The organism is Paenibacillus algorifonticola, from assembly GCF_050481745.1.
GTDB classification, from domain to species: domain Bacteria; phylum Bacillota; class Bacilli; order Paenibacillales; family Paenibacillaceae; genus Pristimantibacillus; species Pristimantibacillus algorifonticola_A.
Window position 1 is genome coordinate 1 of record NZ_JBCNGR010000038.1, and the last position, 84,725, is coordinate 84,725.

The following is an 84,725-nucleotide window of genomic DNA, read 5'->3' on the forward strand; positions in this document are numbered from 1 at the left end:
GGAGGAGCAGCGACGACGGTCACCTGGACAAGCGATGACGTGAACAACAAGGTGGAAGTAGACAGCACAGGGAATGTAACGGTCGCATCGGATGCAGCGCTAGGCGATTACACGATCACGGCAACATCGTCAGAAGATAGCAGCAAAAAAGGAACCGCGACGATTTCGGTCACGGCAGCAGCTTCCTATTCAATCGCTGCAATCACGGATCAAACGTTGGCAGCACTAGTTCAGGGATACGAATCGGGTACCCAAGAGAATAAAACCGTCCCAGTCATGAATACTGGAACTGGAGATTTATTGAACCTGTCGGCAGCGCTTAGTGGAGCAAACGCTAATGATTTTGTAATATCTCAGCCAGATTCTATTTTAACTGGCAGCGAGTCAACAAGCTTTGACATTCATGTAAAAGACGATTTGCCAGCAGGCACCTACACGGCAACGGTGACCGTATCTGCGAATCATATGACACCTGTAACATTTAACGTTACGCAAGCAGTGAATTTGCCCAATGCTCCCGAAAATCCACAAAATCTTGTGGCTGTCGGCGGCGACCGCCAAGTTACACTGAGCTGGGGGGCAGTATCGGATGCGATGCAATACCGTATTTACATGGCAACGGATGCTGAATCAACTGACCTTGTTGAAGTAGCGATTGTCACATCACCTACTTACAACGTACAAAACCTGGTCAACGGTAATACCTATTACTTTGTAGTAAAATCAGAGAACTTGGGAGGCTTGAGTGGGGCATCGAACCATACAAGCGCGACCTCATCAACCATCCCGGAAGCGCCAGCTAACGTATCCGCAGTGGCGGGCAACGGACAAGCTGTCATAACCTTTACGGCTCCAACGGATAATGGTGGAAGTGCGATTACAGGCTATGAGGTGATAGCATCTCCGGGAAATATCAGCGTGATTGGGGGAGCAAGTCCGATTACGCTTACAGGCCTGACGAATGGAACAAGCTACACCTTTACGGTAAAAGCGATCAATGGGGCAGGTAGAAGCTCTGCATCCGCGGAATCGAATGCAGTCATTCCGGCAGCATCCAATACGCCATCTCAGCCTTCCGTTCCATCGACATCGGGTACTGTGAACACTGCGAACAACGGAGTGAATATTCTGGTTAACGGAAAAGTTGAGAATGCAGGTACCGCCACAATCACAAAGCGGAACAATCAATCCGAAATAACGGTAGTTGTGGATCAGAAAAAACTGGATGAGCGACTCACGGCGGAAGGGCAGCATGCGGTAGTCACGATTCCGATTGACCAAAAATCCGACATCTTCGTTGGAGAGCTGAACGGTCAAATGGTGAGAAACATGGAGGACAAGGAGGCTGTCCTAGTATTCAAAACCGAAAATGCAACGTACACGCTTCCAGCAGGACAAATTAATATCGGTGCTATATCTGAGCAGGTTGGCGAATTAATAGCCTTGCAAGATATTAAAGTACGGATTGAAATTGCCGTCCCGACAGCGAATACGTTGGAGTTTGTTAAGAACGCAGCAGTCAAAGGCCAGTTCACGCTTGTCGGCCAGCCGCTGAGCTTTACGGTGAGAGCTGTATACGGAGATAAGATTATCGAAGTAACGAATTTTGACGCTTATGTGGAAAGGACGATTGCGATTCCGGATGGCATTGATCCGGGCAAAATTACGACTGGAGTAGTCATTGAGCCGGATGGCTCCGTACGTCATGTGCCGACTAAAATCCGAAATATGAACGGGAAATATGAGGCTCAAATCAATAGCTTGACCAACAGCGATTATGCGGTCGTATGGCATCCTCTCGAATTTAGCGATATGATGAATCATTGGGCGAAAAATGCCGTTAACGACATGGGGTCTCGGATGGTTGTCGGTGGAACGGGCAACGGGCTGTTCAGCCCTGACCTGGAAATTACCCGTGCCGAATTTGCAGCGATCATCGTACGCGGACTAGGACTCAAGCTGGAAAATGGAGCAACGCCATTCTCGGATGTGAAATCAACCGATTGGTTTAGCGGCGCGGTTAATACAGCTTATTCCATGCAGCTTATCAACGGCTTTGAAGACGGCACGTTCCGGCCGAATGACAAAATTACAAGAGAGCAAGCAATGGTTATTTTAGCCAAAGCGATGGTGATAACAGGGCTGAAGGCCGAGCTGCTTGAACAATCGACCGAAGCTGCCCTTCGTCCGTTTGAAGATGCAGCGGAAGTGGCCACATGGGCGCAAAGCAGCATGGCGGACAATGTACAGGCTGGCCTTGTATTTGGCAGAAATGGAGCTTTACTCGCGCCGAAGGGGAATATGACCCGAGCCGAGGTCGCAACTATCATACAGAGATTATTGCAAAAATCGAATTTGATTTAAGCAGCCATTCCTTGGAGTATCCTGCCATCTATCAAGCTTCCAGCTGGATGATGGCAGGATTTCTTATTTTTCTGGAGCAAATACAAGCATTCTGCCAATAAACTAGGCTAGGAATCATGGTATGATTAATGTGTTCGGCGCCCCGAAATTGGATAACTTAGGTGTTAATACTGATCACTCCACACATGTGGAGTGCTGTGTGTCGCTTATACCCGTCTCTCTTAGATTGAGTTAGGGATGAGCGTCGCTCCATACTCAGCAGAAATTTGACGCTCGTCTCCTTTCAAAGTCAGGCGCTTGCGGTGTCTCAGTAGGAATGATACAGCGATGCCCGCCGATCGTAATCAATTTGGAATAGAGGGTTTTCATAGCATTTTGTAGAATATTGTAAATAAGCAATGCAGCGGGAATTAAAGATAGGATTTCTTCTATTCCCGTAGTTCAGTGTAGTAGAAAACGACACCTGCTACTAGCAAAAGAATCTATCATAGTGAATGGGGATACTGATATGTATCAAGCGAGAAGATTGTGGAAGTTACTTCTAGGCTTAATAATCTTAGGATTTTTACCTTTGTACCTAACCGACAGAGCGTTTGCCGCCCCTCCGGACGCCACCATCGTGGTCGCTGACAATGATCTGTCTATCGGCGAAACTTCGCTGGTGACGATCACCTTCTCAGAAGCGGTGACTGGATTTACCCTAGATGACCTGACAGCGGAAAACGGTACCCTAAGCGGCCTCGCAACGAGCGACAACATCACCTATACCGCAACCCTCACGCCGGATAGTATAAACGACCCCACGAACGTCATCACGCTCGACAATGCTGGTGTAGAAAATGTCTTTCACCAAGTGGGGATCGGAACCACCGAATCTAACAATTACTCCATTGACATCATGCAGCCGGCTGTGGCGAGTGTGTCGGTTCCTGCGGGTGCCTCTTATGGTGCAGGAAAAAACTTGGATTTTACAGTACAGATGAGTGAGCCCGTATTCGTTACGGGGACTCCAGGGATCTCATTGATTATAGGAGCAACAGTCGTTCAAGCTGTGTATGAAAGCGGTTCGGGGACGGACGCTTTGCTATTCAGATACACCGTACAAGCTGAACAAACGGATGCTAATGGTATTTCCGTTGGAGCTTTCACGCTCAATGGCGGGTCGATCAAGGATCATGCAGGCAACGATGCGGTATTAACGCTAAGTAACGTTGGCAGCACAACGAACGTGATCGTGGATACAACAGCTCCAACGATAACGAGCGTAGCGGTACCGAACTCTGCAACGTATAAATCCGGCGATTCATTAGATTTTACCGTGACTATGAGTAAGAATATTACGGTTACGGGAACGCCGCAATTAACGTTGATTATCGGTGGAGCGAATCGTGCAGCATCGTATTCGTATACCGAATCCAACAAAAAAAACCTTCATTTCATTTATACCGTTCAATCCGGAGATTTGGATATTGACGGAATTGATGTCGGCGCATTGTTAAGGAACGATACGATTCATGATGATGCGGGCAACCCGGCAACGTCAACACTAAACAATGTCTCCGACACAACTGGGATACTCGTAGATGCAATAGCTCCGAAGATATCCAGTATATCGGTGCCAAACGCTGGTTCTTATAAATCCGGCGATTCGTTAGATTTTACCGTGACTATGAGTGAGAATATTACGGTTACGGGAGCTGGGACACCGCTGCTTGAGATCCATATAGGAGGAACGAATCGTACAGCCTCCTTAATTAGCGGGACGATGTCAGATACGCATGCGTTACAATTCAGGTACACCGTGCAGGCTGGCGATGATGACAACGACGGCATTGCCGTTGGAGCCTTGACGCTCGATGGCGGTTCGATCAAGGATCACGCAGGCAACGATGCGATATTAACGCTAAACAACGTAGGCAATACGTCGGGTGTATTGATCGATACAACAGCCCCAACGATTACGGGACACTTTGTAGGCAATGGTAATGCCTATATCGACGTGATGTTTAGCGAAGGCGTATATACAACGAGTAATGGCACGGGCGCTTTGACTTCAAGCGACTTACGATTGAACTTCGCTAGAAATGACGGAAATGCTTCCGCTGTTTCTATTCATTCATTAAAGAAAACAGATGGAGGAGATTTGATCGGCGGTGAGACTGCCATTCGAGTAAATCTTGACGTAACGGGCATTCCGACCGGCAATGAAACCATTGAAGTCGTGCCGGAAGATGGTGCGTCTATCTTTGATTTGGCGGGCAATGCTGTAGCAGGTTCACAATCGTCCGGAACGGCAACGCTTCTTGACATGCGCTCTCCATTCATTAACCCGACAAGCGCAAGCTTCGACAAATACGCCGGAGCAGCGGCGAATCGCGATGTAACGACAACACTGGCGCTGATCGGCAACACGCTGACCAGCATTGCCAACGGCGGGACGATTCTCGTTTCGGGAACGGACTATACCGTATCGGGCAACACGGTGACGATTCTGAAGTCATACTTGGCGGCGACGCCGGTCGGAACGACTAGTTTAACGTTCACGTTCAGCGCAGGTGCGGAGCAGTCGCTTGCGATCACGGTGAGCGATACGACGCCTTCAAGCAGCGGCGGTGACAGCGGCTCAACGCCTTCCGTCCCCTATCCGGTCATCGATATGAACGGAGTATCGCTTAACCCGGATACAATAGACACGACGAAGCCGTCCTATACGCTTGAAGTTACGCCGAAGGACGGGGTAGCCTATGTTAGCATTCCGGCAAGCATTATGACCGGCTTTGAGGGCAAGAACGCGGCCTTTATCATCGAAATCAAGGCGCCGTACGGCAGCTATCAAGTACCGGTCAATCTGGCGTTGCTCATTCCGGGGCTGAAGGACTTGCTTGCAGCGAATCATCTCAAAGCGGAGGATATCAGCTTCAAGATCACCTTGTCCGACAAGTCCGGCAATAAGAATATCCAAGCTGCATTGGCAAACGGATTGCCAAACAGTCAAGCGATGGGCGCGATTGTGGATTTTCACGTAGAGACCATCAACTCCAAGACGGGGAAAACCGTTGGAACGGCAGATCAGTTCAATCAGAAGCTTACCCGGGTTATTCCGATGCCTAAGAACATGACGGTTATTCCAGAGCAATGGGGTGCTTTCCGCTACAACGAAATGACCAAGAAGTTTGAGTTTGTCCCCGCTAAGAAGGTACAGATCGACGGTGTATGGTATGTGATGATCAGCTCATTCTCTAACAGCGTGTACGTTGTGGCAGAAAATGCCATGAGTTTCATCGATATGCTGGAGCATTGGGGCAAATCGTTCGTCCAGCTTGCCTCGGCGAAAGGACTTGTTGATGGGGTTGGCTATGGCAAATACGACCCGAATCGCACAGTCACGAGAGCGGAGTTTACCGCCATGTTAGTCCGGTCGCTGGGAAGAGGCACATCTACCGGCAGTACATTGTCCTATGACGATGTGAAGTCCGGCGCATGGTACTTCGACGAGATTACCAAAGCGAAAGAGCTTGGACTTTTGAACTTTGTACAAGGCAATAGCTTCATGCCCGATCAGCCGCTGACTCGCGAGGAAATGGCGAGCATGCTGGCGGAAGTCATTTCACTGGAGAAGCTGCCAATCACCAAGGAATTCGTTAGCTTGGACGACTACAAGGATATCGTAAGCACGGACAAAGCCTATCTGGAGGACGTTCGTTTGATGGTTAAGCTTCAAATCATGACTGGCACAGGCGCAAATTCGTTCAGTCCGAAGGGTGAAACGACTCGTGCCCAAGCGGCGGTTGTGTTTATTAGGATGCTGCAAGCCCTTGGAATGATCGACAAATAGGCAGGCTGTAGCAGATCACAACAGAAGATAATATTTCCCCTCATAAGACACATGTGGAGTGCGTAATAGGGATATGTCGAGTCGATACCTAGAAGTCTATAGTGATCCGTATTCGGCGAAGTAATGTTTCTAGCTCAGGACGAAGGTTTCGGTCGTATATATGAAATGGGTAGATATGACGAGTGATTATAGTTAACGATGGAGTATAACACTTTCAATCGTGTTTTTGGTGGGTTAACAAATTCCAGCACTTTCCATCTCGCGCCATTAATGCTTTTATATCCTCAATCAGTATCCCCATTTCATTCAGCAGAATAGTTATGATTAAACTTTCAAGTAATTACAACCACATTTTTAAACTTTGCTGTCCAATTGTGAGCCGAATGTCTTCAGCAAATGAGATCCTACCAATCAGTAGAGAAAAAAACGCATTATTATACCTAGGTCATCCCGAACAATTGAGTCGTCAACAAATGTTTCATATTCAACAAATACTCTTGGTGTACTTCTCAATGTCATTTCAACATTTGCATTTCTACTCAAAAAAGGATGATTAACTTCATACGCCAAATAAGATCAGTGGATAGGAAAACGCGCTTGCGCCTTCCACCGTTTTTGCGGAAAGTCTGGCAATGGCCGCGAACCAAGTCAAAGCCAGCGTAAACAGCACGATGATTCCTGCTACGGCAAGCCAAGACAGTACCCCGGAGGGCGAGCGAAAGCCCATAATGAGCGCTACGAGAATGATGACGACAACAGAAAGGACGTTGGATACCACCGAGGTGAGCACATGCCCCCACAGTACAGTGGAACGCGCAATCGGCATGGAGAGGAACCGCTCAATGATGCCCCGTTGCTTATCCAAGAAGCGGCGGTAAGCCACGTAGGCCCCCGCTGGCAATAGCCATAAGCAGTATACCAGGCAATAGGAAGTTCACATAGTTATCCATACCGGTTTCGATTGCGCCGCCAAACACATAAACGAACAGCAACATCATTGTGATCGGAGTGATGCAAACGGTGAAGATGGTGTCCATACTGCGGAAAATATGGCGCATGGAACGTCCGAGCATCACGCTCATATCGCTGAAAAAAAGTTTATTTGCCTTCTCCATTAGATGGCCTCCTTTTTAGCAATGATCGCGAGGAATATCTCCTCCAATGTCGGCTGTTTTTCAACATACTCTACTTTCGATTTCGATCCGCGCCTCGGGGTCGAGCCCTGTGGTTGGCTCGTCGAGGAAAATAACCTGCGGTTTTCCCACGAGGCTCAAGGGAATGTCGAGTCTGGGGCGCATACCGCCCGAATAAGTTGATGGCTTACGGTCGGCTGCGTCAGTTAAGCCGAAACTTTTCAGCAAATCGTCCGCCACCTGACGTGGATGATCCAGATGCAGTCCTTCAGGAAATCGTTCAGGTCGGCGAGCCTCTCGATGGTAACGTCAAACAGAAACCGCCTTGTTGTCATGGTGAGTTCTGTTTATCTTTAGAAGATGCGATGCCATCAAAAATGCGATATTTCAATCCACTATCATCTGCTTTAAAAACGCCATTGTTGAAGTCCGTATGAACACTTCGGTAAAAGACGCCTTCGATACTGTCAGGAACAAGGGAATCCAGTCGCAGCACAAAGCGGTTCCCTTCTCTTACGAGATAGGCCTTGACCCCCATCTCATAGTCTTCGTTCTGTTTTTGCATCTCGCGCTGTACGGATACGATATGAATATCTACTTCTTTGATCAAATGAAGAAGCTGATTAATGATTGAACCTTTTGTAATCTCTTCCCATTTTGTGCGAGCCGACTGCCCAATAATAATTTGTGTGATTCGCCTTTCCTTTGCATGTTCTGCAATGACTTCTGCGACATTCCTGGAATCACTTTTTGCGACAATCAGATCAGCCTGTAGTGTCTCGGCCATGGAGTTCCAAAAAGCCATGTTTTTCTCACGCGCCTCATTATACCGGTTATCATCAATCGGATCTACCGTAAGCAAGGTAAGCGGCGCTCGAAGAGCGGTGGCCAGCTTCCAGCCGCGGCGAATCAATAACTCTGAATTCGGTCCATAGTACAAACAAACGAGTATTCTTTCATCGGTTTCGGTTGAATCGGAGTAAGAAGTTGTGATCAATTTGCTTCGCCCCTGTCGATATAATATGCGCAACAACAAGCAGAAACTAGCTTCCGGATGCTCAGAAATGGATGATGAAAAGCAGAATAAAACGAAAAGAAGCCAGAAGGAAGAGGGAACTTTCCTGTCGGCTTCTTGATTGGTATAGCAAAAAAAGCTATAACATAAGCTGCATGGCTGGATTGCTCTCTCAGTACGCTTACGAGGTTAGCTGTCGGATTCGGGCGCGAGAGTCTCCCTACCTTGGTTCAAGGATTCACCCCATGAGACAAGCAAAACGGAAGCCTGCTCTAGATTGGTTCCCCCGTTTCCCGCGATGGGAATTCAGCGAATGAAACGCATTATATAGTTGTTGATGGAAATAATACGTCATTCCTATTGCAAAGTAAATCTTCAAAACAGACTGGTTTTGAATCAAATTCTGCCTAGTATCACGATCCAGATCATATTTCAATGCAGTTACGTTCATTTTCGACAGTGTACTTGCGGCTTGCTTGACTAATCACATCCGAAAATGTTCACGGTCATTCAGCAGCGAGAAAGCGATATCCAACGCCGGGTTCTGTTACAATGTATTTGGGTTCTGCGGGATTGTCTTCAAGCTTCTTCCTCAAGTGCCCGATGTATATGCGCAAATAATGCCGATTGGAATCATCGTACTCGTTCCAGACTTGCTTCAGCAATTGGCTTTTTGTAATGACTCTCCCTGCATTGAAAGCCAGAATTTTCAACAAATCATACTCCGTCGGAGATAGCTTTATCGGTTCTCCCTTCAATTCCACACTTCTTTGCGCAACATTGATCATTAGCTCCCCATGGTGCAGGACCGGATCTTCTTGAGCCCTGGCTGAGTGTCTTAGCGCTACGCGAATCCGCGCAACTAGTTCTCCCATTCCGAAGGGTTTGGTCACATAATCGTCGGCCCCATGATCCAGCGCAAAGATTTTATCCGCTTCCCGGTCAATGGCAGTGAGGACGATTACTGGCAGATTGGACCGTTCCCGAATACTCCTCAGTACATCCAGGCCGGATAGATCCGGTAATCCCAAGTCGAGTATTACGAGATCCGGAGATGCAAGAGTAGCTTGCTCCAGTCCCTCTTCCCCGGTTGACGCTTCGTATACGTTGTATTTATGGGCTTGCAGCGTCACCTTGAGTAACTTCCGTATTTGAGTGTCGTCTTCCACAACAAGAATTCGAACATGGTGTTCATGGTTTGACATTCGTCTCATCCTCCTATTGTTGGCTGGCCTATTAGTTATCTCGGACAAGCGGAAGCGATATCGTGATGATGGCTCCTTTTGGCACGTTGGGCTTGGCGGAGATGGTTCCTCCATGCAGTTCGGCGATCCCTTTGCTGATGGCCAGCCCCAAGCCCGTTCCCGTGAGGTGTCCAGTTTGTTCGGAACGATAAAACTTTTCAAATATGCGCTCCAACTCATCTTCCTTTAGTCCGATCCCTTCATCGGTAACCGATAGTTGGATGAATTCGATGCCTGCCTTGACAGACAGGATAATCTCACTGTAATCGGGACTATACTTAATCGCATTGCTGATCACATTGATCAGCATTTGCTCAAGCAGAGCTTCATCGCCAAGAACGATGGGGATTTCATCGGTCAGGTCAAGGCGAATCGTGCGATGCTCCTGGTAGCCTTTCAACTGCATGAAGGTAGAGCCGATGATTTCCTCCAATTCGCATTCATCCTTCCGTAAGGTAAGCATGCCGCCTTCGAGCCGGGCCATACCCAGCAAATTCAAAACCAATCGATTCATACGAAGCGCGCCATCGCGAATGGTCACAAGAAGTTGCATTCGTTCCTCGGAGGTAAATAGTTTCTCGCCATCAATCAGCCCGGTTGCAGAACCGATAATGGCTGCGAGCGGTGTACGAAGCTCGTGCGAGACGGAGTTCAATATAGCAATGCGAAGCCGCTCGGATTCGGCGGTCAGATGGGCCAGCTTTGCCTCTTCCTCGAACTTGACGCGTGCGACTGCGCTGGCCGCCAACCCGCCAACCGCTTCAAATAACAAGGCTTGTTCCGGCAGGGTCTCGCTTCGCTCATGCTTGGAAATAAGAACCATAACTCCGAATCTGTGTTCCTCAATCTGAAGCGGGATAAAATGCCCGATGAGTCCGCCCGTATGGGAAATTCTTTTTTCCAATGACTTACCTTGATTGTAGACGCGTTTAGCAAGCGCAAGCTCAGCTTGTTCCTGCACATGATGGGCAAATGGGCTGGAACGACGGGCGAGCGTAAGCTCATTGTTGTTTTCAGCCAGATAGATCGTGACGTCCATTTTCAGGATTTCAGACAGCTGTCGGGAAAAACGGTCCAGCAATGACGGCATATCGACGGCAGAGCTAATCTGTTTACTGAGTGCATAGAGGGTGGCGGTTTGCTTCTCTTTTTGCTTGGAATAAAGCACTTGTTGTTTGAGCCGCGCGGCCAAGCCGGCTGTTAAAACCGCGACCACCAAATAAACGGCGAAGGATATCAGATACCTTAAATCAGCAACCGTGAAACTGAGTACCGGCGGAATAAAAAAGAAGTCAAAGGACAACACGCCAAGTAAGGCAGCAAAAAATGCCGGTCGAAGTCCCCAAACTGCGGCATTTAAAAGAACGGGGAGTAAGAAGATCAGCGCAATATTGGCCGTTTCAAATGCGAGCCCAAATGGCTTTAATAGGATCGTCATCCCAGCAATGAGCAGCGCGGTGATGGCATAAGGATGCCAACGGAATGTTGAACGGGAATTTTTCATGGTCTTTGCCTCCAATACCAATCAGGACTCACCTTTACCATAAGCGTACTGTAAATAAAGCGTAAAAGAAACGGTTTCCGGGGGTAAAAGTTCCGTAAAAATCACGTATATGAAAGAAAAAAAGAGAAAAGAGGAGGAAATTAAAGATACTGCGTGATGGGGTATCCAGTTGCAACTAGAAGGTGAATTTTAAACTTATACCCATCGTGCATTGCTTTACAATTATTTGCATACGGCGTAACATACGATTCATGAATTCAATGATTCACCATTTTATTCGCTGAATTGCCTTACAGGCAATCGGGGGAACCAATTGCGGAAGCTTGTGTGAGAGCAAGCATTCGTGCGGGGTGAATCCTGCCACCGGGATACGACTTGTTGGCAGGTAGGGCGACTCTCACCGCCCGAATCCGTCAGCTAACCTCGTAAGCGCAGAGCAACTCTTTGCCAGATTTCGTTGCTTATGGAGAGAGGATGATGAAGCTTGTGATCGTAACCTTCGACCACAGGACTTAGGCCTCATGTGGTTTTTTACAATTATCGCTGAATTCTTTGCTGTGCCAAAGAAGCGGGGGAACCAACGGAAGTCGGAACAATCGACTTTATGGGGTGAATCGCCGGAAGTACCGGCGTAGGGCGACTCTTACGCCCGAATCCGACAGCTAACCTCGCAAGCGACATAAGAGAGGCAACATTAATCAAAAATAGACACGGTTTATTCACTGTGCCTTGGAAGTTGATGAAAAGTGGCCTCTTTTCGTGAGCTTCTTTTTTGTTGCCTCCGCGTTTATCGACAGGAGGGACAGATGTGATTATACAAGAGGATTATATTCTTGTTTCAGCGCCAACAGAAGCCGGTCAAGCATTTCTGCGGACGTTGGTCATGAAAGAAATACCATTTGTGGCACTTACGAATAATAGAGCTGATAAACAAGCTCTGGAGGAAATCGGAGTAAAGGAAATCCTTATGGTGGATACAAGAGACAGTCGTCCGCCGATGATCCCTGAGTTGCCGATCGGAAAGGTTTACTTGTTTGAACGTAGCTTCAATTTATGTTGCAGGTACATTCATATTTGTCGCTCATGGACGGGAAAACCGATTTTTGTCATTACACAGGGAAATAACAGTCGGCTCATTTATAAGGGGCTTGGTGCCAATTATGTGATCCATTCACAGGGGAATGATCTGTCCTTTCTGTTAAGTGAGAACCAGTAAAGCCTCAAAAGGAGATGCGGAAGATGTTGGATATTGGAATGATTGCTTTGGTGATTGGACTGGCAGCAGCCATGATTGGCCTTGCCGCTTGGTCAGGCAAAGTGGTGGAGGAAGGGCGTGAAGAAGCATGATGTGGGCATTGGGGGGCGTCGTCGTCCTGTTGTTTGTCTATCTGGTATATGCTTTGGTAAAGCCGGAAAAATTCTAATAAACCGCTTGTATTCAGGAAGGAGTATCGTTATATGGCCGGAATGATTGCCATTGTTGTTACATTGTTGTTGGTCTTGCTGTTAGCTCGACCTACTGGACTATATATGGTTAAGGCATTTGATTACAACCCATCAGGACTGGATCGATTCTATGGTCCATTGGAAAAAATGATTTATGCCATCGGAGGCATTCACCAAGAAAATCAAACGTGGAAGAGATACGCTGCAACCTTAGTCATTAGTAATAGCGTGATGATCCTGCTCGTATATCTCGTGTTTCGAACACAGGTGTTTTTGCCGCTGAATCCGGCCGGTATTGCCAATATGGACCCGAGCCTTGCATTTAATACGGCAATCAGCTTTATGACAAACACCAATTTGCAGCACTACAGCGGGGAGAGCGGATTATCGTATTTGTCGCAAATGATTGCTATCGTCTTTATGATGTTTACGGCTCCGGCTACTGCGCTTGCAGCGGTATTCGCTTTTATGCGCGGGCTGGCAGGAAAACCGTTAGGCAATTTTTTCGTCGATATGACTCGTGCCATTACACGGGTATTGCTGCCGATTGCTTTTGTCACGGCCTTTATTTTTATTGCGCAAGGCGTTCCACAAACGCTTGAACCGGCGGCGGTCGCTCAAACGATTCAAGGCGGTGAACAAACAATTGCCAGAGGCCCGATGGGTTCGTTCTTGTCCATTAAAGAGCTTGGGAATAACGGCGGGGGGTTTATGGGCGTCAACTCGGCTCACCCGTTTGAAAACCCCAATGCAATGAGTAATTTGATTCAGATCCTGCTAATGATGTTGCTTACGACATCGCTACCTTTTGCATACGGCAAGATGGTCGGAAATGCCAAGCAGGGACGGGTACTGTTTGTTTCTATGGCCATGCTCTTTATTGTTTTGCTGGGCGTTTCGCTGACGGCTGAAAAGGCCGGCAATCCGGCTCTGAATGCTATCGGCATTCAGCATGAACAAGGCAGTATGGAGGGTAAGGAGGTTCGATTCGGAGTTGCACAATCTTCCTTGTATTCAGTCGTAACAACGGCATCCGAAACGGGAGCGGTCAATACGATGCATGATACGCTGACGCCTATCGGCGGTATGATCACCATTGCCAATATGATGCTGAATACCGCTTTCGGAGGTGTCGGAGCCGGTTTTATGAATGTACTCATGTATGCCATAATCGGTGTGTTTCTTTCGGGGTTAATGGTAGGGCGTACACCGGAGTTCTTGGGCAAAAAAATAGAAGGCAAGGAAATGAAGCTGATTGCCGTCACGATGCTGGTTTCGCCTTTTCTCATTCTGGTTCCAACAGCAATTGCGCTGTTCAGCTATCCCGATACGCTGTCCAATCCGGGCTTTCACGGCCTGACGCAAGCGCTGTACGAGTATACCTCGTCTGCGGCGAACAACGGTTCCGGATTCGAAGGACTAGGTGACAATACATTGTTCTGGAATATGACAACCGGAATCGTTATGTTCTTAGGCAGGTATTTCTCCATTGTCGCTTTGCTTGCTGTAGCCGGGTCGCTTGCTGTCAAGAAGACGGTGCCGGAAACAACAGGCACCTTTCGGACCGACACAGGATTGTTCGCGATTGTATTTTTGGCTGCTGTGCTGATCGTTGGAGCGTTAACGTTCTTCCCAAGTCTCGTACTTGGCCCAATTGCAGAACAGTTGACATTGAAACCATAAGTTTGAGTGTAATGGAGGTTCTCACGATGCAAACTAAAAAATCCATGCTTAGCGGGCCGATTATTCGGAATGCTGTCAAAGAAGCGTTCATGAAGCTGGACCCTAGAGTCATGTTTCGTAATCCAATCCTGTTTGTAGTGGAGATAGGATTTATCATCACATTATTTCTATGCTTTTTTCCCGGAGCGTTCCAAGGATCGACACCGGTTTGGTTCAATATAGTGGTTGCCGCCATTTTGTTGGTGACATTGTTGTTTGCGAACTTTGCGGAGGCATTGGCTGAAGGAAGAGGAAAGGCGCAAGCGGATTCGTTAAAACAGACGAAAAAAGACATTGTTGCAAACAAATGGGTTGGCGGAGAGGTCAAGCAGGTGGCTTCAACGGATCTTCGTAAAGGAGATATTGTCGTCATATCACAAGGAGAAATGATTCCGGGAGATGGGGAGGTCATCGAGGGGCTCGCGTCAGTAGACGAATCGGCTATTACGGGGGAGTCCGCGCCTGTCATTAAGGAAGCTGGGGGCGATTTCAGTTCCGTAACAGGTGGAACGCGTGTCATTAGCGACCAGATCAAAGTGAGGATCACCAGCGATCCTGGCGAATCGTTTCTGGATCGCATGATTTCGCTTGTCGAAGGGGCAAAACGGCAAAAAACGCCGAATGAAATTGCCCTGAATACGGTTCTGATCAGTTTGACCCTGATTTTTCTGATTGTCGTTGTGACACTGCCGTTTTTCGGGGACTACCTGAACATTGAAATTGATATTCCCGTCTTGATTGCCCTGCTGGTTTGCCTCATCCCAACTACAATTGGAGGGTTATTGTCTGCAATTGGAATCGCGGGAATGGACCGGGTAACCCGGTTTAACGTACTTGCCATGTCGGGGAAAGCCGTGGAAGCTGCGGGGGATATTAATACGATCATTCTGGACAAAACGGGTACGATCACGTACGGCAACCGGATGGCGAGCGAATTTATCCCGGTTGGCGGCGCCAAACCGATTGAAGTAGGCGAGTGGGCGGCGATTAGTTCAATGAAGGATGAGACACCCGAAGGGCGTTCCGTCCTGGACTTGATGAAAAAGCTGGAACTCGGGTATAACGAATCATTGGCTACCGGTGGAGAGTTCATCGAATTCAAAGCGGAAACACGAATGAGCGGGATCGATTTGACGGATGGCCGCAAAGTGCGCAAAGGGGCCGTAGACGCCATTAAAAAATGGGTAGCTGCACAGAACGGGACCATACCGAACGATTTGGATGTGGCAGCTGATAAAGTCGCTTCTGCTGGGGGCACGCCGCTGGCCGTGGCAGTTGATAACCGAATTTACGGCGTCATCTATTTAAAAGATACGGTCAAGCCCGGCATGCGTGAACGTTTCGATCAAATGCGCCAAATGGGCATTAAAACGGTGATGTGTACAGGCGATAACCCGCTCACTGCCGCTACAATCGCGAGAGAGGCTGGTGTAGATGACTTTATCGCGGAGAGCAAGCCGGAAGATAAAATAGCCGTGATTCGGCGGGAGCAGGCCGAAGGCAAGCTGGTCGCAATGACGGGAGATGGCACGAACGATGCGCCTGCATTGGCGCAGGCGGATGTGGGGATCGCTATGAATAGCGGCACAGTAGCAGCCAAGGAAGCAGCGAATATGGTCGATTTAGACTCTGACCCGTCCAAAATCATTGAGGTTGTGGCGATTGGAAAGCAGCTTCTGATGACGCGCGGCGCACTTACGACGTTCAGCATTTCCAACGATATTGCCAAATACTTTGCCATCTTGCCTGCCATGTTTATGCTCGCCATTCCGGAGATGAATAAGCTGAATGTCATGCAGTTGGGATCGCCGATGTCGGCCATTCTCTCCGCGCTCATTTTCAATGCGATCATCATCCCACTGTTAATTCCGCTAGCGATGAAAGGCGTCGCCTATAAAGCAGTCAGTTCAGCGCAACTGTTAAAACGAAATTTGTTTATATATGGCTTAGGCGGTGTGGTTGTCCCTTTTGCCGGCATCAAGCTTATTGACCTTGTTATCCATTTATGGGTATGACGAAAGGAAGGACCGGAGATGAAAGTATTGACATCTAGCTTGCGAATCAGCTTGCTATTCATGGTATTATGCGGACTTGGTTATAACCTGGCGGTTACAGGGATCGCACAGATATTATTTCCCGAACAAGCCGATGGAAGCCTGGTTCAAGACGATGATGGGACCGTAATTGGCTCCAGGTTGATTGGACAATTGTTTAGCGAACCCGAATTTTTCCATGGTCGTATCTCCAGTATTGAGTATCAGGCGGATGGATCGGGATCGCCGAACTATGCGCCGTCACATCCCGAATTGATGGAACGGGTGAGAGCTTCTATGGAGGAATGGAAAATGAATAACCCGGAAGCTTCGGTCCGTGATCTGCCAATTGATCTTCTGACCAACTCCGCATCAGGCTTGGACCCTGATATCAGCCCGGAGGCGGCGCGTGCTCAAATTCCGCGGATCAGCCGCTTGACCGGTATTGAACAGCAACAGTTGGAAAGACTTGTGCAAGAACAAACGAGCCAGCGGACGTTTGGTTTCTTGGGCGAACCTGCGGTAAATGTATTGCAGCTCAATATCGAACTGCAGCGTTTGCTTGCGAGGTAAACGAAATATGAATTTCCCTGCCTGCTTAAATGGGGCGGGGAATTTCCGTTTGTTATTTGCTCAAGGGAACGAGGTGAGGACATGGAGCCATTCAAGCGAAAAACGCCGGAAGAAATTTTATATTCCATTTACCGCCTTCACCGAGGCCGATTGAAAATTTACATTGGCGCTGTGAGCGGTTCAGGCAAAACCTATCATATGCTCCAGGAAGGACAAATGTTACAACGGCAAGGGGTTAATGTGGTGATCTGTGCTGTTTCAACCGGTCAACGGCCCGAGACGTTAGAGCAGATTGGAGATTTGGAGCGGATTCCAAGCATTCATTGGATAAAGGATGGCGTCGAATACAAAGATTTAAATTTGGAATCGTTGCTAGACCGCAATCCGGAAGTGGTTCTGGTGGACGGCTTGGCCCATCGGAACCGGGAAGGAGCGCAACACCCGACTAGGCTGGATGACATTCATTATTTGCTGGATCGGGGAATCAGTGTCATTACAACGGTTAATGTCTATGAGCTGGAGGGGGTATTCGAGCTTGCTCATAAATTAACGGGCATCACTGCAGAGCATACGATTCCTTCCGATATACTGGATTCGGCGGATGAGGTTCGTTTGATCGATGTAACGCCCGAGGCCATACTAGAGCGGTTATCCGATGGCCGTTTCCGTCATCCCGATCCAAGCCTGTTCAAACTGGGCAATTTGGCGAAACTTCGGGAGCTTGCTTTGCGGCTTATGGCTGAAGGCGTGAATGAATCGCTGGAAAAGCATCGGGAAGCTGCTGGTTTGTTCGGCCCATCCGGTGCGGCAGAGCGTATCCTTGTGTTGGCGCAGTACCATTGGAACGGCTCGATCTACGTACGCAGAGGCCAGCAGGTGGCCAAACGGCTCGGCGGCGACCTGCTAGTCGTCACTTTCGTCAATCCGAAACAAACGATGTCTAAAGAATCGTTGACCTTTAAGCGCTCGTTGCTTCAATTGGTTGAAAAAGTAGAAGGAGTATTCGAAGAAATTCCGATTGCTTCCCGGCGCGAGCTTCCACGTAAATTAGGCCATTACGCAGCTAGCCATAACGTTACCCGAATCGTGATGGGACATTCCAAAATGAGTCCGTGGCAAGAGTTTTGGAGGGGGTCATTTGCAAACCGGCTATTGAGCAAAATCAAAAATGTCGATCTCTTGTTTATGGCCGACAGTTCAGAACGGGAAGGCAGACGAATATTGCCTACTAGGACGCACCAAAATCGGGAATCGAGTGCCTATCATCGCCTTACGGATCAGGAAGTGGAGGAACAAATACAAAAAATCAGGCGAGGGAAGTTTAAAGTCTACATCGGTGCAGCCCCTGGCGTTGGGAAAACGTACACGATGCTTAGGGAAGGGAATGACCTCCTTAAAAAGCAAATCGATGTTGTCATCGGTCTTCTGGAGACACATGGCCGCGCTGAAACGTTGGAACAGGTAGGCGAACTACCGAACATCCCTAGAAACAAAACACCTTATCGAGGAACAGAGCTCGAAGAAATAGATGTTCCGGCGATTATAAAGCGTAATCCTGAGGTCGTGTTAATCGATGAGTTAGCCCATACCAATGTTCCCGGCAGCAAAAACCGGAAACGCTATACCGATGTGCTGGAAGTCCTGAATGCTGGCATTTCGGTGATTTCCACTATGAACGTTCAGCATCTGGAAAGCTTGAATGATGCTGTTGAGCAAATTACAGGCGTTAGGGTACGGGAAACTGTTCCGGACCATATCCTGCATTTGGCGGACGAAGTCCAACTCATTGATGTATCGCCTGCGTCCTTGCAGCAGCGCATGAGAGAAGGAAGGATCTATGCAGCTAATAAAATCGAACAGGCGTTAGGTTCTTTTTTCAAAACAGGAAATTTGATCGCGCTGCGTGAGCTTGCACTTCGGGAGATTGCGGATGATGTAGATGAGCGATTGGAATCCTGGGAGCGCAAGGCTTCGCTTCGGGGACCATGGCGAAGAAAAGAAACAATTTGTGTGGGAGTAACGGCAAGTCCTAACGCAGAGCGTTTGATTAGAAGGGGATTTCGAATCGCGTATCGTTTGAAAGCCGAGTGGTACGTAATTTATGTTCACAAGGGCCCATTGATTTCGGATGAACTGAACAAGCGTCTCGAACGATTAAAGGAATTGTCCACGCGTTTGGGGGGCATATTCGAAATGCAGTTTACAGCAAGGGATCGAGACATTGCTTCCATCCTGATCAGCAAATCGGACGAGAGAATGGCTACGCAAATGGTTTTGGGGCAATCCGGTAGGAACATCTGGAAACTTGTGCGCCGTGGTTCGATCGTCAAGACTGTACTGCGCCACGCCCGGCATATGGATGTTCTGATTGTTGCGGACTTTGATTCTCATGCCAAACCGATGGAGAATTAATACGATTAAGCAAGTTGAGGTGGATGAAATTGCCGCAAATCATGCGAAGCAATTGCCCTATTTATTACGAGTCCCGCGGAAATGGTCTGCCATTGGTTTTTATACCAGGCCCTTCATTTTCGCATCGTTTGTTTGAGCCGCAAATTGAATATTTCAGGCATTATTACAGAGTGATCGTTATGGAGCTAAGGGGAAACGGACAATCCGGAAAGCTAAGTGTGCCGGGTAAAGAAATTATCGAAGAACAATGTCGAGATATTTATGCACTATTAAACCACCTTGGTATCACAAATGCCGTTTTCATAGGGTTTTCCGGAGGCGGTTTTGTCGTTCAAAAATTTGCACATTTGTATCCTGGAAAAGTCCGAGCGATTGTTGCAACTGATAGTCACCATTGGTCAATAACCCAAAATCGCTCCGTTCGTTTTTTTCAGTCACTTGCTGCTTTGCTCCATTTCATTCCGGACGATATGGAGACGCGTACAACAAGAATCGTATATTCCCAGTGGCTGATGGCCTATAAAATTTTAAAAAGAGAAAGACGCCAGAAAAGACCGACTGAAACGATCAAACAAGAATATGCACTTCATCGCTTGAATTATAGAGAAATTGCCCCTTTTCTTCAAATTCCGGTCTTGCTTGTTGCCAGCGAAGGGAACGCATATTTAGTTAAGGAAGCACAGGAAATGAGGCGGCTATTGCCACGTTCCAAAGTTGAAATTATCAATGATTCTCTTGATCCAAGCCATTTGTGTCAACCTTTAAGGTTTAATGCTATTGTTCAGGATTTTTTGGAATATCATGGGTATCATTTACTTTTTGAAAAGTGATTAGCTCAATAACTAAAGTCAACCCATCAGTGATCATAAGCACGATGGGTTGATTCCATTGATCGTATAAAGTTTCTTTCCCTCACTCAAATTATTTGAACCAAGCAAGATTTGCCCTCTGCCACTGGGACTCTCAAAGTTTGAAAACAATATTCACGATGTATTCGATTTTTCAATTGGAGGCATTAAACCGGAAAGCTTATCCGCTTCTTGGCAAACCGGAGGCTCTAGCCGAACATGCCGATTAGCGTTCAATCTTTGGAATGGTTGGAGCCAGACCGGAGAGGAACGCTTTCAAGCCGAAAAGCGAGCGAACCCGATAAATATTACAGGTTAGGGGGGTTTGCTTTGAAAAAGATTAAAAGCAGGATACTGCTCAAAATCATGGGGCGAAATTCTGCCGACAGTAATTCATTAACTAAATCGACTTGTTCGGTAGAAAAATGACCGAATCTGGTTCTCGAATCTGTGTGAGCAGACGACTTCTTTTTCCAGGCAGGCCTTCGGCTCAAGTAGAAGTTGACGTTGAAAAAAGAGTGCAACACTTTCGTAACGTGCTTCAAACCAATACCGTCCTTTCTGAATTTGATCGAAATGTATTCGAAAGTGTCGTTGAAAAGGTTATAATGGGAGAAAAGCAGGAAGACGGAAGCGTAGAGCCGTATCAATTAACATTTGTATTCAAAACGGGCTTAAAGAGCGCTGTTCAATGCAAAGATGGAAGGCAAATTCCAAAAAAGCTAACAGTAGCGGAGAGTAAAACTATATTGAGGATTATATGGAAACGGAGGGTTTATGTCATACCAAAAAACGATAATATGCTGGCCATTCTCTGGATGCTGAATTCGGGCATGAAAATGACGGCCAAACAAATATCCGAAAAACTGGAAATGAATATAAGGACTGTTTATCGGTATATAGATGCGCTATGTGCCAGTGGGGTGCCAATTATCTCCGACACGGGCCATAATGGCGGGTATCGCTTGCTGAATCATTTTATCAGATCCCCTCTGCTGTTTGATATGGATGAGAAAAAGGCACTCCTTCACGCTGCTGCTTTTGCAAAAGAGGCTGGATACCCTTTGAGTGAGGCATTGGACAGTGCCACATCCAAATTGAAAATGTATTCAAATCAGGAACAGGAAAAAGGGCTTAGCCGTCATTTAGCTGGCTTTGAAGTGATAAACCGCAGTGGCTACCCTTCTGTTCAGCCCGTATTGGCGGAATTGGAGCAGGCTGTAGCAAACGAATTTTCTGTAGAAATGGATTACCGGACAAGCCATGAAGAACAACCCAAGAACAGGGTGATCGACCCCTATGGAATGGTTAACTGGAATAATAAATGGTATACGGTTGGATTTTGCCACCTAAGGAAGGAGATTCGCAGCTTTCGGGCAGAAAGGATTGTACAAATCAAGCGAACTCCAATGCTCTTTAAGCGTCCTGAAGCTTTTTCGGCCCGTGAATTTTTCATGCAAAATCTACTGCCAAATTTAGTGGACAAGGCTGGGTTAATTTCTTTAAGGATCGAAGGCAGATCAGAGGCATTGGATGACTTATGCCTGCATTGGTTCTTGGGGCATTATCTGAAGGAGCGGACAGCTAATCAAGCCATTTTTTTACTTGAGGAAGCCTCTATGCTTATACATGTTCCTTATTTTCTGCTTCCCTATGCGAAATCTCTTCAAGTCATCGAACCACGAAGCATGAAGGAAAAATTAGTTGCTGTTGCATCGGAGTTAATGGAATATTATCGGCTTTCATAGCTTCACTGACAGTAGATGTCAGTGAAGCTATTTTATAATGAAGATAATCATGGATTGCCGATGCAAGGATGGATGGCATCCCTTGATGACTTGTATATAAGGGGAGCATGCAAATGACGAATACGGTCTATCTTTATGTGTTTGACACGATGTCAGATTGGGAAATCGGTTATTTAACGGCCGAGCTGAACTCGGGAAGATATTTTAAAAAGGGGCTGGCCTCAGCCAAAATCGTTACCGTGGGCAATGAAATGACGCCTGTAACGACAATGGGCGGATTGAAAATACTGCCGGACATCAGACTGGATGAATGCAGCCTCGAAAGCACAGATACATTGATTTTGCCCGGTGGAGATACATGGACAGAAACCATTCACCAACCCATTTTAAAAATGGCAGAGGGGTGCTTAAAGGAAGGGATATGGGTTGCAGCAATTTGTGGTGCGACAATGGGACTTGCCCAGACCGGATTGCTGAACTCACGCCAGCATACAAGCAATGATCTGGAATACCTTAAAATGGTCTGTCCCACTTACACGGGAGAAAAATATTACAAAATGGAGCCCGCTGTAACGGATGGCAAACTGATTACTGCATCTGGCATAGCTCCGTTGGAATTTACTGTACACGTCTTGAGAGCGCTCGATGTGTTGTCAGCAGAAACATTAGATGCCTGGTATAGTCTAAATAAGACGCAGGAATCGAAGTATTTCTATGAATTAATGAATGCCATTATGTGAAGATATAAGCATGGTTCATTTTTAGGGAAGAGGGATGGAATGGAAACAGTCATTTTTACTGTGACAAAGTGGGAGGAACAGCCCATTGAAAACAATCTTAGCAGCTTCCCCATTAATACTGCAAAAGTAGAATATGAAATTAAAGGTGTTTTGGAAGGGAAAGCAACTTTAGAATACTTGCTGTATTACTTAGATAGTCATATGGAAGATGCTGAAAAGGCCAAATCCAAAATTGCGGGGTTCCTGCACTTTGAAGGTCATTATGATGGGAAATATGGATCTTTTACAGCCTGTGAAAACGGCATGTTTGATAACGGTACTCTTGATAGCCCCGCTCAAATTATTAACGGTACAGGAGAGCTGGAAACCTTAATCGGAAGCTATAACTATTATTTTCTCGGTCACACGAGTGAAATGGTATTGGATTTCGAATTAATGAAGGTATAGGCATATTTGCAATGTCACCTACCCAATTTTGTTATCGACCTACCCTGTTTGGGTAGGTCATCTTTATTATCCAAACATTTTAATAAATAGGGATTTAAAGCAACTGATCTATGTCATCGAGCTGGAGCAGCTAAAAATCTCATGAAGATAAAAGGAAAAAACCTATAATTTACAATGTATTAATGTATGCGCTTACTTGCTATAATTTACCTAATGAGGAGGTGATAGCAAGATGATGGTGAGACATGACACAGGATAAGTGTTGTGCTGCAAAGAGAAAAATCTACACTATATAGGCAGATAATGATAAAAAATGAGGAGGTATTTTCATGTTTAAATTAAAGCTTAATAAGAAAATTTTGACGGTATGCCTTGCAGCTTCAATGAGTTTGGGTATGTTTTCAGCAACCTCAAGTGCAGCAACAGATTATTGGCAAAATTGGACCGATGGCGGCGGGACAGTAAATGCTGTTAATGGGTCCGGCGGCAATTATAGTGTGACATGGTCAAATGTCGGGAATTTCGTTGTTGGCAAGGGCTGGAATTTCGGATCGCCGAACCGGGTAGTTAATTACAATGCCGGTGTCTGGGCGCCGTCTGGCAATGGTTATTTAACTCTTTACGGGTGGACAAGAAACTCGCTTATTGAATATTACGTCGTTGACAGCTGGGGCACGTATCGTCCTACCGGAACGTATAAAGGAACCGTATCGAGCGATGGTGGCACATATGACATTTATACGACTATGAGATACAACGCGCCATCCATTGACGGCACACAAACATTCCCACAGTATTGGAGTGTCCGCCAATCGAAGAGAGCAACTGGGGTCAACTCCGCAATCACGTTCAGCAACCACGTTAATGCATGGCAAAGCAAAGGAATGAATCTGGGCAGCAGCTGGACTTACCAGGTGTTTGCGACAGAGGGGTATCAAAGCAGCGGCAGCTCGAACGTAACGGTGTGGTAACATTTGTAGCAACAGGCCAACTGCAAGTAGGATAGCAGACGGCACTAAAGCGTTTTTGGAATAATGAGAAAATGATTTAATTATGAATATAGCTTGCTAAGGCCTGCCGTCCTCACCGTCGGCGGCCTTATATATTTCAACAATAGATATTTGACTGCATACTCTTCCTATCCGTTTAAAGGAGAAATATTAATGAGAAAACGATTTATTTTCCTTTTACCTGCCATACTATTGGTTGTCAGCGCCTGCTCGCAAGGAATGCCTGAAAAGACAGAGAGGGCTGAAAAGACCGAAAATACCGAAAAGACCGAAAATAATGAAAAAAATCATAATCTTGTATTTGTCAAAGGAGGGGATTTTGTGAACACAAAGTCCAACTTTTATGGCAAAAGTGTAACGATATCAAGCTTTTATATCGACAAATATGAGGTAACTCAAAAAGAGTGGGTTGAGGTTATGGGAAGCAACCCCTCCGGATTCAAGGGCGATGATTTACCAGTTGAAATGGTAAGCTGGTATGATGTTGTTGAATATTGTAATAAACGAAGTGTAAAAGAGGGCCTGAAGCCGTATTACGAGATAGACAAAAATAAAAAAGACCCGAGTAATAAGAGTGATTACGATAATCTAAAATGGACCGTAACGATCAATGAGGGAGCGAATGGTTATCGATTGCCGACGGAAGCGGAGTGGGAATACGCCGCAGGTGGAGGTCAGGCGAGTAAAAGTTACACCTACAGCGGGAGCAATAATGTAGAGGAAGTAGCCTGGTATTGGAAAAATGCTGGTGACAAACCATTATCAGGAGAATGGAACTGGACCATGATAGAAGGCAACAAAAATAAAACAAAGGCTGTTGGTATCCAGAAACCCAATGAGCTAGGACTTTACGATATGTCAGGCAATGTAAGGGAATGGTGTTGGAACTGGTATGAAGAAGGAGATTTGGATAGCGATAGTGGTGCTTTAAGGGTTGTAAAGGGTGGCGGTTGGATTGGCGACATCAGAAACAACGAGATATCTTATAGGGGCAAGTTCGAGGCGAGCGGCTTTGGCCCGGATCAAGGTTTTCGTGTGAGCCGCGCCGAGTAAACGGAAACGGAAATAAACACGGGAATGATGCGGCGACATTCTCGTGTCTTCCTGGTATGCAAATGCAAGGGACGATGGCTATATTGGTGGACTGAGGAGCTCAGGGAAAAAGCAGTTAAGGGCACCAGCTCGGGGAAATACGAGTCAGGTGCCTTTTTGCTGCGCGATTAGCCTCTAGTGATATAGGCACGCCAGTTCATCAGTGCTCTCCCTAAATCGCATGTTTTTTTGCATTCAATCGCCTAGGTCATAACCAGAGCTTTAGCATACTGTTTGCCTGCCGACAGAAGGCTGTCACTCCGTTCGAGATCATGGACAGACCTTGCAAGAACAAGAGAGCCGACCATGGTGCTGAACAGGGCGCTGCCTTTGGAGAGATCAATTTCTGCTAGATTGGAGATAAAAGCAATCATCCGCTCTAGTTCATGGGTGAATACTTGCCGAACCTCCTCAGAAGAACGAGATATTTCACTGGAAAGGGCAGGAAGAATACAGCCCATCTCCGTTTTGTCACGATGATATGGACTTAAATAATAATCAATGACCGTATTGATTTTAGGATTTTGCAGCTCCTGATCAGCGATGCTCTGCAGAAGTGCGATCGTATCGCTGGTGGCATACTGGCAGGCTTCGGCGACCAGCTGTTCTTTGTTGTCAAAATGCGAATAAAACCCTCCATGGGTCAATCCGGCCCCCTTCATAATGAACGGCACACTTACATCGTGGATACCATTGGTGCGAAAAGCCTTGGCAGCACTTTCAACGATTTTATTTCGTACTTTAAGCTTATGTCCTTTGGGATACGGCACTCGAAACCCCCTACCTTCTTTTGCCTTCATCATTTCATCTTTTAAAATATTATAATCGTCATAATTAAGCCTGTCAATTTAGCGATTGGCTAACGGTTAGCTCAAGAAAGGCTAAACACGGCTGTTGACGCTTTTAAAATATGATGGTTATAATATATTATGTTTATCATATTTTAAAAGGATTTCAACAGGAGGTATCACGATATGAGTAAGCTTGAATCTGTAGAAACGTTGGTCATTGGATCAGGTCCGGGAGGCTATGTGGCCGCGCTGCGTTCTTCCCAGCTGGGTATGAAGACGGCTATTATTGAACGCAGTCAGCTTGGCGGAGTATGTACGCATGTTGGCTGCATTCCATCCAAAGCATTGATTGCAGAGTCGCATCGCTATCATTTGCTCCAAGAGTTCTATCCTGCAGATGCGGCAGTGTCATTTAAGGATGCTCAGCTTTTTAAGCAGGGAATTGTGAATAAGCAGGCGGGCGGAGTTCATTATTTATTAAAGACTGCCGGTGTAAGCATTTTGGAAGGAGAGGCCCGTTTGGTTGATGAGCATACAGCTATTATCAAACAAATGGGACAGGAGCAGACGATAACCTTCAAGTACGCCATACTGGCAACAGGCTCTCGCCCGATTGAGCTGCAAGCCTTTCCGTTCGGCGGGCGTGTGCTGTCTTCCACAGAGGCGCTTTCCCTCCCAGAGGCTCCTGCTAGCCTAGTGGTCATCGGCGGTGGATATATCGGTATGGAGCTTGGGCAGATGTATGCCAAATTTGGCACAAAGGTGACGATTCTGGAGGGAGGAGAACGAGTGCTGCCGGGATTCGAGGCGAAGCTCGCTGCCCCTGTAGCCAAGCAATTGAAGGCGGATGGGATAGATATCGTAACCGGGGCGACAGCGGGGAAAATGGTGCAGAATTCCGCGAGCATTACGCTTCATTATTCTAAAAATGGGGAGCAGCATCAGGTTACAGCGGAATATGCATTAGTCACTGTCGGCAGAAAACCAAATACAGACGGTGAGTTAGGGCTGGATCGCATCGGCTTGAACGTATCGGGCAGGGGACTAATCGGTACGGATAAACAGTGCAGAACGGCTATCCCGCATATTTTTGCAATTGGAGATATTACGGCTGGCCCGGCGCTCGCTCACAAGGCGTCCTATGAAGCCAAAGTTGCGGCCGAAGCTATTGCAGGCTATGCCTCCGAGGTCGATTATAAAGCGATTCCGCTCGTCGTTTTTTCAAGTCCAGAACTGGCAAGCGTTGGCTTAAGTGAAACGGAGGCCCAGGCAAAAGCCATCCCGGTTGTTGTCGGCAAAGCCCCTTTCGCAATCAACGGAAGAGCATTGGCATTGAGGGAAACGGAAGGCTTCGTCAAAGTGGTAGCGGACCCGATCTCAGGAATCGTCATTGGTGCACAAATCGTTGGAGTGGAGGCATCCACACTCATATCGGAGCTGGCCCTTGCGATTGAGATGGGGGCAACCGTAGAAGACCTGGCGATGACAATTAATCCCCATCCTACATTGGGAGAAGTCATTATGGAGGCTGCTGAAAATGCGGTCAGAAAAATGATGTTGAAGAGTAAATAAGAGCAGCAGATTTAATAGCATATAGAAAATGGAATTGGGAGAGATAAAGCAATGAAGATAAAAGCAGGCTTTTATATCGGGATTGCAGTTGTGATAATCGTGGGAGGATTACTTCTTGCTATGAAAGGAAAGGATGCTGTCAGTCAGGCTGAGAGCAGGAAGCAAGGTGTGCTGGAGGCGGAGCAAACGACCCTATTTTATGAGAAGAGTCCAGGGAGGATTGTAAAGATTAGTGTGGCTGCAGGCGATTCTGTGAAACAGGGAGATGTGCTCCTTAAGGTTAAATCAGCTGACGAAGGGGAAATGGATGTACTTGCGCCGGATGACGGAGTGATTAATAGAATGGCTGTAAAAGTGGGGGAACAGCTGGCGCAAGGAATGGCGGTTGCGAGTTTGCAAAAGAAAACCTATTATACGGATTTCTACATTCAAGAAAGTGAAATAGACAAGCTTAAGGTCAATCAAAGTGTTGATGTTCATTTTCCATATTTGGCTCGTGAGGTTCAGATCGATGGTGTTGTGACTTCGATTGCAGCCGCGCCTCAATTTGCCAACCTGCGTATGAGTCGTGAGAAAGGGCAAGCCGATTTAAGCATGTTCCTTGTTCGAATAGCGATGGAATCAAATGCCGATTTGCTTCCGGGCATGACCGCGGAGGTGAGACTTGATGAATTCGCTGATTGACGAGTGGAAGCATGTAGCGGGCAGCAAGTATGCTCGCATGATCTTTATCGGTCCGATGCTTGCGGCCATCTTTTTTGGATTGATGTTTTCGCAAAACCAGATCAGTGAATCGCCTGTTGTTGTCATTGATGAGGATCACAGCTCGTATTCCCGGGAGCTAATTTCCAAAATAAATGCTTCCCCATACATGGAGGTCACTAACGTGTACGCCAGCCGTATAGCCCCGGAAACATTGCTGGCTAACGAACAGGCTGTAGCGGTTATCATGCTTCCCAAACAGTTGGAGCAGCGTCAGCAGCAGGGGATATCAACGAATATCGGCATTTTAATGGATAATACGATGCCCTCAGGGCTGACGGGAATTCGAACCGCGATTCAGGAAATCATCGTAACGGAAAATACGTCCCTATCCATGACCCGTCTGCTGCAAAAAGGAATGGATGCCGAAACGACCAAAGGGCTCGTCTCACCGTTATCCCTTCAGCAGCGGATGCTGTTTAATCCGACCACAAGCTATGTCGGCTTTATGGTGCTCGGCTTTGTGAATATTGTGGTTTTGATGATTACAACAAGTGCAGCGGGCTCGATTGTACCTCGTCTGCGTCAGGAGGGGAAGCTCTTCGCCAACGGAAAGTCGCCTTTGCAGCTGTGGATGCGCATTGTACCTTACGCTGTTCTGAGCACCCTATCCCTGCTTCTGTGCTATGGATTATTAAAGCAGGTGGGGGCCATGCGGTTTGAAGCGGAGCCCTATGTTTTTATCCTTCCATTGCTTGTTTATACCTTTGCCTTGTCCCTGATGGGAATGCTGATTGGCTATTCTGCTAAAGACCTGTCCAAAGTCAACTTACGAACGAGCTTCGTATTGTATCCATCATTTCTTGCTACGGGAATCCAACTGACCCCGCTTGCGTTTCCAGAGCCTTTTCAAATTTTCGCATGGGCGTTACCGATGAACTGGCTGAACCGCCTCATCCGCGGGATGGCTTTTCGCGAGGGGATGCTGACTGCCTATAGTCAGGAATTGGGGGCTCTGCTCATCATTATTGGCGGTGTGTCCTTATTAATCGGATTAATGGTACTAAGGGAAGCTGGGAAGGATGACTCCAGCCGGGAACCGATTATGAAGCCAGGTGTTCAGCCAAGCAGCAGCTAATTAAATTGTAAAGAGGGGTGTAGAACCTCTCTTTTTTTTGGTCCCGATTTGGCTTGCTCTTAAACTATGGAGAAGATGATACAATACATATAAATGGAATTTGAAAATGGAATTAACGCTTGAAACTTGAGCTGTGTACATATCTTGGATATCGATGAGATTGAACCTAGAGCCCAATTTCTAGAAAACATTGAGCCAATAGGAGCGTGATTAAAGGGCGTTAATATTCTTTACTATGGTATTTAACGGATGTGAATTGTAAAACAAGAGCATGCATGCAGGTACCCAGTGCTCTAGCAGCTCCAAGCATTACAAAAAAATAACCACTACCGCTGATTCGGAGCAGTGGGAGTGGTTGATGGTTTATTTTTGCGATTAATTGAAAGTAATGGAATAAGCTACGGAAGGTAAAGGAGTCGTCGATCCTGGAACGCGCTCTACTACTGTAGTCAAAGTGCCGGGGCTGTAATAGGCCGCACCGCCATTGTAATTTGTGCTGTTAACGACGTATGTGCCAAGATCCAGTGTTGTATTGTTGTAGGTCCAGTAGTAATGCAGTTGAATGGCATTTGCTGCCGATGTGGTTACCTTAACGCTTGTACCAGACGTTTTAGCATTAGAAAGAAAATAGGCAGAGGTTTGCCCCGCTGTGAGCGTATCGGAATAGATAATTCCATAGGTTACTGTATTAGCACTGGCCGATGCCGTCATGCTGAACATAAGAGACATTGCCAAAACAAGTACGAATAATTTTGCGCTTCTTTTTTTCATAAATGGATCATCCTCTCCAAAATGGATTATTTCAAGCAACGCGAGATACAAACTAAAAAGTGCTCAATACCGGCGGCATCACTCCATTCTCACTAAATGTTAACGCTAACATTTCTAACCATTTCAATATATCTTATTGAAATACCATTGTAAATGGTAGAGAAGAAGGAGCGAATGACGGGTTTTGTCGAGTTTTGGGAAGGGAAATATCCCAATTTATGCTATGATAGATTTAGTTTGTCCAGTGATGCTTTGACAGCCGCTGGCCGTTACATTCATTAGGAACTTGTCCCAAGGAGGAGCGCTATGAATATTACAGAAGATTTTAGAGATGAACGATTCAAAACATATATTTTAGAAAATTATTGTGAAAATCGCGAATGGATTCAGACGAGCGATGTGGAGCAAATCGTATCTCTGCAGCTTATGGGGCACAAATATTCAAGTCTGAAAGGCATTGAACATTTTACGTCGCTTGAAGAGCTGGATTGCTCCTACAATAACCTGATGGAGCTAGATATTAGCCGCAATATAAACCTGAAAAAGCTGAACTGCAACAAAAACGGGATTCCTGCCCTGAATCTGACGAACAATAGGAAGCTGGAAGTTCTGGATTGCGGGTTCAACCGAATTCGGGAGCTGGATGTCAGCCACAACGCCATGCTCGTCAAGCTGGACTGCTATTGGAACATCATTTCGGAATTGCATGTGGATCACAACACGAATTTAGAGCAGCTCAACTGCGGCTATAATGCCCTATTTAATTTAAGTTTGGATCAAAATAAACAGCTTTCTCGTCTAGATTGTGGAAACAACTATTTAATAGCCTTGAACGTAAAGGAATGTCCGAGCCTGCTTGAAATTCGCTGCAACAACAATCATCTTACGGAGTTGGATGTAACGCGCAATTCAGCCCTGCAAAGCTTAAGATGCTTCAATAATCATATTAAAGGTCTGGACATCAGCCATAATGTGCTTTTAGAAGAGCTTTATTGCTCTGAAAATAAAATTTCGAAGCTGGACATAAGCCATCATCCAAAGCTTGCGCGGGTAGATTATTCGAGCAATCTCATTGCTGAGCCTGATCATACGATCAAAGGGGTCGGAACCTTTGTATACGATGTTGCTCTTTCATCCTACTCCACCACGCTACCATATAGGGAGAAAGAGCTTGCCGCAAGTGTGGATGTCGCCACCAAACCGGACATGAAACGGCTGTCGCCCATTATAAAAAAAATGTGGGAGCACCTTGACGAGCTATGCGAAAGCGCGTTGGCTCTGATTGCCAGCATGCATCCTGATGAGGATGTAAATGAGCTCGTTTTGGCCGGAGTGGAGTTTGCCGGGGACCGCACTTTTCGATTAGGCTACGAGGCTGGCGACAGTCCGGCGGGGCAGCTATACATTTATGCGGCTTTTAATCATAAGCTTGAAATGGACAGCGAGCTTATTTATGAAACGTATTAATGACTTTCCTTCGCTACACCATTTAAATGCCATACAGAAACCAAACAAGACGCTCCGGGTACCTCACCCTAGAGCGTCTTTATTTTGCCTATTCATGAGATTTTCAGATTAGGGACTTATAATGCTTCTATACTAAGGCGGTAAGGAGGTTGTCCATGGTTAAGGGCATTCAAAAAATATTGTATATCTTGCTTGCATGCTTTATAGGGCTTTTTATCGCGTCGTCGTTTTTTGTGAGAGCGGAATATAACTTTTACGAATACGGCGATACGCCATACTTGGGAAAACAACAGCTGGTTTTATTTATTTTGATCATAGGGGCAGTTCTGGCCTTAAGCATCTTTCTATACAAACTTTGCTTGAAGCTGAACAAGTATAGCTGGAAAATCGTTATTCCGACCACGCTGCTGCTTTCGTGTGTGCTCCAAATCGCAATCATTTTCCTGTTTCCCCGCCTGCCGACGGATGATTCCGAAACGGTGCTTTCTCTGGCGATGAATATGCTGTATCAAAAGGATTATTCTACCTTCCAGACCGGCGGATATCTTTATATGTTTCCGTTTAACTTTTCGATCGTTCTATACTTAAAAACACTGCTGCTGTTATTTCCGGACAACTATTTGGTCATCAAAATTTTCAATATTTTATTTACTCTCGTAACTACACTAATGATTTATTTACTCTATAGAGAGCTGAATCGCAAGTCCAAGGAAAATGACTATGGCGTTCTAGTGTTTGGTGCAACCTATATTCCTGCGCTGTTTATGAGCAATTTTATTTATAATGATGTGATTGCTACCGCTTTTCTGACCAGTGCTTTATATTTCTCTGTGAGGTTTATTCGAACCAGATCGATTAAGACGATCATCCTCGCGGCGATTTTGCTGGCCATTGGCAACTACTTCAGAAGCATCGGCGTTATTTTTCTTATCGCTATGCTGCTCAGTATTATTTTCAACATAAGGAAAATTGGAATGAAGAAGGCTATCGCCTCGTTGATCCTAATGGCGGCGCTGTTTAACGTTCCGGCCTGGACGCAAAATGCGGTATTGCAGGCGACGAATGTCGTAGATGAATCGGTGAATGAAAATTCTGCGCCTGTCTACATGTGGCTGAATATGGGCATCAACCTGAATACATTTGGGTTTTGGGATAGCAGGCAAAGCTATAATATTTATCAAAGAGACGCGGGCTATAATAAGGCAGACAGTATAGAGCTGTTTAAGCAGTCTATTAGCAATAAGCTTGCTGAGGCGAGTGCAGGCGATTTAGCGGAAATGTATTTTAAAAAGCTCATCTGGACGTGGACGGAAGGAACGTATCAGATGGAGAGGTACGGCATGGGTAACGATGGATCCTCCGATACAGGGGGGAGAAGAAGCTTTAACCTGGAGCGGTACAGCTATTCGACATGGGCCACAGATTTATTCAAGGCCGATTCAAATTATAGAAGTGGACTGCTCTGGGTGCTGTATGTGATGAGCTTCCTGATGTATGCCGGCATTCTCATTCGTTTAATTGGTGGAATTAGAGCCAAACGATTCGAAGAAACCTCTTTAATTTTGGTCATTTTAGGCTTTATCGCCTTTTATCTGCTATGGGAAATCAAGTCCCGCTATATTTACCCCGTGTATCCGCTGCTGATCGTGTTATCCTACATGGGCTTTAAGGATTTTTATGAGTATGTATGGAAAAAATATTTCCTCCGATAACGATTATACGCTAAAAAGAGGTGAGCTAAAGATGCGCAGTAAAAGATATGGCTTTATTTTAATTATCGTGATGCTCAGCTGCTCCCTGGTGCTTGCCTCATGCGAGGCCATTACTGCTCAAGCGATAACCCAATCGGACGCAAGCGCCAGGGGAAATGGCGGGCTGGATATGAACAGAGGGCCGGGCAGCAGACGATGAATGAATTGAAGTTGGTAAATGGTACAGAAAAGTGTATTGTTCTTGGGACATAAGCGATTACAAATTTTATCAAACAAGAAAACAAGCAATTAGAGAATGGGAAAAAAATGAACGATTCCAATCGAAATTTTCACTCGTAGAAATCATTTGCGATTGGGAAAAGTTCTATAGAAGAAAATAATGAGGGAGATTTGGCCTGGGAAGCGCCAATAATAAAATATCCCTCATTAAACAAAAACCGCGAAGGCTCAGTGCTCCGCGGTTTTTTCATTTTTTCCCTAAATTCCTTTATTATTCTTTTATTGAATATGGATATAATTCTATTGATAATGGCGGGGTGGAGTCCTATATACCGACCAAGGTCAAGAAGAGCGAAGGAATGAATACAAAATACATAATATAGGGGATTAATCCTTTAATTTGTCATGTTGTTTTGTAATCGCTTACATTTTATAATGATCTAGAAAGGAGGCGGCAATCAGAAGCTCATGAATGATAATTATTTTCCTACCTCTCAAGCCCCTAAAATGAGTTCTAAGTCTAGTTTACTTAACGTAGTAACCTAGAGGAAGAATGAATGGAGGGGATTTTTTATGCAACGGAGACGAAATCTCTACTTTTATTCTGATGACATCAAATCGAATGAATGCGCTCTTAGATAGGGGTGAGGTTATGTGGAACGTGCTTTTGGTGGATGATGAACCGGGGGTCCTGGAAGGGCTGAAAATGATGATTGATTGGGAAAGCTATGGCTTTCAGGTCTGCGGAGAAGCATTAAACGGTCCGGATGCGTTGAGGCTTATTAAGGAGCTGCGTCCCGAGCTGGTCTTTACGGATATCCGGATGCCGGTGATCAACGGTTTGGAGTTGATTGAGCAGACGAATCGGATGCTTTCCCATCCTCCTAAATTTATTATTTTAAGCGGCTATGATGATTTTCAATATGCGCTCGCGGCAGCACGTCAACGGGTAGCGGAGTATTTGCTTAAACCCATTGACGATGAGGAGATCGAAGCATTATTGGTCAAGCTTAACCAGCATTTACAGGAGAAGGAAGCAGATGAGGAAAATCGTATGAAACAGCATTATTTTGCCTTCAACCATATGGTTAACCGTCTCATTCAAGGTGAATATAATACGAATTTAGAGCAGCAGGTTCGTCTTTCATTACAGCTTCAAGAAAAGCCTGGGGAGTTAAGGTGTATCTTGATGGACACGCTCTCGTTCTCTGTCGATTTGAGACAGCAGGTGGGAGGCATTTTTTCACAGGACATCGCTTGTTCCTTCCAAGACAGCATGGGAAGAACGGGGGTGCTCATTGAATCTTCTGCGAATACGGACGGAAGGCTTCAGGAAAAGGCCCGTCTGCTTCAAGCGAATGTGGGGATTGAGTTGGGGCAACCTGTCATTATAGCTATCAGTGATAGAGGAGAAGGAATCCGGGCTATAAGAGAGCTATATTTGCAAGCGCTGAGAGTTTGGAAGCAGAAGCGGGCCCAAGGCAAAAGCGGAGTGTTTTATTTTCACGAGGTTGAGAAAAGAAACCAGCAGCATGTCGTGTCCAGGCTCAAATTAAGTCAGCTGCCGGAGATTGTGGCCGAGGGAAATTCAGCAGCAATCGAAAGCTGCGTAGAAGAGGCATTCGCTTCGATTGCTGCTGGCGTGCTGCCGGATATCGAAGTGGCTAGAGCCTATGCAGCCGATCTGGAATTGACGATATGCAGGCTGCTGGCCGAAAGAAATGGAAACCCGGATACGTTTATGATGGGGATGGAACAAGAACACGGCAGCCTGGGTGGCATGGCGGATTATCCCGCTCTGAAAGGCTATGTTCGCTGCTTATGTTTGGAGACCGCTAACGTTCTGCATGCGTTAAACCAGCAAAATGAGAATAACACAATTTTTCATATGATCCAGTATGTGGACCGTGAGTATCGAAACAAGCTGCAAATGCATGATTTGGCCAAGCAGTTTCATATGAATTCAGCGTACTTGGGGCAATTGTTCAAGAAGCATACGGGGAAATCGTTCAATGTGTATTTGAATGAGAAGCGGATTGAGGAAGCTATGCGGCTGTTAAAGCGAACCCAGATGAAAATATCCGATGTGGCGCAGCAGGTCGGATACCCGAAGGTAGATTATTTTATCCATAAATTTAAAATGCACACCGGGGTTTTGCCTTCGGTCTTTAAAACGAATTCGAAAACAGGAAGCGATAGCGGCAGGGATGGTGTTTAAATGAGGGGAAGAAGATTCAGATTCGGCACAATTGTGAACGATATTCCTTTAAATTACAAGTTTCTTCTTATTTTTTTCGTGGGTATTCTTCTGCCGATTATCGTCATTAATCTGCTGTTTATGGACCGGATGTCTGACCTGATCAAGTCGCGCGAGGAGCAAAATGTTGAAATATCGCTGGAGCGGGCGAGAAAGGATATTGACGATTATATAAACGGGGGAGTGGCTGTCAGCCATGCCTTGTACACCGATAAGACGTTGTATGAAATGCTGGACCGTACCTATGAAAATCAGGCCGATTTCTATGAAGCGTTCGATGAACAGCTTCGAAACCGGGTGAATAGTTATATACCGGTCAATAATCAAATTTCACGCATCAGCATTTTTACAGACAATCAATCGGTTGTGTCGGGAGGCAATTACCACAAGATCAATGATAATGTGCGGAAAAGCGAATGGTACAAACAGTGGGAGAAGGCGACCAATCCGGTCATCGTTTCAGCATACCGCGCAGCTGGAGTGAATGATATGATGTCAACTGTCCCCTATTTCAGCATCATCGAACGTATGAACTACTATGATTCATACAAAAAGTATGACAAGCTGCTTCGAATCGATATCGACCTAAGTAAAATTTACGATGTAATCATGCGGGAGGAAGATTATTTGAATTTGTTTTTGGTCAATGATCATAATCAAATTATTATGTCTGCCCAAAGCGGCTATCAGAGGGGAAATATCGAGGATGCTTACCCTATCTTTAAGCTGCCAGAGCCTTACAAGCAAGAAGGTGTCCATGAGATAGCAATCGGCAAGGCCAAATATGTGAAGGGATGGCGTTTGATTGGACTTCCGCAGGGGACTCAGGTTTCGAATGCCATGCTGGACATGCGGCTGTTTGTAGCGATTTCGGCTGCAGTGGTCAGCTTGATCGCCTCCGTATTCATCTATGTCATGCTCAGATCATACAATTACCGGGTGAAGCGGCTGTCCCGTCATATGCAGAAGGTGACGAACGAGAAGTTTGAACTCATTCATATGGATGAGGGTCACGATGAAATCGGCGGCTTGATTCAAAATTTCAACTTGATGACAGCTAGAATCAACTCGCTGATCAACAACGTGTACAAGCTGGAGATTCAGAAAAAAAGCCTGGAGATGGAGCGGGTACAGGCCGAGTTGAATTTTTTGCAAAGCCAGATGAACCCTCATTTTCTGTTTAATACGTTAAACGCTATTCTTGTTGCGTGCACCAAGCACAACTACGCAGACGTGACGGATATTATTAAAAGCTTGTCCAAGCTGCTCCGACGATTACTGAGCTGGAAGGAGGACATCGTTTCGCTTCAGGAAGAAATGATGTTTATTGAAATGTACCTTAAAATCGAAAAATTTCGTTTTAGAGACAAGTTTGAATTCAAATTTGATATCGATAAGGAAGCGCTGCGCTATAAAATACCAAAGATGAGCATACAGCCGCTTGTTGAAAATGCCTGCAAGCATGGCATACAAGCCTTATACGGGCTGGGAACGGTTAAAATCAGCGCTTCAGTAAACCATCATCGACTACGGGTCGTGATTACTGATAATGGAATAGGTATTGAGCCTGACAAGCTGAAGGAAATTATGATATCTCTCCGCAATGAAAGCTCGCCCGATATGAGTATCGGCATTCGAAATGTGTATCGCAGACTGGAGCTTTATTATAACGAGCTGGTGCTTTTCAATATAGTGAGTGAGCCGAATGAGGAGACGAGAGTATCTTTTGAAATTCCAATAAAGCTGCTCCAGCGGCTAGACAACTTTGAAGAAGAAAAGAGCCTGGCATGACCTATAAAGTACTGTTAATTGATGATGAGCCGGGAGCTCTGGAAGGCATGCAGCTGTGGATTGATTGGAATAAACTGGGTTTTGAAGTTTGTGGAACGTGCAGCAACGGGTTAGAGGGCTTACAGCAAATTCAAGAGCAGCTGCCGGATTTGGTCGTGACGGATGTCCATATGCCGATCATGGACGGGCTTGAAATGATAGCCGCCTGGCGGCAGCGCCATTCGAAAAAAGTTAGTTTTATGATCGTGAGCGGGTACAGCGATTTTGAATATGCACAGCGGGCGATGCGGTATGGAATCAATCATTATTTGCTCAAGCCTATCATTCAAGAAGAGGCTGAAATGGAAATTGAAGGCATTCGCCGAGAGCTGACGCAGGAGGTCGAAAAGCAAAGTTTTGACCAGATTGCTACATACGAAGAAACGGTTGCTTTGATCAAAGAATGGTTGGCGGAGCAGTCGATGTCGAAGGAAGCCGTCCTGTCAATGCCGCTCATAACGCTATCTGTCAAAAGGGAAAAATGGAATTTCTATCTCGTTCAAGCTGATGCCTTCATGTTCGCTGAATTGAGAGAGACGGCCGCAGCGCTGCTGGCCCCAGAGCCGTTTATGTTTCTGATTGACTTGGAGGAGAACAGCTTTGGCATCGTTTATGGATATACGATCGAAACGGTTGATGAGAACAGAGCTTGCCTTGTCATCGACGAGCTGATGCGTCGTTATGCGGGCCGGCGTTTGTTTGTGGCAGCCGGTATGGAAGAGTCGTCCTTGCTCAGCATAGGCAGTTGCTTGCGAACAGCGAAGCAAGCGATTGCCTATCTCTTTTACAGAACGGACTACAATGAAGTTGTTTATTATAGCGATATCCAGAATAAGCCCTTTCATTATCACTATGACATTCATCTCATGGATGATGTGCTGAGGGCGATTGAGCTGCTTCACAAATCGAGCCTTCAGGAAGCTGTGCAGGCAGCTGCAAGCAGCTTCCGAGAGACGCTTATTGCTCCCGATATCGTAAAAAAAATCGTCATTCACCTCTTGTATAGAATAATCGAATATGTAAGGGAGACTATCGATACTCCAGACGAAGCCATGCTCGAAAAATACAGCATTTCAGAAATATCGAGCTCTGTGCTCCATATCCATGATCTTTTAAGTCGGCTCTTAGTATGCGGCGAGAAGAGCATAGAGCTCCTATCAAAGGAGCAGACGCAAAAATCGCAGGGTATCGTGCAGAAAATCAACGGCTATATACAAGAGCATTTTCGCGAAAATCTTACAATCAAGAAGCTAGGGGAAGTTTTTTATTTGAATCCGGTTTATTTGGGTCAACTGCTGATGAAGAAGAATGGACTTGGCTTTAATGAATCGGTCCATGACCTTCGGATCGCTGAGGCGGTAAGTCTGCTTGAGCATAACAAGCTGAAAAACTGTGAAATCGCGGAACGGGTTGGTTACAGCAATTACAGTCATTTTCTGAAGGAGTTTGAAAAAAGACTGGGGATGTCTCCAAATAAGTATAAAAACAACAAGTTATAAAGTTTTTAGGGTTAAAACTATAGTTAAGCAATAGTTGAGTTATGAAAGCGCTTTTATAATGTAGAGAGGTTACATGCAAGAAGAATTGGTATTTCATGTAGCTAAAATTAGATGGAGGTGCTTTACATGGGGGGCAAGTCCAAATCGCTGTTTCGGCTCAGCATGGTAATGCTGTTATCGCTTAGCGTGGTTCTGTCAGGATGCAGCGGAAATAATAATGCAAACACGGGGAAAAACAACAACTCTGCATCGGCAGCAGGCGGAGATGGAACGGCAAAAGTGGAGCCGTTTGAAATTAGTTTCTATATTGGGGAAGCTGGCCAGCAGCCAACACCTGATAACAAGGTGTATAAGAAGATCAAAGATGAATTGGGAGCAACGCTTAATTTTGAATTTCTCGCCGGAGATAGTGAGCAAAAACTCGGCGTAATGATTGCAGGCTCGGATTATCCGGATGTAATGACCTCCAATACAAAGCTGGTTACTGCTGGTGCCCTTATTCCGCTGGAGGATCTTATCGAACAGCATGCCCCTAATCTCAAGGCGCATTATGCAGATTTCTGGAACATGATGAAGGATCCTAACGACGGACATATTTATACGTTACCGAACTATGGCGTATATAACGGGAAAGTAAACAGCACATGGTACTCAGGACCTGCATTCTGGATTCAAAAGGATGTATTGAAGGAATTCAATTATCCGAAAATTAAAACGTTGGATGAGTATTTCGATTTGATTGCCAAATATAAAGAGAAATACCCGACGATTGACGGCAGTCCGACAATCGGGTTCGAGATTTTGAACAACGATTGGAGAAACTGGGGCTTGTTCAACGCTCCGCAGCATTTAATCGGGCACCCGAACGATGGTGGAGTTGTCGTGAAGGACGGAGTAGCGGAAATATTCGCGGATAAAGATTATTCCAAAAAGTATTACCAAAAGCTTAATGAAATAAATAGCCTCGGCCTTCTCGATAAAGAGACTTTCACACAGAACTATGATCAGTACATGGCTAAATTGTCAAGCGGCACCGTTCTGGGGATGTTTGATCAGCACTGGAATTTCCAAGCAGCAGAGGACTCCTTGACTACCCAAAAGAAAGACAATAGAACCTATGTCGGCTTGCCTTTGGTTTACGATGCGAGCACCAAGGATTACTATCGCGACCTGGGTGCGCTTAATTTGAACAATGGCTTCGGCATCACGGTGAATGCCAAGAACCCAGAAAGGATCATTAAATTTCTGGATGCTCTAATGACGGAGGATTGGCAAAAAACGTTCTCATGGGGCTTTGTAGACGAAGACTACATCGTCAATGAGAAGGGTCGCTTCATGAAGACGCAAGAACAGCGTGATAATTTTGCAGACGCAACTTGGAAATTAGCAAACAAAGCGGATACATTATTTAAGTTCATGCCTAAGACGGAAGGCAGCTTCAGCGACGGCAACTCTACGGATGGGGCCGCTCAACCTGAGGAATATCAAGCAGGGCTGAAGGAATTTGATAAAGAGGTATTGGCAGCTTACGGCTACAACAGCTATGTGGACTTCTTCAGCGAGCCGCCAGCCAACCCCATTTATTATCCGGCTTGGAGCATCGATTTAGTGGATGGCTCAGATGCCAAGATCGCAAATACGAAGATGAATGAGTTGTCCTCCAAATTTTTGCCAAAAGCCATTTTGGCAAAGCCGGCCGAATTCGAGCAGGTCTGGAGCGATTATACCTCTGAGATTGGAAATACCAATGTCAAGGCTTATGAAGACCGAATCAATACAATCATTCAGCAGCGAATTACGGACTGGAGCAAATAAGACATTTGTTTAAGTATCAGCAAGAGGCAAGGCATGAATCATGCCTTCCTCTCTTTCTGAAATAAAGGCTTGTGGGGAGAGCGGGAATGAATGGATGAGACTTTATTGGAGAAGAGAGCCGTCCGGAAAGCTAAAAAAGGAATAAAACAACGGATTAACTGGAATGTCATTAAAGGTCAGAAACAACTCATTTTTATGTCTGTGCCACTCATGCTTTATATCATTTTGTTTTCATATGTTCCCGTGTGGGGTTGGACGATGGCTTTTCAAGACTATAAGCCAGCGCGTGATTTTAGTCAGCAAAAGTGGGTAGGCTTTAAGCATTTCGAATTTTTGTTTAACGATGATCGTTTTTGGCGCGTATTACGAAATACGCTCGGGATGAGCTTGATTAACCTGGTGCTCGGCTTTGCCACCGCTATAATATTGGCTTTGCTGTTAAACGAAATAAAAAAAGTATTATGGAAAAGAATGGTCCAGACGATTTCTTATTTGCCGCACTTCTTGTCTTGGGTTATTGTGACCGGGATTGTGGCCACCTCGCTGGCATCCGACGGGATCATTAATGATGTGCTGATGAGGCTGCATTTGATTAATGAACCGATCCTATGGCTTAGCAAGGGAGAGTATTTCTGGGGAGTCGTTGGTGCATCGCATATATGGAAAGAGGTAGGCTGGAGCACGATTATTTATTTGGCCGCCCTGGCTTCAATTGATCCCGCGCTTTATGAAGCAGCTGAAATTGATGGCGCAAACCGCTACAGGAAGATGCTCAATGTGACCTTGCCGGGCATGAAATCGACCATTGTCATTTTGTTGATTATGTCGATCGGACATATCATGGACGCTGGATTTGAAGTGCAGTATTTGCTTGGTAACGGCCTAATCGTCGATTGGTCAGAAACGATAGATATTTTTGTGCTGAAATACGGGATCGCTCAAGGCAATTACTCGCTCGCTACCGCTGGCGGCATTTTCAAAACAGTCGTTAGCATAACGATGCTGCTGCTCGCGAACTGGACTGCTAAACGACTTGGGGAAGAGAGGCTGTTATAGATATGGAAAATCAACCAATCCGTCGGCAAAAGGCTCCAAACCAATCGATGAGCAGAGGCATGGGTACCTCCCAGATTGAGCCGATTCTTTTTCATACATTTAATACGATTTTTATGCTGGTTCTGGTTGTCGTTACGTTATATCCTTTTTTGAATACGATCGCCGTTTCTTTAAATGTAGGCAGTGATACGATTCGCGGCGGCATCTATTTGTGGCCAAGGGAATGGACGATGCAAAATTACAAGGCGGTTTTTGTTTCGGGGACGATATACAACGCCTTTTGGGTATCGGTGGCGAGGACGGTTCTTTCTACCGTGCTGAACATTTTTCTAACGACGATGCTCGCTTATGCGTTAAGCCGGCGGGAATTTGTTTTCCGCAAACCGATTACCCTTATCTTTATTTTGACCATGTATTTCAGCGCGGGCTTGATCCCAGGCTATTTTTTAATTAAGGAGCTGCATTTGCTGAACAGCTTCTGGGTTTACATTATTCCTTCGATGCTCAGCGCGTTTAACATGATTGTGATAAGAACTTACATTGGAACGCTTCCTGAAAGCCTTGTAGAATCCGCACGAATTGACGGAGCAGGCGATTTCAAAATCTTCATGCAAATTATTTTTCCGCTGTGTAAGCCAGTATTGGCTACCATAGCACTGTTTGTAGCTGTAGGGGCATGGAATTCCTGGTTCGATGCGTTTCTATACACATCCTCAAGACAAGAGCTGAGCACCTTGCAATACGAGCTGATGAAGCTTTTATCCTCGACGATGAATTCCAATAGCAACCCTTCCGTGGCGAATGGAGCAGGGGCGACGAAGGATTCGATTTCAATGGTAACGCCATTATCGATTCGTGCTGCGGTTACAGTGGTTGCAGCAGTGCCGATTCTCCTCGTATATCCGTTCCTCCAGAAGTACTTTGTGGTGGGATTGAACGTAGGCAGTGTGAAGGAATAGTGCAAGGAGCCAATAAGCACGGCGGAATTAAGCAACGTCAATATTCCGGCTGCAGGAAATAATGCATGCCACACGGCCTTCTGTGTGCATTTAGAAGAGGCCGTGTGGAACCATGGACCCAAGCTTTAACGTCAATACTGCATGCGCAGCTTATTGCTGCTTCAAATCAATTTTAAAGCTATCCCCGGCTTTACCGCCGAAAACGATCAGCCCGTCTGCTGGCAGCATCACCGATTTTTCAAGGCTGGCGATCGAAAAGTTGACGATCATGCCCGCTGCATCATATACGGCAAAGCCGCCGCCTGCTGGCACATCAACGGTCAACCGTTTATTTGCCGATTTCTTATCAATTTTATACCATACGGCATGGCCGCTCGGTGGAATCGTGCTAACCGACGATTTTCCGCTGTAAAGAGGCGCGATCGCATCTTCACGGATAAAGGAGGAGCCGTCGATCATCAAATACTCTTTATTTTTCACCGTATAGAAATTCAGGTCAAAGGCATCTCTACCGTCCATTACCGGAATTTCAGCAGCATTGACCGCGGAATTTTTATCGACAATTTTTGTCCCTGATGCGTATCCATATTCGGTATTTACAGAAATCTTCTTCACGAAATACGGCTGTAATAAATAAAAAATAGAAGTGATTTTTTCATTCAAAGGGTAGTAGCTTTTGCCGTTTCTAGTTTCCCAGGCCTGTTTCGTTTCCTGTGTTAGGGGATTACGGTCCAGCTTCTGATGGCTATAAACGACCATAAGCGTTTGGCCTATTCCGGGGAAATTCAGATAGGAGCTAAGCTTTAAATAGGTTTTGCCATTGCTTTGCTCGTCAAAGCTTAGCGTAATGCTGCCTTCTTTATTTTTGAATTGTCCATCGCCTGTGTATACGTATTTTTGTTCAGGTATAAATCCTCCCATTAAAGCGGGTAAAGCAAGCTCGCCGTCCTCAATCGCAATATCCAACGTTGATCCCACCGTACCGTAAAATCCAGAGTAAGCAAGCAGCTTTGCCGGCATATCCACTTTCACGGAAGGCTCAAAGGTTTTATCAGGCAGGATATCTTGAATAATGTCCTCTGCCTTTAAATATTCTAACAGCACATTGGTTGCAAAAACGCTGTTGTAAAGGGAGCTTCCTCCCGAGGAAAGCACGGCGATGGAAATGTTGTGCTCAGGCAGCGCAATCAGGGCAGCGTGATACATCATCGTATCTCCGCCTTTAGAGAGGGCTGTTATTCCATAATCATCAAACGGTGCCAAGCTGACGGCATCCCAGCCAAGACCATAGTTAAAGGTATTGGACTCATCCGAAACCCAGATGCCTTGTTTATACTCATGGCTTTGCATCGCTTCAGCAGCTTGTGCAGATAAAATATCGGTACGATTGCCGATTAATACTTCAGCAAACTTACTTAACTCTTCCGCCGTTGAGTAAATGCCTCCTGTCCCAATAATATTGGCGTTCTCGACGGGCATAGCTTGATCCATCGTAGGGAAATATGTTTTTGCCAGCCGCGTGCGATCGAAGGAATCGAGTGGTGTTTTCGTAGCGCTTAAATTCAAAGGCTTGGCTATGCGCTGCTCAACGAATTCGGTATAGCTTAAACCGCTCACTCGTTCAACCAAATGCTCAAGCAGTTGAAAACTATCGTTGCTATATACCGAATATTCGCCGGGAGCTGATTTTAACCGTTCGGTTTGCAATCGGAGCAGTAGTTTATCATAATTGCCTGTATCATTGTCATCAAACAGCATGCTGCTTTCATAGTGGGAGCCGTACAGTCCTGCTGAATGATTCATGAGCATGCGCGGCGTTATTTGCTTGTAGCGCTCATCGGCCATTTTAAAATCCTTGATATATGTCGTCAGCGGCTTATCGATATCGATTTGCTTAGCATCAGCGAGCATCATCGCTGCCGCCGTAACGTACATTTTGCTAACTGAGCCTATTCCGAGCATTGTGTCCTTCGTAATGGGCGCCTTGGTCGCTTTATCATCTACCCCCGCGCTGCCCGACAGGGCAACGGCCCCCTCATCCATAATCGCATATTGCAGCCCGCTGACACCGTAATTGGACACAATCTCTGAGGCGAGCAGCTGTGCCTTTTCCTTAACCGTATCCAGAGCCGCCCCCTTATTCGCCTGAGCAAACGTCTGAGTTACGGGGATAATGAACAGCGCAGCTGCCATTAATCCAGCAATCATTTTTTTCATTTTAATAATCCTCCTCTTAAGTCCCTTGCCAAATTTTACTTCCTGTTTATATGTTACAAGGAGGGAGAAGCTTATGGAGCAAATGACCCTGAAACGAAAAAAACAATCCCTAAACAACAAGATTGTTTAAGGATTGTTCGTTCAAAAGGGCAGCATGACCATGTTTTGAAACCGTTTCGGCTTCGTCTCAATGGTCATATGGCCACCATATTTGTCGCATATTCTAGCTATATTGGTTAAACCAATCCCATGGTACTCCGGGTTCGGCTTCTGGCTGTTCAGCGAGGAGACCTCTGTTTCCATTTGATTAAGAATATGGATAAACAGTGCCGATTCATTGGCATGGATGTGAATAAGAATGGAGCGATCCTCAGCGATTCGCACCTGTTTAGAAGCTTCGATGGCATTATCCAGCATATTTCCTAGGACGACACATAGGTCATACCGGTCAATGGCAATTTCCTGGACGTTCAGGTTAAGCTTCGTATCGATTCGTATGCCATTCGCCTGGCCAATCGTCAGCGTATTCGTAACAAGCGCATCAATAACGAGATTCCCCGTATTCACCCTCTGATAGGCGCCTTCGACTTTATTTAACGTTGTCTTAATATGCTCCATCGCTGCCGCCAGCTCATTTCGTTTAATACATTCCTCGATGTACAAAAACTGCTGGTTCGTATCATGAATGATCCTCTTAATCGATTTGAAGCTATGAACGGTTTTCTCGTAATTGGCATCCTGATAGTCCATCTGCTGCTGCAATTGGGCATTTTCATGCATAAATTGAAATTTTTCAATGATCATATCAAAAATATAAATGATCATCACATTGATAAAAAGAAACCCGATGACCGATATGAAATAATGAATGTTCTTTTCGCTATAGCTCGTCAGCACATTAAGCTGGTATAGGCTGATAGCAGGGATAATCATAATGAGTAAATAGTAGCGATAATGCAAAGAGAAGCTTCGGTGTTTGGCAATTAGCCGGATCATTTGAATGACTGCAAACATGATGACGCAGGTGAGCAAAGTAGCTTTCGTATAAGCGAGCTGATCCTGAGCATTGATCGAATTAAAGTTGCTGAAGTCAACGGAATCCAGCTTATAAAAAATATAAAGCGAGATGAGATTAACGATGGACATCAGCACGCCATAAAGGATTGTGAAAATGATTTTGGCTTTTAACTCGACCTTATAAGACTGAGCCAAACTAAATATGACAAGCAGCGCAAAAATCGAGGATACGACAGGAGAGATATAAAAAAGTAAATACAGACAATTGAGCACGATAAAAACAATAAAATAAAGGAATCGATAAGGCTTTCTAGTCGGCTTGCCAAAAACCGAATTGAAGAAAAAAGAAATCTGGACGCCCATCACAAGAGCAATGCTAAATACAATAAACAGGTTGTCATGACTCATATTCATTGACCCTCATGATCATAAATTTGGTATAAAAATCCTTCACTTCTTTAATTTTCGAACGGCCGATCGGCAGCTCCAGGCCATTAGACATGAGAACAAGCCCGCTCGCAAACTTCTTCACATGGAGCAGATTAATAATGATGGATCGATGAATTTGCAAGAAGTTGCTGTCCTTCAAGGCTGAAGCATAATCGGCAAGAATGCCTTTGCTTTCATAGGTTCCATGTGAGGTTATAAAATTCAGCTTGCTCTTTACGCTTAAGCTTTTGGCCGCCTCGATGCCAATGATGTCATCATATTTTAAAACGACCTCATCATAGGCTGACTTGATGACCAGAAATTTTTTGTGAAGCGCTTGAAAGTATTGGCATAGCTTCATTATTTTTTCCTCAAGGATGGCAGGGGCTACCGGCTTTAATAAATATTGAAAGGTCATGACGTCAAAGCTTTCGACCATATATTCCGGGTAGCTTGTCAGAAAGACAATTTGCTCATCGAGGCGATGGAGCCCTCTTATTTTTCGAGCGGTTTGAATCCCGTTTATTCCGCCCATTTCAACATCCAATATTAAGATATGGAAAGGCGCTTCTTCCCGCTCGTAATGAGAGAGAAGCTGTTCTCCCGAGCTGAATAATTCGATTTCAAAATCGATATTGGACTTGATCGACAAAGCAATCAGCATGCTTCTAACGAGCTCTCTTTGCTTTTCCTCATCCTCACAAATTGCTACTCTATACATAAAGGATACCTCCCTCAGTTCCATTTGCGTCATTGTACGACGATATCTAAACATCATACAATTATTTGGCGTTGAAAAAACAGCCTTTGGGTAAAATGCATATTTGAATCCCTCAAATGACGTAAATAGCTAATAGTCGTAAAAATGGGACAGCATATAGGAGCGGTATCCGCTCATCGTTAAGAAAAAGTTAAACCATTCATAAGTATTGAGGCCCTTGTTGTTAAACTGTTTCCTTCATAATGCAGGGAGGGTAAACTGTAGGGAACAAGGCAAGGGTGCTTGGGAGGAAAGGGGTCACACAATGGCTGCTGCAACGATATTAATGGTCGATGATGAGAAGGAAATATTGAAGCTGATTGAGATTTATTTGCTGAATGAAGGCTATCAGCTGCTGCAGGCGTCGAACGGACTAGAGGCGCTTGAGCTGTTGAGTAAGCATAGCGTTGATCTGATCATTCTTGATGTCATGATGCCGAAGATGGACGGACTGGAAGCTTGTATGAAAATCCGTGAGGATCACAATATCCCGATTATTATGCTGTCAGCGAAGACGCAGGATATCGATAAAATTACGGGTCTTAGCATTGGTGCTGATGAATATGTGTCCAAGCCGTTCAGTCCGCTTGTGCTCGTTGCGCGTATTAAGTCGCATTTGCGCCGTTATAATCGGATGAGTGTTCAGAAGCTGGAGCCGAGCAGCGACCAGCAAATTATAATTGATGACCTTGTCATTCATATTGATGCCCATACCGTTACCGTGGACGGGCAAGAGGTAAAGCTGACGCCGCGTGAATTTGCCGTACTGGAGCTGCTAGCTATTAATCGGGGCATTGTTCTGAGTACGGAGCGAATTTATGAGGTAGCCTGGAATGAGCCGTTCATGGAATCGAAAAATACGGTCATGGTGCATATTCGGAAAATACGCGAGAAAATCGAGAAGGACCCCCAGCATCCGAAGTTTATTAAAACGGTATGGGGCATCGGCTACAAAATGGAGGCGCTATGAACAGTGAGCAAATGAAACGCCTTATCTTTACTACACTGGGCAGCTTCGTTATTACGATAATCGGCTTGTTTGTCGCCTATGGGCTCTCAGCTAATTTACTTATGAATTTTCGGCCCTTCCGGGAAACGGTAAGAGGGCTGCAAAATATTGTAGGGACCTTACCGCTTGTTATATTTGCGGCTTTGCTTTTATTTAGCCTCTGTTTAATCTTCTTCTATAGTCGGGAGACGAATGCGGCAAAGGCTAGTTATCGCGGAAGCATTGCAGCATTCGGAACGGGAAGCTGGCTGTTTCGAACGATTCGCTGGAAGCTCGTATTCGGGTTTTTAATAAGCCTCGTCATCAGCTTTATTTTGTTTATGCTGCTGTATTTTGCAGTCGTATTGCTTGCAGAAATAGCGCCGCTAGGCGAGCTCATACGCGGCATTATTGAAACGATAGGGCGTTTGCCGCTCATTATCGCCACCTGCTTTTTTATCTTCCTGATCGTATTTTTCCTAATCAGCAATCAAACGATTCATTATTTAAGGGAAATTACCTTCGGCCTCCAGCAAATTGCAAATGGCAATCTGAACTACGAGATCGCGGTAAAATCCTCGGATGAATTGGGCGAGGTCGCTTATAACATTAATCAAATGGGACACAAGCTGAATATGCTGATTGAGGAGGAGCGCAAGGCGGAGAAGACGAAAAATGATTTGATCACTGGCGTCTCTCATGATCTGCGCACACCTTTGACCTCGATTCTCGGCTTTCTGGAGCTGATCGAACAGGATCGCTATAAAGATGAAGTCGAGCTTCGTTATTACATTGGCATTGCCTATGAAAAATCATTAAGCTTAAAAAAATTAATTGATGATTTATTTGAATTTACGCGGGTCAATAACGGCATGCCTTTAGAAAAGCTCGAATTGGATTTGAACGGTTTTATTCAGCAGCTGTTAGAAGAGTTCGTGCCGAATTTGGAAGCGGCAGGAATGAAGGGGCGTGTCTTTCCAGACGCTGCTCCGCTCAAAATAAAGGCCGATGGCGACCGGCTGGTCAGAGCCTTTGAAAATTTGGTCATGAATGCAATTCAATACGGGCAGGAAGGCGGCTATGTCGATGTCCGTTTGCGGCGGGAGCAGGGCTATGCTGTCGTGGAGGTCGTCAATTATGGCGAGTCGATTCCCGAAAAATATTTGCCTTATTTATTTGAACGCTTCTATCGCGGAGACCAATCCCGGTCACAGCAGACGGGCGGGACGGGACTTGGACTTTCGATTGCGAAGAGCATTGTGGAGCTGCATGATGGAACGATTGCGGTCAAAAGCAGGCGAGGCGAGACGGTATTTGAAACACGCTTCCCTTTATATTAATAACGAAAACACAATGACCTTGAATACGAGGAATTGTGTTTTTTGTTTTTGCTAAACAAATGTTAAGAATTGTTAAGAAATGATAAGCAAATGTTTCGATTCTACTAAGCTTACGGTTATAGGCTCATAAGAGAAGCCCGCTATGCTAGATTCATACATCTGATAGGGGGATGAAGGAGAAGATGGGTAAAATACGAGTGGGCGTATTGTTCGGCGGTTGTTCTACGGAATATGAGGTGTCATTATCCTCAGCAGCCGCTGCCTTGGAGCATATGAATCGAGATAAATATGAGGTCGTCATGATCGGTATTACGAGAGACGGACGCTGGTATAGATATTACGGAGACCTAGCAGACATTCGGGAGGACCGCTGGAGCAGCCAATCTGCTCAGTGCGTGCCGGCTGTTCTATCTCCGAGCAAAGAAACGAGAGGACTCATTGAGCTTGTGCATACGGAGTTTCACATCACAACGCTGGATGTCGTATTCCCGGTTTTACATGGTAAAAATGGCGAGGACGGCACTGTGCAGGGGCTGCTCGAGCTGTCGGGCCTGCCATTCGTAGGCTGCGGCACATTATCCTCTGCCATTTGCATGGATAAAGCGGTGGCCAAAAATGTAGTCCAAGCTGCCGGAATGGAGGTGCCGCCTTCGATTACCGTCCTGGCTGGCGATTCCATTGCCGAAGCGGTGGGGGCAGCAGCGAAGCTGGGCTTCCCGCTTTATGTGAAGCCTTCCAGATCCGGTTCCTCCATCGGGATAACGAAAGCTTACACAGAGCAAGAGCTGATAAGCGGCATTGAGGAAGCTTTTGCCCATGACGGAAAAGTTGTAATCGAGCAGCATGTGAATGGCTTTGAGGTGGGCTGCGCTATACTTGGCGATGCCTCACAGCCCATAATCGGTGAAATCGATGAAATTGCGCTGACGGGCGAATTTTTTGACCATGAAGAAAAATATTCGCTAGGCACAGCAGCTATTCATCTGCCAGCACGCATTGATAACGATATGGCGGATAAAGTGAAAGCTATGGCGCTAAGGATTTATAGCGTACTGGGGTGCAGCGGGCTAGCAAGGGTGGATTTATTTTATGCGAGCGATGGGCGGCTCTTATTTAATGAAGTCAACACGCTTCCCGGTTTCACGGCGCACAGCAGGTATCCGAATATGATGAAGCATGCAGGCATTGACTTTCCTGAGCTGCTGGACCGTCTCATTGAGCTGGAGACAGCAAAGGCGCCATTATGATGGAAGCAATAAGCATAAGCCGCAAGCCCGGCGAGAGGAAGCATGAGAGGCAGCAAGAAATGCAGAAAGAAAGCCAGCTTGATAGGCAGCATGAATGCCGTATACTGGTGAGCCGGGAAGACGTGTATAAAGGCAGCTTAATTCTAGTGAATCAGGAAAATCCGGTAAAGCAAATTGTGCCTAGCCTCAGGTCGTTGCCTGCATGTATACGCCAGGCCAGCCATGTGCAGGAGCAGCGGATCATGCTTGATAAAATGTGCATCCAGCCCTTGTCCGCGCTCTTGGAGGCGTGTCAGGCGGTGGACGATATTGCCGCAGTAAGCGGCTATCGTTCCAGAGAAGCACAAGCCAAAATATATGCGGCTTCGCTAGAGGACAATGGAGCGGCTTTCACATCGAGCTATGTGGCCATTCCGGGAGCAAGCGAGCACCAGACGGGGCTTGCTGTAGATGTGGGGCTGTGCAGTGGAGATATCGATTATATTTGTCCAACGTTTCCCGATGATGGCGCGAGCGGCAGGTTCAAAGCGCTTGCGGCAGAGTACGGTTTTATCCAAAGATATGAGGAAAGCAAGGAAGCCATTACGGGCATCGCTTGCGAGCCGTGGCATTACCGTTACGTGGGTTATCCGCATGCTATGCTTATGAAGCAGCTGGATATGTGCTTGGAGGAGTACACGGCCTATATGAAGAGCTTCTCTTACCACAATGAGCATCTTTATGTGGAGGGGCGTTCTGCCTTCGCCGAAATTTATTATGTGGAAGCAGAGGAGCAGGTAACAACGGTACCTATTATTAGAGGAGGTAGCTATCAACTATCCGGCAATAATCAGGACGGCTTTGTTGTGACAGTATTTCATCTGAAGGGCGATGGGAGCTGTGAGTAAATTTGGCTATAGCGGAATGGACGATTTCAAGCTGGCTGCTGCGACTCGAAAGCCCGCTATACATCGAGCATGGACAGAAATCAATCTCGATCATTTAGTGCATAATCTCAGTCAGTTTAAACAGATTACCCAAGCTGGCGCTCAAATCATGGCGGTTGTCAAAGCGGACGCATACGGTCATGGCAGCATCCCGATTTCGAGAAAGCTTAATGAAGCGGGCGTTCGTTCCTTCGCTGTTGCAGCAATTGATGAAGGCATAGCCTTGCGTAAAAAAGGGATCAAAGGCGATATCCTCATTTTGGGCTATACGCCGTTGCATCGTCTTCAGGAGCTGCGACGCTACAAGCTTGCGCAGACTGTTATTAATGCAGATGATGCAGAGCGTCTTCAATCTTTTGGCAAAAAAATAACGGTGCATATTAAAATCAATACGGGCATGAATCGGCTGGGTGAACATTACAACGACATGAAGCGTATACGGTCGATGTATCAACATAAAAATTTGCAGGTCATGGGCACATTCAGCCACCTCACGTCTGCGGAGAGCCATCGTCAGGAGGATGTGGATTTCACGAGGCTTCAGTTAGAGCGATTCGACAGTGTGGTCGATCAGCTCCTGGCAGATGGCGTAAACCCGGGCATCACCCATATCCAGAGCAGCTACGGCATTTTAAATTATCCGGAACGAGGTTATGGAATGGTTAGGCCAGGCATCGCCCTGTATGGCATCCTGAGCCAAGATAACGATCGTGTGCATGCTAACGTCGAGCTGCGTCCGGTTTTGTCTCTGAAAGCGACCGTCACATTGGTCAAGCGCATTCATGCAGGCGAGCCCGTCGGATACAATGGCTGCTACACACCTTCACGAGACAGCAAAATCGCAACGGTGTCGATTGGCTATGCCGACGGCATTCCGCGCGAGCTGTCCCAAAAGGGAGGCTGTGTGCTTATACATGGCCAGCGGGCATTAATAGTAGGGAAAATCTGCATGGATCAGCTAATGGTCGATGTGACTTCGATAGCCGGGGTTCAGCAAGGGGATACGGCAACGCTGATCGGACAAGATGGCAAGGAGAGCATAACAGCCGGAGAAATCGCCAAGCGAGTAGGAACGATAACGAATGAAGTGGTTAGCGCACTCGGCAGCAGAGTGGAAAATGTGTATATTTCTAACGCTTTAGGCGTGGAGAGGGCTAGATCATATGCGCAAATAAAGAGAAAGACGAAGCTGATTTATTAAGCATTAATGGACTGTTCACAAGGAGCAGTCTATTTTTTTGTTTTTCCAAAAAAGGGAATGATATAATCGTGATATAGATTTAGTAGTCGAGTAGTGCATGATAGAAAGGTGAATAAGATGAGGGCGTATATTCGGAAAAATAGCGATAATGAAATTGCGAGCCATAATTTTTATGCCGCTTTTGACGGATTTGCTTTAGCTTTTTGGGAAAGTCCGTTACTATAGAGGCTCAAATGCTATAATGATAGAAGATATTTACAATCTTCTAATTAGGCGTGCTTTTTATTTCAACAATTGAAAGAGAGGTTCAGTAATGATTAGAGCAACGGATAACAATGAATATTATGAGCTGACCAGTCCGACGAGCCTTCCGAAGGCATCGGGATTTCTCTGGAACGAAAAAATGATGATTCATATGAATTGCCGCGGTTACGCTGTTGCCCAATTTATGCAGCCCGAGCCGGCGAAATATTCGTATGCCCCGAATTTGGAAGCGAAAACGTTCATGCAGCCGGAGCAGCCGTATTATGCTCATCATCCTGGACGTTTTGTTTATATTAAAGATGAAGAGAGTGGAGAGATTTTCTCTGCGCCCTATGAACCGGTACGGAAAGTAGCGGACAGCTATACGTTTGCAGTAGGCAAACACGATATTCGCTGGACCATTGAAAGCGATGATCTTTCCATTGAGATGAGCCTGCGCCTGCCTAAAGCCGATGCAATGGAGCTATGGCGCATGAAGGTCACCAATCGGTCGCAAAAGCAACGCAAAATCAGCGTCTACCCTTATTTTACGGTAGGCTATATGTCATGGATGAATCAATCCGGTGCTTACGTAGAGGATTTGCAAGGCATTGTCTGCTCAGCGGTCACGCCGTACCAGAAGTATCAGGATTATAGCAAAATTAAAACCTACAGAGACAAGACGTTTTTGCTTGCGGATCACAAGCCTGCTGCTTGGGAAGTGAACCATGAAAGCTTTGAAGGCGAAGGCGGACTGCACTCGCCAACCGCGCTTCAAGGGGAAACATTGTCGGGCGGAGATGCGCGTTATGAAACGCCAGTGTGCGCGCTTCAATACAGATTGGAGCTGGAAGCAGGGGCTGAGCAGGATTACCGCTTTATTTTTGGCCCGGCTTTTGATGAAGCGGAAATTGAACAATTCCGCCAGCATTATTTTGTAAAGCGCAATGCTGCAGGGCAGGATGGATTCACCGCCGCAGAACAGGAATACGCAGCCTATGTTGCCGAAGGGCAAGGGAATATTCAAATTCAGACACCGGATGCCGGATTGGATAACTTTGTCAATCACTGGCTGCCGCGCCAAATGTATTATCACGGCAAAACGAACCGTCTGACGACAGATCCACAAACGCGCAATTATTTGCAGGATAATATGGGTATGAGCTATATTCAGCCGCAAATTGCCAGAGACGCCTTCTTGACGGCGCTGTCGCAGCAGCATGCAAGCGGAGCGATGCCGGACGGCATTATTTTGCACCCGGACGCCGAATTGAAATATATCAATCAGGTGCCGCATACGGACCACTGCGTCTGGCTGCCGGTATGTATGAGCACTTATCTGGATGAAACGAATGATTACAGCATTTTGCAGGAGCAGGTTGCTTTCTCAGATGATAGTGAGACGGCCTCGGTGATGGAGCATATGAACCGCGCCATGAAGTGGCTCATGCATGACCGGGATGAGCGCGGGCTCAACTACATCAATCAAGGAGATTGGTGTGACCCGATGAACATGGTAGGCTATAAAGGCAAAGGCGTGTCGGGTTGGCTTACGATTGCGACCGCTTATGCGTTCAAAGTATGGGCCGACATTTGTGAGCAGGGCGGACATGCCGCCATTGCCGCAGAGTTCAGGCAAGCAGCTGATACGACGAATGCTGTAGCAAATGAGTATTTGTGGGATGGCGATTGGTACGCCCGCGGCATCACAGATGACAATGTCGTGTTTGGAATCAGCGAAGATCTGGAAGGCCGGATTTTTATTAATCCTCAAGGCTGGGCGCTGATGAGCGGAGCTGCTGATGCGGACAAGCAGGAGCGATTGATTCGGTCGGTTCAGGAACAGCTGGAGACGCCTTACGGTGTGGAGAAGCTGGCACCGTCCTTTACCGCGATGCGGGAAGATGTAGGCCGGGTCACGCAGAAGCATCCGGGCAGTGCCGAGAACGGTGCGGTGTACAATCATGCCGCTGCTTTTTACATCTACGCTTTGTATTTAGTGGGGGAGAAAGAGAATGCCTACCGGCTGCTGCGTAAAATGATTCCTGGACCCGATTCCGAGGACATCCTCAGACGGGGCCAGCTGCCTGTGTTCATTCCGAATTATTATCGCGGAGCGTATAAACAGTTTCCGCGAACGGCTGGACGCTCCAGCCATCTGTTCAATACAGGAACGGTTCCGTGGGTATATCGCTGCCTGATTGATGGACTGTTCGGCTTACAAGGCCACGCGCAGGGGCTTCAGGTGCGCCCACAATTGCCTGCTGATTGGAACGAAGCGTCTGTTACGAGGTTATTCCGCGGAGCGGAGCTGCAGGTGAATATGAAGCGGGATGCATCCGTTAATGGAGTAGAGGTATATGTAAATGGCGGCCTGATTGAAGGCGACATCATTAAGGATGTGCAAGCCGGAGTGAAATACGAAGTGCTGGTGAAGCTGCCGCAACAGCCTTGAGCCGACGGCATGAAGACGTCTATAGGCGTCTGTATAGAATTAGATATTTTATCTTTGATTTAGATAGAGGGGATGCCATCTATGATGAGGACTTGTACAAAATGCAATGGCACTGGTAAAGTAAGAGGCTTTTTCGGCCAAAAAATGTGTATGTACTGCAAGGGGGCAGGGCGGATAAGAAACAGCATCTTCAGTCCCAATAGCTCCTCTTCAAATGAACAGGGACAAGCAAGCTCAGAAGAGATGGAAGATGAAATCTACGTTGATTATGGCTATCAAAGCCCTGTAAGCAACCAAGGCAACAACCATAACGGTAACCAAAGCAGCAACCACAGCAGCCATAGCAGTCATGTGGAGCCGACAACTACAAGATCCTATACGAGCTCATACGAGGATAACCATACGTCTTCAAGCAGTAGCAGTAATTATGAAGAGTCGGTACCGAGAAGGTCGTATGATAGTTCTGCCAGTTCGGATAGATCCGAATCCTACGATAACTCGAATGACAGCTCCTCCTCAGGCAGTAGCAGCAGCGACGATTGATTAGGCCTTGTCTGAATCAACCATAATATCTGCATCTTTAACAGCGAATCGGCGTTGTTGAAGATGCTTTTTTACTTTCTTTATCGTGCTTTCGCCATGAAGAGCTATCATTTCTAATGGCTAGCTCTGGCAAATCATGCGTTTCATTGTTATACTGAGTCTGCATCTGTCTATTCCATTGGCTGCACAGCAGGTCTGTCAACTAATACAGGCGTAGGAGATGCTTTTTCATTTTTGAAAATATAGGAAAGCATATGATTTCGCCATACTTTCTCTATAGTTCTCGGAATGAAACGCACCGCGCTGCCAGAGGACGGCGAGAGCCGTTTCACCTTGGCTGGATTTATTCATCAAGCAACGGTCTCGATTTTGAGCCAACCATAAAGGAGTGATTTTTTGAGCAAGGCGAAGGGCAAGGGTGGAACAGGCAGGGGAACGGACAAGAAGGGCTGGAATCGGTGGCAGGCTGCCGCCAATAAAGCCAAAAACGCGCCTAAGCCCTATAAAAGCAAAGGGACTAAAAACCAGGATGGAGCCGCTGCTTCAGGTACTCAAAAAGGCGAAAAGCCCAGCGTTTAGTCCAAAAATAAAAAACTTAAACGTTCTATATATTAACGCATAGCATGAATAATGATATTATAGAAGTAACTGAAATCTTGGGCAGCATGAAGCAGCGCTTTCCAGCAGGCTTTGTTTGAAACTATAGGACTTTATAAGTTCACTCTTATAAATGGACTTATATTCCACCTGCGAAACGGAAGCCTTGCCGCCAAAGGACGGCTTCAGCCGTTTACGTTTGAGTGTTTAAAAGGTTTTTAAAAAGATCAGACTTCATGTATAAGGAATTTGCATGGGCCTACAGTCGATCGCACAAATTGAAGGAGTGGTAATCTGAGAAAGCAAAAACCAATGTCATTTGACGACCTGTTGAAGGAATTACAGGGACAGAAAACAAACCAGGAAGATCCGAACGAGGTATCCTTACACGAGCTGTTTAATGATTCATTTATGAGCAAGCATTCCAGCAGCAGCAGCTTTGGGCAGTTTTTGGAGAAAGGCAACTTTCAAGCAGAGACACATGAGGAGATCGACAACATTCCTGATGAGCTGTTTGATCGCCATGTTGCGCGTGAGACCGAGTTTGCGGATTGGAAAACCATGCTCGATACAGCCACGAAAACTTACAAAGGCAAGGCATAAGCATCAATATGAAATAGGCTGCTAATGGATAGATGAGATGAACCCACACGCCATGCTTGGTGAGTTCGTCTCATTAATTTGGCCTATGGCCTATGCTATGGTGCAACAGAGCGGGCAAGGCGAAAGCCAAGGTCATCGATGCAAAAGGATGGATGACTGCGACGCCTGCACGTAGCTCCACACCCCCGGGCTTCTTCAGCCCAACTGCCACCACGAAAAATACGGTACGGTCCATAAACTTTCGCATCATATAAATCCCAGCACCATTCCCACGTATTTCCGAGCATATCGTAAAGTCCCCAAGCGTTAGGTACCTTCTGTCCAACCCTATGAGTGACACCATCTGAGTTTTCATTATACCAAGCAATTTGATCGAGCTCTCCATATCTATAGCCCGAAGTATCTGCTTTACAGGCGTATTGCCACTCTGCTTCTGAAGGCAGGCGATAGCCAGTGGCATTCCAGTCGCAGCTCACCTCATTGCCATCCTCACTGATCGAATAACATTCCTGTAGACCAGCTTGCTGAGACAGCAAATTACATATATAAATCGTTTCATTCCAGGAAATGCTTACAACCGGTTTTTGAGCATGGTCAATAGCAAGCAAAGACTTGCCTGTTATTTCACAGTACAGCTCCACCGTTACAGGATGAGCTGCGAGCAGGAATGGTTTTATTTCCGCTTTCCATTCCCTTTTCGTTCGATCATCCCTTAAATCGATTTCACCCGCTTGTATTTGGACCATGGGATAATCCATAAAACGCTTTATTTTCTCAGGCACATTCCATCACTCCCCTCTAAATCTCCTGTATTTTCAATGCCTCAAGAAATGGTGCCCTTTCTATAGGCGCGAGGCGTACAGCCAATTTCCCGTTTAAACATGCTGCAAAATTGCGCGTCATTGGCAAAGCCAGCATCGGCGGCAATTTCAGAAATATGCATCTGGGTATCTGTGAGCAGCGATTTTGCATATTCCAGACGTTTTAGCAAAATATACTGGAGAGGCGCAATGTTGTAGCGTTCCTTAAAAAGATGGCGAAACCGATCATAGCTGTAACCAGACATGTCAGCTAGCAGCTCAACGGTGAGCTTCTGTTTAAAATGATCATCCATATATTGCAGAACATATTTAACCCGGTCTTCTGACGGATGGGGTGTTTTTCGGTTTCCAAAAATTTGCTGAAGTGGTGGAAGCAGCTCATTAAGGAGTACATTCAGCGGTTCGCTGTCGTTTCTTGGGCGGATGTAAAACTCCTCTTTGATACGCCATAAATGCTTTAAAATCGTATGGTTCACATCGTCGTCATAAACCCCGCTTAAGCCTTTTAATTCCACATCAGGTGCGTTAAAACCAATGAACAGCACCTCGCCCTCCAATTCATGAATCTCGCTATGAATATGCCGAGGAGCGATGAGGGCAATCGTATGCTCTTTAAAGCGATATTTACGGCCTGCAATGACGGTTGGACCCATACCGCGAATGTAATAAACAAGCTCGTAGCACTCATGCTGATGAGGAGGGATGTTAGTATTTCTCTCATGTATATCATTTGCTAAATACAATAATCGATTCATAACAGCCCTCCTTCGCGTGTGTGTAGCCGAATCGTATAAAAAGTTGACCGAATCGAGATAATTATTTGATTTCGAATTTGTTATGATCGTATCATCCCGAACAAGCTATTCGTAAAAGCGTACCTTTATTATAACCTATTTATTTTCTACATTACACTTGGGGTAAGCATTCTTTTCAGGACAGCAGGCGCGGGCGGCTGGTTTCAAAGGGAACACGTCTTTTAATCGACAGAGAGTGGGGGAACAGAGAATGAAGAAAAATGTGATGGCATTACTCATGGTTTCGGTTCTATTGGTGCTGGCAGCTTGTGGTGGAGGAAATACGGGTACGAGCAGCGGCAATTCAGCAGGCTCAGGCAATACAGGCGGGGATAAGAAGTTGAAGGTTGTTCTGCTCATACCGGGTACACTCGGCGACAAATCCTTCTTTGATGCAGCGAACAAGGGATTGACGCTTGTTAAATCCGAACTCAGCGCCGACACGAAAGTGATTGAAATGGGAACAGACAAAACGAAGTGGGAACCTACTTATCAAGATATAGCTGCGCAGGACTGGGATATTGTCATCTCCGGCGGCTCTGAAATTACCGAGATGTTTAATGCGACAGCAGAAACGTATCCTGACAAAAAATTCATCAACTACGATACGGATATTGAAGAGACACCAGCTAACGTGTATGCGATGTCTTACGCAACGAACGAGGTTTCCTTCCTTGCAGGCGCAGTAGCCGCGATTGCGACGAAGTCCGATATTCCAAATGCGAACAAAGATAATGTGATTGGCTTTGTTGGCGGCATGGACATTCCCGGCATTAATGCATTCCTGGTTGGTTATATCCAAGGAGCACAATACGTCGATCCTGCCATTAAGGTAGCCGTTTCCTATGCGGGCGATTTCGTGAACCCGGCGAAAGGCAAGGAGCTGTCGCTGATCCAGTACAACTCCGGTGTTGACGTTATTTTCAACGTGGCTGGCGCGACAGGCCTGGGCATCTTCGATGCAGCGAAGGACAAGAAGCATTACGCGATTGGCGTTGACTCCGACCAAGGGTCCCTGCTTCAGGAAACGGATAAAGAAAAAGCGAATCTGATCATGACGTCTGCTATTAAAAAAATCGACACCGCTATTCTTGGCGCAGTGAAGAAAACGCAAGAGGGCACGCTCGAATATGGACAACGCCAAGTGCTCAGCTTTGATCAAGATGGCGTAGGCATTGCTGAAAATGACATTTACAAATCGATCTTCACAGCAGATATGCAGAAGCAAGTAGAAGACATTAAGCAGAAGCTCGCTAAACAAGAAATTAAAGTAGACAACGCGATGGGCATGGAAACTTCGCAAATCGAAGCGATCCGCAACGCGGTTAAACCATAATAACGATCCGCAAAGCTTAGTGCAGTTGGTCATTCTTCTCTTTCCATCAGGAAGAAGGCCAGCTGCCTCTCTTTATAATGACCTCCGAAAGGTAAAGGGGTTTTACGATGATGCCGAATCAGCTGCTCGAAATGAAAAATATTACGAAGGTTTACCCGAACGGGGTTGTCGCCAACCAGAAGGTGCAGTTTACGCTTGCCGATGGCGAGATTCACGCGATTGTCGGTGAAAATGGAGCTGGCAAATCCACGCTGATGAAAATGATGTTCGGCATGGAAGAGCCGAGTGAGGGCGAAATCATTCTTCGGGGCAAGCCGGTATTGCTGGGTTCGCCGCAGGATGCGATAGACCATGGCATTGGAATGGTGCATCAGCATTTTATGCTGGTGCCGTCGTTCACCGTCGCGGAAAATATGGTGCTGGGCATGGAGCCGAAGAAAGGCGTCAGCATTAATTACAACGAAGCGGTGCGAATGACAGAAGAGATGAGCAAAAAGTACAATCTGCTCGTTAATCCGAAGGCGAAGGTCGAGGATCTCAGTGTCGGCATGAAGCAGAAGGTCGAAATTTTGAAGGCTCTGCTGCGTGGCGCGGAAATTCTAATACTCGATGAGCCAACGGCCGTACTGACCCCGCAGGAAACCGAGGAGCTGTTCCGCGAGCTGACGCAGCTTAAGCAGCAGGGGCATACGATTGTGTTTATTTCTCACAAGCTGAAGGAAGTTAAAGCGATTTGCGACCGGATCACGATTATGCGCGCCGGCAAAAGTGAAGGTGTTTTTTGGACGAAGGATGTTACCGAGCAGGAAATTTCCAAGCTGATGGTCGGCCGCGACGTCGTGCTGAGGTATGACAAGGAGAAGAAGCCTTATGGGGCGCCTATCTTGTCTGTTACTGATTTTTCATTGGCAGATGAGACGGGCAAAGCGTTGCTCAGCAAGGTAGCCTTCAAGGTGCGTGGCGGCGAAATTGTTGGTATTGCTGGAGTCGAGGGCAATGGGCAAACTCAGCTCGTTGAAGCTTTAACGGGCAGTTTGGCTGTGCGCAGCGGAAATGTGGCCGTTAAAGGCACGGACATTAAAGGCTATGATATCCGCAAAATTCGCTCGCTCGGCGTTTCCTATATTCCGGAGGATCGCATGCGCCAAGGGGCAGCCAAAGACGCAAGCATTTCCGATAATTTAATTTCTACGCAATACAATACGAAAGCGATGAACAAGGGCCTCTTTTTGAGGAGTAAAAAAATAGCGAAGCTTGCGACCACCCTCATTGAGGAATTCCGCGTACGCTGCTCGGGCCCGAATCAGCCGATAGGCATGCTTTCGGGCGGCAATATGCAGAAGGTCGTCGTCGCTCGTGAATGCTCGACAGCGCCGGATTTGCTCATTGCCGAGCAGCCGACTCGCGGCGTCGATATTGGGGCAGCCCAATTTATTCACCAGAAGCTGATTGAGCTTCGGGATGGCGGCAGCGGCGTGCTGCTCATCTCGGCAGATTTGAATGAAATATTGGAGCTGAGCGACAGCCTGCTCGTCATGTATGAAGGACAAATCGTCGCTTATTTGGAAGAGCCGTCAAGTGTAAGCGAGGAAGAGCTCGGACTGTACATGCTGGGCCTTAAGCGCCAGGACGAGCAGCAAATCAGGAGGGCCGTGGAAGCATGAAGGTAAAATACTTTGAAGTCATCCGTACAACAGCGGTCATTCTGATTGCGCTTGTTCTCGCTTTTATTATTATTTCCATTGTCAGCGAGCAGCCGCTGGAGAGCATTCGCATCTTCCTATGGGAGCCGCTGAATACGAAGGGTCATATTGGCAACGTCATTGAAATGGCGATTCCGCTCATGTTCACAGGACTCGCGGTATCGCTGCTGTTTAAAGCGAATTTATTCAATCTTGGAGCGGAAGGGCTGTTTTATTTTTCCGGGGTAGTTGCAGCGTCGCTTGCGATTCATCTTAGTCTGAACAGCTTTGTCCATCCGATTGTGGCTATCCTTGCAGGGTCGCTCGTCGGCGCGGTGTTATCTGCTATTCCGGGTATTCTCAAGGCTAAATGGAATGTAAATGAGCTCGTCAGCTCGCTGATGTTCAACAATATTTTGTTCGGGATCGGGCTTTATATTTTGAACTATAAGCTGCGCGATGCCCAGGCTTTTGCAGCTGTATCCTTCAAGTTCGAGAAAACAGCGGTGCTCACCAAGCTCATACCAGGCACACGTATTCATACGGGGCTGATTATCGTGCTGGTGCTGATCGTAGCCGCGCATTATTTTCTATACAAAACCAAATGGGGCTATGAGCTGAGAATGACGGGGGCCAATCGCGAATTTGCAGGCTATTCTGGTATGAAGACGGCCAAGGTCATCATTATCGTCCATTTAATTGCTGGCTTTATCGCGGGCATGGGCGGCTCGGTTGAGGTGCTGGGGATGTACAATCGCTTCCAGTGGTCGTCGCTGCCGGGCTACGGCCTGGATGGCGCGCTTGTAGCGATGCTGGCGAAGAACAACCCGATTTCGGTCATCGGCGCAGCACTCTTCCTGGCCTATATCCGAATCGGAGCCGACCAGATGGCGCGTTTCTCCGATGTGCCGGCAGAAATGATTTCAATTGTGCAGGCGATTATTATTTTGCTGATTTCGGCAGAGCAGTTTTTGAAGTTCTGGAAAAATCGGATGCTGCTCAAGGAGGCACAGCGTAATGTCTAGTTTGTTTGATGTCATTTTCACGACTGAATTTGCGTTTTCTGTCCTCCGAGTGACGACTCCGATTTTGTTCGCGGCACTAGGAGCACTCATTTCCAACCGTGCAGGTATTATCAATATCGGACTTGAGGGCATTATGCTGGTGGCTGCCCTTTCAGGCGTCGTAGTCAGCGCTTATACGGGCAGCTCGTGGGTTGGGCTGCTGGGTGCTGTAATGGCGGGCACGCTGATTTCCGGCATACTGGCTTTTTTTACCCTGCATTTCAAGACGCATATTATTCTCGGCGGGGTAGCGATCAATATGTTCGCCTCCGGGGGAACCGTATTTATTTTGTATTTGCTAAGCGGAGACAAAGGCTCCTCGACCTCGCTTCCGAGCAAGGTGCTGCCCAGCGTGGACATTCCGCTGCTTAAGGATATTCCGGTGCTGGGACCGATTTTCTCCGGTCATAATGTATTGACCTATATGTCGATTATAGCGGTTTTTGTTGTGTATTATATGCTGAAAAGAACGCCGCTCGGCCTGCGCATTCGCTCTGTCGGCGAAAATCCGCAGGCTGCCCAGTCAGTAGGGGTCAGCGTAGTGAAGGTGCAGTATACGGCGCTGCTGCTGAGCGGCTTTTTCGCAGGACTTGGCGGCGCTTATATGTCGATGGGCTACCTGTCGCTGTTCACGCGAGATATGACCGCTGGCCGGGGCTGGATTGCGATTGCCGCCGAGTCTATGGGGCGCAGCACGACGGTCGGCACGACGCTGACGTCGCTCTTGTTCGGTGCGGCGGATGCGCTGGCCAATGCGCTTCAGGTGCTTAAAATTCCGGCAGAACTGATCGGCACACTCCCATATGTTACGACCGTTATCGGTCTCATCATATACGCCGTCAGCGAATCCCGTAAAAAGAATAGGAAGCTTAAAGAGAAAGTGAAAGGATGATTAATACGATGGCTAGACCGATTATTATTGATTGTGATCCCGGGCATGATGATGCGATTGCGATTTTGCTCGCGCTTGCCAATCCACAACAGCTGGAGGTAAAAGCGATTACGACGGTTGGCGGCAATCAGGTGCTGGAGAAAATTACGAACAACGCACTGAAACTGCTCAGCTTTATAGATAAAGATATTCCGGTGGCGAAAGGCGCGCCCGGACCACTGCTAGGCAAGCTCGTAACCGGAGAAGAGGCGCATGGCGATTCGGGCATGGACGGCCCAGATTTGCCGCCTTCCCGGTTCAAGCCGGTCCATAAACATGCGATTGAGCTGATGGTCGAGATTATCCGTTCCTCAGAGCAGAAGGTAACGCTCGTGCCAATCGGCCCGCTGACGAATATTGCGCTGCTGCTCAAAGGCTTCCCCGATGTAAAAGAGAATATCGAGCAGATTTCCCTAATGGGCGGAGGCATCAGCTACGGCAATGTAACGTCAACGGCAGAGTTCAACATTTACGTGGACCCGGAAGCTGCACGAATTGTATTCGAATCGGGCGTGCCGATTACGATGAGCGGACTGGATGTGACCGATAAGGCGGCTATTTATCAAGAGGATATTGATGCGCTGAAGCAGCGCGGCGAGGTTTCGCATATGGTGGGCGAGCTGCTCGACTTTTATTCCATCTACAGCCGCAAGCTTGGCTTTGAAGGCAGCTCGCTGCATGATCCGTGCGCAATCGCTTGGCTGCTTCGCCCTGAGCTGTTCCAAAGTGAAAGCTATTACGTCTCGATTGAGACGGACGGCAGGGTGACGAGAGGCATGACCGTAGCAGACCGCCGCAAAAAAAACGATGAAACGGCGAATGTGCAGGTGCTGATGGATGTGGAACGTGAAGCCTTTATTAAGCTGATTTTTGACGCTCTTGCTGTGCATGATGACAATGCCATAGCTCGGAAAGGGCAGGCTTAATTATGGCAGGCTGGGATAAGCTTCAGGAAATTGTTCGTTTCGAAATTATTCAGCGCGGGGAAGAAGGCTGCAACGTGGACGGCTTTGCGGAAAAGCTGGCTGCGGCGGGTGAAAGCCATGATGCGCTTATGGAGATATATAACGAGCTGTCTGCACTGGACGTGAGCGCGGATTTTCCCTATGAGGAGCCATCAGATTTGGAGGCAATACGCAGGCTGCGCCCCGAAGGGCCAAGAACGCTGGCAGCGAATTTGACCGATGAGCAGTGGCTGGACAAGTTTTACGGTGCTTGGCTCGGACGCAGTGTTGGCTGTGCACTAGGTAAGCCATTGGAGTTTTGGGATTATTTGTATGGCAAAGACGGCCGGCCCGGCTGGGAAAATATTGAGCTGTGGTTTCGCGGCGCTGGCGCTTGGCCGATTAAAGGGTATACACCTGGCGAATCGACGGCAAAAGAGCAGTATGGGCTGGGGCTGAATGATTGGTCGCCCATGAGCACAAGCGAGACCATCAAGTATATGGAGAGCGATGATGATATCCGCTATACGGTACTGGGGCTGCTACTGCTTGAGCAAAAAGGGCTCGCTTTCGACTCTTGGGACATCGGCAAGCTTTGGCACAAAAACCTGACCTACAGCCAGGTTTGTACAGCGGAGACGCAGTCTTATTTGAATTTTGCTCATGAGACCTCTCATCTGAATGGGGACAAGCCTGCCGATTGGGCTGAACGCCTGGAGCGAGTGCGGATGCATATGAATCCGTATAGGGAGTGGATTGGCGCGCAAATCCGTGCGGATGGACTTGCTTACGGAGTAGCCGGAAGGCCAGAGCTTGCGGCTGAGCTAGGCTGGCGCGATGCATCGTTCTCGCATGTGAAGAACGGCATCTACGGTGAAATGTTCGTCGCGGCGATGATTGCGGCCGCTTTCGTTGAGAAGGACAGTAAGCGAATTGTCGAGATTGGCCTCAGCGAAATCCCGGCAACGAGCAGGCTTGCTTATGATGTGCGCAAAGCGGTTTCCATTGCTGAGAAAGCGAGCAGCGACCGCGAGCTGGTGAGACAAATTTGGGAAGCGTTCAGCCATTACGATGCGGTGCACACGAACAACAATGCAGCGCTTGTCGCGGCGGCGCTCGTGTATGCAGGCGATGATTTCGAGAAGGCTGTAACGACGGCCGTTTATGGCGGCATGGACACCGACTGCAATGGTGCGACGGTCGGCTCGATTATGGGTGCGAAGCTTGGCGCGGCAGCGCTGCCGAAGTCATGGATTGAGCCGCTGAATGACACGCTGTATGCGGAGCTTAGCGGCTTTCATCCGATTGCGATCTCCGAGGTCGCACGGCGGAGCTATAACGTTTTTCGGAAAATTGAGGCGGAATTGAATCATTCCTAATATAGTGAAAAAGGCATTGGAGGACGTTGTCCCTCCAGTGTCTTTTTTTTATGGAAAGGGGTGCCTATTGGAAATTCTATGTATGAATCTTGCCAATTGACAGCGCTAAATAGGAGTGGGATAATAGCTTCGACTCTACCAATATTGGGTGATTTATACAATGTGAATAAGGGAGATATGTTTCAATGAAAATTCATCTGCCGCTAGCCGATTCACCTATTTATGGCTATTTGCATCACGCCTATTTGTTAGGTATCATTGGACATTCTGAGAGCTTTAAACCGTGGATGCACAGCTATTACACCCAATTATTTTGTGCAAAGGATTTCGTAGAGCTAGCTTGTCCAGTGAATTTTTACCAATTGGACAATTGCCCGCTGCGGGAGAATCAGGCGATATCCCGATCACTCCTCATTTCCTTAACGGACATCCACAGCTTTATTCACACGAGCCTTGAACAAGGCTATCATGTTCTCTCTTTCATCAATGAGTATTATATGCCCTACAGTGATTTTTTTGGCGTGAGGGATTTTACGCATGATCTGTTGATTAGCGGTTACGATAGCGAGGAGCAGAGCTACCTGGTGACTAATTTCGTAGACGGCAAATATCAGACGTTCTCCGTTTCCTATGACGATTATGAGAACGCATTCAACCATGCGGCCTTTTATGACGAATACGGCAATTACGAAGAATATAAGACACGAATTTGCTTATACCGCGCTACCGATCACAAGTATGTGTTCTCGGCAGACGCCGTACTCTATTTTCTTGAAGATTATCTCAGCGCTACGAATCGTCTGAAAACCATATTTCAGAGTGAGAGCAATCTGGCCTTCGGCATGGACGTGTACCAGTACACAGCGGAGGAGCTAGTGAAAGTAACCGATGGAACCCGAGCGCCCGACGGCCGGCCGCTGCATATTTTATGGGAGCACAAGAAGTGTATGCGGGCGAAAATCGAATTTATGCTGGCCCAAGGCTACATTAAGGACGAAACGCTGTTATCCGGTTATGAACCAATCGAGCGGGACGTCAACCTGCAACGGGTGGCCCTCATGAAATATAGACAGACCCATAACAATGACATCCTTCATTCGATTAACAGTAATCTGAACCGGATTAAAGACCAGGAACGAGAAGTACTTAACCGTCTGCATGATGAAATGCTAGCTTGCAAGAGCTATTTTCCGCAGGCGGATTGGGTACGGGTTTAGAACGGATTGGGAACGGAATTAGAAACGGAATTGGAATAGACTAAAAATATTTTCTAAGTAAGGAGACTTAATGATGGCTAATGTACAAACGTTTAAGGCATCAGCGCATTTACAAGATGGGGTTAAAGTGAAAGCGACAGCGAGACAGTTCGAATTGATCATTGATGAGCCGAAGAGCCTTGGCGGGACAGATACGGGGATGAATCCTGTAGAAGCGCTGCTTGCCTCCTTAGGCGCATGCCAATCAATTGTAGCCCGGGTGTATGCTCCTAAGTTTGATGTGAAGCTCGACGATTTCCAAGTTGAGGTTGAAGGCGATTTGGATCTCGATGGATTTTTCAATAAAAGCGAGGTTCGTCCGGGCTATTCCGACATTCGCTATACGTTCAAGATCAAAACAGATTCGCCTAAGGAAAAGGTGGATGCCTTCGTTCAATTTTTGGAGAGCAAATGCCCAGTGGGGGATACCATTGCCAACCCGGTTCAGATGAAATTAGAGCAGATTATTATTGAAAATACAGAGACGGCTGCGCTGTAGGCTGTTTGCGCTATTTTATGAAAGAAGCATGGGGCCCGTCGTCTCTTATGGAGATGGCGGGCCTTGTCTAGGTTGTGTGTGCAAGCCGGAGCCACTTGCTGCTGCTTGCCTACAGCTTATTTCAAGCCAATCTCGTCCGATGGCTCAAGGTTTGTGAACCGCAGTATGCGATCGCGGCTGGAAACACTGCTGATGCTGCGAGTACGTTTACTGTGATTATGGTTGTCATGAGTGCTGTTGCTGCGAGTACTAGTACTGTGGCTGAGAGCACGCAGCTCTGGAAGCACTCTCCTTTTTTGAAGGACACAGATTCCGCTATTCTGGCTTTTACTCGGTTTTCAGGCCATAAGCGGACAGGAAATCCGCTATTGTCCTCCTGAACCCGTCAAAATGGCTTATGGCCGAGCATTAGCGGCTCCTGAGTCCGCAGCCTGTGCCATAACCGTGATTCTGCTGAAATAGAGGCTGCTGTGTCCGCCAAACCTGTCTTTGCGTAGGGAGTAAACTCCTGAAGCGAAGAGCATGAATCTACCTTAGATGCTAGATTAAGGTCTAATTGCTGATGAAAAAAATGATTTTAATTGTATAATCAATAGTATACGTATTTTCATTGAAACAACAAATGGAGCCCGTCAATGCTTTCCTTGTAATTTGGAGAAGATGTGAGTACAATCGCTTTTTTCGTTGTCTATATGACACTTATAATCAATCATACAGCCTGAGGCGCTATTAGGTTTGGTGTTATTGTATTTACTTTAATTATGTCTAATTGATGGAACTGATTTTTGAATGAATGGAAAGGAGCTTAATGATGGACAGCAACCAAACGACTTTTGCAACCATCGACGAATATATCGCCGGCTTCCCGCAAGAAATCCAAGAGCTGCTGCAGGCGATGCGGAAGGTCATTAAAGAGGCAGCGCCGGAAGCGACGGAGAAAATCAGCTACCAGATGCCGACATTTGAGCTGCATGGCAACTTGGTACATTTTGCGGCGTTTAAAAAGCATATCGGATTTTATCCCGCTCCAAGAGGCATTGAAGCCTTCAAAGAGGAATTGTCCGTTTATAAAGGGGCAAAGGGCTCGGTTCAGTTTCCGCTGGACAAGCCGCTGCCTTATGAATTGATCAGCAGAATTGTCGCATTTAGAGTGGCTGAAAATACGAAAAAAGCACAAGAAAAGCTGAACAAGAAAAAATAATAGGCATAACGCCGATAAGGAGTGAGCAATTTACGAGATGGATATTTCTCAGCAGCTACAGGACATTCATGACATTGAACAATCGCTACAGCTTGCTTTTCCAGCAGCGTATAAGGCATTTATGACAACGGATGAGTTGCAGTCCGCAAACCCTAATATAGAATACAACCTCGTCGATTTTAACGGCTATACGGCTTGGGGCATTCGGTTTATTAAGCTGGATGCTTCCTATGCTGAAAATCTCGAAGCGATAGCCGAGGTTGTCCTTCAGCCGCGCAAATTAATTCCTTTCGCATGGAGCATCAGCAGCGGAGACTGGCTTATTTTTGATTATCGCGAGTCGAATGAGAACCCTAGCCTTCTATATATCGATCATGAAATGGCTCTCTGTTTAGAGGATGCGGAATCGGAGGCGCAAAGCGAGAATACAACGGTTGAAGAGATGATGGAAGGTAATCTATCTGTTTTGTGCGAAAATTTCGAGATGTTTCATGCAGCGTTGAAGCTCGCGACGGACGAGGCAGACGATGAAGATGCGATAGGCTAGACAGATGCGACAGACGGTGAAGATGAGGAGGGAAATCATGTAGACATCACTGAAAAATAAACTGGAGCAGCCTTCTGCGAAAAAATGGTTTGCAGGCAGAAGCTTATTTTCTTGATATGACGGCTTGGGACGGAGAAAATGAGGGCGAGGTCATGCGCGAGGACTACCACGGTGGGGATGTCGAAGTATATGCGCAATCGTTCGCCCAGTTTCTTGAGAAGCTAATCGACGAGCGTTCATAACCTATTTGTAACAGCAGCTATTATTTTTCACCGCGAAACGTTAGCTTTACCGCCAGAGGACGGCTTTCGGCCGTTTACGCTTGTTCAGCGAAGGATTGTCCGTTGGCAGCGAGCGCTTCCCGGATGATCCTTATTGCTTTAGGCCCAACCCCGTGCAGCTTCAGCACCTCCGCCTCGGTGAGTTTAGTGAATTGCTCCAGCTGCACGTATCCGGCTGCAGTGAGCGCGCGTGTTGCAGGCTTTCCGACATTGGGCAAATCGCTTGCCTGGTCTTGATCAGGCTTTTGATTGGATGCGTACACGTTCATCCCTCCTTCTAAATGTAGGCTTTCCTTGATACTTATCATTCGGGAAAGCCTTTATTATTTCCTTCCTTCCAATAGACACTTCGCATGATTTCACAATCAACCATTGTGTGTGAGAATTATTATCACTTATAATAGGAGGACAAGAACAATCGATGGGGATCGACATGGGTGCATATTAGCAGCATGAGGAAAGGAAGGATAGGGCACTTTGAATCAGAGTGAGCATATATTGCTATGGAACCAAGCCTCCATCCGCGTGATGGACGTGCGGCATACGATTATGGAGCGAGGGGAGGAGCTGCGTTCTTATCGTCTGCCGGCGAGCGCTTTTTTGTATACGATTCGTGGTCATGCTGAAGTGCGGCTGGATGGCAAGACGGTGCTGGTGGAGCGTTTTCATATGCTGCATGGCGGGAAGGGCATGTGTCTGGACATTGTGCCGGATGATTGGTTGGAATATTACCTGATTTTGTACAAAGCGGTGTTGCCGCTGCCGAGCCGTCAGGAACTGGTACGGTTAATGGAGCAGCATAATCCGTTTCAACTGCAATATAGCTTTGTTTCCCGCCAGCCTATTGCTTTGCTCGATAAAATCCAGCGCATGGAGCGGGAATGGCAGCATCCGAACGTGCTGGATCAACTATATATTAAGACGATGTTCTACCAATTCATCCATGAATTATTTCAGCAGCTATCCAATCAAGATATTCATGTGCAAAAAGCGGACTACGTCTCGCAAGCCATTCGCTACATGCAGGAGCATTACGCGAAGCGCATTGCGCTCGGCGAGCTAGCTGAGATGCTGGATTGCAGCATCAGCTATTTGTCCCGCAAGTTCAAGCAGACGATTGGACAGAGCCCAATCGACTATTTAATTGCGCTGCGCATCGGCAAGGCGAAGGAGCTGCTGCTTGGAACGGAGGCGACGCTGCAGGAAATTGCCGAAAGCGTCGGCTTTCCGGATGACAGCTATTTTAATCGTATTTTCAAAAAGCATACCGGCATGTCGCTGGGGCAATACAAAGCGAAGGTTCAAAATAATCCTGTACCCGGTTCAAGATATGCCCTTGTCCCGCGAAGGCTCAAACGGTATAGTGAGTATGGTTATGAAAATCATTCTCACTACAAGGAAGAGGGGCCTTTATTTATGTACAGAGAGTCAAGAATATTGATGATGGCAGCTGTGCTTATTTGCTTCACACTGCTGCTTAGCGCCTGCGGAGCAGGTACACCAAGAATTGAATGTGCAAGCATTGGGAGAGGACGTCGCGCGCGGCTTGGGAAGCCGGCTTCAGCTAAGCCGCTTGCTGCTGCTGTTCTTTAGTGTGGCCCTTGCCGGAGCGGCCGTCGGCATTGCCGGAACGATTTCTTTTATCGGGCTGCTTGCGCCTCATATGGCTAGAAGGGTTGCAGGACATTCGTATGCAATAATCATCCCGGTGTCTGCGCTGCTGGGCGCGATCGTTTTGCTGCTTGCCGATTTAGCAGGGCGAATGCTGTTTATGCCGCTGGATATTCCTGCTGGTGTGTTTACGGCAGGAGTCGGGGCTCCGTTTTTTATGTATTTGCTGTTTAAACGCAAGGCTGGTGTTTAGGGGAATGAATGATAGCTAATCATTTGCGGATGCAAAATCCGCTAATCCAGTAAAGCGTCAAATGCCTCTCTACTATTCAAATAGTGGGCGTTTGGCGTTTTTTTGCATCGGCTTAACCAGCTATTGACAATGCATGGGTTTTTCTATAACATTTTGATTGACATGCATGTCAATTTAAAAAAAGGAGTTCGCGATGTCGCCACGTACGAAGGAACAAAATGAAGAAATTCGCAAGCAGCGGTCGCGAGAAATATTGCAGGCTGCCATCGTTGTGTATGCGGAGAAAGGTTATGCCGCCTCCGAAATCGGTGAAATTGCTGAACGGGCTGGCTTGGCGCGCGGTCTGGTGTACCATTATTTTAAAAATAAGCAGAACTTGTTTGGGCAGCTTTACACGCACATGATGGACAGGACGGAGCAGTTTACGAAGTCCCATTTCGGGCAAGCGGGTTCAGCATTTGATTTGTTTGAAGGGTATGCTCGAATTGTGTGCAAGCAAGTTTTGGAAGAGCCTGCTGTCTCGCATTTTTATATGCGTATTAGTATGGATGTGTCTTATATATTTCCAGAGGAATCCATTTCCCCGTTCGAATGGGTGAAAAGCTTCATGCAGCCTATGGAGCAGGCGATTGTGAGGGGCATTAGTGAACAAACCATTCGCTCAGGCAATGCCAGTCTTATGGCCATGCAGTTTTGGGGTGCGGTATCGCAGGGAATGAACTATTTGGAAAAGCGGCAGCAGGAGCTCATAACGCAAGGGGCTGCGCAGTCGGAAGTGCTAAAGCAGCTAGAAATGGTGCTTGAGCAAGTTATTGAATCGGCTTTGGCGGTTATTAAACCCAGCTGATTTTTTTTACTTTTATGATTGACACGGATGATAGTCTAAAAAGGAGTGGTAATTAGATGGCGTTAGCCGTAATGAGCAAACAGGATTTTGATACCTTGAACGATGAAAGGCTTGACTGGGCATGCAGCAAGCACATTCTTCTGGAAATTCGGGGCAAAGATAGACAGGCGAAAACCGAGGCGATGGCCGGGCTCAATGAGAGCCAGCGGGCGTTATGCATGTTCCGAGTGTTTTACGATCATGCCAAAAACTCGGTCAGCGAATATTATGGCTGGGTTTCTCAACTGCTTGCGGAACCGGGCTATTGGTCAGGTGTGACCAGCGGGCTGCAATTTTTTGGCGACAGCTCGATGCTGCGCTTGCTTGAGGAGACGAAGGAGATTTTCGAGGAGAGAAGAGTGAGGCTGGGCTTGCAGTGGAGCGATGCGGTTTTAAAAGATCTAGAGCAGGATCATGACCTTATGGCTGCGGCCAGCCGGTTATTTTCACATTTAATTGAAATCGCACCGCAGAGCTTAAAGCTCATCGGTACGTACATTCGGGCGAATCCTCAGCAGTTTGTACAATGGGAAAACAGTGAGCAGTGAGCTTTAAACAGCTCACTGGTGTTTGGTCACGATCAGCTTAGATGGAAGGATAGCTTTGTCTAGGGCAGAAGCTTGCGCCAGTATGTCCAAGCCTTCATATAATCGTCCCAATCATGCGGATGAATGCGTGAGCAGATGGCGATTCGGCAATAAAGCTGAAAAATGACTTCTTGGATAACACGTGTTTTGTCCATTGGTTTATGGTTAAGCCATTCGTATGCAGCAAATAGCGTTTCCAGATTCAGATCATCAGGTGATGAGCAAAAAGCATAAGTAAAATCATACATGATAGGGCCGATCATAGGCGAAGGATCAATGACGCCGACCAGAGCAGCGTTATGAAATACGAGGTTGTGAACGCCTGTATCGCCATGCAGCAAATATTTTTTGTCTACAATTGAAATAGGTGCGAGAAGAGACTCTACCTTCTGATGATCCTCCAATGGCAGGAGCTCTCGCAAATCATAACGCGCACCCTCGAAGCTGCGTTCGTTAAACGCCTGCCAGCTATCGCGCAGCATGCCGATACGGCCCCATTTTTCACCATGTTCGTCTAGTGAGTTTGGTTGCCAAAGGGTATAGGCATTCAACAGCTCTGTGACCAGCAGGGACATCCAATGGCTCTTTGAGCCGCGATTATAATGGGTAGTGCCGGGAGTGTAGGTGTAAACTATAAACGTTTTAGCAGGATCAGTATAGAGCAGCGTGGGCAAAAGCGTGTTATCGACATAGCGCTGGTGAAAATGCTCCACAACCGCAAGAGACTCAGCGTTATCCTGCTTCAACACATATTTCGGTTCGTCATGGACGGCTAGCATAAAAACGAGCCCATCCGTCGTTCCATTCATTTTATTCGCAGCCTTGGTAGCGGAATCTAGGATTTCTTTTTCAATAAGCGCTTCAATAATGTCTTGAATATGGTTTGCTTGAAGCATTCCACTTCCCTCCAATCGAAAAACTTGATATGGTTATTATAAGCTCTGATGGTGAGGGCGGCTAGCTTCAGACGGCGGGAGATGAGCGGATATGTTTACTTTACAATGTACGAAAAAGCTCGAGAGCGAGCTTGGAATGATGGATTTTGTGCCAGTGCCGACGGCGGGAGATCCGCTATTTGGCTGGCATGCCCATCTGTTTTTGCTGAATCGGCGGAAATGTGTGTTGGTTATGAATAATGAGACCCGATATAACTTTGTGCTGCATGGCTTGAAAAAGCAGGATTTCAAACGATTCCATGAGCTTGTAGCAGAGAGCATCGCTGAAAATTTGCTTGCTGATAAAGCGGACAAGCAGGTTATAGAACGCTATATGCAAAGCGCTGATGCATTCAGCTTTACGAAGACGAGTGATCGCAGCATCATTAGTCAAATCAATGACATGATCCTGATCATCAAGCATATGCACCAGTACGATATGGAGGAAAAGGGAGAGATACATGACCGATGGTTCTACGAATTGAACCGCGAAATCAACAAAGTTCCCATGTTGAAATTGCCCTTAGCTTATTCGGGAGAAACGATGCTGGAGGCTTTGAATAATCGGCAGCTGTAGCTTGTAACTTAGCATACGAAAATTGAATGCTTTTCTGAATCAGAAGGCCACTCCGTTAGGGGTGGTTTTTTTGTGTGAAAAAGGGAGAAAATGATCGATTTTACACAAAATTTAAATGTAAAAAGAGGAATATGTTGGATGTTGTCGAATATATGTTCTACGACTTTATACCCTGTATTGAGTGAGGAATAGGTATTTAAATCTAGTTCAGGAGGCGCTATGGCTTATATTGCACATATTCGGGAAAAAGACGGAAAAATTCAAACGGTCCACGAGCATCTGAAAGAGGTAAAGGAAGGCTGCGAGCAGCTTGGAGGCAAGATTGGAGCCAGTCATCTAGCGGGACTTGCGGGCTGGCTTCATGATTTAGGCAAAAATACGACGGCTTTCAGAAATTATATTCAGCTTGCAGTAGCGGCGGCGAAGGATGAGGACGCGAGCAAGGCGCCGAAAAGAGGCTCTGTCGATCATTCGACCGCGGGCGGAAGACTGATTTATCGCAGGTACCACAAGAAAAGTACGAAGCAAGCCGAGAAAATGGCGGCAGAATGGATAGCCAACTGTATTATTTCCCATCATCAGGGACTGCGGGATTTTATTGATCCGGGCAAAACGTCGCCTTTCCTCAAAAGAGTGGATGAGCAGAAGGAAGCAGACATTGAGCAGGGCTATGAACAAGCGAATGTGGTTTTCTTCGAGCAGCATACTGAAGCCGAGCTAGACGCGTATTTTGCCAAGGCGGCTGTCGAGCTTGAACAGCTTGTTGCGGTTATGAAGAAATATAAATTGCCCAGAATTACCTGTTCGCTGCTGATCAAGTACATATTCAGCTGCCTGATTGATGCGGATCGGACCAACTCGCGGCAGTTTGAAGAGGAAGAAGCGGCGGAGCAAGCAGAGGATTATGGTCCATTTTTTAAGAGAAGCTACGACGCTTTAATGAGGAAGCTTGGCGAAATGGACGAAGCGGAGGATGCAGATCATCCAATTAACCGGCTAAGACGGGAGATGTCGCTGCAATGTGATGCGTTTGCGCTGCGTCCGTCAGGCATTTATACGTTGTCGATTCCTACCGGGGGCGGCAAGACGCTGGCGAGTCTGCGTTACGCGCTCAAGCATGCGATAGAGACAGGGAAGCAGCGAATTATCTATATCGTGCCATACACGACCATTATTGAGCAGAACGCGCAAGAAATTAGAGATATTTTGCAGGAGAACGATATGATTTTGGAGCATCATTCGAATGTCATTGAGGAGCCTAATCCGCTTGAAAATCCAGCTGAGGCCGAAGCCTATGATGTCCGGCGCAAGAAAATCAAGCTGGCTAAAGATACGTGGGATCGCCCGATTATTTTTACAACGATGGTCCAGTTTCTGAATACGTTTTATGCGAAGGGAACGCGGAATGTACGAAGGCTGCATCAGCTTTCGAATGCGGTCATTATATTCGACGAGGTGCAGTCTGTACCAATTAAGTGTATTTCTTTGTTTAACGCGGCATTGAATTTTCTACATGCATTTGGACGCTCCAGCCTGCTGCTTTGCACGGCGACGCAGCCTGCTCTGGATGGAGTGAAGCATCGGCTATATTTGAAGGAAGATGCTGAAATGATCGAAAATCTGGATGAGGTAGGTCGGAGCTTTAAGCGGGTGGAGATTGTGGATCGAACGACCCCGAGCGGCTGGAAGGCGGAGGAGCTGGCGGATTTTGTGCTGGACAGGATGGATGAGATCGACAGTACGCTGGTGATATTGAATACGAAGTCGGCTGTGCGCAAGCTGTTCGCTGAGCTGGAGGAGCGTCAGAAGTCAGGAGACTGTGATGCACGGTTGTTTCATCTAAGCACGAATATGTGCGCGGCTCATCGCAAGGACGTGCTTAAAGAGCTGAGGGAAGCACTCGCTGCGGAAGAAAAGGAACGGGTCATTTGCGTCAGCACGCAGCTTATTGAAGCAGGCGTCAACATTAGCTTTGAATGCGTCGTTCGTTCCCTTGCAGGACTTGACTCTATTGCGCAAGCAGCGGGCAGATGTAATCGGCATGGGAAGGATGTCATTCGGAATGTTTATATTATGAAGTCTGCGGATGAGGTGCTGACGCATTTGAAGGAAATTAGCATCGGTGCGGAGCAGACGCAGCGCATATTGGACGATATGAAGGAAAATCCGAAGCTGTATGGGGGAGAGCTGCTGTCGAAGGCGGCGATGCAGGCTTATTTTAAATACTATTTTGCCTTAATTAAAGAGGAAATGCTGTACCCTGTTCCCAAGCTGGATACGAATAAACATATATTTGGTCTGCTTGAAAAAAATTCAGATTATGCTGAGGGTTATGAAAGGAAATACGGAAAAGCCCCTGAACTTGAAAGCCTTTCGGCTCTAGCTACGGCTGAGCAATATTTTGAAGTCATTAGTCAGGTGGCAAGAACGGTGCTGGTTCCTTATAACGAAGAAGCCAGAGAGCTGATTCTTGACTTAAACGGGGAGCTGAAGGCAGGAGAGCTGGGCGTGCTGCTGCGTAAGCTTCAGCCTTATGTTGTCAATATTTATGAGCATGAGTTTAGGAAGCTTGATAAAAATGGGGACATTCAATACCTGCTGCATGGCGAGGTGCTGGCTTTGAGGGAAACAGCCTACTCTGAGCAGTTTGGTGTGGAGACGGATGGCGAAGGGGAATGGTCTTCAGCGATTATTGGATGAAAAGTGAAAAACCCACCTACGGGTGGGTTTTCAAATACAAATACAAATACAAAATCATAAATTTCAATCCGCACTTTTAATTTAAAAGTGACAACTTCCAAAGCGGCCATTTTCAAAGCCGCAATTGTAGTGTAGCACAGGATACTTTTTGTGAACATAATCGCAGAAGAGCGCTGCTAGGGCTGCAGCAAAGAGAAGGAGCTTTAATATCAAATTATCTAATTGACGCTGAAACGTCTATTTTTCGCGAAATACTTACCGTAGTAATGGAGACAGCATTTTTAAATGATGCTAGGCTTTCCCGTTATAGTTCTTCAACTGGATATCGGGTTAGCGGGATTAAAGCATGACGCGAGGTCTACGAACAAGTCTGTGGAGAAAGCTTATCGGCAAGAAATTAAGTAAGCTTTGTTTAATACTAGTAAGGCGTATATTGCAAAGTTTCTAACAGTAACTAAATAATATCGATGCTTCGTGAAGGCTGCGGGCAGTTCATCCAAGTCTTCACGAAGCTAAGATTTTTTACTATATAAATGAATTGGTAGCTTTATCAAAGCCATCAGAAAGGAGAACAAGATGCGCAACCAAATTGAATTTGAAGTATCCGGCAAGTATGCACTTTTCACAGACCCGTTGACCAAAATCGGAGGAGAGAAGTTCAGCTATCAGGTTCCTACTTATCAAGCTCTGAAAGGGATTGTGGAATCGATATATTGGAAGCCTACAATTATTTGGTACATCCACGAGGTTCGTATCATGAACGTCATTCAGACAGAGTCCAAGGGCATTCGCCCCATTGAATATAATGGCGGCAATACGCTTGCTTATTATACTTACTTGAAGGATGTCAAATATCGGGTTCGCGCCTATTTCGATTTTAATCCTCATCGGGAGGATCTCGTCTATGACCGCAACGAGCATAAGCATCACAATATCGCCAAACGTTCGGCTCAGGCGGGAGGGCGCAGAGATATTTTTCTCGGGACGCGTGAATGCCAGGGCTATGTGGAGCCTTGCGATTTTAACGAAGGCAAGGGCTTTTATGATGAGGTGCCAGAGGTAGACTTTGGTCATATGGTGCACGGCATCAGCTATCCAGATGAAACAGGCAGGCCGGAGAGGGAGACAAGGCTGTGGCCAGTCAAGATGGAGCGCGGCATTATCCGCTTCATTCGCCCAGAAAAATGTGAACTGACTCGCAAAACAGGCGAAGGTGTTGCAAAAGCTTTCAGCTCCGAAAATATGGAGTCGGTCGACCACCTGCATGAAGAGCTATTTGCAGAGGGGGAGAAGGCATGAGCTGGCTCGCGAATTTGAGCAAAACCTACGATAACCATACGGATGCGATAGGGAATTTTGAGAAAAAAAGAAATGGCCGTGAATATGCACTCATTCCGATTTCACATACGACACAAAGTGCGCATATTGAGGTGATTTTGAATGGGAAGGGCGAATTTCTAAGAGCGAAGGTGATTGAGAAGGAAGAAGGAAGCACGATCATTCCTTGCACCGAGGCTGCGGCAAGCCGGACAAGCGCACCCGTCCCCTATCCGTTGTTCGATAAGCTTATGTATGTCGCTGGCGACTATGAGCAATATGTTGGCGAGGTGAAGAAGTATACACCTTATGCAGATTATATGGAGCAGCTGCGTGCGTGGTGTACATCGACTAATTCCAATCACAAGGTGGAAAGTGTCTATCAATATTTGCAGAAAGGCACGCTGATAGCGGATTTAGTAGGTTATGAGGTGCTATGGGAGGACAAGCAAGGCAAGCTGCTGGATAAATGGGTGCAGGCGGAAGGCGACGAGAGCAAGGAGAAGCCAGCTATTTTCAAAGTGATTGCCTCTGATCAAAGCTCGGCTTTTGTGCGATTCGCCGTACAGATTCCGGGAGATACCGAGCCAAGGCTATGGCGTGATCGGGAGGTTCAGCAGTCCTTTATTGATTTTTATAATGAGCAGCTTGCAGAGACGGACTTATGTTATGTGACGGGCGAGCAGCTCCCTTTTGCGGACAAGCATGCTTCGCGTATTCGCAACTCTGGTGATAAAACGAAGCTGATTTCAGCCAATGACTCAAGCGGCTTCACGTTTCGCGGGCGGTTTCGGACGAGCAGGGATGCGGCCTCCGTTAGCTACGAGGTATCGCAAAAGGCGCATAATGCGCTGAAATGGCTGATTGATCGGCAATCCTTTACCCTTGACGGCAAAGTGTTTCTCGTATGGGGAACAGATCGGCTTGAGGTGCCAGCCCCTGCGGAGGATTTGTTCGACTATCTGAAAGAGGAAGAGGACGATTCGCCGGCTGGAGATATGGCGCATAGGGAGCATGCTCTTGAGGTAAGAAAGGCGCTTAGCGGCTTTCGTTACGATGGCGAATATAAATCAAATGTCGTTATTATGACGCTTGATGCGGCGACGCCAGGACGGCTGTCCATCGTGTATTACCGCGATATGAATCGCGAGCTGTTCATGAATCAATTGCAGTATTGGCATGAAACCTGCTTTTGGCGTCATAGGTATCGCAAAACTGAGGATGGTAAATATAAAGCTTTTACAGGTGCGCCAGCGACAAAGGATATTGCTTTTGCCGCTTATGGGCCGAGGGCAAGCGACAAAGTAGTGAAAGGGCTGCTGGAGCGAATGCTGCCCTGCATCGTAGATGGTGTTCCAATCCCGATAGATATTGTTCGCAGCGCAATCAGCCGCGCCTCTAATCCTGTAGGCATGGAGCCATGGGAATGGGAGAAGACGCTGAGCATCGCCTGTGCGCTGGTCAACAAAACCAAAGAGAAGGAGGGCTTCCGAGTGAGCCTGAATAAACAATTGGATGATCGAAATTATCTGTTCGGCAGAATGCTGGCGATTGCCGACGTGCTGGAGAGAAGGGCATTAGGAAGAGAAGAGAGACGGGCAACGAATGCGATTCGTTATATGAACGCTTTTGCCCAGCGTCCGGGACGTACATGGAGTATTATTCAAGCCAATCTACAGCCCTATCAGGCGCGAATGGGAACGGATGCGAGATATTACAATGGTTTGCTCGATGAGGTGGGAGCGATGCTGAAGCCTGAGGAGTTTACGGATGCTCCGCTTAGCGGGCTGTATCTGCTTGGTTTTTACAGCCAGCGCCACGACCTGTATACGAGCAAAAAAGATAAAGGCGACACAACGCAGGGGCAAGATAGCGAGCGAGATAACGATCAAGCTAACGATCAAGACAGCGATCAGGACGATACAGAGGAATAGGCAAGTCTAGCAATAGTCTAGCAATCTATGAGTCTACTAAATAAACCTATTAGGGAGAGATGAAAATGAGCGTACTTGACCATAAAATTGATTTTGCCGTTATTTTGTCCGTCCGAAATGCCAATCCGAATGGCGACCCATTGAATGGCAATCGTCCAAGGCAAACCTATGAAGGACTTGGCGAGATTTCTGATGTGTGCCTAAAGCGCAAAATCCGCAACAGGCTCCAGGACATGGGCGAAGCGATTCTCGTCCAATCGGATGAGCGCCGTGACGATGGATACCGCAGCATTAAAGAGCGTGTAGATGCGAATGCCGATGTTCAAGAGTTTGCCAAGGGGAAAAAGCAAAACAATGAGCTATACGCACAGGCGGCCTGCAAGTCATGGATGGATGTGCGCAGCTTCGGCCAGGTGTTTGCTTTTAGCGGCGGGACGGATGCGTCATCGGGTGTATCTGTGGGCGTTCGCGGGCCTGTCTCGATTCATACAGCGCTTAGCGTCGAGCCGATTGCCATTACAAGCACGCAAATTACGAAAAGCGTCAACTCGGTGACGGGTAAGGACCCGAACAAGAAGGGCTCCGATACGATGGGGATGAAGCACAGAGTAGATTTTGGCGTCTATGTCGTCTATGGCAGCATCAATACGCAATTGGCGGAGAAAACAGGCTTTACGAAGGATGATTCGGAGAAGATTAGAGAAGCGCTTAGAACTCTTTTTGAAAATGACACCTCATCCGCGCGCCCAGACGGCAGCATGGAAGTTCATAATGTTTTCTGGTGGAAGCACCAGTCCAAGCTTGGACAATATTCCTCGGCGAAGGTGCATCGCTCCTTGAAAATTAAATTGAACGATGACGTAGTCGAAGGGAAATCCATCGACGACTACACTTGGACAATTGAGCCGCTTGAGGGCTTGGAGCCCCAAAGATATGTGGGACAATAACGAAGAAGATTTTCTAATGCTTTCTGGCATTCAGCATTTCAACTTTTGCCGGAGGCAATGGGCGCTTATCCATATTGAGCAGCAATGGGAAGAAAATGTCCGCACGGTAGAAGGAGCGCATTTGCACCGCAAAGCCGACCAGCCTATGCTGCGGGAGAAACGCGGGGACAAGCTGATTGTCCGTGCTCTTCCTGTACAGTCACGTAGGCTGGGTATTTCCGGCATATGCGATGTAGTTGAGTTTGTACGAGATAGCTCGGGTGTTCCATTGGCGGGGGAGGAAGGGCTTTACCTTCCTTATCCCGTGGAATATAAGCGCGGCAAGCCGAAGCGGAACGATTCCGACCGCTCGCAATTAGTAGCTCAGCTCATTTGTCTGGAAGAAATGTTAATGTGCGAGCTGTCGATGGGCTATCTCTATTATGACGAAACGAAGCATAGGGTTGAGGTGCCAGTTACCGAAGCGGACAAAGTGAGGGTCAAGCAAAGTTTGGATGAGATGCGCCACTACTATGAGCGGAATCATACGCCGAGAGCGAAGACAGGGCCGCATTGTCAAAGCTGCTCATTGAATGTCGTATGTTTGCCGGAAATGCTGGAGCGAAAACCCGTTTCAAGCTTTATCGAAAGCAGGTTGGCCGAATGAAAAAGCTGCTGAACACACTGTTCGTGACGATGCCAGATACGTATTTATCGCTCGATGGCGAAAATATTGTTATAAAGCGGGACGACGAAATTGCCGGACGCTATCCCCTCCATAATTTGGAGGGAGTCTGCACCTTTGGTTACGCGGGGGTCAGTCCGGCTTTAATGGGCAAATGCGCTGAAAATAACATCGGGCTGACCTTTATGACCCGAAATGGGCGTTTTTTGGCACGGGTCGTCGGAGAGGATAAAGGGAATGTTGTGCTGCGCAAAGAGCAGTATCGCATTTCCGATGATGAGCGCCGAAGCGCTATTTTTGCCAGAAATATGATTTTGGGCAAAGTGTATAACAGCAAGTGGGTTGTTGAACGTGCCTTGCGGGATCATGCACTCCGCATGGATACAGAGCGAATGAAGCAGGTGAGTGCTTCGCTATCGGAGACGATGAAGCTTATTCGCGGTGTGGAGCAGCTGGATATTTTGCGTGGATTAGAAGGAACGGCTGCTGTGCAATACAACTCAGTGTTTGACCAATTGATTTTGCAGCAAAAAGAGCAGTTTTTCTTCCATGGGCGAAATAAGCGTCCACCGCTGGATAATGTGAATGCATTGCTTTCGTTCACCTACTCGCTGCTTGCGAAAGATGTGACAGCTGCGCTGGAGTCCGTAGGACTGGATGCTTACGTCGGCTTTCTGCATCGGGATCGTCCGGGGCGGGCTTCGCTTGCGCTGGATATGATGGAGGAGCTTCGGAGCGTATATGCTGACCGAATGGTGTTGTACCTGATTAACAAGAAGGTCGTTAACGACAGTGGCTTCGTGAAAAAAGAAAATGGAGCCGTCATCATGGACGATGACACGAGGAAAGCGGTGCTTAAGGCATGGCAGGAACGCAAACAAGAGAAGATCATGCATCCCTATTTGAACGAAAAGATAGCCTGGGGGCTTGTTCCTTACGCTCAGGCCCTATTGCTTGCGAGGCATATTCGGGGTGATTTGGACGAATATCCGCCATTTTTCTGGAAGTAGGTGTTCATATGCTCGTAATAATTACGTATGATGTGAGTACATCAAGCAAGGAAGGGCGTAGAAGGCTCTCCCGAGTGGCCAAAACCTGCCTGAATTACGGTCAAAGGGTACAAAACTCCGTATTTGAATGTATTGTAGATGCGACAAAGTTTCGCCAATTGAAGTATGAATTGGAGGAGCTAATCGATAAGCAGACGGACAGCCTGCGCTTCTACAATTTGGGTGATAATCACAAAAGCAAGGTTGAGCACATTGGTGCAAAAGAAGCCTATGATATGGAAGCACCGCTTATTCTATAAGCGAAAAAATTTTTGCGGATTCATGGTGCGAATGTGAAGCTCCCATAAAAACCCTAGGGGATTCGCACCTCAAATATTGTAGAAAATTGTCGAATTCGAGTTGTTTTATGAAAAGTCAAGGTTTGACCTAGATTTTTTTAGTATTAAATTAATTGAAAAATGGGGTGATTGATGCCATGATGGGATCAATCACTTGTATTTTCGCTGTCGCACTCCGTACGGAGTGCGTGGATTGAAACATGGATGAGGACGGCAGCATGTTTAGTCGTGTACCGTCGCACTCCGTACGGAGTGCGTGGATTGAAACAAGAGAGCAGTGAGGGAAGTAGGAACTTATGCATGTCGCACTCCGTACGGAGTGCGTGGATTGAAACAGACGCAAGGAATTGAGCGTTTGAAAGAGGAACTCGTCGCACTCCGTACGGAGTGCGTGGATTGAAACTATCATACCAAATCCTCCTCGATCTTTATCTTAGTCGCACTCCGTACGGAGTGCGTGGATTGAAACTGGTCAGGCCCGGCCTGCTCGATCTCCGGCTTCGGGTCGCACTCCGTACGGAGTGCGTGGATTGAAACAGTAAAAGGTAAACACTTGGAGGTGAGGACATGGTCGCACTCCGTACGGAGTGCGTGGATTGAAACGCAAGTGCGTTTGACAAATCCTTGTTGTCCATAACGTCGCACTCCGTACGGAGTGCGTGGATTGAAACCTCACGCACCGCAGCAAGCTTGTTGTTAGACTAAAAAGTA

70 protein-coding genes, 3 pseudogenes, 1 CRISPR repeat array and 3 riboswitches are annotated in these 84,725 nt (G+C 46.8%); of the genes and pseudogenes, 59 read left to right on the forward strand and 14 right to left on the reverse strand.

The genetic code is table 11. The features are described 5' to 3' along the window. Both ABEW34_RS27015 and ABEW34_RS27020 read left to right on the forward strand, forming a co-directional pair. Positions 1-2,364, forward strand: a 2,364-nt coding sequence (locus tag ABEW34_RS27015) for an S-layer homology domain-containing protein (protein ID WP_430163348.1), incomplete at its 5' end; no start/stop codon positions are given. 571 nt (positions 2,365-2,935) lie between these two features. Further along, complete coding sequence (locus ABEW34_RS27020) at positions 2,936-6,199, forward strand: Ig-like domain-containing protein (protein ID WP_430163351.1); 3,264 nt, start codon at positions 2,936-2,938, stop codon at positions 6,197-6,199. 574 nt (positions 6,200-6,773) lie between these two features. Here ABEW34_RS27020 and ABEW34_RS27025 read toward each other — a convergent pair. The 5 genes and pseudogenes from ABEW34_RS27025 to ABEW34_RS27045 all read right to left on the reverse strand — a co-directional run. Beyond that, positions 6,774-7,314 (reverse strand): annotated as a pseudogene (locus ABEW34_RS27025) (ABC transporter permease); the annotation flags it as partial. Next, positions 7,314-7,593 (reverse strand): annotated as a pseudogene (locus tag ABEW34_RS27030) (ATP-binding cassette domain-containing protein); the annotation flags it as partial. The pseudogenes ABEW34_RS27030 and ABEW34_RS27025, both read right to left, overlap by 1 nt. Before the next feature lie 70 nt (positions 7,594-7,663). Next, the gene (locus ABEW34_RS27035; RefSeq protein WP_430163354.1) at positions 7,664-8,329 is read right to left on the reverse strand and encodes a universal stress protein; all 666 of its coding nucleotides are present in this window, start codon (positions 8,327-8,329) and stop codon (positions 7,664-7,666) included. 180 nt (positions 8,330-8,509) lie between these two features. Next, a riboswitch (cyclic di-AMP (ydaO/yuaA leader) is annotated at positions 8,510-8,669 on the reverse strand. 184 nt (positions 8,670-8,853) lie between these two features. Next, the gene (locus ABEW34_RS27040; protein WP_430163357.1) at positions 8,854-9,552 is read right to left on the reverse strand and encodes a response regulator; all 699 of its coding nucleotides are present in this window, start codon (positions 9,550-9,552) and stop codon (positions 8,854-8,856) included. A 31-nt stretch (positions 9,553-9,583) separates the two neighbouring features. After that, positions 9,584-11,095 carry an ATP-binding protein gene (locus ABEW34_RS27045; protein ID WP_430163360.1) on the reverse strand — a complete coding sequence of 504 codons (1,512 nt, stop codon included), beginning with the start codon at positions 11,093-11,095 and terminating at the stop codon, positions 9,584-9,586. A gap of 268 nt (positions 11,096-11,363) precedes the next feature. Continuing rightward, positions 11,364-11,541, forward strand: a riboswitch (cyclic di-AMP (ydaO/yuaA leader). Between the two features lie 85 nt (positions 11,542-11,626). After that, positions 11,627-11,788, forward strand: a riboswitch (cyclic di-AMP (ydaO/yuaA leader). Positions 11,789-11,903: 115 nt separating this feature from the next. Here ABEW34_RS27045 and ABEW34_RS27050 point away from each other — a divergent pair. The 13 genes from ABEW34_RS27050 (at position 11,904) to ABEW34_RS27110 (ending at position 25,127) form a co-directional block, all read left to right on the forward strand. Then, complete coding sequence (locus ABEW34_RS27050; protein WP_430163363.1) at positions 11,904-12,311, forward strand: hypothetical protein; 408 nt, start codon at positions 11,904-11,906, stop codon at positions 12,309-12,311. 130 nt (positions 12,312-12,441) lie between these two features. Then, complete coding sequence (kdpF, locus tag ABEW34_RS27055) at positions 12,442-12,519, forward strand: K(+)-transporting ATPase subunit F (protein WP_430163531.1); 78 nt, start codon at positions 12,442-12,444, stop codon at positions 12,517-12,519. Positions 12,520-12,562: 43 nt separating this feature from the next. After that, entirely contained in the window at positions 12,563-14,224 is a 1,662-nt protein-coding gene (kdpA, locus tag ABEW34_RS27060) for a potassium-transporting ATPase subunit KdpA (RefSeq protein WP_430163534.1), read from the forward strand. Positions 14,225-14,268: 44 nt separating this feature from the next. Beyond that, positions 14,269-16,278: a potassium-transporting ATPase subunit KdpB gene (gene kdpB / locus ABEW34_RS27065; RefSeq protein ID WP_430163537.1), complete on the forward strand. Its 2,010-nt coding sequence runs from the start codon at positions 14,269-14,271 to the stop codon at positions 16,276-16,278. An 18-nt stretch (positions 16,279-16,296) separates the two neighbouring features. Then, complete coding sequence (gene kdpC, locus ABEW34_RS27070) at positions 16,297-16,869, forward strand: potassium-transporting ATPase subunit KdpC (RefSeq protein ID WP_430163366.1); 573 nt, start codon at positions 16,297-16,299, stop codon at positions 16,867-16,869. 81 nt (positions 16,870-16,950) lie between these two features. Further along, positions 16,951-19,281 carry a universal stress protein gene (locus tag ABEW34_RS27075; protein WP_430163369.1) on the forward strand — a complete coding sequence of 777 codons (2,331 nt, stop codon included), beginning with the start codon at positions 16,951-16,953 and terminating at the stop codon, positions 19,279-19,281. A 29-nt stretch (positions 19,282-19,310) separates the two neighbouring features. After that, on the forward strand, positions 19,311-20,111 hold the full coding sequence (locus ABEW34_RS27080) for an alpha/beta fold hydrolase (protein ID WP_430163372.1): 801 nt from the start codon (positions 19,311-19,313) through the stop codon (positions 20,109-20,111). 151 nt (positions 20,112-20,262) lie between these two features. After that, complete coding sequence (locus ABEW34_RS27085) at positions 20,263-20,448, forward strand: DUF6075 family protein (RefSeq protein ID WP_430163540.1); 186 nt, start codon at positions 20,263-20,265, stop codon at positions 20,446-20,448. 463 nt (positions 20,449-20,911) lie between these two features. Beyond that, positions 20,912-21,877, forward strand: a complete 966-nt coding sequence (locus ABEW34_RS27090) for a helix-turn-helix transcriptional regulator (RefSeq protein WP_430163543.1) — start codon at positions 20,912-20,914, stop codon at positions 21,875-21,877. 113 nt (positions 21,878-21,990) lie between these two features. Beyond that, positions 21,991-22,617 (forward strand): type 1 glutamine amidotransferase family protein, encoded by a 627-nt coding sequence (locus ABEW34_RS27095; protein WP_430163375.1) that lies wholly within the window; start codon positions 21,991-21,993, stop codon positions 22,615-22,617. A 39-nt stretch (positions 22,618-22,656) separates the two neighbouring features. Continuing rightward, on the forward strand, positions 22,657-23,064 hold the full coding sequence (locus ABEW34_RS27100) for a DUF3224 domain-containing protein (RefSeq protein ID WP_430163378.1): 408 nt from the start codon (positions 22,657-22,659) through the stop codon (positions 23,062-23,064). A 329-nt stretch (positions 23,065-23,393) separates the two neighbouring features. Beyond that, positions 23,394-24,035, forward strand: coding sequence for a glycoside hydrolase family 11 protein (locus ABEW34_RS27105; protein WP_430163381.1), 642 nt, complete (start codon positions 23,394-23,396; stop codon positions 24,033-24,035). 192 nt (positions 24,036-24,227) lie between these two features. Then, positions 24,228-25,127 (forward strand): formylglycine-generating enzyme family protein, encoded by a 900-nt coding sequence (locus tag ABEW34_RS27110; protein WP_430163384.1) that lies wholly within the window; start codon positions 24,228-24,230, stop codon positions 25,125-25,127. A gap of 242 nt (positions 25,128-25,369) precedes the next feature. Here the strand turns inward: ABEW34_RS27110 and ABEW34_RS27115 are convergent, their stop codons facing one another. Further along, entirely contained in the window at positions 25,370-25,936 is a 567-nt protein-coding gene (locus ABEW34_RS27115; RefSeq protein ID WP_430163387.1) for a TetR/AcrR family transcriptional regulator, read from the reverse strand. A 204-nt stretch (positions 25,937-26,140) separates the two neighbouring features. Between ABEW34_RS27115 and lpdA the strand changes: the two genes are divergently transcribed. From lpdA to ABEW34_RS27130, 3 genes are read left to right on the forward strand one after another with little or no spacing between them, the layout of a single operon-like run. Next, entirely contained in the window at positions 26,141-27,529 is a 1,389-nt protein-coding gene (gene lpdA, locus ABEW34_RS27120; protein ID WP_430163390.1) for a dihydrolipoyl dehydrogenase, read from the forward strand. Between the two features lie 51 nt (positions 27,530-27,580). Further along, the gene (locus ABEW34_RS27125) at positions 27,581-28,213 is read left to right on the forward strand and encodes an HlyD family efflux transporter periplasmic adaptor subunit (protein ID WP_430163393.1); all 633 of its coding nucleotides are present in this window, start codon (positions 27,581-27,583) and stop codon (positions 28,211-28,213) included. After that, the gene (locus tag ABEW34_RS27130; RefSeq protein WP_430163396.1) at positions 28,197-29,369 is read left to right on the forward strand and encodes an ABC transporter permease; all 1,173 of its coding nucleotides are present in this window, start codon (positions 28,197-28,199) and stop codon (positions 29,367-29,369) included. Before ABEW34_RS27125 ends, ABEW34_RS27130 begins: the two co-directional genes overlap by 17 nt. 375 nt (positions 29,370-29,744) lie before the next feature. Here ABEW34_RS27130 and ABEW34_RS27135 read toward each other — a convergent pair whose 3' ends face one another. After that, on the reverse strand, positions 29,745-30,140 hold the full coding sequence (locus ABEW34_RS27135; protein WP_430163399.1) for a hypothetical protein: 396 nt from the start codon (positions 30,138-30,140) through the stop codon (positions 29,745-29,747). Positions 30,141-30,446: 306 nt separating this feature from the next. Here ABEW34_RS27135 and ABEW34_RS27140 point away from each other — a divergent pair, with 306 nt between their 5' ends. From ABEW34_RS27140 to ABEW34_RS27180, 9 genes are all read left to right on the forward strand, one after another. Next, on the forward strand, positions 30,447-31,607 hold the full coding sequence (locus tag ABEW34_RS27140; RefSeq protein WP_430163402.1) for a leucine-rich repeat domain-containing protein: 1,161 nt from the start codon (positions 30,447-30,449) through the stop codon (positions 31,605-31,607). A 155-nt stretch (positions 31,608-31,762) separates the two neighbouring features. Then, positions 31,763-33,319: a glycosyltransferase family 39 protein gene (locus ABEW34_RS27145; RefSeq protein ID WP_430163405.1), complete on the forward strand. Its 1,557-nt coding sequence runs from the start codon at positions 31,763-31,765 to the stop codon at positions 33,317-33,319. A 31-nt stretch (positions 33,320-33,350) separates the two neighbouring features. Further along, positions 33,351-33,518 (forward strand): hypothetical protein, encoded by a 168-nt coding sequence (locus tag ABEW34_RS27150; protein ID WP_430163408.1) that lies wholly within the window; start codon positions 33,351-33,353, stop codon positions 33,516-33,518. A gap of 672 nt (positions 33,519-34,190) precedes the next feature. Beyond that, entirely contained in the window at positions 34,191-35,756 is a 1,566-nt protein-coding gene (locus tag ABEW34_RS27155) for a response regulator transcription factor (RefSeq protein WP_430163411.1), read from the forward strand. Beyond that, positions 35,757-37,586, forward strand: a complete 1,830-nt coding sequence (locus ABEW34_RS27160) for a sensor histidine kinase (protein WP_430163414.1) — start codon at positions 35,757-35,759, stop codon at positions 37,584-37,586. Continuing rightward, entirely contained in the window at positions 37,583-39,124 is a 1,542-nt protein-coding gene (locus tag ABEW34_RS27165; RefSeq protein WP_430163417.1) for a response regulator transcription factor, read from the forward strand. The genes ABEW34_RS27160 and ABEW34_RS27165 overlap by 4 nt, the downstream gene beginning before the upstream one ends. A 126-nt stretch (positions 39,125-39,250) precedes the next feature. Then, positions 39,251-40,939: a sugar ABC transporter substrate-binding protein gene (locus ABEW34_RS27170; protein ID WP_430163420.1), complete on the forward strand. Its 1,689-nt coding sequence runs from the start codon at positions 39,251-39,253 to the stop codon at positions 40,937-40,939. Positions 40,940-41,029: 90 nt separating this feature from the next. Then, complete coding sequence (locus tag ABEW34_RS27175) at positions 41,030-41,995, forward strand: ABC transporter permease (RefSeq protein WP_430163423.1); 966 nt, start codon at positions 41,030-41,032, stop codon at positions 41,993-41,995. Between the two features lie 47 nt (positions 41,996-42,042). Continuing rightward, on the forward strand, positions 42,043-42,954 hold the full coding sequence (locus tag ABEW34_RS27180) for a carbohydrate ABC transporter permease (RefSeq protein WP_430163546.1): 912 nt from the start codon (positions 42,043-42,045) through the stop codon (positions 42,952-42,954). A 150-nt stretch (positions 42,955-43,104) separates the two neighbouring features. On the opposite strand, the gene ABEW34_RS27185 is transcribed toward ABEW34_RS27180, so the two are convergent. The 3 genes from ABEW34_RS27185 to ABEW34_RS27195 form a co-directional block, all read right to left on the reverse strand. Beyond that, a complete protein-coding gene (locus ABEW34_RS27185; protein ID WP_430163426.1) occupies positions 43,105-45,171 on the reverse strand; it encodes a serine hydrolase domain-containing protein in 2,067 nt (688 codons plus the stop codon). A 141-nt stretch (positions 45,172-45,312) separates the two neighbouring features. Beyond that, a complete protein-coding gene (locus ABEW34_RS27190) occupies positions 45,313-46,596 on the reverse strand; it encodes a GHKL domain-containing protein (RefSeq protein WP_430163430.1) in 1,284 nt (427 codons plus the stop codon). After that, positions 46,586-47,338 (reverse strand): LytR/AlgR family response regulator transcription factor, encoded by a 753-nt coding sequence (locus ABEW34_RS27195; RefSeq protein WP_430163433.1) that lies wholly within the window; start codon positions 47,336-47,338, stop codon positions 46,586-46,588. The genes ABEW34_RS27190 and ABEW34_RS27195 overlap by 11 nt, the downstream gene beginning before the upstream one ends. 304 nt (positions 47,339-47,642) lie before the next feature. Here ABEW34_RS27195 and ABEW34_RS27200 point away from each other — a divergent pair, with 304 nt between their 5' ends. The 9 genes from ABEW34_RS27200 to ABEW34_RS27240 all read left to right on the forward strand — a co-directional run bounded on the left by ABEW34_RS27200 (position 47,643) and on the right by ABEW34_RS27240 (position 57,520). Then, on the forward strand, positions 47,643-48,347 hold the full coding sequence (locus ABEW34_RS27200) for a response regulator transcription factor (RefSeq protein ID WP_430163436.1): 705 nt from the start codon (positions 47,643-47,645) through the stop codon (positions 48,345-48,347). Further along, on the forward strand, positions 48,344-49,705 hold the full coding sequence (locus ABEW34_RS27205) for an ATP-binding protein (protein WP_430163439.1): 1,362 nt from the start codon (positions 48,344-48,346) through the stop codon (positions 49,703-49,705). The genes ABEW34_RS27200 and ABEW34_RS27205 overlap by 4 nt, the downstream gene beginning before the upstream one ends. 182 nt (positions 49,706-49,887) lie before the next feature. Next, positions 49,888-50,952 carry a D-alanine--D-serine ligase VanG gene (vanG, locus tag ABEW34_RS27210; protein WP_430163442.1) on the forward strand — a complete coding sequence of 355 codons (1,065 nt, stop codon included), beginning with the start codon at positions 49,888-49,890 and terminating at the stop codon, positions 50,950-50,952. Between the two features lie 59 nt (positions 50,953-51,011). After that, positions 51,012-51,839, forward strand: a complete 828-nt coding sequence (locus ABEW34_RS27215) for a D-alanyl-D-alanine carboxypeptidase family protein (RefSeq protein ID WP_430163445.1) — start codon at positions 51,012-51,014, stop codon at positions 51,837-51,839. Then, on the forward strand, positions 51,832-53,079 hold the full coding sequence (vanT, locus tag ABEW34_RS27220) for a serine racemase VanT catalytic subunit (protein WP_430163448.1): 1,248 nt from the start codon (positions 51,832-51,834) through the stop codon (positions 53,077-53,079). The genes ABEW34_RS27215 and vanT overlap by 8 nt, the downstream gene beginning before the upstream one ends. A gap of 313 nt (positions 53,080-53,392) precedes the next feature. Further along, the gene (locus ABEW34_RS27225) at positions 53,393-55,777 is read left to right on the forward strand and encodes a GH36-type glycosyl hydrolase domain-containing protein (protein WP_430163451.1); all 2,385 of its coding nucleotides are present in this window, start codon (positions 53,393-53,395) and stop codon (positions 55,775-55,777) included. A gap of 81 nt (positions 55,778-55,858) precedes the next feature. Then, positions 55,859-56,320 (forward strand): hypothetical protein, encoded by a 462-nt coding sequence (locus ABEW34_RS27230; protein WP_430163454.1) that lies wholly within the window; start codon positions 55,859-55,861, stop codon positions 56,318-56,320. Between the two features lie 396 nt (positions 56,321-56,716). After that, positions 56,717-56,899, forward strand: coding sequence for a DUF3934 family protein (locus ABEW34_RS27235; protein ID WP_430163457.1), 183 nt, complete (start codon positions 56,717-56,719; stop codon positions 56,897-56,899). Between the two features lie 330 nt (positions 56,900-57,229). After that, the gene (locus ABEW34_RS27240) at positions 57,230-57,520 is read left to right on the forward strand and encodes a hypothetical protein (protein WP_430163460.1); all 291 of its coding nucleotides are present in this window, start codon (positions 57,230-57,232) and stop codon (positions 57,518-57,520) included. A 95-nt stretch (positions 57,521-57,615) separates the two neighbouring features. Here the strand turns inward: ABEW34_RS27240 and ABEW34_RS27245 are convergent, their stop codons facing one another. Next, positions 57,616-58,278 carry a formylglycine-generating enzyme family protein gene (locus tag ABEW34_RS27245; RefSeq protein ID WP_430163549.1) on the reverse strand — a complete coding sequence of 221 codons (663 nt, stop codon included), beginning with the start codon at positions 58,276-58,278 and terminating at the stop codon, positions 57,616-57,618. A gap of 65 nt (positions 58,279-58,343) precedes the next feature. After that, on the reverse strand, positions 58,344-59,096 hold the full coding sequence (locus ABEW34_RS27250; protein WP_430163462.1) for a helix-turn-helix domain-containing protein: 753 nt from the start codon (positions 59,094-59,096) through the stop codon (positions 58,344-58,346). A gap of 250 nt (positions 59,097-59,346) precedes the next feature. On the opposite strand from ABEW34_RS27250, the gene ABEW34_RS27255 reads away from it, so the two are divergent. The 11 genes from ABEW34_RS27255 (at position 59,347) to ABEW34_RS27305 (ending at position 70,216) form a co-directional block, all read left to right on the forward strand. Continuing rightward, positions 59,347-60,471, forward strand: coding sequence for a BMP family ABC transporter substrate-binding protein (locus ABEW34_RS27255; protein ID WP_430163465.1), 1,125 nt, complete (start codon positions 59,347-59,349; stop codon positions 60,469-60,471). Between the two features lie 107 nt (positions 60,472-60,578). Further along, entirely contained in the window at positions 60,579-62,135 is a 1,557-nt protein-coding gene (locus tag ABEW34_RS27260; RefSeq protein WP_430163468.1) for an ABC transporter ATP-binding protein, read from the forward strand. Continuing rightward, positions 62,132-63,178 (forward strand): ABC transporter permease, encoded by a 1,047-nt coding sequence (locus ABEW34_RS27265; RefSeq protein WP_430163471.1) that lies wholly within the window; start codon positions 62,132-62,134, stop codon positions 63,176-63,178. The genes ABEW34_RS27260 and ABEW34_RS27265 overlap by 4 nt, the downstream gene beginning before the upstream one ends. Continuing rightward, a complete protein-coding gene (locus tag ABEW34_RS27270) occupies positions 63,171-64,109 on the forward strand; it encodes an ABC transporter permease (protein WP_430163474.1) in 939 nt (312 codons plus the stop codon). Before ABEW34_RS27265 ends, ABEW34_RS27270 begins: the two co-directional genes overlap by 8 nt. 8 nt (positions 64,110-64,117) lie before the next feature. Beyond that, positions 64,118-65,074 carry a nucleoside hydrolase gene (locus tag ABEW34_RS27275; RefSeq protein ID WP_430163476.1) on the forward strand — a complete coding sequence of 319 codons (957 nt, stop codon included), beginning with the start codon at positions 64,118-64,120 and terminating at the stop codon, positions 65,072-65,074. 2 nt (positions 65,075-65,076) lie between these two features. Continuing rightward, on the forward strand, positions 65,077-66,471 hold the full coding sequence (locus ABEW34_RS27280) for an ADP-ribosylglycohydrolase family protein (protein WP_430163479.1): 1,395 nt from the start codon (positions 65,077-65,079) through the stop codon (positions 66,469-66,471). Between the two features lie 185 nt (positions 66,472-66,656). Further along, positions 66,657-67,688, forward strand: a complete 1,032-nt coding sequence (locus ABEW34_RS27285) for a hypothetical protein (protein ID WP_430163482.1) — start codon at positions 66,657-66,659, stop codon at positions 67,686-67,688. Between the two features lie 73 nt (positions 67,689-67,761). Next, a complete protein-coding gene (locus ABEW34_RS27290; RefSeq protein ID WP_430163485.1) occupies positions 67,762-68,226 on the forward strand; it encodes an OsmC family protein in 465 nt (154 codons plus the stop codon). An 811-nt stretch (positions 68,227-69,037) separates the two neighbouring features. Beyond that, on the forward strand, positions 69,038-69,427 hold the full coding sequence (locus ABEW34_RS27295; RefSeq protein ID WP_430163488.1) for an iron chaperone: 390 nt from the start codon (positions 69,038-69,040) through the stop codon (positions 69,425-69,427). A 37-nt stretch (positions 69,428-69,464) separates the two neighbouring features. Then, on the forward strand, positions 69,465-69,974 hold the full coding sequence (locus ABEW34_RS27300; protein ID WP_430163491.1) for an SMI1/KNR4 family protein: 510 nt from the start codon (positions 69,465-69,467) through the stop codon (positions 69,972-69,974). A gap of 116 nt (positions 69,975-70,090) precedes the next feature. Continuing rightward, positions 70,091-70,216 (forward strand): hypothetical protein, encoded by a 126-nt coding sequence (locus ABEW34_RS27305; RefSeq protein WP_430163494.1) that lies wholly within the window; start codon positions 70,091-70,093, stop codon positions 70,214-70,216. Positions 70,217-70,290: 74 nt separating this feature from the next. On the opposite strand, the gene ABEW34_RS27310 is transcribed toward ABEW34_RS27305, so the two are convergent. Then, positions 70,291-70,518: a DNA-binding protein gene (locus tag ABEW34_RS27310; RefSeq protein WP_430163496.1), complete on the reverse strand. Its 228-nt coding sequence runs from the start codon at positions 70,516-70,518 to the stop codon at positions 70,291-70,293. 757 nt (positions 70,519-71,275) lie between these two features. Between ABEW34_RS27310 and ABEW34_RS27315 the strand changes: the two genes are divergently transcribed. From ABEW34_RS27315 to ABEW34_RS27330, 4 genes and pseudogenes are all read left to right on the forward strand, one after another. Beyond that, entirely contained in the window at positions 71,276-71,848 is a 573-nt protein-coding gene (locus ABEW34_RS27315; protein WP_430163552.1) for a helix-turn-helix domain-containing protein, read from the forward strand. Continuing rightward, a pseudogene (locus ABEW34_RS27320) lies at positions 71,757-72,119 on the forward strand (FecCD family ABC transporter permease); the annotation flags it as partial. The gene ABEW34_RS27315 and the pseudogene ABEW34_RS27320, both read left to right, overlap by 92 nt. Before the next feature lie 193 nt (positions 72,120-72,312). After that, positions 72,313-72,966: a TetR/AcrR family transcriptional regulator gene (locus tag ABEW34_RS27325; RefSeq protein WP_430163498.1), complete on the forward strand. Its 654-nt coding sequence runs from the start codon at positions 72,313-72,315 to the stop codon at positions 72,964-72,966. A 56-nt stretch (positions 72,967-73,022) separates the two neighbouring features. Beyond that, the gene (locus ABEW34_RS27330; RefSeq protein WP_430163501.1) at positions 73,023-73,553 is read left to right on the forward strand and encodes a hypothetical protein; all 531 of its coding nucleotides are present in this window, start codon (positions 73,023-73,025) and stop codon (positions 73,551-73,553) included. A gap of 59 nt (positions 73,554-73,612) precedes the next feature. Here ABEW34_RS27330 and ABEW34_RS27335 read toward each other — a convergent pair whose 3' ends face one another. Beyond that, entirely contained in the window at positions 73,613-74,488 is an 876-nt protein-coding gene (locus tag ABEW34_RS27335) for a phosphotransferase (RefSeq protein WP_430163504.1), read from the reverse strand. A 91-nt stretch (positions 74,489-74,579) separates the two neighbouring features. On the opposite strand from ABEW34_RS27335, the gene ABEW34_RS27340 reads away from it, so the two are divergent. The 8 genes from ABEW34_RS27340 (at position 74,580) to cas2 (ending at position 83,975) form a co-directional block, all read left to right on the forward strand. Further along, entirely contained in the window at positions 74,580-75,104 is a 525-nt protein-coding gene (locus tag ABEW34_RS27340) for a DUF6933 domain-containing protein (protein WP_430163507.1), read from the forward strand. 219 nt (positions 75,105-75,323) lie between these two features. After that, positions 75,324-77,804: a CRISPR-associated helicase Cas3' gene (cas3, locus tag ABEW34_RS27345; protein WP_430163510.1), complete on the forward strand. Its 2,481-nt coding sequence runs from the start codon at positions 75,324-75,326 to the stop codon at positions 77,802-77,804. Between the two features lie 576 nt (positions 77,805-78,380). Further along, the gene (gene cas5c, locus ABEW34_RS27350; RefSeq protein WP_430163513.1) at positions 78,381-79,103 is read left to right on the forward strand and encodes a type I-C CRISPR-associated protein Cas5c; all 723 of its coding nucleotides are present in this window, start codon (positions 78,381-78,383) and stop codon (positions 79,101-79,103) included. Beyond that, positions 79,100-81,055, forward strand: coding sequence for a type I-C CRISPR-associated protein Cas8c/Csd1 (gene cas8c / locus ABEW34_RS27355; protein ID WP_430163516.1), 1,956 nt, complete (start codon positions 79,100-79,102; stop codon positions 81,053-81,055). Before cas5c ends, cas8c begins: the two co-directional genes overlap by 4 nt. Before the next feature lie 65 nt (positions 81,056-81,120). Beyond that, the gene (gene cas7c, locus ABEW34_RS27360) at positions 81,121-82,002 is read left to right on the forward strand and encodes a type I-C CRISPR-associated protein Cas7/Csd2 (protein ID WP_430163519.1); all 882 of its coding nucleotides are present in this window, start codon (positions 81,121-81,123) and stop codon (positions 82,000-82,002) included. Beyond that, the gene (cas4, locus tag ABEW34_RS27365) at positions 81,989-82,648 is read left to right on the forward strand and encodes a CRISPR-associated protein Cas4 (RefSeq protein WP_430163522.1); all 660 of its coding nucleotides are present in this window, start codon (positions 81,989-81,991) and stop codon (positions 82,646-82,648) included. Before cas7c ends, cas4 begins: the two co-directional genes overlap by 14 nt. Further along, entirely contained in the window at positions 82,645-83,676 is a 1,032-nt protein-coding gene (gene cas1c / locus ABEW34_RS27370; RefSeq protein WP_430163525.1) for a type I-C CRISPR-associated endonuclease Cas1c, read from the forward strand. The genes cas4 and cas1c overlap by 4 nt, the downstream gene beginning before the upstream one ends. Positions 83,677-83,684: 8 nt before the next feature. After that, positions 83,685-83,975 (forward strand): CRISPR-associated endonuclease Cas2, encoded by a 291-nt coding sequence (cas2, locus tag ABEW34_RS27375; protein ID WP_430163528.1) that lies wholly within the window; start codon positions 83,685-83,687, stop codon positions 83,973-83,975. Between the two features lie 206 nt (positions 83,976-84,181). Then, a CRISPR array of direct repeats spans positions 84,182-84,685; the repeat unit is 33 nt; unit sequence GTCGCACTCCGTACGGAGTGCGTGGATTGAAAC. The last annotated feature ends 40 nt before the right edge of the window (positions 84,686-84,725 follow it).

Excerpts from the sequence above, each read along its gene's own strand:
- ABEW34_RS27325 (WP_430163498.1), top strand. The coding sequence starts at position 72,313 with ATGTCGCCACGTACGAAGGAACAAAATGAAGAAATTCGCAAGCAGCGG.
- cas5c (WP_430163513.1), top strand. The coding sequence starts at position 78,381 with ATGCGCAACCAAATTGAATTTGAAGTATCCGGCAAGTATGCACTTTTC.
- ABEW34_RS27265 (WP_430163471.1), top strand. The coding sequence starts at position 62,132 with ATGAAGGTAAAATACTTTGAAGTCATCCGTACAACAGCGGTCATTCTG.
- ABEW34_RS27260 (WP_430163468.1), top strand. The coding sequence starts at position 60,579 with ATGATGCCGAATCAGCTGCTCGAAATGAAAAATATTACGAAGGTTTAC.
- ABEW34_RS27240 (WP_430163460.1), top strand. The coding sequence starts at position 57,230 with ATGTCATTTGACGACCTGTTGAAGGAATTACAGGGACAGAAAACAAAC.
- ABEW34_RS27140 (WP_430163402.1), top strand. The coding sequence starts at position 30,447 with ATGAATATTACAGAAGATTTTAGAGATGAACGATTCAAAACATATATT.
- ABEW34_RS27250 (WP_430163462.1), bottom strand. The coding sequence starts at position 59,096 with ATGAATCGATTATTGTATTTAGCAAATGATATACATGAGAGAAATACT.
- ABEW34_RS27175 (WP_430163423.1), top strand. The coding sequence starts at position 41,030 with ATGGATGAGACTTTATTGGAGAAGAGAGCCGTCCGGAAAGCTAAAAAA.
- kdpF (WP_430163531.1), top strand. The coding sequence starts at position 12,442 with ATGTGGGCATTGGGGGGCGTCGTCGTCCTGTTGTTTGTCTATCTGGTA.
- kdpA (WP_430163534.1), top strand. The coding sequence starts at position 12,563 with ATGATTGCCATTGTTGTTACATTGTTGTTGGTCTTGCTGTTAGCTCGA.
- ABEW34_RS27155 (WP_430163411.1), top strand. The coding sequence starts at position 34,191 with ATGTGGAACGTGCTTTTGGTGGATGATGAACCGGGGGTCCTGGAAGGG.
- cas8c (WP_430163516.1), top strand. The coding sequence starts at position 79,100 with ATGAGCTGGCTCGCGAATTTGAGCAAAACCTACGATAACCATACGGAT.
- lpdA (WP_430163390.1), top strand. The coding sequence starts at position 26,141 with ATGAGTAAGCTTGAATCTGTAGAAACGTTGGTCATTGGATCAGGTCCG.
- cas2 (WP_430163528.1), top strand. The coding sequence starts at position 83,685 with ATGCTCGTAATAATTACGTATGATGTGAGTACATCAAGCAAGGAAGGG.
- ABEW34_RS27105 (WP_430163381.1), top strand. The coding sequence starts at position 23,394 with ATGTTTAAATTAAAGCTTAATAAGAAAATTTTGACGGTATGCCTTGCA.
- ABEW34_RS27200 (WP_430163436.1), top strand. The coding sequence starts at position 47,643 with ATGGCTGCTGCAACGATATTAATGGTCGATGATGAGAAGGAAATATTG.
- vanG (WP_430163442.1), top strand. The coding sequence starts at position 49,888 with ATGGGTAAAATACGAGTGGGCGTATTGTTCGGCGGTTGTTCTACGGAA.
- cas1c (WP_430163525.1), top strand. The coding sequence starts at position 82,645 with ATGAAAAAGCTGCTGAACACACTGTTCGTGACGATGCCAGATACGTAT.
- ABEW34_RS27255 (WP_430163465.1), top strand. The coding sequence starts at position 59,347 with ATGAAGAAAAATGTGATGGCATTACTCATGGTTTCGGTTCTATTGGTG.
- ABEW34_RS27245 (WP_430163549.1), bottom strand. The coding sequence starts at position 58,278 with ATGGATTATCCCATGGTCCAAATACAAGCGGGTGAAATCGATTTAAGG.
- ABEW34_RS27190 (WP_430163430.1), bottom strand. The coding sequence starts at position 46,596 with ATGAGTCATGACAACCTGTTTATTGTATTTAGCATTGCTCTTGTGATG.
- cas4 (WP_430163522.1), top strand. The coding sequence starts at position 81,989 with ATGTGGGACAATAACGAAGAAGATTTTCTAATGCTTTCTGGCATTCAG.
- kdpC (WP_430163366.1), top strand. The coding sequence starts at position 16,297 with ATGAAAGTATTGACATCTAGCTTGCGAATCAGCTTGCTATTCATGGTA.
- ABEW34_RS27315 (WP_430163552.1), top strand. The coding sequence starts at position 71,276 with ATGCAGGAGCATTACGCGAAGCGCATTGCGCTCGGCGAGCTAGCTGAG.
- ABEW34_RS27295 (WP_430163488.1), top strand. The coding sequence starts at position 69,038 with ATGGACAGCAACCAAACGACTTTTGCAACCATCGACGAATATATCGCC.
- ABEW34_RS27180 (WP_430163546.1), top strand. The coding sequence starts at position 42,043 with ATGAGCAGAGGCATGGGTACCTCCCAGATTGAGCCGATTCTTTTTCAT.
- ABEW34_RS27185 (WP_430163426.1), bottom strand. The coding sequence starts at position 45,171 with ATGAAAAAAATGATTGCTGGATTAATGGCAGCTGCGCTGTTCATTATC.
- ABEW34_RS27300 (WP_430163491.1), top strand. The coding sequence starts at position 69,465 with ATGGATATTTCTCAGCAGCTACAGGACATTCATGACATTGAACAATCG.
- kdpB (WP_430163537.1), top strand. The coding sequence starts at position 14,269 with ATGCTTAGCGGGCCGATTATTCGGAATGCTGTCAAAGAAGCGTTCATG.
- ABEW34_RS27145 (WP_430163405.1), top strand. The coding sequence starts at position 31,763 with ATGGTTAAGGGCATTCAAAAAATATTGTATATCTTGCTTGCATGCTTT.
- ABEW34_RS27165 (WP_430163417.1), top strand. The coding sequence starts at position 37,583 with ATGACCTATAAAGTACTGTTAATTGATGATGAGCCGGGAGCTCTGGAA.
- ABEW34_RS27150 (WP_430163408.1), top strand. The coding sequence starts at position 33,351 with ATGCGCAGTAAAAGATATGGCTTTATTTTAATTATCGTGATGCTCAGC.
- ABEW34_RS27205 (WP_430163439.1), top strand. The coding sequence starts at position 48,344 with ATGAACAGTGAGCAAATGAAACGCCTTATCTTTACTACACTGGGCAGC.
- ABEW34_RS27285 (WP_430163482.1), top strand. The coding sequence starts at position 66,657 with ATGAAAATTCATCTGCCGCTAGCCGATTCACCTATTTATGGCTATTTG.
- ABEW34_RS27095 (WP_430163375.1), top strand. The coding sequence starts at position 21,991 with ATGACGAATACGGTCTATCTTTATGTGTTTGACACGATGTCAGATTGG.
- cas7c (WP_430163519.1), top strand. The coding sequence starts at position 81,121 with ATGAGCGTACTTGACCATAAAATTGATTTTGCCGTTATTTTGTCCGTC.
- cas3 (WP_430163510.1), top strand. The coding sequence starts at position 75,324 with ATGGCTTATATTGCACATATTCGGGAAAAAGACGGAAAAATTCAAACG.
- ABEW34_RS27075 (WP_430163369.1), top strand. The coding sequence starts at position 16,951 with ATGGAGCCATTCAAGCGAAAAACGCCGGAAGAAATTTTATATTCCATT.
- ABEW34_RS27280 (WP_430163479.1), top strand. The coding sequence starts at position 65,077 with ATGGCAGGCTGGGATAAGCTTCAGGAAATTGTTCGTTTCGAAATTATT.
- ABEW34_RS27270 (WP_430163474.1), top strand. The coding sequence starts at position 63,171 with ATGTCTAGTTTGTTTGATGTCATTTTCACGACTGAATTTGCGTTTTCT.
- ABEW34_RS27040 (WP_430163357.1), bottom strand. The coding sequence starts at position 9,552 with ATGTCAAACCATGAACACCATGTTCGAATTCTTGTTGTGGAAGACGAC.
- ABEW34_RS27335 (WP_430163504.1), bottom strand. The coding sequence starts at position 74,488 with ATGCTTCAAGCAAACCATATTCAAGACATTATTGAAGCGCTTATTGAA.
- ABEW34_RS27290 (WP_430163485.1), top strand. The coding sequence starts at position 67,762 with ATGGCTAATGTACAAACGTTTAAGGCATCAGCGCATTTACAAGATGGG.
- ABEW34_RS27135 (WP_430163399.1), bottom strand. The coding sequence starts at position 30,140 with ATGAAAAAAAGAAGCGCAAAATTATTCGTACTTGTTTTGGCAATGTCT.
- ABEW34_RS27305 (WP_430163494.1), top strand. The coding sequence starts at position 70,091 with ATGACGGCTTGGGACGGAGAAAATGAGGGCGAGGTCATGCGCGAGGAC.
- ABEW34_RS27125 (WP_430163393.1), top strand. The coding sequence starts at position 27,581 with ATGAAGATAAAAGCAGGCTTTTATATCGGGATTGCAGTTGTGATAATC.
- ABEW34_RS27215 (WP_430163445.1), top strand. The coding sequence starts at position 51,012 with ATGCAGAAAGAAAGCCAGCTTGATAGGCAGCATGAATGCCGTATACTG.
- ABEW34_RS27225 (WP_430163451.1), top strand. The coding sequence starts at position 53,393 with ATGATTAGAGCAACGGATAACAATGAATATTATGAGCTGACCAGTCCG.
- ABEW34_RS27275 (WP_430163476.1), top strand. The coding sequence starts at position 64,118 with ATGGCTAGACCGATTATTATTGATTGTGATCCCGGGCATGATGATGCG.
- ABEW34_RS27170 (WP_430163420.1), top strand. The coding sequence starts at position 39,251 with ATGGGGGGCAAGTCCAAATCGCTGTTTCGGCTCAGCATGGTAATGCTG.
- ABEW34_RS27100 (WP_430163378.1), top strand. The coding sequence starts at position 22,657 with ATGGAAACAGTCATTTTTACTGTGACAAAGTGGGAGGAACAGCCCATT.
- ABEW34_RS27160 (WP_430163414.1), top strand. The coding sequence starts at position 35,757 with ATGAGGGGAAGAAGATTCAGATTCGGCACAATTGTGAACGATATTCCT.
- ABEW34_RS27195 (WP_430163433.1), bottom strand. The coding sequence starts at position 47,338 with ATGTATAGAGTAGCAATTTGTGAGGATGAGGAAAAGCAAAGAGAGCTC.
- ABEW34_RS27340 (WP_430163507.1), top strand. The coding sequence starts at position 74,580 with ATGTTTACTTTACAATGTACGAAAAAGCTCGAGAGCGAGCTTGGAATG.
- ABEW34_RS27230 (WP_430163454.1), top strand. The coding sequence starts at position 55,859 with ATGATGAGGACTTGTACAAAATGCAATGGCACTGGTAAAGTAAGAGGC.
- ABEW34_RS27045 (WP_430163360.1), bottom strand. The coding sequence starts at position 11,095 with ATGAAAAATTCCCGTTCAACATTCCGTTGGCATCCTTATGCCATCACC.
- ABEW34_RS27110 (WP_430163384.1), top strand. The coding sequence starts at position 24,228 with ATGAGAAAACGATTTATTTTCCTTTTACCTGCCATACTATTGGTTGTC.
- ABEW34_RS27330 (WP_430163501.1), top strand. The coding sequence starts at position 73,023 with ATGGCGTTAGCCGTAATGAGCAAACAGGATTTTGATACCTTGAACGAT.
- ABEW34_RS27130 (WP_430163396.1), top strand. The coding sequence starts at position 28,197 with ATGAATTCGCTGATTGACGAGTGGAAGCATGTAGCGGGCAGCAAGTAT.